This is a genomic window from Bradyrhizobium sp. AUGA SZCCT0222 (genome assembly GCF_018130205.1).
GTDB lineage: Bacteria > Pseudomonadota > Alphaproteobacteria > Rhizobiales > Xanthobacteraceae > Bradyrhizobium.
The window spans coordinates 1-114,164 of record NZ_JAFCLX010000003.1 but is presented as its reverse complement, the minus strand read 5'-3'; the positions used below and the strand labels follow the sequence as shown (position 1 = coordinate 114,164).

The following is a 114,164-nucleotide window of genomic DNA, read 5'->3' as shown; positions in this document are numbered from 1 at the left end:
GCCGCATCGCCTGATCCTGTGGCTCGAACGTTACCTCCCCAATCGTGCCGGCGTCGCCCTGACCGTGCTGATGCTGCTCGGCAGCGCCTCGCTTGGTGTCGTCAAGGGCGGCCATGTCGACGAGTTCGTCGGTGCGCTCAGCGATACCCGCAACGCGCTGGCGAATTCGGCCGGCTTCCGCATCACCGAGGTGGCCATCAACGGCCGCAAGCAGCTGAGCCAGGATGAAGTGCTCGCGATCGGCGGCGTCAACGGCCGCTCATCGCTGCTGTTCCTCGATGCCGCCACCGTGCGCGACAAGCTCAAGACCAATCCCTGGATATCGGACGCCGCGATCCTGAAGCTTTATCCCGGCCGGCTGCAGATCGACATCGTCGAGCGTACCGCGTTCGCGCTGTGGCAGCAGGACGGCCGGCTGTCCGTCATCGCCGAGGATGGCGCGGTGCTCGAACCCTATATGTCGCGGCGCTTCATCTCGCTGCCGCTGGTGGTGGGCAAGGGCGCCGCCGATAAGGCGCGGGACTTCCTGGCGCTGCTGGATCGCTATCCGCAGGTCCGCAGCGTGACCAAGGCGGCGATCTATGTCGGCGAACGGCGCTGGAACCTGCGCCTCAAGGACGGTCTCGATATCCGCCTGCCGGAACATGACGTCGGCAATGCGCTGGCGCTGCTGAGCAAGCTCGACAAGGAGGACAGGCTGTTCTCCCGCGACATCGTCGTGGTCGACATGCGCCTGCCGGACCGGCTGACGGTGCTGTTGTCCGAAGACGCGGCGAAGGCCCGCGAGGAACTGTTCAAGGACAAGAAGACCAAGAAAAAAGCCGGTGACGCAGCATGACCGGCCTCGATCGCAACCAGACCCCGAAGACGCGGCCGATGGCGCAGAAGCGCACCGCGCTGGTGGCCTCGCTCGACATCGGCACCAGCAAGATCGCCTGCATGATCGCACGGCTGAAGCCGTCGCCGCCGAACGAGGCACTGCGCGGCCGCAGCCACGCGGTCGAGCTGATCGGTTACAGCCAGATCCAGTCGCGCGGCGTCAAGGCCGGCGCCGTGGTCGATCTTGCCGAATGCGAACAGGCCGTGCGCCAGGCGGTGGCGCTGGCCGAACGCATGGCCAAGGTCCGCGTCGAATCCGTCTTGCTGTCGGTCTCCGGCGGCCGGCTGCAGGGCCAGCTGGTCGAAGCCGCCGCCGATATCAGAGGCGGCTCGGTCACCTCGGAAGATGTCACCCGCGTGACGTCCACCGGCATGCGCCACGCCACCGGCGAAGGCCGCACCGTGCTGCATGCGCTGCCGGTCGGCTACACGCTGGATGGCGTCAAGGGCATCCGCGATCCCCGCGGCATGGTGGCGCGGCAGTTCGGCGTCGACATGAACGTCGTGACGGCGGATGCGACGGTGGCCAAGAACCTGATGCTGGTGGTCGAGCGCTGCCACCTCAACGTCGAGGCCATGGCGGCAAGTCCTTATGTGGCCGGCCTTTCGGTCCTCACCGACGACGAAGCCGACATCGGCGCCGCCGTGGTCGAGATGGGCGCCGGATCGACCACGATCGCGACCTATTCGGCCGGACGCTTCGTGCACGCCTCGGGGTTTGCGGTCGGCGGGCAACACATGACGATGGATCTTGCGCGCGGCGTCGGTGCATGCATTGCGGATGCCGAGCGAATCAAGACCTTATACGGCACCGTGCTGACCGGCGGGTCAGACGCGCGCGAGCTGATGTCCGTACCCACCGCAGGCGATGACGCGCGCGATGCGCCGCAGATCGTCTCGCGCGCCACGATCGCGAACATCGTCCGGCATCGCGCCGAGGAGATCTTTGAAATGGTCCGGGACCGGCTCGCGGATTCCCCCTTTGCGGCAGAGCCGCGGGCGCGGGTTGTCCTGAGCGGCGGCGCGTCCCAGCTCACCGGCACCGTCGAGCTTGCCACCCGCATTCTCAACCGGCCGGTCCGGATCGGCCGCCCGCTCGGCTTCGGCCGGCTGCCCAATGAGGCCAAGAGCGCTTCGTTCGCGGTGCCCGCGGGCCTTCTGGTCTATCCGCAATACGCACACCTTGAACACGTCGAACCGCGGCATACGCGGCAGCTCAGGACAGGGACTGACGGCTATTTCGGAAGGGTCGGACGATGGCTGCGAGAGGGCTTCTGATGACCGGTTTTCATACCAAACGACATTCACAAACTCCTGCACCAACTCCTGCACCCACTCCCGCGGCCGTCGGCCGGGGCGAACCAACGCGCGCGTATTAATCGAGAGGCAACCATGGCACTCAATCTGACACCCCCTGACATCAGCGAGCTGAAACCGCGGATCACCGTCTTCGGCGTCGGTGGAGCAGGCGGCAATGCCGTCAACAACATGATCACTGCCGGGTTGCAGGGCGTCGATTTCGTCGTCGCCAATACCGACGCGCAGGCGCTGACCATGTCCAAGGCCCAGCGCATCGTGCAGATGGGCACGCAAGTGACCCAGGGCTTAGGCGCCGGATCGCAGCCCGATGTCGGTGCGGCCGCGGCCCAGGAGGTCATCGACGAGCTCCGCGATCATCTGACCGGCGCCAACATGGTGTTCGTCACCGCCGGCATGGGCGGCGGCACCGGCACCGGTGCAGCCCCCGTGATCGCCAAGACCGCGCGCGAGATGGGCATCCTCACCGTCGGCGTGGTGACAAAGCCGTTCCACTTCGAAGGCCAGCGCCGCATGCGCACCGCCGAGTCAGGCATTGCCGAACTGCACAAGGTGGTCGACACGCTCCTGATCATCCCGAACCAGAACCTGTTCCGGGTCGCCAACGAAAAGACCACCTTCGCCGACGCCTTTGCGATGGCCGACCAGGTGCTCTATTCGGGCGTCGCCTGCATCACCGACCTGATGGTCAAGGAAGGCCTGATCAACCTCGACTTCGCCGACGTCCGCGCCGTGATGCGTGAGATGGGCAAGGCGATGATGGGCACCGGCGAAGCCACCGGCGAGAAGCGCGCGCTGACCGCGGCGGAAGCCGCGATCGCCAACCCGCTGATCGACGATAGCTCGATGAAGGGTGCGCGCGGCCTGTTGATCTCGATCACCGGCGGCAAGGACCTGACCCTGTTCGAAGTCGACGAAGCCGCAACCCGCATCCGCGAGGAAGTCGACCAGGACGCCAACATCATCGTCGGCGCGACCTTCGACGAAAACCTCGACGGCGTGATCCGCGTCTCCGTCGTTGCCACCGGCATCGAACAGGCGCTGATCGCACGCAACGCGGCAGCGCCTGCCGCTGTCGTGACCAACGCGCCCGCCTCGACGCCGGACACCCGTCTGGCCGATCTGACCGCACGGCTGCGTGCTGACAACCAGCGCCTTGCCGACCGCGCCCAGAAGCTCGAGGCGCCCGTGCAGCAGGCCTCGCCACCCCCGGTTCCCGCCGCCGCCCCGCAGCAACGCGCGTCCAACAGCGTCGAGCGTGCCGCGCTCGCCGCCATTGCCGCGGCCGTCGCCCCGGAAGTGCCGCAGGCCCAGGCGCCGTTGCAGCCCGGCTCCTATGGCGACGTCACGGTTCGCCCGATTGCCCAGAAGCCGACGCTGTTCCCGGATCACAACGAGGCAGCCCGCGCCGAGCCGGAAGCGCAGGCAGCGTTGCCGGAGACCTTCATCCCGCAGGCGGCCGAACGTCCGCCCGCCCGCAGCCCGCGGATGCCGAAGTTCGAGGACCTTCCGATGACGGCCCAGGCCGAGATCCGGCAGGCCCGCGGCGAGCAGGAAGAAGAGCATCCGCAGAAGGCCCGGCTGTCGCTGCTGCAGCGCCTGGCCAATGTCGGCCTCGGCCGCCGCGACGAAGAGAGCGAGCCGCCGATCGCGGCCCGCGCTTCCGGTCCGGCGATGGCGCCGCTGCCGCCGCTCCCCGAGCGCAAACCGCAGCGTTCCGTCGCCCAGCAGATGGGCAACGAGCCGGTATCAGAGTATGCCCGCCGTCCGGCGCCGCAGGGTCTGGATGTCCATGGCCGCCCCGCACCTGTTGCCGCGCAGCCACAGGGCGACGACCATCTTGATATCCCGGCCTTCCTCCGGCGGCAGTCCAACTGAGGTTTTGTTACAATTCAGGCAACCCAAAAGGCCCCGGCGGTTTCAGCCGGGGCCTTTTTCTTGGGCACGACGAGGGTTCACAGCTTCGTAATCAAGTCACTGATATTAAATGATTAATTATGAATTCCGTGATCTGATGCGGCGGCCGGAACGAGGCCGGACCGCGCCGGAATTTGGTTAAGCCTTGGCGCGAATGCGGCAGAGATAGGGTAACAATCGGTAAAAAAGCGTGAGTTGTGCGCTTGAGGGCAGTGACTATGGTCTGCCGTGACTTGGGGATACCGGAAGCAGATTCGACGCGAAAGCGGACCTTTTCTGTCTGAAGGTATAAGTCGGGTAGTGGGCGATTATCGAATGAAGTTCAGCCGTCAGACAACGCTTCGGTCGCAAGCCACCGTGACGGGTGTCGGCGTTCATTCTGGTTTACCTGTTAATCTGACTATCGGACCTGCGCCTGTCGACGCAGGTTTTATTTTTGTCCGCACCGGTCTGGACGATGCCGACCGTGAAGTTCCCGCCATCGCTGATTCGGTGATTGCGACCGACTTTGCGACCGTACTCGGCGACCGCCAGGGCCCGCTCGTTTCCACCGCCGAGCACGTGCTTGCTGCGCTGCGGGGCATGGGTGTCGATAACGCCACCATCGAAGTCGACGGCCCGGAAGTTCCGATCATGGACGGCAGCGCGGCTGCCTTCGTCGCCGCCATCGATCAGGCAGGCATCGTGACCCAGTCCGCCGCGCGCCGTTTCATCCAGGTGCTGAAGCCGGTGCAGGTCGCAATCGGTGATTCCTTCGGCGAACTGCGCCCTTATGCCAACGGTTTCCGTGCCGAGGTCGAGATCGACTTCGCCAATCCGGTGATCGGCCGCCAGAGCTATTCGCTCGATCTGAGCCCCGAAAGCTTCCGCCGCGAGATTTCCCGCGCCCGGACCTTCGGCTGCATGAATGACGTGGCGCGGCTCTGGAGCGCCGGTTTCGCGCTCGGCGCGTCCTTTGAGAATTCGGTGGTGTTCGACGAGACCCGTCTGCTCAACACCGAAGGCCTGCGCTACAGCGACGAATGCGCCCGCCACAAGGTGCTGGACGTGATCGGCGATCTCGCGCTGGCCGGCCTGCCGCTGCTCGGCGCCTACCGGTCGTCGCGTGGCGGCCACAAGCTCAACCACGCGGTGCTGACGGCCCTGATGGCCGATCGCAGCGCTTGGCGGGTGGTCGAGGCCGAACCGGCACGCCGCCCCCGCGTCGAAGCCGGCGCCGGAATGGTCGGCGGTATGGTCGCCCCGGCCTATGGCCCGGACGTGTCCTGACTTTCGTTTTCGAAATGTCCTGACTTTCGATTTCGAAATGTCCTGACTTTCGTTTTCGAAATGTCCTGAAGCTCGCCTTTCCGGCCGCCCATTCCAATTTCCGTAGTAACCACAATTAGTAACGATGGTGTCTTGCCGCCTTAATCCGGGCGAAATGCCTGCGTATTCGGTTGGTTAAGGACCATTTTTCGGCTAGATAGGCCCGCGGTTGTAAGCTAGGGCGCCACAAATACTGAGCGCTTGGGAATATGGGGCCGAGGAATATTGGGCTTGGGAATATTGCGTTCATGACCGCGGTTCATGGATGGACGGGCTCAACCACCAACCGCACCGCTACCAACTGCGTAGCTACAACTGCGTAAAAGGCGTCAGGTCTCACATTTCATGTCGGCACAGCGTATGACGCTCGAACCATGCAAATCAGCGGGTATTTCTCGCCTTCATCGGGCAGCCCGGTCGCTCCGGCTGGCGGCGGGCCTGATCGCGCTGGCTGTCCCCTTGAGCGGATGCGGCACCGGTTCGCTGTGGGACAAGTTCACCGCCAAGGACGACACCTTCATCGAGGAGCCCGCGGACAAGCTCTACAATGAGGGCTTGTACCTGATGAACCAGCGCAAGGATGCGAAGGCGGCGACGAAGAAATTCGAAGAGGTCGACCGCCAGCATCCCTATTCCGACTATGCGCGCAAATCGCTGCTGATGTCGGCGTACTCGTTCTACTCAGCCGGCGACTATGACGGCTGCATTGGCGCGGCGACCCGTTACGTCACGCTGCATCCGGGCAGCCCCGACGCCGCCTACGCGCAATATCTGATCGCGGCTTCCCATTATGACCAGATCCCGGATATTTCGCGCGATCAGGGGCGCACCGAAAAGGCGATCGCCGCGCTCGAAGAGGTGATTCGCAAATATCCGACCTCGGAATACGCCACCAGCGCCAAGGCCAAGCTCGAAGGCGGGCGTGACCAGCTTGCCGGCAAGGAAATGGATGTCGGCCGCTATTACATGAAAAAGCGCGACTACACCGCGGCGATCAATCGCTTCAAGACCGTGGTCACCCGCTACCAGACCACGCGCCATGTCGAGGAGGCGCTGTTCCGCCTCACCGAGGGCTATATTGCGATCGGCATCGTCGGCGAAGCGCAAACCGCCGCCGCCGTCCTTGGGCACAATTTTCCTGACAGTCGCTGGTACAAGGACGCCTATAATCTAGTAAAGTCCGGCGGTCTCGAGCCGAGCGAGAATCAGGGTTCCTATATTTCCAGGGCCTTCAAGAAGATGGGTCTCGGCTAGGAATTTAGTTCGCATGCTGGCCCGTCTGTCGATCCGTGACATCGTCCTGATCGAACGGCTCGATATCGAGTTTTCCCGTGGCCTCGCGGTGCTGACCGGGGAGACCGGCGCGGGCAAATCCATCCTGCTCGATGCCTTCGCGCTGGCGCTCGGCGGCCGCGGCGACGCCGGGCTGGTCCGCCATGGCGTGGAGCAGGGACAGGTCACCGCAACCTTCGACGTGCCCAAGGGCCATCCGGCCGCAAAAATCCTTTCCGAAAACGGCCTCGACGATACCGGTGAAATGATCCTGCGCCGCGTGCAGCTTGCCGACGGCCGCACCCGCGCCTTCATCAACGATCAGTCGATCAGCGTGCAGACGCTCAAGGCCGTCGGTGCCGCGCTGGTCGAGATCCACGGCCAGCACGACGAGCGTGCGCTGGTCGATGCCTCGACCCACCGGCAACTGCTCGACGCCTTCGCCGGGCTGGAAAAGGACGTGGCCGCGCTGGAAACGCTGTGGGATGCCAGGCGCACCGCCAACGCCGCGCTCGACGCCCACCGCGCCGGCATGGAGCGCGCCGCCCGTGAAGCCGACTACCTCCGCCACGCCTCCGACGAATTGAAAGCGCTGCGGCCCAGGGAAGGCGAGGAGACCCTGCTCGCCGAACGCCGCACCACGATGATGCAGGGCGAAAAGATCGCCAGCGACCTGCGCGAGGCGCAGGAGGCCGTCGGCGGCAACCATTCGCCGGTGCCGGCGCTGGCGGCCGCGGTGCGGCGGCTGGAACGCCGCGCCGCCAATTCGCCCGCGCTGGTCGAGCCCGCGGTCAAAGCGATCGATATCGCGATCAACGCGCTGGAGGAGGCCGATCAGCATCTGAGCGCTGCGCTGATTGCCGCCGATTTCGATCCGGCCGAGCTGGAGCGGATCGAGGAGCGGCTGTTCGCGCTGCGCGCCGCCTCGCGCAAATATTCGACGCCGGTCGAGGGGCTGGCGGCGCTGGCCGCGAAATATGCCTCCGACGTCGCGCTGATCGATGCCGGCGCGGACCAATTGAAGAAGCTGGAAGCCGCCGCTGATGAAGCCGACAGGCGCTATGCTGCCGCAGCAACCAAACTCTCCGCCGCCCGCGCCAAAGCTTCGGAAAAGCTCAACAAGGCCGTCAACGCCGAACTGGCGCCGCTGAAGCTCGAGCGCGCAAAATTCATGGCGCAGGTCGAGACCGACGCCGCATCGCCGGGCCCGCAGGGCATCGATCGCATCGAGTTCTGGGTCCAGACCAATCCCGGCACCAAGCCGGGGCCGATGATGAAGGTCGCCTCCGGCGGCGAGCTGTCGCGCTTTTTGCTGGCGCTCAAGGTGGTGCTGTCCGACCGCGGCTCGGCGCCCACGCTGGTGTTCGACGAAATCGATACCGGCGTCGGCGGTGCGGTGGCGGACGCCATCGGCGCCCGGTTGGCGCGGCTTGCCGGCAAGGTGCAGGTGATGGCGGTGACGCACGCGCCGCAGGTCGCCGCGAGAGCCAACCATCATCTGTTGATTTCCAAGGACGCGATGGACAAGGGCAAGCGCGTCGCCACCCGCGTCAACGCGCTCGCCGCCGACCACCGCCGCGAGGAAATCGCGCGGATGCTGGCAGGCGCGGAGATCACCGCGGAAGCGAGAGCCGCCGCCGACCGGCTGCTGCGCGCGGCGACGGCGTGATTTCACTCCGTCATTCCGGGGCGCGAAGCGAACCCGGAATCTCGAGATTCCAGGTTCGATGCTTCGCATCGCCCCGGAATGACGAAGTTAGGTACAGATCGACTCGTACAAATCTTTCCAAAGCGGATTTTGTGCTTCGATCAGCGCGACCTTCCATTCTCGTTTCCATTTCTTTATCTCTTTTTCGCGCGTAATCGCGGAAACAGGATCGTCGTAGATTTCGAACCAAACGAGTCGTGTGATATTGTATCGTGAAGCAAAACCAGCGACGGCCTTTATGCGATGCTCGTATATCCGGCGTACGATGTCGTTGGTCACACCAATATAGATCGCTCCATCCTTTCTGCTCGCGATGAGATAGACGTAGTAGCTCATGATTGTCGCTCACAACCTCAGGAAACCGTCATTCCGGGGCGTGCGTAGCACGAACCCGGAATCTCGAGATTCCGGGTCTGGTCCTTCGGACCATCCCGGAATGACGGGCTAAATCTTTATCATGGTAGCAAAATCAAAACCCAAAACCCTCGTTGACGTCGCCAAGCTGACCAAGGCCCAGGCCAAGATCGAGTTGATGCGACTGGCGCTGGAGATCGAGGCGCATAACGAGCGCTACTACCAGAAAGACGCGCCGACCGTCTCGGATGCCGCTTATGACGCATTGCGTCAGCGGCTGGAGGCGATCGAGGCAAAGTTTCCCGATCTGGTCACCACAGATTCGCCGACGCAAAAAGTCGGCGCGGCGCCGGCGCGCGGGTTCGCAAAAGTGCAGCACGCCGTTGCCATGCTGTCGCTCGGCAACGCCTTCAGCGATGAGGACGTCACCGAATTCGTCGATCGCGTCAGGCGCTTCCTCAAGCTCGATGCCGATCATATTCCGGCGCTGGTCGCGGAACCGAAGATCGACGGCCTGTCGCTGTCGCTGCGCTACGAGAACGGCGAACTGGTCCGCGCAGCTACCCGCGGCGACGGCTTTACCGGCGAGGACGTCACCGCCAATGTCCGCACCATCAAGGATATTCCGCACACGTTGAAGGGCCGCAGCATTCCGGCGGCCTGCGAAATGCGCGGCGAAGTTTACATGCTCAAGAAGGATTTTCTCGAGCTGAACAAGAAGCAGGCGGAAGCTGACGATACGGTGTTTGCCAATCCGCGCAATTCGGCGGCGGGCTCGCTGCGCCAGAAGGATGTTTCGATCACCGCGTCGCGGCCGCTGAAATTCTTTGCCTATACCTGGGGTGAGATGAGCGAGCGGCCGGCCGATACGCAGCACGGCATGCTGGAGTGGATGGACAAAGCCGGCTTTGTCGTCAATCCGCGGACCGAGCTTTGCAAGAACGTCGACGACGTTCTCAAATTTTACAGCAAGATCGGCGAGGAGCGCGCCACGCTCGGATATGACATCGACGGCGTGGTCTACAAGGTCGACCGGCTCGACTGGCAGGATCGCCTCGGTTTCGTGTCGCGCAGCCCACGCTGGGCGATCGCGCACAAATTCGCGGCCGAGCAAGCGACCACGATCCTCAACGGCATCGACATCCAGGTCGGCCGCACCGGCGCGCTGACGCCGGTGGCGCGGCTCGAGCCGGTCACCGTCGGCGGCGTCGTCGTCTCCAACGCGACGCTGCACAATGAGGATTACATCAAGGGCATCGGCAACGACGGCAATCCGATCCGCGACGGCGTCGACCTGCGCATTGGCGACACTGTCGTCGTTCAGCGCGCCGGCGACGTGATCCCGCAGGTCGTCGGCGTCGTCATGGACAAGCGGCCGAAGAACGCAAAGCCGTACAAATTTCCGGAGGTTTGTCCGGTGTGCGGCAGCCATGCGGTGCGCGAGGAAGACGAGGCGGTGCGGCGCTGCACCGGCGCCCTGATCTGCCCGGCGCAGGCGACAGAGCGGCTGAAGCATTTCGTCTCGCGGCTGGCGTTCGATATCGACGGCCTCGGCGACAAGCAGATCCAGGAGTTCTACGAGGAAGGCCTCGTGATGTCGCCGGTCGATATCTTCACGCTGCAGAAGCGTGACGCCCGCTCCACCAGCAAGCTGATGCAACGCGAGGGCTATGGCGAGACCTCGGTGCGCAACCTGTTCAACGCGATCGACGCCCGCCGCAGCATCGAGCTGCACCGTTTGATCTACGGGCTCGGTATCCGTCACGTCGGTGAGGGCAATGCCAAGTTGTTGGCGCGGCATTACCACACGATCGATAATTTTCGCGAGGCGATGCTGGCGGCCGCCAAGGGCACGAAGGATGACGAGAACACCACCGAGGCCTATCAGGACCTCAACAATATCGGCGGTATCGGCGAGATCGTGGCTGAAGCCGTTGTCGAGTTCTTTGCCGAACCGCGCAATGTGAAGGCGCTCGGCGAACTCCTGCGCGAGATCGAGGTGAAGGCGGCCGAACGGCCGCGCAAGAGTTCGCCGGTCTCGGATAAGACCGTGGTGTTCACGGGTTCATTGACCAAATTCACCCGCGACGAAGCCAAGGCGGTGGCGGAACGTCTCGGCGCCAAGGTCGCGGGCTCGGTGTCGAAGAAGACGGACTATGTCGTTGCCGGCGAGGATGCCGGCTCCAAGCTGACCAAGGCGCGTGAGCTGGGCGTGGCCGTGCTGACCGAAGATGAGTGGCTGACGCTGATCGGGGAGTGATGGCTCTCTCTCGTCATTCGGGGGCGTGCGAAGCACGAGCCCGGAATCCATCGGACCGCACGCGCTGTCGCTCAATGGATTCCGGGCTCTCGCTTCGCGAGCCCCGGAATGACGGCTTAATTTGATGTCGTCCTCTCCGCGTCATTGCGAGCGGAGCGAAGCAATCCATATTGCTCCAAGCCGAGCCATGGATTGCTTCGCTGCGCTCGCAATGACGGAGAGATGCGACAAAACGACCCGACGGGCAAATCAGTTCCGATTTACGGAAATCGTGTCAAGCCCTGAAATAAAAAATATTTCTGTTTACCAGAAGGAAAATCAGGTGCATATGTTTGGCCATCCCGTCCTACTCAGAAGGGCGTCGGCCGTCGTCACGGACGTTGGGCGGGTTGCGGTGGACGCTGGTTTGCGCTGAGACGACGGCGTGGACGGGCGTACGGCAAAACCGTGTGGTCCTGGCGCCCGTTGCAGGCGTCAAGCTGTCGGAGAAGCGCAAGCGGGAACGGTAGCGACGGAGTCAACCAAGAACTCGTCTCCGGGGAGATCACGGCATAAGCCGTAAAGCCATTGCGCAGGGAAGGCCGGGTGTTCACCGCTGCCCTGTATGCTCGTGTGCACCTTGTTTTGTGCAAACCGCACACGAGACCGCGGGTGCAGCGCGCACCCGGTCTTCCCTGCGCCCTCTGTTACTGAGGGCGGGAAGTTTCTGGAAAAGCTCGGGCGCAACGCGTCGCGAGATCGCGAAACTGTGTTCCCGTCATCCTGAGGTGCGAGCGAAGCGAGCCTCGAAGGATGAATCGGCCACAGCTGGGCCGTCGTCCTTCGAGGCGCGCAAGAGCGCGCACCTCAGGATGACGGATTGAGATTAAGCGCTCCCAGAGACGCCAATGATTGAACCGAGAAGCCGCGGCGTACTGGGTCCCCCGCTTTCGCGGAGGACGACAGGATCGAGTGGAGTCGCACTATCCCTCGTCATTGCGAGCGCAGCGAAGCAATCCATGCATCCGTTATGCCGAGACGTGGATTGCTTCGCTTCGCTCGCAATGACGCGGAGGCGCTCACGGCCCCTTCCTTCGCGGCACGATGAAGATCATGGTCGAGGCGCAGGCGATCGAGATCGCGAAGATCGCGGCGGTGAGCGGCAGCGTCGTGGCGGAATGGCCGCCGAGATAGGCGCCGAACTGCGACACCAGCGAGCCGATCCCCATCTGCAAAAATCCCATCGCGCCGGATGCGGTGCCGGCGGCTTCGGGGCGGACGCTGAGCGCGCCGGCGGCCGAGTTCGACATCACGAAGGCATTGGCGAACATCACGATCATCTGGGTGCCGAACAGGAAGGACGGCGCCTGGTTGGTCCCCGCAACACTCCATGCCAGATTGAGCAGGCTGCCGCCGAGCTGCAGCGCCAGCCCGAACCAGATCAGCTTCTCCAGCTGATAGCGCGGCGAAAAGCGCACGCAGAAGAGATTGCCGACCAGATAGGCGAAGCCGGTGGTCGCAAACCATGCGCCATATTCGGCGCTGCTGCGGCCCATTTGGGTGACCACGACATAGGGTCCGCCACCGGCGAAGGCAAAAATGATCTGCGAGGCCAGCACCTGGCACAGCGCGTAGCCGATGAACGCCCGCGACGTGATCAGGCCGCCGACATCGCGGCGAAAGCTGCTGCCGGCGGCGCGCTCGCGGCGGGTTTCCGGCAGCATGATCGCGATGCCCACCGTGATCGTCAGCGATGCTGCCGTGATCAGATAGAAGATCGCGCGCCAGCCGAACGCGGTTTCCAGGAGGCCGCCGGTCAGCGGGCTCAGCATCTGCGCGATCATCATGACCGCGATGACGAGACTGATCATGGAGCTGATGCGGTCGCGGCTGTAGAGATCGCGGATGATGGCGCGGCTGACCACCATGCCGGTGGCGCCGCCAAGCGCCTGCAAAAAGCGCGCGGCGATCAGTTGCGGCAGGGTCTCGGCGAAGATGCAGCCAACGCTTGCCGCGACCATCAGGGCGAGCCCGCACAGCAGCACCGGGCGGCGTCCGAAGCGGTCCGACAGCGGCCCCATGATGATCTGCGAGCAGGCGATGCCGACCATGAACAGCGACACCGTCATCTGCGCGATCGAAATATCGCGCCCGAACGTCGTCGCCAGCACGGGCAGCGCCGGCACCAGCAGGTACAGCGAGATCGGGGCGACGCCCGTCATCGCGACGAGCATCAGCAGCATCATCTTCGACGTCGCGACGCCGCCGGTGTCGCCAGTAGCACCGGGCGGCTTGCCCATCACGCCATGCATTCAGGTCCGATCCGTTTGTGTGAATGGGACTGTAGCGGGATGGCTCACGGCGAATACGGCCGTTTCGGCATGCGGCTATGCCGGGATCGCTTGCTCCGTCATTCCCCGATGCGCTATTGCGCATCTGAGGGCGCGAAGCGAACCCGGAATCTCGAGATTCCCCGATGTGCAATTGCACATCTGAGGTTCGATGCTTCGCATCGCCCCGGAATGACAGCCGCCTACAGCGGCAGCAGCGCTGCCGTCGCGTCGTCCAGCCACAGCTTGGTCGCGTTGTCATCGAGGTGCGGTCGTACCTCGCGGTTGACGCGCTCGTGGTAGTCGTTCAGCCATTTCAGTTCGGTCGGGCTCAGCATGTGCACGTCGATCAGGCGGCGGTCGATCGGGGCCAGCGTCAGCGTCTCGAACGCGTTGATCGGCTTTTCGGCGCCGGCAACGTCGGTGCCGACGACCAGTTCGAGATTTTCGATCCGGATGCCGTAAGCGTCCGTCTTGTAGTAGCCGGGTTCGTTGGACAGGATCATGCCGCGCTTCAGCGGCGTGGTGCCGAGCTTGGAAATCCGCGCCGGGCCCTCGTGCACCGACAGATAGCTGCCGACGCCGTGGCCGGTGCCGTGCTCGAAATCGAGGCCGGCGGCCCAAAGATATTGCCGCGCGAAGCTGTCGAGCTGGGCGCCGGTGGTGCCGTCGGGGAAGACCGCGCGCGCGATCGCGATGTGGCCGCGCAGCACCCGGGTGAAGCGGTCGCGCATTTCGTCCGTCGGCTCGCCGATCGCGATGGTGCGGGTGACGTCGGTGGTGCCGTCTTCATATTGCGCGCCGGAATCGATCAGCAGCAGGTCGCCGGACGAAATCCGCCGGTTGCTCTTGCGGGTGACGCGGTAATGCACGATGGCGCCGTTCGGCCCGGTGCCGGCAATCGTGGGAAACGAAACGTCCTTCAGGGCGCAGGTCTGGCGGCGGAAGGTCTCCAGCGCCTCGACGGTGTCGATCTCGGTCAGCGCGCCCGACGGCGCCTCGCGGTCGATCCAGGCCAGAAACCGCGTCAGCGCCACCGCGTCGCGCTGATGCGCGGTGCGGGTGCCTTCGATCTCGGTGATGTTCTTCACCGCCTTCAACAGACTGACGGGATCGCTGCCGCGCACCGGCTTGCCGCCGGCGGCCGCGATCATGCGGCTCAACGCGTCGGCCGCGGTGGCGCTGTCGAGGGCGACTGCGGCGCCCTTTTGCGAAAGTTCGGTCAGCATCGGCGTCAGCGCGCCGGGCTCGCGGACGTCGGCGGAGTGTTCGAGATGGTCGCGCGTGAGGTTCGAGAGCTTGCGGTGGTCGATGAAGATGGTGGGACGGCCGTCCTTCGGCACCAGCGCGTAGGACAACGGCAGCGGCGTGTGCGAGACATCGGCGCCGCGGATGTTGAAAGTCCAGGCCACCGCGTGCGAATCCGACAGCACCAGCGCCTCGACGCCGAGTTTTGCGATCTCCAGCCGGATGCGCTTGAGCTTCTCGGCTTCGATCTCGCCGGAATACTGCGCGCCGTGAATGGCGACCGGGCCGAGCGGCGGCGCGGGGCGTTCGGTCCACACCGCGTGGAGCGGGTTGTTGTCCACCGCGACCAGCTCCGCGCCGGCCTTGGCGCAGGCCGCCGCCAGCCGCTCGGCTGCCGCCGACGTGTGCAGCCATGGGTCAAAACCGAGGCGATCGCCGGCGGCAAGATGCTTGGCCAGCCAGTGCTCCGGCGGCGGATCGGCCAGCGGCTCGATATGCCAGGCCTTGCGGTCGACCTGCTTGGTGGCCTGCAGCGTGTAGCGGCCATCGACGAAAACAGCGGCTTCCTTGGTCAGGACGGCGGCCATGCCGGCCGAGCCGGTGAAGCCGGTGAGCCAGGCCAGCCGCTCTTCCGACGGCGGCACATATTCATTTTGCTGCTGATCGGCGCGGGGAATCACGAACCCCGTCAGCTTGCGCCGCGCCAGTTCCTCGCGGAAGGCGGCCAGCCGTGCGGCCAGCGCCACGCCGCTTTCGAGGTCTTCGAATGTCTGGAAATGGGCTTCGAACATGGCCGGGTCACTCAGGGGTTGGGTGCAGGTCCGCACAACATAGCCATAATTTGGCATAATCTGTGCTTCAATATCCATGTCCGCGTTAGATCGGACGGAACGGTTTGCCGGGCAAGCCGTTCACGTGATGCTACCAGGGGAAATTCCAGGAGTGTTTCATCTCAACGAAGAGGGGATACACGATGCCTGCCTTTATGTTTGAGAAGATCTCGCCGCCCGTCCGCCGCAGCCCGGCCCCTCCGATCGCCAACAAGAAGCAGCGTGGCGTCATCGTCCAGATGCTGGATCGGTTCGCTCTGGCGCGCGTCAAACGTACCAAGCAGGCAGAAGAAAAGGGCGTCATCGCCCGCTACAAGCCCCCTGAATGAGTTTCTAGCCCGCGTTGCGCAGCAGCAGGCTGCTCCAGCCTTCGATGCGCAGATGCCGCACCGGGACCAGGCCCCGCGCACGATAAGCGGCGATCACCGAAGCCGCTTGCGGCGTCAGCAGTCCCGACAGGATAACCAGCGCCGATGGTGCCAGATGCCGCGCCATCGGCGCTGCCAATTGCCGCAACGGATTGGCGAGGATATTCGCCAGCACCAGATCGAACGGGCCGGCCTGCGCGAATTGCGGCGCCGAGAAGCCGGTGGCAGGGATCGCCTGCACCAGATGTCCGGTTTGGTTCAGCCGGGCGTTTTCCTGCGCAACCCGCACCGAGAGCGGATCGATGTCGCTGGCCAGCACGTTCTCCTGCAGCGCCTTGGCCGCCGCGATCGCCAGCACGCCGGTGCCGGTGCCGAGGTCGAGCACGCGCCGAGGGCGGTGCGCTTTGAGGACATGATCGAGCAGCAGCAGGCAGCCGCGCGTGGTGCCGTGGTGGCCGGTGCCGAACGCCAGCGCCGCCTCGATCTCGATGCCGATCTTGTTGGATGGCACCCGCGCGCGGTCGTGGTGGCCGTGCACGACGAAACGCCCGGCCGGGACCGGGACGAGGTCCTCGAGCGTGGCCTTGACCCAGTCCTTGGCCTCGACCGTGTCGAAGGCGATATTCTTGGCGATGTCTGCGCCGGCGGCATTGGTGACGAGTTCGCGCACCAGCGCCTGATCCGGCGCGACGGCAAAATGCACCGAGACATCCCAGCGGCCGCCCGGACCTTCAAACGCGGCGATGGCGGCCTGCCCCTCAAAAAAGACTTCGGTAAGTATATCGACAACCAGCTTGGCGGCGGTCTCGGTGCCGACCGCGAAGGCCGCACGGGAGGTAGCAGGAGTGGAGGTCATTGGGGAACCACGAGAAAACAGCGGGAAGGCTCAAACTTGAGCAAGTTTCAGTTCGTAAGGTCGGGAGAACCTGCCACTGGCAGCGGCCGGCGGAACAGGTTCCGTGGCCTCTCTGAAGTACCCCAATCATGGCTGATCTTGCCAGCCCCATTTCCAGCATAAGCAGCGCGCCAGGTTCGGGTTCGCCGAGGGCGTGGAAGAACTTGGCGAAGCGACAACTGGTGATGTCGCGCTTGCACAGTTTATCGACCCTTGACGCAACGCATATCCACAACGTCATCCACCGGAACATACAGGAGGCTTCCACAGGCGGGCCTGGTTGGTTTGCACCGTCGATGCACCGGTTTCTCCACCGGTGGTCCAACGGTTTTCCACACCTTGTCCACGGCGAAGCGATCGCAATTTTCAAGGCTTGTTAGCCAATTCACCGCCGATTCACAGCGTTTGCTGAGCGGCGCCGCGACCGGGGATGCGGGAACCCGGCGTTAAGCGCGCGCATGCCAGGATCGCTGCCATAAATAAATATTAACAAGGGAGGAATTGAAATGGCCAAGATTACGGCAGTTATTGCAGTCATGTGCGCTGTGTGCGCTTTCGTCAGCTATCCGTCGGCTGAGGAGCGCCGCCAGTCCGCGATGGAGACGATCTCGCCGCTGGCGATGATGCAGACCGCGCGGGTGCTTCCGACCGAAGCCTACGACGCCATCTAGCCACCGAGCAGGGCGCGACACCGGCAACGGTGTTGCGCCCCTCAACCAAACAGCGCGCGGTGATCGCCCAGGATCGCTTTGGCGGCGTTGTGGCCGGGGGCGCCGGTGACGCCGCCGCCGGGATGGGCGCCGGAGCCGCAGTGGTAGAGGCCCTTCAGCGGCCCGCGGTAATCGGCATGGCCCAGCATCGGCCGCGCCGAGAACAACTGGTTCAGCGTCAGCGCGCCGTGAAAGATGTCTCCACCGAGCAGACCGAACTGGCGCTCCAGATCGAGCGGCGACAGCACCTGTCGGCCGACGACGCTTCCCGCAAAGCCCGGCGCATATTTGTCCACCGTCGCGATCATCAGGTCGGCCACTTCCTCAGCGTAGTCGTCCCACGATTTTCCGTCCGGCAATTGCGGCGCGACGTGTTGGCAGAACAGGCTCGCGACATGCTGGCCGGGCGGGCAGAGCGAATCATCGAGCGTCGAGGGGATCAACAGCTCGACCACCGGCTCGCGGCTCCAGCCCCGCTCGCGGGCGTCCTGCCAGGCGCGGTCCATGTAATCGAGACTGGGGGCGAGGATGATCCCGGCCGTGAGATGGTCGCCTTCGCCCGGCAGCGCCGTGAACGAGGGCAGGGCGCTCAGCGCCACATTCATCCGGAAGGTGCCGGAGCCGTTGCGCCAGTGGGTGATGCGATCGAAAAATTCCGGCGCCAGCGCTTCTCGTGGCACCAGCCGCGTGTAGAGCAATTTCGGATTGACGCCGGAGACGACGTATTTCGCGCGCACGGTCTCGCCATTGTCGAGGATGACACCAACCGCGCGGCCGCCTTCGACAATCACCTCGCGCACGCCGGCATCGAGTTCGATGTCGGCGCCATGGCCGCGCGCCGCGCGCGCCATCGCCTGCGTGATCGCGCCCATGCCGCCGATGGCGTGGCCCCACACGCCCTTTTTGCCGTTCACCTCGCCGAACGCATGGTGCAGCATCACGTAAGCCGAGCCTGCCGCGTAGGGGCTGGCGTAATTGCCGACGATGGCGTCGAAGCCGAACAGCGCTTTCACGAGGTCGCTCTCGAAGCGTTCGTCCAGCATCTCGCCGGCCGAGCGCGTGAACAGGTCGAGCAGGCTGCGCTGCTGTTCCAGCGACAGCTTCTTCAGGATGCTGGCGGTGCCGAGCGCGTTGAAAGTCTCGCGGATCGCGCCGAGGCTGAAGCCTTCGACGATGTTCGGCGGGGCGCGCAGCACCAGTTGCCGCAATACATCCGCAATGCCCTCCAGTTCGTGGCCGAACGCATCGATGCGATCGGCGTCGCGCGGGCTCAATCTGGTGACTGAATCCCGGGTGCGGCCTTCGCCGGTGAGGAGATAGCTGCCATCGGGCGCGGGCAGGAAATTCTGCGCGCGGCGTTCGACGATGCGCAGGCCGTGCTCGGCCAGCTTCAAATCGGTGATGATCTGCGGGTTGAGCAGGCTGACGGTGTAGGCGGCCACCGAATTGCGGAATCCCGGGTGGAATTCCTCGGTCACGGCGGCGCCGCCGACCACCTTGCGGCGCTCGACCACTTTCACGCGCAGGCCGGCCATCGCGAGATAGGCCGCGCAGGTGAGGCCGTTATGCCCCGCACCGATGATGACGACGTCCGTTTCGTTCATGTGCGCTTCAAGAAGGTTTGATTAAGCCGTGCCGTTGCGCTGCCCCGGCGTCCCCTCAATCCACCATTTTGCGGTTCCTTGCTAGCCTTGTTGCCATATGCTCCATTAACCGTCTCTGGCGCTTCCATGCCGGAATTCCGCCCTCCGGCGCCCGCCGGGTCCATGCCGGAGCTCTCATGAGCCTTTCTGAACCGTCCGCCGCCACGGACCTGTCGTCCGATTCCCGGAACCGGATGGTTCTGGTGGTCTACACCGCAGCGATCTTCGTCAGCGCGCTGCTGCTGTTCTCGGTGCAGCCGCTGTTCACCAAGATGGTGCTGCCGCGGCTCGGCGGCTCGCCGGCGGTGTGGTCGGTGGCGATGGTGTTCTTTCAGTCGCTGCTGCTCGGCGGCTATGCCTATGCGCATTTCCTGATGCAGATCCGCAACCGCGCCGTCCCCGTGGTCGTGCATCTGGTGCTGCTCGTCGTTGCCATGCTGACGCTGCCGCTGTCGATCTCGAGCGGCTGGGGCGAGCCGCCGAATTCGGGCTATGCGGTCTGGCTGCTGGGTCTGTTCGCGGTATCGATCGGGCTGCCGTTCTTCGCGCTCGCCGCCAACAACCCGCTGCTGCAGGCCTGGTTCGTCCGCACCGGCCATCCCAGCGGGCCCGATCCTTACTTTCTCTATGCGTCCTCGAACATCGGCAGTTTCCTGGCGCTGTTGTCCTATCCGGTGCTGCTGGAGCCGATGTTTACGCTCCGTGCGCAAAACCTGATCTGGACCGGCGGCTATGGCCTGCTGATCGTGCTGATCGCAAGCTGCGCAATATTGCTGCTGCGTTCGCCGGCCAATGCGGCTGACCTGAACATGCCGGCCGACGATGCGGATGCGCCGGCGCCGTCATGGACGACGCGCGCGCGCTGGATTTTCCTGGCGGCGGTGCCGTCGGGTCTGCTGATCGCGGTGACCGCGCATATCTCCACCGACGTCGCCGCGGCACCCCTGTTATGGGTGCTGCCGCTGTCGCTGTATCTGTTGACCTGGGTGCTGGTGTTCCAGTCGCGGCCGCTGCTGCCGCACAAATGGATGTTGCTGGCGCAGCCGCTGGCGATCGCCGGCGTCGTCGTGCTGCTGGCCTTCGGTGGCGAGCAGAATTTGCTGCTGACGCTCGGCGGGCATCAATTGTGTTTCTTCGTCATCGCGATGGCCTGCCATGGCGAACTGGCGCGGACGCGGCCGGCCGCCAAATATCTCACCGGCTTCTATGTCGCGCTGTCGTTCGGCGGCATGGTCGGCGGCCTCTTCGCGGGCCTGATCGCCCCCTTCACCTTTTCCTGGATCGCCGAATATCCGATCCTGCTGGCGCTGGCGGCACTGTGCCGGCCGACGGGTAACGAACGGTTGCCGCGCTGGAGCGATTGGTACTGGCCGTTCCTCGCCGTGCTGGCGGTGGCGCTGATCGCACCGTCCTGGTCACCAGGCAAGGTCATGCACTGGCTCGACGATCACCGCGTCTGGATGATCGGCGCGGTCGGCGTGCTCTCGGCATTGCTGGCACTTGGGCTGAACGCCAGCCGCTGGAAGATCTTTGCAACCGTGGTGGTGGCGCTGGTGCTGCTGCGCGCCTACCCTTCCGACGACGGGCGGGTGGAGACCGTGCGCAGCTTCTTCGGCGTCCACAAGATCGTGGTGACGTCGAACGGCCAGTATCATGTGCTGATGCACGGCACCACGATCCACGGCGCCGAAAAATTCAAGAACGATGACGGCACGCCAGTGACCGGTCGGCCCGAGCCGATCACCTACTACCACAAGGATGGCGGCATCGGGCAGGCGATCACGGCGGTGCGGGAGCGGAAAGGGGCCGCGCTGCGGGTTGCGGTGATCGGGCTTGGCTCGGGCACGCTGACCTGCGCCTCGTTGCCGGGCGAGGACTGGAAGTTCTTCGAGATCGACCAGACGATGGTCGATACCGCGCGCGATCCGAAATATTTCACCTATATCAGCAAGTGCGAGCCGGACCTGAAGCCGGTGATCGGCGATGCGCGGCTGACCTTCGCGCGCGAACCGAATGGTGTCTACGACCTGATCATCGTCGACGCCTATTCGTCGGATGCGATTCCGATTCATCTGGCGACCGAAGAGGCGATGGAGATCTACAAGGAAAAGCTCGCGCCGCAGGGTGTGGTCGCGATGCACGTTTCCAACCGGCATCTGGAGCTGTCCAGCGTCGTGGTCGGCATTGCCGACGCCAACGACATGAAGAGTTGGGTCTACAGCGAGGATTCCGGCCGCGACAGTGAGTACATCTTCTCGACCTCGGTGGTGGTGTCGGCGCGGCACGAGGCGGATGTCGGCGCGCTCGCGTCTTCGGACAAATGGGCCGAGACCGAAGCCGAAGACCACCAGCGGGTCTGGACCGACGATTACTCCAACGTGCTGGGGGCCGTTTGGCGCCGGATGCGCGACGGCGACCAATAGGCCCATTGCGATAATTCGTTGCAGGTTTATGGTTCGGCGCGCTTTCCAAACGAACGGAATTTCGCCATGGCCAATTTCACCCCTGTGTCGGCCGCGATCGGCGGCGCGCTGATCGGCCTTTCCGCCGTGCTGCTGATGCTGCTGACCGGCCGGATCGCCGGCATCAGCGGCATCTTTGCGGGGCTCCTGAATATCAGGAGCGAAGACAAGGCCTGGCGCATCGCCTTCATCGCGGGGCTGATGCTGATTCCCGTTGTCGCCGGATGGATCGGCTACGGCATGGCGCCGCCCAAGCTGCCGGCCAGCTGGGCCGTCATCGTGGCGGCGGGGCTAATGGTTGGTTTCGGCACGCGGCTCGGCGGCGGCTGTACCTCCGGTCACGGCATTTGCGGGATTGGACGGCTGTCGGTGCGCTCGATCGCGGCGACCATCGTCTTTATGGTGACGGCGGTTATCACCGTGGCCGTCACCCGCCACGTGCTGGGAGGCTGAGCCATGGGCATCATATCGCGGATCATCGCGCCGTTGTTGTGTGGCCTGATCTTCGGAACCGGCCTGCTCGTCTCGGGAATGATGCAGCCGACCAAAGTGCTCGCATTCCTCGATATCTTTGGCGCGTGGGATCCAAGCCTCGCCGTGGTGATGGCGGCGGCATTGGCTGTCGCCACTCCGGGCTTCATGCTGGCAAGGCAGCGCGCGCGGCCGGTGCTGGCCGGGCAGTATTTCTGGCCGCGCAAATCCGACATCGATGCGCCGATGGTGCTGGGCGCAGGACTGTTCGGTGTAGGGTGGGGTCTCGTTGGATTGTGCCCGGGACCGGCGCTGGAGAGCCTGGCGACGCTGTCGCCGGGCGTGGTTGTCTTCGTCGTGGCGATGGCGAGCGGGATGATTCTGCACGACAAATGGCAGGCGTCGCGGCCGCCGTTGCAACGACAAGTCTCGATCAATCCTGGTAGGTGAACAGCCCGCGCCGCTGGTAATAGGGCTGCGGCTGCTGCTGGTAGTAATAGCCCTGCGGCGCCGGCGCATAGCCGCGGTTGTCATAATATTGCGGCTGCGGCTGCGGATAGGCCTGTGCGCCGTAGAGGCGGCGGTCGCGCGGCGCCGGATAACGCGCCTCGCTGGAACTGCCGTCGGCCGGATAGATGTAGCCGTCCTCGGCGCGACCCTGCGGCGCCATGCCGGCCTGCGGCGTGATCACGACGGGGTCGCCAGCCGCGTTGGATTGCTGTTCATATTGCTGCGCCGGAGCGCGGCGCGCGACGGCGTTGGTGCGCGTCCGCGGATTGCGCGCCATTGCGACCTGCGATGAGCCGGTCAGCGTCACCGTGGTGTTGAGCACGCCTTGCTCCTGCACCAGCGCGTAGAGCTTCGCGGCGTTGTCGCGCGACAGCCGCACGCAGCCATGCGACGCCGGGGAGCCGAGCCGGTTGACGGAATCGGTGCCGTGAATGGCGTGGCCGACCTTCGTGAAGAAGATCGAGTGCGGCATCGGCGCTTCGTCGAATTCCTTGGAATAGTGGTCGGCTTCCATGCGGAAGGCGCGGAAGCTGCCGTTCGGCGTCTCATACGAGGGAAGTCCGCTCGACACCGGCCAGCGATAGCGCTCGACGCCGTCGACGGCGACGGTCATCTGCTGGCTGTCCTTGTCGACGGTGATGGCGACTTTGGCCTGCGCGGCGCTGGCGGTGAACAGCATCAGGCCGGTGACGGCAATGAGGAACGAACGCATTTTACCTTTGGCCTCCAGGCCATTTTACCAAAGCGCCATGAATGCAGGCGCCGCAGCTCTCCGTCCCCCGGCATCCAATATGCCCGGAATCCGGTCGCTGTTCCAGCGGCCTGCGTGAGGCATCGTTAATGCGTCCCGCGGCGCAAACAAGGCGGTGAGGGGGCTGAATCAGGCTGATAGGGTTGACTTTTTCGCGAGCGGTGGCAATCGGCATGGGCATTTTAGGTGTTACCGGTGACTACCGTCATTGCGAGGAGCGTAGCGACGAAGCAATCCATCCATCCGTTATGCCGCGCTATGGATTGCTTCGCTGCGCTCGCAATGACGGGCGAAAAGCATTAATTCTTGAGCCGATACCCCGTCCTGAAGATCCACCACACCAGGCCCATGCACACCGCCAGGAAGCCGAGCGTCATGCCGAGGCTTAAGCCGACGCTGACGTCGGCGATTTCGTAAAAGCTCCAGCGGAAACCGGAGATCAGATAGACCACCGGATTGAGCAGCGTGATGGTGCGCCAGCCCGAGGGAAGCATGCTCACCGAATAGAAGCTGCCGCCGAGGAAGGTCAGCGGCGTCACCACCAGCATCGGGATCATCTGCAGTTTTTCGAAACCGTCGGCCCAGATGCCGATGATGAAGCCGAACAGGCTGAAGGTCACCGCCGTCAGCACCAGGAAGGTCAGCATCCACCAGGGATGCATGATGTGCAGCGGCACGAACAGCGCGGCGGTGGCGAGGATGATCAGGCCGAGGATGATCGATTTGGTGGCGGCGGCGCCGACATAGCCCAGCACGATCTCGAAATACGACACCGGCGCCGACAGCAGTTCATAGATCGTGCCGACGAATTTCGGGAAGTAGATGCCGAACGAGGCGTTGGCGATGCTCTGCGTCAGGACCGACAGCATCACCAGCCCCGGCACGATGAAGGTGCCGTAGCTGACGCCGTCGACCTCGGTGATGCGCGAGCCGATCGCGGCGCCGAACACCACGAAATACAGCGAGGTGGACACGACCGGCGAGACGATGCTCTGCAGCAGCGTACGCCAGGTGCGAGCCATTTCGAACAGGTAGATGGCCTGAACCGCGCGCCAGTTCATGGTGCCCTCACCAGGCTGACGAAGATGTCTTCGAGCGACGATTGCGTGGTGTCGAGGTCGGAGATGCGGATGCCGGCGTTGCGGAGTTCGCTCAAGAGACTGGTGATGCCGGTGCGATCGCCCTTGGTGTCGTAATTATAGGTTATCTCGCGGCCGTCCTCGGACAGTTCGAGATGGTAGGCGGCAAGCGCCTCGGGGATCGCCTCGACCTTGCTCTGCAGATACAGCTTGAGATGCTTCTTGCCGAGTTTTTGCATCAGACCGGCCTTGTCCTCGACCAGGATGATCTCGCCTTTGTTAATGACGCCGATGCGGTCGGCCATCTCTTCGGCCTCTTCGATGTAATGCGTGGTCAGGATGATGGTGACGCCGGCGACCTGGAGTGCGCGCACCACTTCCCACATGCCCTTGCGCAGTTCGACGTCGACACCCGCGGTCGGCTCGTCGAGGAACAGGATCTGCGGTTCATGCGACAGCGCCTTCGCAATCATGACGCGGCGCTTCATGCCGCCGGACAGCGTGATGATCTTTGAGTCCTTCTTGTCCCACAGCGACAGGTCCTTCAGCACCTTTTCGATATGGGCCGGATTCTTCGGTTTGCCGAACAGGCCTCGGCTGAAGCTGACGGTCGCCCACACGGTTTCAAAGGAGTCGGTGTGCAGTTCCTGCGGCACCAGCCCGATCAGCGAGCGCGCGGCGCGGTAATCCTTGTTGATGTCGTGGCCGTCGACGGTGACGCGGCCTTGGCTCAAGTTCGCGATGCCGCAGATGATTGATATCAGCGTGGTCTTGCCGGCGCCGTTCGGTCCCAGCAGCGCGAAAATCTCGCCGCGGCGGATATCCAGATTGATGCCGTTCAGCGCTTTGAAACCCGAACCATAGGTCTTGGACAGGTTGGCGACGGAAATGATTGGGGACATGGAGAGCATGGTCGCAGTCTGATCTGAAATTGTGGCAACTGAGATGGCGCAGCGCTGCGGCCGCGTTAGCGCGGGCGGGGGCAGCGGGAACTTTCAGATAGGAATGCGCGGGCCGCTTCGCAATCGGCGAATGGAATTATAATCTGTTGCTACTGCTTTTTCTTGGCCGGCTTTTTCGCAGTCGCGCCTTTTGCCGCCGCGGCCGGCTCGGTCTGCTCGGGCACCTTCGCCAGCGTCATGATCTGCGTCTGCGCATTGACGGGTCCATTGGGACGGGCGGGATCAAGCAGTTGCTCCTCGCCCAGTCCGACCGACTGCAGCCGCTTCGCCGATATCTTGAAGGTGTTGACCAGGATGTCGCGGATCGCGTCGGCGCGGCGCTGGCTGAGGAAGACGTTGTGGTCGCGCCTGCCGGTCGATTCGACATGGCCGACGATCAGGAACGTGTAGTTCAGCAGTGCGGAGTTGACCAGCGTATCGGCCAGCCGTCCGATGGTCTGATAGGATTCCGGCCGCACGATCGGGGTGTCGGTGTCGAACTGGATGTCGACATTGAAGCTCGGCAGCTTGTTCAGTTCGGGCGCGATCGGCGGCCTTTTGTTCGGCGGCGGCTCGTTCTTGCCCCGTTGTTTCGAGCGCTCGAGGACCTGCTGGCGCAGCGCGGGGATATCCAGCTCCAGCGGTGTTTCCAGCCCGCTGAGCTTGGTTGCGACGTCGTCCTGCGCCCGGTAGCCGACATCGGCGATGGACTTGGTGCATCTCGCGCTCACGGTCGGCAGCGCCAGCAGGCAAGCCAGGGATTTGAACACCTCACGTCCCTTGCCGCCGCACTTCTTGACCACTTCGAACTCGCATTCCCGCCCGACGGTGGCGCGCGCCGCGATGCGTTTCTGGATCGCATCGAACGCCTGGGGATAATCGGTCTTGCACGCCGCCGACATCACGTCCTGGTTGCGGTAGAGACACTCCTTCAGGCGGGTGGAGTCGATATTGACGCCGCGGCAATTGGCGGTGATGTCGGGGGCGCAGCTCTTGCCGAGAATGGCGGCCCCCTCGCCAAAGCTGATGGTCTGCGCCGACGCCAGTGACGGCGCCGTGAGCGCAAGGATCAGCAGGATGGATTTGCCCCGGAACATGGTTGCATCTCAACCGATGAATCCGCCGTTGGTCAAGGGCTTGGGCGAACAGAATGCCGTTCTGTCATATTGTCCGTTGTTCATGGTCCCTCCCTTCGCTCGGCAAGCCGGCTCGCCGTGGTCCCGGCTGGAATATCGGGGCCGGCAGGTCGAGCCCGACCGACCAGGCGTCTGTGTGATTCGGACTCGAATATCGAACGGCGAGGGGATGTGAATCCGCATTCTTGCGGCGCGCCCAGGTCCGGATTGGTCTTCGCAGGCAAGGGTAGGAGTGGTGCGTCTCCGTACGGTTCTGTCGTCCCCCGCGCATGCGGGGGATCCAGTACGCCGCGGCTTATCCGCGTCATTGCGAGCCACCGGGTCGCGCGAATGCGCGCCCGATGACAGGCTCCGCGAAGCAATCCACGTCTCGGCATAACAGATGCATGGATTGCTTCGCTGCGCTCGCAATGACGGAGGATACACGCTCGCCTTCTCGCGGCGCAATGCGCCCGAGGTTTGCAATTAACGTTCGCCCCCAAAATTCAGAGGGCGCAGGGAATGCCGGATGCGCGCTGCACCCGCGGTCTCGCGTGCGGTTAGCACAAAAATGCTGCACACGAGCATACAGGGCAGCGGAGGCAATCCGACATTCCCTGCGCAATGGCTTTACGGCTTATATCGCGCTCTCCCCGGAGACGAGTTCTTGGTTGACTCCGTCGCTGCCGTTCAGCTCTCGCCTACCGACTGCTTGACGCCTGCAACGGGCGCCAGGACCACACGGTTTTGCCGTACGCTTAATCCACGCCGTCGTCAGACGTGAACCATGCGTCCACCGCGACCCGCCCCTCGTTGTGACGATGGCCAACGCCCCTCTGAGTGGGACGGGATGGGCAGAATGTGCCGGTGATTTGGGTCGAAGGAAAGGGGAATATTTTTGATTTTCGGAAATTTAGGGCTTGACATGACTTCCGAAAACCAGAACTGATTTGCCCGTCGGGTTACTTTGTCGCAGCCGCCGTATGGAAATCGCTATTGCGTACGGGGCGACTCAGTTCGCGGAGCGTAGGTGAGTTAGGGCTTGAATCCAAAAATTCAGCGTGGTCCACGGATGGCCGCTTTGCTGCGCATTCCGGACTCAAGTCGGGCATCGCGTGAGAGTTGGCGCGCGATGCGCTCAGCCCGGCGCTCAAGCCGTATCTGCTGCAGATGGCGCGGACGTGTGCCGGTCAGGTTGATCGGCTCGAAACCAAGCATTGAACAAGGACGGGTCGGCGTCTTCGCTGCAGTCCTGTCAGCTCGGTCGCTCTTGATGCACGCTGCTCATTGACGTCGTCTGCCTGTATAAAATTGACCACCTCGTCGCCGAATAGCTTCCCTGGCCGTTGGAACCTACTTGCAGACAGGAACGTTCCTTGTTGGAGCGCCGCGCTTTCATGCTGAAATCGCGCGTGCTTCAATAGGAGTGCACCATGAACATTTTCTATATCATCGGCGTCATCGTCGTCATTCTCGTCGTCGCCAGCTTTCTCGGGCTGCGTTGAACGGGATAGTTGGTGGGCTGCGCGATCATGAGTTCAGGTCGCGAATTCTGAACCCAGGCACGGCGAGCGCATGCGTTGCCCCGGTCGAACTGGCGAGACCCAATCGTCTTTTCGCAACGCCGTAAGCCCAAAGGCATAGACCGGTCGAAAGTGCCGCCAGCATTTTCAATGCCTGATCAGACTTGGAGTGTCGTGCTGTCGTTTTCTGAAGCTGCGGCCGATGCGAAAGCGATGCCGCTGCCAACACTCAAAGAATGTGGACTCTGTATTGCACTGGACGGCGGGCCGCTAGCTCAAGCGACTTAGCGCTTCTTCGGTCACGATCCGCTCAAAATTCTCTTCCTTGCTCTTGACGCGATATCGAAGGCGCCCGTCGGCCTCCACGGGCAGCAGTGCGAGGACCGTATAGACGTTGCTCTGCTCGACGACATCGCGGCCCTGCGGTCCGTCAACCTGGCGGAAGACATCGTCGTCGATATGATAAGCGTGTTGCATCATGTGCCTCGATTGCGAGAGTAGGCCGCAGCTTCGGATTTTCCTGCTGCTCAACGGATTTTGAATCGGCTGGGGACGATGCTGCAGCATCTATTCAGCGTGCGGGTTACCAAGGTTGCCGGATTTCTCCGCCCGACCTCGCCATAACTCTATGGCCGTAGTCCACGCTGCCCAGCCGAAATGTCGAAGCATGAATCTGGTCTGATTGCTCGAAACCAACAGGCCGTAATGGGTAAGGTTCCCGGAACTTCCTCGCGCATGCGGTTGTTGAGCGGCGATTCCGTTGACAATGGTTGCGGTGCGGTTGGCACGGAATGGCGGATTATGTCTTCCGCCTTCGCTCTTTGAGCCATGGCGGACAGTTCGGCTCAATCCGTCCTGCGAGATTTGGCTCAACAGGCTTGATTCCGGTCCTCTCACACGATTAGCTCCCGCCAGACGTTCGGGAAAATCAGATGCCGCGCATTGTTGTCCTCGGTGCTGGCTTCGCGGGGCTCTGGGCCGCCCTGGGTGCGGCGCGCAAGCGTGACCAGATCGGCGCGCCGGCGGCGGATGTCGAGATACTGGTCGTCGACCGCAACCCCTACCACAACATCAGGGTTCGCAATTACGAGGTCGACATCGGCGAGGCGGCGATACCGCTCGCCGAACTGCTCGACCCGGTCGGCGTCGATCACAGGGTTGCCGAGGTGAGGGCGGTCGATCCCGTCAAGCAGCGCGTGAGCGTCACCACGAATGGCGGCAGCGAGGTCATCGCCTACGATCGGCTGGTGCTGACGCTCGGCAGTCAGCTCGCGCGCCCCGCGATACCGGGGCTGGCGGCCCACGGCTTCGACGTCGACAGTTATGCGGCGGCCGTCCGGCTCGAGGCGCACCTTGCCGCATTGGGCGGGCAGGCGGATGCGGGAGGCCGCGCCACGGTGGTCATCGTCGGCGCGGGTTTTACCGGCATCGAAGTCGCGACCGAGATGCCGGGCAAGCTTGAAAAGGCAGGCCTCACCGGCGAGCGACGCATTATTCTTGTTGATCCCAATGCCGTTATTGGCATGACACTCGGAGAACAAGCGCGCCCGATCGTCAGTGAAGCGCTGGCGGTGCTGGGTGTGGAAACGCGGCTCAACGTTAGAGTCACGGCGATCGATGCGAATACCGTCACGCTGAGCTCCGGCGAAGTCATCCCGACGCGGACGGTGGTGTGGTGCGGCGGGATGCGGGCAAGCCCGGTGGCGCAAACAATTGATGTCGAGCGGGATCGGCTCGGACGCCTCCACGTGGATCAGTTCATGCGCCTCACCGGTGCGACAAACATCTTTGCCGCCGGCGACGTGGCTTCCTGCGTCGTGGACGGCGAACATGCCACCGTGATGTCCTGCCAGTTCGCGAGGCCGATGGGCCGCTTTGCCGGAAACAACGTTGTCGCCGATTTGCTTGGGCAGCCGATGCTTCCGCTCGACATCGATTGGTATGTCACCGTGCTGGACCTCGGAGCCTGGGGCGCGCTGCACACCGTCGGATGGGATCGCCAGCTGCACGCCTCCGGCGCCGTCGCGAAGGCGACCAAGCAGATTATCAATCGGCAGCGAATCTATCCGCCGCGGACCGGTGTACGCGCGGATATTCTCGCTGCCGCCGCGCCGACGGTGCAGAAGCCGCCGCCAACGGCGCGCTAGAGCGGGATGAGTGTTGAAGCGGCTCACCCACACCCTATCGCGTCATCCTGAGGTGCGCGCTCTTGCGCGCCTCGAAGGATGAGAAGCGCCCGTGGCCCATCCTTCGAGGCTCGCTGCGCTCGCACCTCAGGATGACGTGTGCCGATTCGATTCAAGCAAAGCAGACAACCCTCCGCTCACCGCTTTCCTTCGATCGCGATCTCGACCAGATAAGGCCGATTTCCCGCAATGGCGCGTTCCATGACCGCGGCAATGTCGCCGGCCTTTTCGACCCTTGTGCCTTCGACGCCCATGCCGGCCGCCAGATGCACAAAATCGAGATCCGGTCCCGTCAGGTCCATCTGCTGATAGGGATGCTGCGTTCCCGCCTCGAAATTCTGACGCCAGACGTCGACGTTATGTTTGAGGATGCGATACTCCCGGTTTGAAAGAATGACGAACACGATCGCAAGCTTGTGGTGGGCCGCGGTCCACAGCGCCTGAATGCTGTACATCGCCGAGCCGTCGCCGGAGACGGCGACCACCGGGCGATCCGGCATCGCGACCTTCACCCCGATCGCGCCGGAAAATCCCTGACCGATGCCGCCGCCGCGCCCGCCGAAATAATCACCGAAGCCGCGATAATCGAACGACCGCGCCAGGTCGAGACTGGCGGTGATGCTTTCGTCCACGATGACGACATTGTCAGGCAGCCCCCGCCGAAGCTCGGCCGTCACCCGCGCCATCGAGCTCGGCTCGCGATTCCAGGCTTTCTCCAGCCGCGCCCGGTACGCCTCCCGGTCGCGGGCGCTCGACTCGGCCAACGCCTGGTTGCGGCGCTCTGCGGCGAGCCTGAATTCGGCGCTTTGCCGGCTGCTTATGATCTTTGCCAGTGAGGCGATGCTGGCCGCCATGGCGCCGACGATGCCGCCGTCGAGGCGGTGATTGAACGCCAGACGCTCGGGCGATTCCTCGATCTGGACAACAACGGCGCCGTCGGGGAAATGGCTGCCTTCCGCATACCAGATGTCCTCGAAGAACGGACCTCCCAGCAGCAAGACGAGATCGGCATCCGACAAGGCTTTGCGAACCTGCGCGGCGTCGGCCGGGAGCGATTGGCGATAGTTCGGATGCCTGGTCGGAAACGGCGCATGGGCGCGCAACCCTTCGAACCACACCGGCGCGCCGATCGCCTCCGCCAGCGCGACGAGCGCTTGAGAGGCCCCTGATCGGGCGACGTCATCGCCGGCGACGATCGCGGGGCGCTGCGATTTCAGAAGAAGCGAAGCGAGTTCTTCGAGGCCAGCGGGGTCCGGTTGTGGCGAACGCCACAATTTATCGGATGCGATCGCCTCGACATTGGTTTCCTGCTCCAGCACGTCGATCGGAAGCGAGACGAAGACGGGTCCCCTGGGCGCATCGGTCGCGACCTTGAAAGCGCGCCGCAGCACGGGCGCGAGCTCATCCGCACGCTCCACCTGCACGCTCCATTTGGTGACTGGCGCCGCCATGGCGACGAGGTCGTGGCCCAGCACCGGGTTGGCCAGCCGCATGCGCGTATCCTGCTGGCCGGCAGTCACGACGAGCGGCGAATTGGCCTTGAGCGCGCCGTAGATCGCGCCGATGGCATTGCCGAGCCCGGGAGCTACGTGGAGATTGGCAACAGCCGCGCGGCCGGTGGCCTGCGCATGGAAACTCGCCGCGCCGACCGCCACGCCCTCATGGAGGGTCATGACATACTCGATCTGCGGATAGCTCACCAGACTGTCCAGCAACGGCGTTTCTGTCGTCCCGGGATTGCCGAAGATGTGGCTCACGCCGTTCGACACCAGCGAATCCATCACTACACGCCGTCCGCGCATTACTTGCTCCCCTTCAGGCTCGTTTTTTTGGACGATAACACGCAGGCAGCGTCGTGAGAAAGCGGGTTCCTCCTGACGCCTTTCGGGCGTTGGAACAAACCTGGGGCAGGCTGGTTTCGTTTGCTCAATGGGAGAATGCACCGATGAAGCTTTTCTTGACGGCGTTCGCTGCTGCGCTTGCAAGCAGCACTTTCGCGCTTGCTGACACCCCCGTGACACCGGCCGAGGCCGAGAAGATCAAGGCTGTCCTGGAAGGCCTTGGCTGCACGGGCGGCAAGATGGAAAAGGAAACCGAGGCCAGCAGCTATTTTGAAGTCGATGACGCCAAATGCAGGGATGGGCAGTACGACATCAAGCTCGACAAGGACTTCAAGCTGATTGCAATGATCCGCGACTAAGCAGGGCGGGACAGAGCTTTGGTGATTTGCCCGTCGGGTTGAAGTGGCTACGAGGTGACGCCGCCTAAATAGCCATCAAAAAGCTGGCGCCTGTGTCGCAGCCCGCGCATTCGAACGTGCGCAGTTCGATGTGGGAGCTGCTTGGTTCGATGAGGGTCAGCTTCATCGGCTTGCCGCATGTGGCGCACGGCAGCTCCGTGGTTTGGAAATGGGTACAGCTCGGCGGTGGACGCGCGATTTTCATGGTTGCCTCGACCTCGCAAGCCTTGTTCAATCCTCCCGGTCGACGCCGCCAGCTCTGTTCAAGACGTCAAGGGCAGGGTTTGAATTGTCCAAACCGCGTCCTGGTCAGAGCTTACTCTGCTCGACGACATCGCAGCCCTGCGGTCCGTCAACCTGGCGGAAGAAACCGTCATCGATATGATAAACGTGTTCCATCATGTGCCTCGATTGCAAGAATAGGCGCAGCTTCGTATTTTCCTGCTTCTCAACGGATTTTGAATCGGCTGGGGACGATGCTGCAGCACCTATTCAGCGTACGGGTTACCAAGGTTGCCGGATTTCTCCGCCCGACCTCGCCATAACTCTATGGCCGTAGTCCACGCTGCCCAGCCGAAGGTCGAAGAGGGCGTCTGGTCGGATTGCTCGAAACCAACAGACCGTTATGGCTAAGGTTCCCGCAATCCCCTGACAAAGGCCGGATTGATTTTCCAGACAGAGCGACATTGATCAGGGAGGCCACCGACATATAGCCGTCCCAAAGCCGGGTCAGTTCGACGACTCAATCGTCGCGGGCGACCAGGCTGCCTTCGCTTACGATCTGAATGGTGCGGTGGCCGAACATTTCAACCGCATACCGGAGCCCACCGGCCCGATCCTTGAATATCGCAACGACCGTTCCCTCGGCGTGGTTGCTGAATGCTTGATGGACCTTGTCACCGATCACGAATCTGGAAGCCATGGCGAATCCTCCCCCCACAGGCTTTGCCTCCAGTCAGGCTTATGTGCGGCTTCTTTGCGATCCATAAGTTGTCCCCGGCGATGTGAAGTGCCCGGGTTCGGTCCCAGGCGCAGACTCGGACATGGGCGCCTAGAACTTCGCTCTTCAAATGGGGACTGACGGGTTCAATTTCTTCGGATTCAATTTTCTCCGACTGAGCCAAATTGACCATGCGGTGTTGCCGAAGCGGCCCATACCCAGACCATGACCTGGAGGCGACAATGCTGACCCATCAAGAATTCGCATCGCTGCTTGCGGTTGGCCATACCGCCGTAAATGACCGTCCGGCGGTCATCCCTGCCGAGCACAGCGCCCGACTGATCGCGTTAGGCTACATGGCCGATATCGATGGCAAGTTGCGCCTAACCACACCGGGCAGAAATCGGATTGCTGCCGGAATCGCAGCTTTGGCCTCGTAGCGGCGGTGCGTCCGGGCGCCGCTGTCACGTCGGGTATTCCGATCATTCGCTCAATATGGCGGTCAAGCAATGATAGCGCTGACGGGTTCGTCGTTAGTGCGAAAAGAGGATCGGTACGGGTGGCTTCGATAACAGGCTCTTGGTAGCGCCGCCGAGGATGAACTGGCGTAGCCGCGAGTGGCCATAAGCACCCATCACAAGCAAATCCACCCCGTGGGACAGCGAATACGATTCAAGGACGCTGCCAATCGGCTTGCCCTTGGCTTCGATCCTTTCCAGCACAACATCGATTTCGTGCCGAGCCAAGTTCTTTGCAAGTTGCTCAGCAGAATGCTTTGTGTCCATGTCCTTTTCACCGACAATTGTGACCACATGGACCTTTCTCGCTTTTTCAAGAAGCGGAAGAGCGTCCGATATCGCGCGGGCGGCAGCTCGGCTGAAATCCCAAGCCACAGCGATCGTGCCAAGCTCGAACGAACGTGACCGGGGAATTTTCGGCAAGACCAGGGTAGGCTTACCTGATCCAAAAATAACCGCCTCCGCGTACATTTGATCGTCCGAGTCCATAACTGGCATGATGGTCAGATCGTGGAGCCGGGCATAGTCGACAAGCAGGTTCGGGACCTCAGCCGGGGTACATTTCTGAAGGATTGCTTCGTGAGGAACGCCAGCCCTTTCCGCGGCTTTGTCGCATGCCGCGAGCAGGGTCTGAGCATTGTGCCGGCTCTTGGCGCCTTCACCCGCAATGATCTCGGGAAGATTGGCGAACGAGCCCGACAGGAAATGTCCGGGCACCTGAACGTGCGTTTCGCAGGACAGCGCTGCGAGATGCGCGCCGAGGACCGCAGCGATTGAAATCGCATCGTCGACTACCGATGAAGGAGACGGCTCGGGATAGCTGGTCAATGTCACGAGAATATCTTTGAAAGCCAAGACTTCCTCCTCATAGCAATGCAGCGATCGCCCAAATCCTGGGCGAGGTGCGCGATGATGATGGCGGGAGCGCCGTGGCTCTCAGTCACCGATAGCGGCGAACAACGACGCGATGCTAACTCCTATATGGGCACCAGACTCGGGAAAGCGAGCTGAAGAGTCCATGTCCGAGATGGGTCAAATCGCCACTGGTCGCACGTTCGAGTATTATGCGGCTCAGACAGCGAGTTCTCGCTAACGCCGATCGTTGTACTGGCTAAGGCTCAAGCGATTTAAGGAAGCTGATGAAATCGCCAACTTGCCCGGGATCCAACCTGAACTCGGGCATATTCGCATGACCGGTGGAAAGCCCTTCACCGAGCGCTTCTTCGAGCGACTCGACGGGATACCGCAGGTGGAGAGTTCGAAACGGCGGGGCAATGGCTAAGGAACTCAGGGTGAACTTATCGATGGAATGGCAATGCGAACAGTTGGCTTGTGCGAACGCCTTGCCCGCAGCGGCGTTGGGTTCGGCGCTGCATAAGGTTGCATTCACCAGCACGCTTAGTGCGATAGCAACAGAGGATACGATACTCACCTTGAGTTGGTGCAAGTAAATCAAATAAGACGCTCCCGGCCAACGTGCCTGTTATGTCAATCCAGAGGCCCGTGACACCCTCTTTATGCTAACTGCGTCGGCGTTGCGGGATGAGCCGTTTTCGGATGGTGGTCGTGCAGGTACGACGCCAGATGTTTTCCGACTATGATGTCCCCGGCCATGGCGGTTTCGAAAAGGTTCTCCTGCACGTCGCGAGGGAGGTCCGGCCACAATGCGAGCGCGGCCTTGCCCAGCAAGCGCTCGAACTCGAGAGTTGAGTTAGCTATCATCATTGGACCACTCTATTTAACGCGGGCAGGGGCAATCGGCCCTGCCGCCTTCATTCCGGTTCGCGGTGAACAAATTCGCGATAGATCTCTTTTCCGCTTTCGTTGACAACCAATATCTCAAGGTCCTGGTCGTCCCGCAGGCTGTTGTCGCGGAAGTCCTGCGCGATCTCCTTGCCGTGCCTGATCGCTTCGGCATTGGTGTTGAACTCGATGCCGATGCGGTCTCTCATCGGGACGCCGTCTTTCATGTCAAAGAAGAACTTTTGCATGGTCAACGCTCGATTGCAGGGATCGTGGCCAATCAAACGCGCTACTTCGGTATCACGCGCCCATCATGAACTTCGTGAGTGGCCACGTATTCGCGACGGGCGTCGATGGCGCGTTGATGCCATACGATTGCTTCGTCGATCCAGTAGTCATGACGTGTTGGATCCTCGTGCGCGTTCTCACGACAGGTTGACGCTTTGGCGATGCACTCGTGGCGCCGATACATCAGGCTATCAATCCGCCACGGTCCAACCATGCATCAGTCACCGCGCTTTCGATGATGTGCTGTTGAATCCTCCTGCAATGCGGGCAAGTAAACGTTCGCAGGTCCTGGCCCGCATCGCTCGGTTCGATAGCGGTCAACTTCATGGGAGAACCACAAGCCGTGCATTGTGGACCCTGGCTTTGTCTTTGGAGCATGGACGTTACCTCAGTTCGGTGTTCTGAGTTCTCCCCCGAGCCATCCGACCACCTTCGACTTCAAGGGATCCGACACAATGACGCTTGTCTGCACGCGATCGCATTTAGGGCATTCGAACAGCCGGTGCTCGAAGCCGATCGGCCCCGGCGAAACGCGCTCCAGCATCATCCGCGTTTGGCAGTGGAGACAGCGCGGGCGCTCGATCGCGATCAGAAATTGTTGGGATGAAGTCATGATGCTTCCCTGCATTGGGCGGGAGCGTTCCAGAACTCTCAGTCACCGGTAGATGCCGAAGCGGGCCGGTGATGGAACCAGCTTGGCACTCCCCCGGTCCCCCCGTCTGTTCCATTTTGCTCACATTCCGAAAGTTAATGAGTTGGAAGCCTTCCAAAATGGCGATGCACAAGCGTCGCGTCGGGGCCGTCCCAATCAGGACCCGGCATATTTCGCATAGTGGTCAAAATTGAACAGCGCCAAAGAACGGCATGTGCTGACGTTTGCAGAGGACGGGTGCGCCATTCGGCTGCGCCCGGCTCTCAAAGACCGGCCCCAGCAGGAAGCCAGCCCCTGGCTGGGGCCGCTCTCATCGCGGCGCGCCGGCCGATCACATCGCCATTGCGATCACCAGAAATCAACGAGGCCGCATCGCGGCGCGACGTCGTTTCACGTTCACGGTGGAACGTGGTGAATTTGGACAGAATGACCCCGGCGCTTGGGCTTGGGGGCTGGTCCGCGCCGGGGCCACGCTTGGAAACGTCGCCGTTGCGGACAGCGACGTTCGGCTTCAAGCCGATCACATTCGCTGCGGCGGCGCTGTTCTCTTTTGCTCACTTCCAACTATAGGGACCGGAAATCCGGCAACGTTGACCGTTCCGAATGGTCCTGGAACTTGTGCGAGGGGCGGCGGTTGGTCCGCTCACAGGAGAGTTCAATGCATAAGGATGGAAAGCAAATAGTCGAGACAGCGGTGGAGGCCAGAGGTGGTCTTTTGGGCAGACCCGTTCTCCTGGTGCTCATCGTGAGCTGCGTTCTGGCAGTTGCCGCACTTGTCGTGACGTACTCAGGGGCGTGAAGAGGTCCGTTGAAGCGACGCGCTCGATCGTTACGGTTCGCGCTTGATCTCGGGTTTGTCGTACAGGACCGCATTCAACAATGAACTATTGACCTCAATTTTTCCGTTGTAGCTGATGAAGCCGAGCTTGCGGAATTTGTTCATGAAGAAGCTCACCCGGGACCGGGTGGTGCCGATCATCTCGGCCAGGGTCTCCTGGCTGATATTTGGGATGATCGGCTGGGGACTGCCTTCCTTGCCGAAATTCGCCAGCAGAAGCAGCAGGCGCGCCAACCGCTTTTCGCTGGAGTTGAAGAGCTGATCGATCAGGTCTTCCTCAATGCGGCTGTTGCGGGTCAACAGATAGGCCATGAACATCTCGGAAAACTTCGGTTGATCGTGAAGGGCTGCGAGCATTGCGGCCTTCGTGATAGTGGTGACCAGACAGTCTTCCATCGCGGTCGTGGTCGCGATCCGCACCGAATGGCCGTTCATGCAGCCTTCGCCAAAGAACTGGCCGGCTCCAAAAATCCCGACCACCGCCTCTTTGCCTTGCTCAGATATGACAACAACCTTGACCCGTCCGCTTTGAATGTAAAAGACGGTGTCTGCCGCGTCGCCCTGGGCGAAGACGACCTGATCCTTATGAAATTCAAGGATCGTTTTGCCCTCGCCCACGACGGCGAGAAACGCCTTGGGATCAAAAGCAGTGTGATTGGTGTTGGTGGCCATGTCCGGTTTGATCCCGCGGCAGGACATCTACCTTAGCCGTTTTGGCCGTAGCGGTCCGGAATTTAACTACGTCCGAGGCGGCCCTACTTATGGCCATCCACGGCATGGGCGGCCAGCCACTTTTTGTCGCAGGCGAGCGAGCGCATCGAAGCCGCAATCTGCCGGTGCCATTGCGGGCTGGCCCGGGCGGCATGGAGCGCGAGTGCCTGATAAGTAGCCGGCGCAGTTCGTAAAGCTCCGCCATCGTGTAGCGCTTGGTTTCGACGGCGTTATTTTCCACAAGCTCGCGAGCCCGTGTCATCTGCCTGATCTTCCGATGTGGGGTGACGATAGCATCATGCCGCGTCGCAACACCGACTCGCTGGTCAAAATTGCTCACATTGCCAAATAACGGGAAGGGGAACCCCCTTCGGGGCATCCGCGGCGGCTCACTTCGGAGATTGCAGGTGAACGAGGCGTGAACCGACAAATTCAAAGTGGTCCACGGCGGTTCGCGTTGCTCCGAAAGTGCCCAAAACCGTCCGCTCAATCCACGATTTTCCAGTACGAGTCCTTGCGGATCACCTTGCCGTCGCGGAACGTATAGAAGTCACAACCCTGGACCTCCTTTCGCGCGCCCTCGCGGGTGGTGCCCGTGAGGGTCCATTTTGAGATGCCGGTGTCGGCAGCCGCGTCGACAAAATGCGCTTCGTTGCCGTAATGGACATCGGGCAAGCCTTCAAAGCGCGTTGCCAGCGCTTCCCGTACATTCCGTTTGCCCTCGAAACGGGAGCCCCACGGGCTGCTTCCCCTCGGCATCTCCAGCACACAATCCTCAGAAAAACACGCCATGATGCGATCGAGATCGTGCGCGTTGAAGGCTTCACACAGCTCCTTCAGTGCGGCGCGCATGTCCATTTGCCGTCTCCATCCCGTTTGGACAGCCTAGCCTGCACTCACATCAGAGGCCAAGCGTGACCTCGGCCCAGCGCATCACCCGATCGCCGTTGAGGAACTCGATCACGCTTCGCTCGGTCGCCGCCGGCTGGTCGTGGCCGAGCACAGCTGTTGCGGCGATCATGTCGCAGCGTTCGTTGAAGACGACCGATATCGCCGTTTTGCCGGGCGGATTGCGCGCGTTGAGCGCGTAGGCGCGGCTGCGGCCTTTCATCCACGCAATGTTGACCGGACGACCGGCGCCGAGCGGCGCAACGTCGCCGACGAGAACAAGATCTCCCATGCGATCCAGATCTTCATCATCGGCGACGCCGGTCGTGCAATTGCAGAACCCGATCTTGGCACGCAGATAGAGGCTCACCTCGGCGCCGCAGTCAGCCGCCTTGCAGCGGAACGCTTTGCCCTTTCCCCACTGATCGATGGGGAAGGGCCAGGCCACCTCGGTCCATACCGGCGCGGTCGCGGTTGCCGCCGCGTGCCGTGGCAGACCGAACCACGCCAACGCCGCCGCGAGTACGCACCCCAGCGAGGCCGCTGCGACGGCGATAGCTACCCTTCTCATTGCACCACCGTTCTGCTCGCTAGCCGGATCATGCTCTAGTTGCTGGCGAGATAGGTCTTTGCCGCCGCTACCTCGCGCCGCTCCGTGTCGGCGTTCGCCGCGAGCGCCATGAGTTGCTGATAGTTCTGTCGCGCCGCCGCCTTGTCACCGAGCGTATCGGCCGCCTTGGCAGCACCGGCGTAGCCCTGGAAGCGGTTCGGCTCCTTGGCCTTGGTGGCCTCGAATGCCACAAGCGCCTCCTTGGCCATGCCGCGATCGAGCAGCATGAAGCCGTAGAGCTCGCGCGCCGGCGCCAGCGGACCTGGCGTGACCACATGCTTCTCGGTCAGGTCCTCGGCGTCCGCTGCCGCGCTCATGGCCTTGAGAGCCTCGTCGTACTTGCCCTCCGCGTGAAGCACCCAGGCAACGGCGACCTGATGCTGGATGTCGACGATCTGCGACCAATAATTATCCTTGGCGTCGCGTAACTTGTCGCGCAATTCCGCGAGCTTCTGGACATCGGCCTTGGCGGCTTCCGGCTTGCCGGAGCGCGCCGCGCCGAGCGCGCGTGCGAAATGCGAGATCGCCATCGCGTAGTTCAGGCCGCTCGGCCTGACCGATAGTTGCGAGGCGGCGTCCCAGTCGCCGCGGTCGATCGCAAAGCGCGCCGGCGAGGCCGCCAGCGCGTAGTCGGCCGCCGCGACCGTCACCTTGAAGTCGGTCTCTTTGATCATGTCGTCTATGACGGCGCGCGCCTGCTGGTCCTGGGCGAGCTGAAGATGGGCATAAACCATGTAATCCTGCGCGTGCAGGTAATTGCCCACCGACTTCTCGGACTTCGCGGCTTTCACGGAGGCGGCGTTGGAGACGATCGATTCCTTCCAATAGCCGACGCGGGTGTAGATGTGCGACGGCATGTGCTGGGCGTGCGGCGCGGCCGGCGCGATCTTGGCGTAGCGGTTGGCGGCGTCGAGGCCTTTTTGCGCAGTCGCCGGATAGTCGTAGAGGTGGATCAGGTAGTGCGTCACGCCCGGATGCTGCGGCAGCCGTACCGACATCGGCTCCAGGATTGCGGCGCCCTTGGTCTGCTGCGCGTAGGTCTTGTCTTTCAAATCCGCCGACGTGTTGAGCGTGATGGCGTAGGCAATCTGGGCCTCGTCATCGTCTGGATATTTCGCCGCGATGTCGGCCTGTTTGTCGCGCAGCGCGCGCATGCGCTGGACATGGGGGATCGTTTCGTGGTCCGCATACATCACCATCATCGCATCGATATAGTCGCGTTCGCGCTCGGTCTTGGCTCCGATCTCCCTGGCCTTGGTGATCGCGGCGAGGCCGGGCGCAAGGTTCGGCCGCGGAATTGCCGCGTGCGGATTGTCCATCATCGTGAGCGCGATGCCCCAATATGCCATCGCGCATGTCGGATCAGACTTGATGGCCTCCTCGAAGATCTCCTTGGCGTTGGTGTACCAGAACGAGTGCTGATAGCGCATCGCGCGATCGAAGCGACGCTGTGCAACATCGTTGCAGGAGGTTTTGAAGTTCACGTTACCGAGCTGCTGATCGACGTCGTCCTGCGCGGCGACCAGCGGCTGAGATGTAGAAAGCATAAGAGCCGCGACGGCGACACCGAATGGAGACTTCCGCATGGATTTCCTCCCTGGCTCATCTATGGACGGGACTATACGACTTTCGTTCCTTTGTCGTAACCACTTTGCCGTAACCGCGGCATCATGGCAGTGCAATTGACCTTTCGGGCCCCTCCGGGCAATCAGCTTAGGTGCGTCTCGGGGGCCGCTTTGCAGCTTCACTCGATCAGCTGATCCGCGAGCACAAGGATTGTCGGCGGGAACGTGAGCCCGAGTGTCCGGGCAACCCTGACATTGGCGATCAGCTCGAACCTCGTCGGCAGCTGGATCGGCATCTCCGCCGGCTTCTGGCCCTTGAGAATGTTGTCGACATAGCCCGCAGCGCGACGGAACAGGTCGGCGAGATCGGCGCCATAGCTGAAAAGTGCGCCGGCCCGCGCGATCTCGGCATGTTCGCCGATCACGGCAATGCGCAGGTCTGCCGCGATCCGGCAGATGTCGTCCATCATGGCCACCGTCAGGAAATCGCGGATGACGATCATGGCCGTGCCGCCGTCGTCGGCGAGCTTCCTGATCTGCTCGGTGAGTTGCACGGCGGACGGCGCACTGAGTCCGAGGCGCACCGGCTCGATACCTGCGCTCCTCGCATCCGCCATGGTCTGCGAGCCCCAGGCGCTGAAGGTGGGATCGGTGGCGTTGTGCATCACGCCGATTTTCTTCAGGCCAGGTTCGATCTCCTTCAGCATTTCGATGCGCTTGGCCGAAATCTCCTCACCAAACGCCGAGAAGCCGGTCACGGTGCCGCCGGGCCGGGCCAGACTCTGGAACAGTTCGGGATCGCTCTGCACCGCCGGCAACGCCACCGCGACCACGGGAATATTCGTCTTGCGCACGATGGCCCGCGCCGCGGCCTGGCCTGGCGAAAGAAATACATTCACCGGCAACGCCACCAACTCGTCGATCATGGCGTGGCCTCGCGCGACGTCGCCGTTGGCGCTGCGCGCATTGACGATGATGGTGCGTCCTTCGACGTGGCCGAGCTCAACCAGCGCCTTGCGAAAAGCGCCGACCGTGACGGCGTCGACGTCCGCATTGGCAAATCCGACAAAGCCGACGATCGGAATGCGTTGCTGTGCCCGCGCTGCCATCGGCCATGAGGCCGCCACGCCGCCGACCAGCCGGATGAATTCGCGTCGCTTCATGGCCGGCCCCGCGTTCGACACTTTCACCCGATGGTAAGCACTTTTCGGCGAGGGTCCAAGAGCGGCCGGAGCTCCGCGCTGGCTCAAAGCCGACCCGGAGGGGACGTTCGCATCGCAAAGCGGTCATTCATAACGGCAAACTGTCAGAGGTCGGGAACAGGGCGATCTAGATGCCGCGCATCTTGTGATCGGCCCAGTTCTTGAGATCGCGTACCGTCAGTACCTCGAGGAACGGGTTTGCCCTGACAAGTTTCTGGCGGGTGGTTCGACCGGTCGAGTCAGCGGCGGCCATGACGGATGCGGCGTCGGCATGTTCGGCGCCGGACAGCAGAGCCACGGCGCCGGCCGGTCCGGCAAAATAGGCAAGATAAAGCGAACCGGATGTGAGGGGCAGCCCGCGTTTGTTCAGTGTCCTGGCATATTCCCCCAGCAGCCGCGCAATGATTTCCCGCGTAAGTTCGGCGTCCTGCCGCAGCTCCAGCAGTTCTTTATCGCTGCGGCCCTTGATCAGATCGCGGCGATGCTTTCGGATGGCTTCGAGCCATGTGTCATCGAGAAACTGACCAGCGCCTGTGGCGCTGGAAAGCTTGTTCTTCTTGTTCGTATTTCCCGCCGATTCGACTTTGATGATACGCTCCACCAGCGCCTTGACGTCGATTGAATCGATTGTCTGCCGGTTTGAAAGCGTGCCGCGAAAGATCCAGAGGCTTGCGATGACGGCGAGCGCGATCGCCGCCGCTAGAACAATCGCGGCGATTGATGCGTAGCGCGAATCTCGCGATGCATCGGGTGCGCACCGCTCGTCCGGGCGAGGCGGCCTGATTTCGTCCACGCGCTCTGCTCCCCTTGGGGGATGAGCGAGGCGCGCCGGTTCGGCGCCGGCCAACCCGAAATTGAACGAAAGCTGTTGTGCTAGGTCTGGCATCGGGCGGGCAGCTTCAATGCTTGGAGCAGACCATCGAAAGCGTTTGGTCGACACGGCCTGGCCTCGGCCGTCGGCTTCGACCGAACCGCAGCTTTGTCGGGATTTGCGGATTTAGGTCTGGATTTGTCGGGCTCTGTGTACTTGGGTTCAGGCTTTGAGTTCCTGACAACGGGCTTTTTCTCGCCTTTACCGATTCCAACAGTGCTCGGCTCCTTTTCTGGAGTTATGGCCGTCATATCCGGCGGCGGTGTTGGTTCGATGGATGAGATCGGCTGAACCGGTGCTTCATGCTGCAAACGGTGGACTTCGCGCCGGTCTGTCGTCTCCAGGGTGTCACCTGATACGCTGACGCCGATGGTCAGTTGCTCGAACCGATCTGGCGCAGTTGTCTTGGTGCGTCGCGGTGTCCCCAGCTCCATGATGGTCAGAGCGCTGAGGCCGACAACGAGGAGACCTGCCCTCATCATGATCTGCTCTTCCAGAACGAAGGTGCTTGCCCCGAATAGGGGGAAATAGTCTGCCCAACGTCGCAGAACGATTTCTAAGATCCAATGCGGCGGGTTAGCGGCAGAATTGACTTGCGCGCAGGAGCGACGAAGTAAGTCTGACAACAGGGTTAATGCACGGAGGCGCGAGTGTCTCTGCGCTGAGGCTCAATGAAGGTTGAACAGCTCTCTCACCAGCTGACCGGAAATGATGTTCGCGAACGACAACCTGGTGGGCGGTGCGACCGGTGCCGGGCCGCTACTCGCGACCACAGGCGTTTTGATTTGCGGATGGGGCGATGACGGGTGTTTGGCTGCAGCCTCCTTCACCAGTCTCTTCGTGGCTTTTGGCTTGCTTTTTTCCACGCCAGTAACCGACGCATGAGAAGTTATCGGCGCAAATGATTGTGGTTGCGGGGGCGGCTCGTCCGGGATGGCATCGGCGGCCGGCGCTGGCGGCGGAACGATCGTAGGAAGATTCGTGTCGATGACGATCCGTTCCGGCGGCTGCTCTAGAGAAGCGATCCGGATGACCGGCCTGTTAACCTCGTCACCGGCGGGCTCCGCCAAAGGTTGCGGAAAGAACCAGTTGGCCACGAACAGCAACACAAGCAATGATGCGCCGACCCAGGCTATGTATCGTCCGAGAGGCATAACCATCTCCGCCACAGAACCTGACGAGAGCAAACGCCGTAATTCCTGACAGTCCGTAACTGAACGTGGTTACTGCCGGAATTGCTGTTGCTGAGCTCGATCACGAACTTCTGTGATCTACTCGTTATAGATTTGATGGGAGTTCGGCAGGTCCGGGAATTGACTGCCTGCTACCGATGAACCGGCATACGCGCATACCGCGATGACGAGCGCCCTGATGATCGTGAACATTTGCTGCCTCTTGCTGTTGGAGGCAGCCTAGAGCGGATTCGTTTCAAGCCGCTTAGGGAAGGTGGTTTTCGCGTCCTTGACCGACTTGGTAAACAGTCTGCGTGTATCCATTTTCCGTAGCGACGCCGCCGGCGCAGCCCGTGCTGCACCGCATCAGGACCGCCAGCGCTTCTGCTGCCCGGTGGCTGCGCAGCGGACCTCGGCCCATCAGACGTGCCAAGTCTGTTTAATGCCAAGTCCTTTCAATGCCAGGTCGGCCGGAACGATTTAGCCACCGCCAGCGCAGCCCACTCGTCGGTCTCCAAAGCGATTTTCTGTGCCAACATGACGTCGCCGGGAACCAGTGGCTGGTTTGGCACAAAACACCAACCGGCTTTCGGGCGCCCATATTGGTCAAGTTCATGAATATTTGTCGCGGTGCCATAACAGATGCGGTAGCGCTTGCCGCTTTGGCAGCCCGTGACTTCGAAATACCCGTACTTGTTGAACTGAACCAGTTGTTCAGGCGATAGCCACGCTTGCAGCAACCTTATGCCGCGCACCTCCCTTTGAGGGCAGCCCAATTCCCGATATTGAGCCCGCAGCAATTGCCAGCGGTTCGCGCTATCCGCCAGCAATTGCCTGATGTTACGGACCACATTACGTAGCGTTGTCTGCAACATGAGACGCTAACCGCCGACCAGCCTTGGATAAAACAGGGTTTCTTCGGCTTTCGGATTGAATCTGCGGGTTATCGTCGGATCGCCAGAGGAAGTTCTAGTTGCCGCTGTGAAGCCGGCGCCTGTGAGCTGTTCGAAGCGTCTTTCCGCTTCAAGCAACGCCTTCGCGTCGTTCGCATCAAACTCATGGCGGGTATCGCCAGTGTGGTCCATCACGATGTGGGTTGCCATTGCAAACACTCCTTGGGGTTCGCACCATCAGCAAATCTGCAATGGCAGAAGTTCCGAAAAGTTCCAAAGGCTCGCCAAAATACAATTGTCGCCCGCCGGCGGCTCAAAAATGGGCAATTTCATTTTCGAGATGCGGCAGGGAGCCCGGCGCCGCTCGGAGGCTTCCTAAGAGTCTGACTCAAAAAGAGATCAACGAAATAGCGCCTCGTACCGAACGTTGTCATGCCCGGCCTTTCCGCCTTCGCTAAAGCTTCGGCGGGCCGACCACTCGTGGCCCCGTCGAAGCCCTGGCGGAGACGGGTGCCGGGCATCCGCGTCTTGGTTTCCATTAAGCAAGAAAGACGTGGATGGCCGGGCATAGGCGAGCGGAAGCGACGGCGTCCTACAGACGGCTATGCCCGGCCATGACGAAGAAATAGGCCAGAGGGTCGAAGAAACGAGCAGCGCAAGACCGGATATGCGCGCGTAGAACTTCGCTCTTCACGCGAGGGCTGAGGATGCAATATTCCGGCTCGCTGGTTGAAATTACTCACATTCCAATAACGGGGGAGGGGGCCGCCCGGGGGAATCCGCGTCGCTTTGGTACAAGTATGGGCTGGTGGGCGGCTGCCAAACTGTTAATAAGCGGACCCCGCCACCGTCATGGCCGTCACCGGCTGGCACACCCGATAGGGTGTCGCTTAACCTCACTACTCAGATTGGATTCGAACCTTGAGCCTGACGACCTACTTGCTGTACCTAGCCGCCGTGGCCGTGTTGGTGCTGTCGCCCGGCCCAACCATGCTCACCTGCATGACGACGGCGCTGAACGAAGGCAAGTCGGGCGCGCTGGCAGCCGCGGTTGGCAGCATCAGCGCGGTCCTCGGAGTCATGGCGCTTTCGGCGCTGGGCCTCGGTGCATTGCTCGCGGCATCGGAGCTTGCCTTCACCGTGGTCAAGGTGATCGGAGCGATCTATCTCATCTGGCTCGGCATCAAGACGTTCGGCAGCACCGCTGAAGCCGTCGATATCAAGAGCGCTCCAGCGGACAGCGGCCGGCGCTTGCGCACGCACTATGTCAGGGGCTTCCTGGTCGGGTCGAGCAATCCCAAGGCCATCCTGTTCTTCACCGCGTTCTTCCCGCAGTTCCTGAATCCGGTCGAACCGTTCGCTCCGCAATATGCCATCCTCGCCGTTACATTCATCGCATGCGAATTCAGCGTGCTGGCGATGTGCGCCTTCGGCGTCTCCGCGATCGCCCCCGTCCTGCGCTCCAGCTGGCACATGCGCTGGATCAACAGGGCAACAGGAGGGCTGTTCGCAATGATGGGTGGCCTATTGCTGTTCAGCCGGCGTCACGCCTGACACTGAATATTCCAGGAGGCCGGCTCGGTCCGCGTTGCACGCGCGACGACCGAGCCGGGCTGGCCACTGCTGCCCGGCGAATATCAGCCGCGCCGCGCGGCTTCGATCTTGGCGACGTCGATTTTCTGCATGGTCATCATGACATCGAATGCGCGCTTCGCTTCAGCGCCGCCGGCCGCCATCGCCTCCAGCAGCACGCGTGGCGTGATCTGCCAGGAGACGCCCCATTTGTCCTTGCACCAGCCGCACGCACTCTCCTGGCCGCCATTGCCGACGATGGCGTTCCAGTAGCGGTCGGTCTCTTCCTGGTTTTCGGTGGTGATCATAAACGAGAATGCTTCGGTCTGCTTGAACGCGGGGCCGCCGTTGAGGCCGATACAGGAGATGCCGGCAACCGTGAAATCGACCGTCAGCACGTCGCCCTTCTTGCCGGATGGGTAGTCACCGGGGGCATGGTGGACGGCGTGCACGGCGCTGTCGGGAAAGACTTCGGCGTAAAAGCGGGCAGCCGCCTCCGCGTCCTTGTCGTACCAGACGCAGATCGTGCTTTTCGCAATCTTCTTGGCCATTTATCATCCTTTCGTTTCGCTTGGCTGCCGCTTGCGGTATCCAGCCGGCCTGATCGGCCCGGCGAAACGACGAACGGGGTCGGCCCAATCCGACATGGTCCTGCGGTTTTTTTTGGTTATTTACAGGGCGCCTAGCTGTGTCTTCCGCGTCCGGCGACGCGGAACCTCGGCGCGTCCTGCGCAAGTGGCGGCATATCAGCCAAACACGCCCGACCATGCCAGTCCGAAGCACACCATCAGGGCGCCGCCGAGCGCCAGGCTCGGCCGATCGGTGACGGCAAACGCCACGGGATCGTCGTGCAGCTCGCTGCGTCCGCATTTCAGCCAGATCCGGCACACGAACAGGAACAGGATGGCGGGAAAAGCCCAGAGCCAGGCGGTGTTGCCATAAAAACTCTGCCGGAAGGCGTCGTTGATGATGTAGAGCACCATGATGAGCACGGCGGCCACCCCGGTCGCCATGCCGATGCCCATGATCAGCGGCAGGTCGATGGACTTGTAGCCGCGGCCACGGACTTCGGTTCCGCCGCGCTCGATGACGCGGGCGACCTCGGTGTGGCGCTTTGCGAAGCTGAGCGAGGCGAACAGGAACATCGCGAACACCAGCAGCCAGGGCGACGGCGGCGCGCCTGACGCTACGATGCCGGCGCCGAGCCGTAGCGTGAACAATCCGGCGAGAACAAAACCGTCGAGAATGGGGATGCGCTTGAGCGCGAACGAATAGGCCAGGGTTACGGCCAGATACAGTAGCACGACGGCAACGGTGGCCGGCCCGGCCAGCGCGGCCACGGCGATGCCCGCGAACAATCCAATTGGAACGGCGGCGATCGCCGTTGCGAGCGGCAGCCGTCCGCTCGCTAGCGGCCGGTTTCGCTTCGACCAGTGGCTGCGGTCGTCGGTCAGGTCCCAGATATCGTTGACGAGATAGGTGGATGAGGCAACCAGGCCGAGGGCGAGGAACGCGCAGGTCGTCGCGTAGACGGCGTCAACGTGGGAAACCAGTCCGGCGAGGATGAGCGGCACGAAAACCAGCGCGTTCTTCGCCCATTGGTGCGGGCGCATGCTGCGCACCAGCGCACGGATGCGGGACGTTCGCGGAAACACCTTGGCGACGGTCGCGACGCTTGCGGCGGCGTGCTCTACCGAACTTGCTGCCTCGACGACGATGGCATTCCTGGCGCGGCGCCAGATCGGGATATCGGCGCGCGCGTCGCCGGCATAGTCGAAGCCGTCGGGGAATCGTTCGGCGAGAACCTGCGCCTTCGCTTCGCCCTTCAGGTTGCGCAAGCCGTCGCTGCCGATGACGCCGCGAATGAACGCAATCCGTCGAACGACCTTTTCCGCGACCTTGGCGTCGGCGGCGGTGGCGACGTAGACCGGTCGTCCGCTCGCCGCGATATCGGCCGCGTAGGCCAGCAGTTCTTCATTGAACGGCAGGACGTCCGGCTCGATGTTGGTTTCCTCGGCAAGACGGCGCTTGAGATAGGCGCGGCCACGCAGCATCCACAGGCCGATCTCGAACAACCGCCACGGCGCCGCTCGCAGCAGCGCGAGCACGGTCTCAAGCAGCATGTCCGCGCGCACCAGCGTGCCATCGAGATCGAGGATCAGCGGCCGCGGTTGCGTCGCCTCGCGCCGATCGGAGAGTGGCGAAACGGAGAGTGCAAGCGGCAGGGGTGAGGTGGACATGCGGGCCCTTTCAGCGGGTACGGCTGTAGAAATCCCAGCAGGGATGCAGCTTGTGGCGCGTGAACTCCTGTTCCAGCACGGTACGGAAGGTCGCGGGATTGGTGTCGGTCGCGCCGGGGAGAACACAGGTGCGGAAGAACACACCGTCCGCGTCCGCCAGATAGGTCGACGCTTCGGTTACGGAAAACGCAGGGACAGTGCGGCGGAAATCCATCGCCAGGGTGGTGCCGCGCGCCGGCGTCAGGCCGAGCAGCCGCGGGAAGGATTCGGCGAAATCGATGGTCGTATAACGCTGCGCCTTGGTCGCGTAGCCAAGCCGCTGAAAGTTCGCGCCGGCCTCGGCAACGCTGACGGCCCACGCCGCGCGCGTCGCCGGGCTCGTGCTGCCGGGATCGCCGTCGAGGTCGAAGCCGTTGTTGGCTGTCTCGTCGAGGAAGGGCAGCCATTCGGATTGCAGGCGCGTCATCAGCCGGGAGCCGGCGAGGGTGGCTGTTGGTACGCGCATGCCCGGAAGGAATGTTGAAAAGCCGTGGTCGGTCGTGCCCTGCTTTTCCCTTACAAAGGTCGAGACGACGCGCTTTTCGACGACGTCGGCCATCGGCAGCACCAGCGTCGCGCCGAGTACCGCTGCGGCGATCAGGCGCCAGCCACGGGTCGTGCGCAGGCTCGGGTGGAAAAGTACGGCCGTGGCGGCAATCAATCCGACGCCGCCGGTGTTCTGACTCTCCGCGGCCAGCGCTACCGCGACCAGCAGCGCTGCGTCCGCGACGAAGGCTTCCCGGGCGATGGTCTCGTGCACGAAATTGAACGGGCGCCTGACCGCCGCGGTGAAATCGAGTTCGCGGGCCGCGAGCACGACGATCGTGATCGTGACCGCAAGCGGCAGCCAATTGCGCGCCGAGGAGGCGGCGAGCCGGAAAGCGGCGCCGCCCCGGTTCAAGGCGCTCATCGAGACGATGTCGTGCAGGTAGCCGGAGACGAGCCCTCCGGTCGCCAGTTCGACCAGTCCCGCCAACGCTGCGGTGACGAACAACATGACGAACAGCGCGGCGGGTCGCGCGCGTCCGAGCAGCACGGCTGCGGCGACGAGGCCGAGCATTGCGATCGCGGCGGTGATCTTGATGGAGACCAGGGCGGTGAGCAGGTAACCCAGCAACACGCCGTCGCCACGGGCCTTCGGCAGCACATACCACAATGCTGCCAGGAACAGGATCGCGGTCGCGAAGCGGTTATAGGTGGCAAAATAGCTGATTTCGGAGAGCATGGTGGAGTCGAGCGTGTAGGGCACCAGAACCACCACCGCGAGAACCGCGAAGCTGGCGGCAAATCCCCAGGACGATTGAATGCGCGACGCTATGACGGCGAACGGCGGCACCACCATGAGCCACGCCAGCGCGTGCAGGCCGATGAACGGCTGTCCGCCGGGAAAAAGCCGTTCGGCAAAATGCGTCAGATAGAGCGTCAGCGGACCGATCGGCGAAGCAAAGTCGACGTGCGGAACTTGCCCGACGCCGATGCGATAGGCGCCATCGAGGATGAAGACGAAATCCCACACCGCCCGTCCGTAGGGAACGACGTGGACCAAGGCCGCCACTGCCACGACCAAGATCGTGAAGGCAGCAATCGCGGCGATCCGCCAATTGAATGGTGCTGCCCGGGACCTGATGAGGTCGTAACTCGCTTCCGTCATATCGAACCCTCAGCTATCGCGCTTTGGTCGATATGGTCTTTTGGAGCGAGCGCAAACTCGTTTCAAAAGTTACGGTAACTATTTAAGATGAACGTTCATCGCACTGCTTTTCGGGCGTCTCAGAGTGACGCTGTTGGCACAACAGTGTCGATGATTGGCACACAATTTTCGGCGATCGGCCGCTTGCAATCAGCGGCCAGCGAACCGTCCCAGCGTGTTGAAGCGCGCCTTCTGCTCGCTGGCCAGCGTGGTATAGAACTCATCGAGCGCCGGCTGCACCAGTTTGGCCGACTGCATCATGGCCTCTAGCCGCTTCTCCATCGCCTCCAGCCGCCCAACCGGCGTGAGCGGTACGTCCACCGGACAGGCAGCTTGCAGCGTCTGAACGGCCTTCTCCGTGGCCTCGCGCAGGCGGTCGAGCGCTTCCTTCTGTTTGCCCGCCGGACGTATCACCGTTTCGATCCGCTCGATCGGCAGGTTGGTCAGGCTGGGCTTTGGCTCGCCGCAGCTATCCGGCTGCGCGTTCGCTTCCTGCTGCGGCTGCGGTTGCGAACGTTCGCTGATGTCGGGGCCGAGCGCGTTGAAGCGGGCCTGTTGCTCGTCGCTGAGCGAGCTGTAGAATTTCTCCAGGGCCGGCCGCACGATCCGCGCGGACTCGAGCGTGGCGCTGAGGCGGTTCATCATCGCCCGCAAGCGGCCGGGCGGTGTCATCGCAAACGAGTCGACGCAAGATTCCTTGAACGCATCGGCGGCCATTGCTGCCGCGTTCTTCAAATCGTCAAGCACTGCGCGCTGCTCGGGCGTCGGCCGCACCGCCTCCTCGATCGAAGCGATCGGCCAGGCGGTGATACCCTTTTCAGGCTCCTTGCACAGTTGCTTGAGAGCCTGTGGGCTCATGCCCGCGCTTTCGCGCGGTCGGGAGCCGCCGATTGCGCCGTCGCTCTCCCGGGAATCAGTCGAGCCGAGCCTGGCATAGGCGGAATACGGACTATCCGCGCCCCAGAACACGGTATCGACGAAGTCATCGTAGGCGTAAGCCCAATAACCGACGTCGTACCCGGAGGGCCAGAACGTGTACTCGAATATGTCGGAATAGGCATAGGGCCAGAACACGTGGCCGGCCCACGGCACAAACGCCGCGCGCAGGCCACGCTTCCAGGCGTGGCGGGGCGCCCAGCCGTGCCGCCCGCCCTCGAGCACCGCATGGACCTGCGGATCAGGATTGCTGCGGAAGCGCTCGGCAAACCGCCCGCGGGCGGCGGCCTGCACCGCGGCAGCGGCGGTCTCGGCCTGCCTGCCGGAAGGCGGCATTCCCAGTTCCTGCCGGCGCGCCACATCACCTTGCTGGAGGCGCTGCTCGCGCTGGAGCTGCCGCTGCTCGGTTTGCAGCAGTCGTTGCTGTGCGCGTTGCGCCCGCACGCCGTCCGGCTGTCGCGACTGCAGCTCCTGCACGCGCCGCTGCAGCCGATCGATGCGCTGCTCGCGTTGCGCGCTCTCGCGGTTGAGCGTGTCGCGCTGCCGTTCCTGCGTGGTGTGCTGGAGCCGCTGCAGGCGCTCCTCACGCTGCAGCTGCCGCTGTTCGGTTTGCAGCAACCGTTGCTGCGCGCGTTGTGCGCGCTGGCCTTCCGGCTGCTGCGACTTCAAATCCTGCACGCGCTGCTGCAACCGGTCGATGCGCTCCTGGCGCTGCGCGTTTTGCGGCGAAAGCCCGTCGCGCTGCCGCTCCTGCAACGCTTGCTGCGGCGGCTGAATGCGCTGCTCGCGCTGGCCGATCCGATCCTGCCGGGATGGGCTCGCGGCAGCTGGTGCGCTGGGGCGCGACGGTGCTGCTACTCTCGGAGCGACGGGGCGCGGTGGCGCGGCGATCTGTGGCGCCGGACGGGGCGCCATCGCCGGCCGCTGCTGCGGCGGAGCCGGACGGAACGCCGGCGCGGCGGGCCGCGCCATAGCGGGCGGCGGTGCAGGGCGGGCCATCGCGGGAGGTGGGGCAGGCCGCGCTATGGCAGGAGGTGGCGCAGGACGGGCCATGGCGGGAGGCGGTGCAGGGTGAGCCATGCCGGGCGGCGGTCCCGCAGGCCGGCCCGCGGCCGCAGGCGGTCCATGCCTTTTCTCCTGGGCGGCGGAAAAGCCCACGCTCGCCGCTACCATCGAAACGCCGAGAAGAATTGCTGAAAGGCGAAGGCTGGGTGCAAGCATGATCGTCGCTACCTGGCAGCTCGTTAGTCGCCCGTCACTCTCAACGCGCGAGCGCGGCAATCGATCTATGATCGTCATTGCGGCTTTGCGACGCAGGAGGGCCAGCAGTGCATCCCAGGTGAGGTGTACCGAGTATGCCGATCGAGGAACCGCGGACAGGGAGCAACGTTTTGTTCCCGTCAACACAGGGAGATCGTTATGCGATCAATCGTCCTGGTTCTGGTCATTTTGCTGACGGAGACTTCGCTGTCTTTTGCGCAGGGTCAGAAGGGTACGCCACAGGAACAGCAGGCCTGCACACGGGATGCGCAGCGCTTTTGCCGGCCGCAATTGGGCGATGATGGAGCGGTTCAACAATGCTTGCAGCAAAACAGGGCCAAGCTGAGCTCGAGCTGCCAAAAGGTCTTTGCCAGCCGCGGCATGTGAGGCGCTTTGTTCTTGACGCCGGCGCGTTGCTACACTTCGCCGTTTCGAACGCGATGGGAGCTTGTTGCCGTCGATCTTAGCGACGCTGCCGTAGCCAGAACTTCTGGTGAAACACGCGGTGGTCCAGCGAAAACTCCGAAGCCTACCGGTGGATTTGGCGGCCAGTTCGCCCTCGATCAGCATCGTTGCGCGAAAAGCGGACGTTTGAGCCCGATTATTTTGACGCGCAACGGAAGTCACAATCCGCTTATTCGATTACTTCGTCGGCGCGAGCGAGCAACGGCTCGGGAAGCAGTAACCCAATGTTGGTGGCAGCCTTGCGGTTAATGACGAGTTCGAATTTCGTAGGTTGTTGGAATGGAATACCACCGGGTTGCGCACCCTTGAGGATTTGATCAATCGTACGGGCGACTTGGCGAAAAATCTCCAGAAAGTCGATGCCATAGGCCATGAGCCGCCGGCCTCCACAAATGAACGAAATGGATAAATGGCCGGCAGCCGGTACTTCTCAGCCAGTTCGCCGATTAGTTGTCGCTTCGTAATGTGTTCCGGACTGCCATCGACAAAGAGCGCGTCGGCGCCTTCGTGTGACATGAGGGCGAAGACACGACGATATTCTGGCTCGCTCCCACTATCGAGAAAAGTGGAGCCTACAACACTGATGCCTGCTTTCTCTGCCGTCGCCTGCATTGCAGCTCCTTCGGGGTTTCGTCGCAAAGCCAGAATTCCCAGCTTCGATATTGCTGGGACGACCTCCCGGAAAAGCTGAAGCCGCTTGCCCCAAATCTCCAGACCAGCATCGACGCTGACACCTGTGATATTGCCACCCGGCCGTGCCATGCTTGACACAAGGCCCAGATCGACCGGATCGCTGGTCATCGCAACGATCGGGGTGGTGCGGGTCGAATCTTTGAGAGGAGCCACCATCCACACCGTGATCGCAAAAATCAAATCGAGACTGCGAGTTGAGACATCACGGGCGAGTTTAGGGTAGCTCTCGACACGCCCTTCGCCGGAATAGCGCTCGACTGTCAGATTCTGTCCCTCGACATAGCCGTGTCGGCGAAGCTCCTGGAAGAATTCGCGCCAGTACCGGAAACTGCTGACTTCGGTCAGCTCAGCTACTGGGTGCGATGGATGCAATATCGCGATCCGGTATAGCTTTTTCGATTGTTGCGCCCGTGCAATAAGCGGGAGCAAGGCGACCGCACCAATGGTTCCAATGAACTTTCGGCGTTTCATTCGAGCACCTCTCACTGGTTCTGAACCGGCCGCATATTGGGCTGCAGCGCTCGCAGCTCTGAGTCCGATGAGGGCGGGTTAGTGCAGTCAGGCCCTCCGCGTACTTAGTCGGGTCACCCAGCCGGTCCCGGAATGAAGCAGCGCAACATAGGGATCATACTTCCTCGGGTGTCGAAGCGCGCCCACCACCAAACCATCGCGATGCCGCTGAGGTTCGGCTGGTCGATCACGACGGAGTATGGCACCTCGAACCATTGCCCCGGTTCGGTTGGCCGATGCGGATGCTTCAGCAGGACCCGATAGCCACCTTTCGCCATATCCCACTCGGCCTCCACGTGCTGGCCATCTCCGGAGTCACAACACCCTACGCCCGCCTTGTTCTTGAGACTTTTGAACCACGTGTTGAGTTCTGGCCGCATCGCGTCATGCGGATAGGCTGTGCTGATCCCGAGAAAAGCAGCCGCACTCAATCCTGCCATGCGAGCTGCGAGCAACCGATAGAGACGCGTCGGTCGTCCATTCGAGTTGGTCATGGAAACCTCCGTTTCCCCCCCAAACCCGCTCTTGTAAGTCATCGAGTCTACGCGACCTTTCAACCGGGAGGCGCCGCCACCTGGGGGTACTCCGTATGGCTGACCTGAACGGGATAAGTGGCAGTTGGGCCGTGCGGGGCAACGCTACCGGGGATCTCAGCTTTCGGTCGAGGCGAGCGCCGTCTGACCGGCAATCTCGTCGGCTCGCCAGCAGCGGACCGCGTGTCCGTCGGGACGCGTTTCAAGCGATGGCCGGGGCTCGCGACGACACACGGCTTCGGCATAACGACAGCGCGGACTGAACGCACAGCCGTCCGGCGGATTGAGCGGATTGGGAAGCTCGCCCGGTGTCGTAGCGAGCGGCGCGCGGCGCAGCGGATCGGGAATGGCGGCAATGAGGGTCTGCGTATATGGGTGCGCCGGCCGTTCGAAGATCTCGCGCCAGTGGCCGCTCTCCACAATGCGTCCGAGATACATGACGGCGACCCGGTCGCTCATGTGCTCGACCACGCCGAGGTCGTGGCTGATCATGATGTAGGAGAGGCCGAGCGTTTCCTTCAATTCCAGCAGCAGATTGATGATCTGGGCGCGGATCGAGACATCCAGCGCCGATACGGGTTCGTCACAGATGACAATCCTGGGATTGAGTATCAGCGCGCGGGCGATGCCGATGCGCTGACGCTGGCCGCCCGAGAATTCATGCGGGTAGCGGCCGGCTTGCTCGGGCCGCAGGCCGACATGCCTGAGCATCGCCGCAACGCGTGCGTCGATTTCGCTTTTGGCGGTTACGCCGTGCAGGCGCAGCGGATCTTCCAGCGTGCGGCGAACGGTCTGGCGTGGATTGAGCGAGGCGTAGGGATCCTGAAACACGATTTGCACGATGCGGGCCAATGCCTTTCGATCGCCGGATTGCCGCCCCGTCACGACCTGGCCGTCCAGCACGATGCGGCCCCGCGTCGGCGCCTGCAGGCCCAGTATCGAAAGCGCCACCGTCGACTTGCCGCATCCGGATTCGCCGACCAGACCGAGGCATTCACCGCGCTTCAGTTGGAGATCGACGCCGTCGACCGCACGGAGCAGCCGCCGGCCGCCGCCCAGCAAGCCGCCGCCGACGGGAAAATGAACCGCGAGATCCTCCACGCTGAGGATGACATCGTCGCCGGGCCTCGCCGCAGGTTCATGCATGGTGATGGCACCTGACTAACCCGCCTGCACCGAGCCAGGTCGTCTCCGGCTCGGTGGTCCGGCAAATGTCGGTCGCCCGCGCGCAGCGCGGATTGAACCGGCAGCCGTCCGGGAAATCCGTGATCGCCGGCACGACGCCCGCGATCTCCGTCAGCCGCGTCCGGCCAAGCGCCGCGCGGCTCCCCAGCCGCGGCAGCGAGTCGACCAGGCCTTGCGTATAGGGATGCGCGCTGGCGCGGAAGATGTCGTCCGAGCCGCGCTCCTCGACGATGCGGCCGGCATACATGACGGCGACGCGGCGGCAGACATTGGCGACCAGGCCGAGATCGTGGCTGATCATCAAAATGGCGGTGCCTCTCTCGGCGCATAGATTGCGCATCAGCTCGATGATCTCGGCCTGCACGGTGACGTCGAGCGCGGTTGTCGGCTCGTCGGCGATCAGAAGATCCGGCCCGCATGCGAGGGCGATGGCGATCATCACGCGCTGGCGCATGCCGCCTGAAAGCTGGTGCGGGTAATCCTTCACCCGCTGTTCGGGTGCGGGGACGCGGACGCTGGCCAGCGCCTCGACCGCCAGCTGGTTGGCTTCCCGCCAGTCCTTGCCCTGGTGCAGCACGAACATCTCGGCGATCTGCCGGCCTACGGGCGAGACCGGATTGAGCGCCGTCATCGGCTCCTGGAAGATCATGGCGATACGATTGCCGCGCAGCGCGCGTTGCTCGGCCGCCGAAAGTCTCTGGATTTCCCGGCCGTCAAATCGTATGGCGCCGGCGCCGATCGAAAGCGGCTGGCGCAACAGGCCGATCAAAGCGAGCGCCGTAATGCTCTTGCCGCAGCCGGATTCGCCGACGAGTCCAAAGGTCTCGCCACGGTCGATGCGGAATGAAACGCCCTCGACCGCCGCGACATGGCTGGATCGATAGTTGAGATCGATGCGCAGATCCTCGACTTCGAGCAGCGGAGGCCCCGTCATGTGCGCCGGCTCCGCGACTGTGGATCGAGAATGTCACGCAGGCCATCGCCGAGCAGATTGAGCCCCAGTACCGTCAAGAAGATGGCGAGGCCGGGGAAGATCGAGAGCCACGGCGCCGTCGTGATCTGGTCGCGGGCCTCCGAGAGCATGCTGCCCCAGCTTGGATAGGGCGGGCGGACGCCGAGGCCAAGGAATGAAAGCGCGGCTTCGGCCAGTATCGCGCCGCCCATGCCCAGCGTGCCGATGACGATGATCGGGCCAACCATGTTAGGCAGCAGCTGCGTGATCATGATGCGCATATCGCCGTAGCCAAGCACCCGTGCAGCCTGCACATAACCCTGGCTCTTGAGCGACAGCGTCGACGCCCGTGCGATCCGGCAGGTGAAGGACCAGTTGGTCAACCCGAGCGCGATCAGCAGGCTGGTCAGGCCGGGTCCAAGGACCGCCATGATGGCAAGCGCGAAGATCAGCGACGGGATCGCGAGCATGAGATTGGTCAGCCCGTTGACGAAATCGTCCCACCAGCCGCCCCAATAGCCCGCGGTCAGGCCCAGTGTCACGCCGATGACGCTGTTGACGAGTTGCGAGACGATGCCGACCGTCAGCGAGATGCGCGCGCCATGCACGACGCGGGAATAGATGTCGCGGCCCTGCGCGTCGGTGCCGAACCACCATATCCAGCTCGGCGGCTCCTCGGCATTCAGCAGGTTGGCATCCATGACGGGATCGGTATGCGCCAGCCAGGGCGCGAGCAGGCCGACGAAGATCGCAAGCGCGAACAACGCCCCGCCGATGACGAGATTGGCGCCTAACCTCATGCGTATCGGATCCTCGGATCGATCACGCCATAGAGCAGGTCGATCAACACATTGATGGTCAGGAAGAACAACACCACCACGAGGATGGAGCCCTGGACGGCAGGAAGGTCGCGCTGCAGGACACTGTCGACCAGCAGCGAGCCGATGCCAGGCCAGGAGAACAGCTTCTCGACGACGACCGCCTGTCCCATCAACGCGCCGAATTGCAGGCCGATCGTGGTGAGGATGAGGACGAGCGCATTGCGCATCACATGCCACTTCACGACCCGGGTTTCGCTCATGCCTTTCGAGCGCGCGGTGCGGACAAAATCCGCGGTCATGATCTCGAGAACCGCGGCGCGCGTCGTCCGCGCCAGCAGCGCCATGGGCGAGACACCGAGGGTCACGGCCGGCAGGATCAGATATTTGAGCCCGCCATCGCCATAGCCGAAACTCGGCAGCCAGCCGAGTTTCAACGCAAACAGGTACATCAGCAGCAGCCCGAGCCAGAATTTGGCCATTGAAAGCCCCGACACCGCCAGGACCATCGAGAGCGTATCGACGAAGCTGCCCGGCCGCAGCGCTGCGATGAAACCCAGCGGTACGCCGATCACAATCGCAAACGTCATGGACGCGAATATCAATTGCAGCGTCGGCCACATCCGTTTGGCGAGCATGGTCGTGACCGGCTCGCGGGTCCGGAACGACGTCCCGAAATCGCCGGTCGCGAGCTTGGCAATGTAGGAGCCGAAGCGGATGTAGACGGGATCGTCGAGGCCGAGCTGCTTTTTCATACGCTCCACGACCTGCGGGTCCGTCGGGCCGCGGCCGTCATCGTTCATGCTCGATATGATGCTGCCCGGTACGACGCTGAACAGCACAAAGATCACCAGCACGACAGCCAGTACGGTCGGAACGGTTTGCAGAATTCGACGGATCGCGAACGAAAGCATTAGACCTGTTCCTCCCTCCCTCTATCGTTTTTTGCGCTTTTTGCGTTTTTGCGATGGAGGGAGGGCGAGAGCGCGTGTCACTTGTAGGTCACTTGGCGGGCGAGGTCTCGTCGACCCAGAGGTCTTCGACGTTTTGATGCGTCAGTTCGGTCGCGTTCAACTGAATCCCCTTGAGCCACGGCTGCACCGCCATGACCGCCTTGTTGTAGTTGAAAAACCACACCGGCGCTTCGTCATAGAGCAGGGCATTGGCCTTTTGCAGCAGCTGGACGCGCTTTGCGGCGTCGTCGGTCTGCCCGGCCTCATCGATCAGCTTGTCGAATTCCGCGTTCTTGAAGCTCGTGTAGTTGCAGGCCGATTGCGGCGTCGACGAGTGGAAGCATTTGAGGGCGGCCTGGGGATCCGGGCCGGTCGCCTGGGAATAGATGAAGGCCTGGAATTCGCCCTTGCGGGCGACCTCCGCCAGCACCGCGGTCTCGACCTGCTTGACCTTCACCTTGATGCCCACTCTGTCCAGCATCGGGATAATCGCCTCGACGATCGGCATGCCCCAGCTTTCATTCTGACTTGCCGTCCATTCGAATTCAAAGCCGGTGGGATAGCCCGCGTCCGCGAGCAACTGCTTCGCCTTTGCGGGATCGAAGGCGTAGGGCTTGATGGTCTTGTCGTAAGCGGGTGAGGTCAGAGGCAGCCAACTGGTGGCGCGATAGGCCTTGTTCTTGACCAGCTTGCTGATGATCAGATCGGCATCGATCGCATGGTTGATAGCCTGCCGAACCCGCTTGTCGGAGAACGGTTTGAATGCGGGATTCATCCCCATGTAGCGCGTGAAGACCTCCGCGACTTCGACGATGGTGCCCTTGAGGGCGGGGTCGGCCTGATAGGCGACATACTGCGCGGGTCCGAGCACCGAGGTGTCGATTTCCTTGTTGCGGAAGGCGACGTCGCGTGCCGCGGCTTCGCTCATGAGCGACACGATCATTTTGTCCGCGTAGGGCTTGCCGGGCTTGTAAAACCTGTCCCACCGTTCCAGAACGGCGCGCGATCCCGGCACGTGCTCGACGAATTTGAATGGCCCAAGGCCGATCGGCTTCTGGATGAAGCTGTCCTTCGCGCCCTCGTCGGCGGGATAGATCGACGTTATCGCGTTGAAGAAGTAGAAGCCTGGATCGACTTTCTCGGTCAGCTTCATTTCGAGCGTGAAGTCGTCGATTTTCTTCAGGCCGGAGATTTCCTTGGCTTTGCCCTTCTCGACCTCGGATGCGCCCTCGATCACGCGGACAAAACGCGCGCCGGGAAACGCCTTGGTGCCGTCCATGATGCGATTGTAGGACCAGATGATGTCGTCGGCCGTCATCTTGCGACCATGGTGGAAATAGGCGTCGTCGCGCAGCTTGAAGGTATGAACAAGTCCACCGCCCGACACGGTGACCTCCCTGGCAAGCTCCAGAACCGGCTTGCCGTCAGCGGAGTTCCAGATGTAGAGCGACCGGTGCAGGCCCTTGGCGACGATCTCGTCCTGGGCGCGCTGGGTCGTATGAATGTCCATGCTGGTGAAACTTGAGCCATAGGGCGCCGTCATCCGAATGACGCCTCCCTTGCGCGGTGTCTGGGCCTCCGCCGTGACGGAGAGCGCCAGTCCGAAACCAGCCACGATCGCAATCTTCTTGAACATCATGTTTTTCTCCAACCGTGCAGGAGCATTCCGGTCCGAGAGTTGATCACTCGCGGCATATCGAGCGCAAGGTCCTCGTTTCGTGTTGCTGACGATCTTGCAGCCTCAAGGCGAGAAGGGGCGACCGCAGGAAGACAGCACGCGGTGCGCCATCTGGTCCGGGATGTCTTCGCGTTCGCCGGAATCGATTTGACCGCTCCCGCTCCCTTGGCGCGCAACTTGTGCGGGCGTGTAAGCGATTGCGATTGAATGGATTTTCGGTTCCGTGCTGGGCCCGTAAAGCCGGGGTTCCGAAAGACGAAATAACCGTCCTAAGCCTTGATGCCGATTCCTGATGGCGGTCCACCCGGGCCGGCGCCATCACCAAGCCAGAAATCTCAAGACTAACCGCCGCTCATCGCGAACTCCCAATACTTGTCCCAGCCGAGCTGCCGGTAGATCGCGCGGACTGTGCCAACCGGCACATCTCGCTTCGGATGAGTGACGATGGTGATCTTGTTCGATACCGGATGACGAAACCTGTGATGCGGAATTTATGCACTCCGGCCCGGTGGGAGGACGACGACGATCGCGCCTGGCTTCACCCGATTCACGAGATCAATGACGTCCTCATTGGTCATGCGGATGCAGCCGGACGAGATGGCATGGCCGATATATTCCGGCTGGTTGGTGCCGTGGATGCGGTACAGCGTGTCCTTGTTGCCTTCGTAAAGGTAGATGGCCCGCGCGCCCAGCGGATTGGCCGGGCCTCCGGCAACGCGCTTGGGATAAGGGCCGAGCCTGGCTTGGATCTCCGCCGTCGGAATCCAGTCCGGCCATTCAGCCATACGGCCAACCGTAGCGACGCCGGACCAGGCCAGCGCTTCCTCTCCCACCGTCACGCCGTAGCGGATAGCCTTGCCTCCCGGCAAAACGTAATACAGAAAGCGTGCGTTGGTATCGACCAGGATCGTACCCGGCTGCTCTTTTCGGATGTAGTCGACAATATGCCGGCGATAAGTCTCCGGAATACTCGCCTGCGCATAAGGCGCGTCGGCCAGCAACTGCCGGTCCCTCGGGGTCAAGCTGGCATTCGACGACGGAGCGAGCGTCGCTTGCATGCAGCTGCCGAGTAAAAACCCAAGCAACCCCACTAGGATCAACGCCAGTCCGGATCTCGGCACCGCGACCCCCAAAGCGCTAGACCGATCTATTTGCAGCTCAAATAGTGCTAAAATAATGGCGTCGTTGGAAAGCAACCCCCGCATAAAGGGGGGCAACCATCGAGTTCCGCGCTCGAATCGTCGACCTGCGTGCAGTCGCGGATCGTGAAGCCGAGCCTCAGACTCTCGTCGAACTTTCGAATGCTCCGCTCGAAGATCGGCAATGTCCGATGAGATGGTCAAGGCCTGGACGAACAGAAAGCCCGTGGTTCACACCCGCTCGACAAAACTATCGACCACCTTCTTCTCGCCGGCCTTCTCGAAGGCGATGGTGAGCTTGTTGCCGTCGATCTTCACGACGTTGCCGTACCCGAATTTCTGGTGAAACACGCGGTCGTCCAGCGAGAATTCCGAGACGGTGCCGGTGGATTTGGCGACCAGTTCGCCCTCGATCACCATCGGTCCGCGCTTGGTGCGGGAGAAGCCGCCGCCGAAGGAGGTATCGCTGCGCGAACCAGAGGTATCGCTGCGCGAACCAGAGGTTTCGCCGCGCGAACCTGAAAATGGCGACTGGCTTTCCTCAAAACCGTCCCGGGTCTGGCCGTGACGGCCGCCCTGATTGTTGCGCGCCCGATTGGCCTGCGCGCGTTGCCAGCCCGGCGTGGTGTAGCTGGAGCCGAAGGATTCCACATTGTCGAAGCGCGAGGCGCCGTAGCCGCCGCTGCCGCCCCAGCCCGAGCCGCCCTTGGATTCCGTGATCTCGACATTGTCAGCCGGCAATTCGTCGAGGAAGCGCGACGGGATCGTGGTCGTCCAGGTGCCGTGAATGCGGCGGTTGGTGGCGAAGTACAATTTGGCGCGGCGGCGGGCGCGGGTCAGCCCGACATGGGCGAGACGACGTTCTTCTTCGAGGCCGGCGCGGCCCTGTTCGTCGAGCGTGCGCTGGCTCGGAAACAGGCCTTCCTCCCAGCCGGGCAGGAACACGTTGTCGAACTCCAGACCCTTGGCCGAGTGCAGCGTCATCAGCGACACGGCTTCTTCCTCGGCGCCGCCGTCGCGGTCCATCACCAGCGAGATGTGTTCGAGAAAACCCTGCAGGTTCTCGAACTCCTCCATCGAGCGCACCAGCTCTTTGAGGTTATCGAGCCGTCCGGCGGCATCCGCGGAGCGGTCCTTCTGCCACATCTCCGTATAGCCGCTCTCGTCGAGCACGATTTCGGCGAGCTCCGTATGCGCGGTCACCTCGCGCTGGGCGCGCCAGCGGTCGAAATGCAGGATGAGGTCGCGCAAGGACCCGCGCGCCTTCGGCTTCAGCTCGTCGGTCTCGACCACGGCGCGGGCGGCCTCGAACAAGGGGATGCGGCGCTTGCGGGCGTGGTCGTGCAGCATCTGCACGGTCGCATCGCCGAGCCCGCGCTTGGGTACGTTGACGATGCGCTCGAAGGCAAGATCGTCGGCCGGCGAATTGATCACGCGCAAATACGCCAGCGCGTCGCGGATTTCGGCGCGCTCATAAAACCTTGGACCGCCGATCACGCGATAGGGCAGGCCGAGCGTGACGAAACGATCTTCGAATTCGCGCATCTGGAACGAGGCCCGCACCAGGATCGCGACCTCGTTGAGATTGTCGCCGGCGCGCTGCAGTTCCTCGATCTCCTCGCCGATGGCGCGGGCTTCCTCTTCGGAATCCCAGGAGCCGGTCACGGTGACCTTCTCGCCGTCGACATCCTCGGTGCGCAGTGTTTTGCCGAGCCGGCCTTCATTATGCGCGATCAGATGCGAGGCGGCGGCGAGGATATGACCGGTGGAGCGGTAATTGCGTTCGAGACGAATGACTTTCGCGCCGGGAAAATCGTGATCGAAGCGCAGGATGTTGTCGACCTCCGCGCCGCGCCAGCCATAGATCGACTGGTCGTCGTCGCCGACGCAGCAGATGTTTTTCGGCGGCGCATTCGATTGCGCTTCTGTCATTCCGGGATGCGCTGAAAGCGCAGACCCGGAATCTCGAGGTGAGTCCTCTTCATCTCTGGATTCCGGGTTCAGGCCTTCGGCCTGCCCCGGAATGACGGGCGAGGGGATGACGGCTGGATCAAGCGGCCCCGGAATGACGGCCGAGAGCGACTGCGCCTTCGAAGGCGACGGCGCCTGCGACAGCAGCCGCAGCCACAGGTACTGCGCGACGTTGGTGTCCTGATATTCGTCGACCAGGATGAACTTGAACCGGCCCTGGTATTGCCGGAGCACGTCAGGGTGCTCGCGGAACAGGCGGATGTTCTCCAGCAGCAGATCGCCGAAATCGGCGGCGTTGAGGATCTTCAGCCGCTCCTGATAGCTGGCGTAGAGCTTGCCGCCCTTGCCGTTGCCGAATACAGCCGCTTCGCCCGCCGGCACCTGCGACGGCGTCAGGCCACGGTTCTTCCAGCCGTCGATCAGCCCGGCCAGCATCCGCGCCGGCCATCGCTTGTCGTCGATGTTCTCGGCCTGCAGCAATTGCTTGAGCAGGCGGACCTGGTCGTCGACGTCGAGCACGGTGAAGTTGGATTTCAGCTGCACCAGCTCGGCGTGGTAGCGCAGGATGCGCCCGCCGATGGAGTGGAAGGTGCCGAGCCATGGCATGCCCTCGACGGCCTGGCCGAGCATCTGGCCGAGCCGCAGCTTCATCTCGCGCGCGGCCTTGTTGGTGAAGGTCACGGAGAGGATTTCGTGCGGCCGCGCCCGGCCCTGGCTCAATATATGGGCGATGCGGGTGGTCAGCACGCGCGTCTTGCCGGTGCCGGCCCCGGCCAATACCAGCACCGGGCCGTCCAGCGTCACGACCGCGTCGCGCTGCTCCGGATTGAGCCCGCTGAGATATTGCGGGGCCGCCGTGGCGCGCGCACGCGCGGCGATGCCGCCAGCTGCGGGCTGGTGCTCGGGAACGCCGTGATGGGGCAGCTTGCTCGGCTCTGTCATGCGAATCGTCTTGTCCCCACGATGGCACCGTGAGGCGGTGAAGGGGAGCCTTCTTAGCAGGGATTAAGCGCCATATAGGGCCTGTCCGGCCATTTTGACAGGTTTAATCCGGCGTTATCCCGGGACCGTTTTTCGCAGGCGCCCGCGATTTTGTTCCGCCATTTCGGCAAATATTCACGGTTTCGCACCCAGGAACCATCGCTGCCGGGATGGATTATTTTGGCATGAGCTGGCGCGATCCTCTTAACCGCGCCGATCGCAACCAAACAGAGGTCGTGTCATGCTGAGCTGGGTCGTTACGTTTCTGGTCGTCGCATTGATCGCAGGTATTTTGGGCTTCGGCGGCATTGCCGGCGCCTCCATCGAAATCGCCAAGGCGATCTTCTTCATCGCCATCATCCTGTTCCTGGTCTCGGCGGTGGTCGGTCTGGTGCGCGGACGGACGCGGGTCTAGCCGCAACCGTTAGTTTCGAGCGCTATTTCGAGGGCATCGCCACCTTTCGGCCGGTGCCCTCGGGACGTGGGACGGCCGCGTGGCTACCCACCACTGCCTGGATGCGGGCGCGGATATCAGGTGGAAACGGCGCGGCCTTGCGCGCGTTCATGTCGATATGAATGGTCATGTTCTCCGAAGTCGCGGAGATCCAGCCCTCGGTGGCGTGGCGCAGCTCTTCAAACGTATGAATGCGCTTTTCGTCTGCGGCGAGCAGATAGACCGTGACCTGCACGGGATCGCCGAGGTGAATCTCGCGCAGATAGCGCACATGGCATTCGGCGGTGAAGGTCGAGCCGTGGCGCTCCTTCATGTACGCAGGGCCGATCCCGAGATGCAGCCACATTTCGTCGATCGCGCGGTCCATCATCACGTTGTAGTAGGCCATGTTGAGATGGCCGTTGTAATCGATCCATTGCGGCTCGATCTGCATCACCGAGGACAGAAACGGTGCTGAAGGCAGGGGCATATCGGATAGGTTATTCTTGGCGGCTGAAGCTGAAGTCATCATCCATCCCTGTTTGGCCGATCTCTCTTGACCCCTCATATATCCTTTGCCACGGTCCGCTCAAAGCCGGGAGGAATTTTGCGTGGCGATGACGATATCGGGCAATGAGAAGCGGCCGGAGCCGCAGGCGCTGGCAAGCGCGCTTGAGGCGCTGGCGGCGCGGTTCGGCAACCGGCTGATCACCTCGCAGGCGGTGCGCGAGCAGCATGCCCATACCACCACCTGGCTGCCGACCCAGCCGCCCGACGCGGTGGTGATGGCGCAGGAAACCGCCGATATCCAGGACGTGGTGCGGATCTGCGCCAAGCACACCGTTCCCGTGATCGCGTTCGGCACCGGCACCTCGCTGGAGGGGCAGGTCAACGCGCCGGCCGGCGGCATCTGCATCGATCTGCACGACATGAACAAGGTGCTGGCAGTCCATGCCGACGACCTCGATTGCGTGATCCAGCCCGGCGTGACCCGCAAGGCGCTGAACGAGCATCTGCGCGACCAGGGCGTGTTCTTCCCGATCGATCCGGGCGCCGACGCCTCGCTCGGCGGCATGGCCTCGACCCGCGCCTCCGGCACCAACGCGGTGCGCTACGGCACCATGCGCGACAACGTGCTGGCGCTGAAAGTCGTGCGCGGCGACGGCGAAATCATTACCACGGGCACGCGGGCCAAGAAATCCTCCGCCGGTTACGATCTGACGCATCTGTTCGTCGGCGCCGAGGGCACGCTCGGCATCATCTCCGAACTCACGATAAAACTGCGCGGCATTCCGGAGACGATCGCGGCCGCGGCCTGTTCGTTCGAGACCGTGCGTGGCGCCTGCCAGGCGACGATCCTTGCCATTCAAACCGGCATTCCCGTTGCGCGCATCGAGCTGCTCAACGCCGAGCAGGTGCGCGCCTGCAATTCCTATTCGAAACTGACGCTGCCGGAGACGCCGTTGCTGCTGCTGGAATTCCACGGCAGCGCCAATGAGGTCGCGGAGCAGTCGAAGAACTTCAAGGAAATCGCCGGCGAATGCGGCGGCGGTGATTTCACCTGGACCACCAAACCGGAGGACCGCACCAAACTCTGGCAGGCGCGGCACGACGCCTACTGGTCGGTGAAGGCGCTGCGTCCCGGCGCCGGCGTGGTGGCTACCGACGTCTGCGTGCCGATCTCGCGGCTGGCCGATTGCGTCACCGAGACCGAGGAGGATCTGAAGCGGCTCAATCTGCTGTCGCCGATCGTCGGTCACGTAGGCGACGGCAATTTCCACTGCTCGCTGGTCTGCGACGTCGACAACGCCGACGAGATGGCCCGCGGCGAGGATTTCATGCACCGCCTGGTCGAACGCGCGCAGGCGATGGGCGGCACCTGCACCGGCGAGCACGGCATCGGCCAGGGCAAGCAGAAATACCTGAAAGCCGAACTCGGTGATGAGGCGATCGACGCCATGCGCGCGCTGAAGAAGGCGCTCGATCCGCAGAACATCTTCAATCCCGGGAAGATCGTGCCGGCGGTTTAGGGCCGGGCGCAAACTCTCCCGCGAATTCCCCGAAGGCTCCCCCACTTGCCGCTTCGCAAGTGGAACTTTTGCTCACTGCCGGCGTCTGTCTGTTGCCGCAAAACGTCAGCGATTGTCGCAAGGGAGCGTGCCATGTCCAAACCGGCAATCGGAATGGTGGTCTTTGTTGTGGCGACCCTGCTTTCGGGCATGGCGATCGGCAAAGGTGGAGGTCACGGTGGGGGCCACGGCGGTGGTCATGGCCACGGGCATGGCGGGGGTCACCATGGCCGAGCCCACGGTGGCGGGCACGGGCATTTCGGCGGGCATCACCGTCATTTTCGCGGTCACCACGGCGGCGGCAAGTTCGCGATATCCCGTTCGCATTCGCGCGGCGGTTTTCGCGGCCATCGCGACTTCGCCCGGCGCGGAGGCCCAAATCTCAGCCAGATCCGCAACGCCTCGGTACGATCCGGAAACTTCCGCCATGCGATGAATTCGCTGTCGCGCGCTAGCGGGTTGCGTGGCGGGCGTCTGCTCAGCAATCCCATGGCGCGGGCACAGATCGCCGCCGGTCTCGCCGTTGCGGGCTGGCATCAGGGCCGCGGCGGAGGCGGGTGGTGGCAACACGGCAATGGCGGCTATGGGTGGGTTGGTCCGCTGTTCTGGCCGTTCGCCTATCACGACATCTACGATTACACGATCTGGGGAGACCGCATCGGCTTCTGGGACTACGGCTACACCGATATTTACGCCGGAATATTCGCGCCCTACGGCTACGATGCCTTGACCGGCTATCTGGCACAGCGGCCGTCCGGCCGCAGACATCGCGGGCCCGCCCCGCTGGCGCAAATGTGCGGTGATGACAGGCGCGCCGTCGCCGGCCTGCCCATCGATCAAATCCAGCTCACCGTTCTGCCGACCGAAACGCAATTTGTCGCGCTCGACGAACTCGGCAATGCATCGATCGCGGCTGCGCAGAACATTCGTGCGGCATGCCCGTCGCAAATCGTATTGACGGCGCCGGGCCGGCTCAGCGCCATGCAGCAGCGGATCGAGGCAATGATTTCGGCGGTCGCCACGGTGCGGCCACCGCTGGAGAAGTTCTATGGAATGCTGGACGACGAGCAGAAGGCCCGCTTCAACGCGCTCGCGCAGGACCAGCGCAGGATATCCGTGGCCAACAATGCGAGGAGCCAATCTGTCCAGGTGCCTGCGCAAGGGACCGAACAGGGCTGTGGCGTGGCGCGGTCTGCCGCCATGGCATGGCCAGCCAGCGAGATCGAAACCAGGTTGCGTCCGAACGAGACCCAGCGCTCCACCCTGCAAGTGCTTCAGGATACCAGCGCCGAGGCCGCCGAGATATTGAAGGCGGCCTGTCAGCCGGGCGATGTGATGACGCCGCCAGCGCGCTTCGCCGCCATCGCCAAGCGGCTCGATACCATGCTGCAAGCCGTCAAGCAGGTGCGCGCTGCTTTGGAGGATTTTTACGCCACGCTGGACGATGAACAGAAGGCGCAGTTCGAGGCGATCGGACCAAGGCGACCATCGTAGATGGTCGCCCGAGATCATGGAGGCCGGCTGCACGCCACGAGCAACGAACCGGATTTGCAAACCTCTGTTGCCGGAATGTCACCACCGATTGATTTTCCCGGATGAGAATGCGGCCGCTGATCGTACGATCGCATTGTTTGTCTCGCAAACACGCTGGCTGCTGATTCCATGCAATGGTTCAAAAAGGACGCACCCGCACCCAAGGAGATCTGGGACGAGCCCATCGAGGGGCCGATCGGCGATATCCAGGCTGCGCACAAGATACGGGAAATCTGCCGTTCTGCGGCCAGTAGTGCGGAAAAGATCAGCGGTGCTGCCGACCGTTCGCACGCGAAAATCAAGTTCGAAGTCGAACGTTATGAGCGCGCTGCGAAAGTCGCTATGCAAATTGCCATAAAGATTTCCGATGGTCTGTTGCGTGACACCGCAGTGCGCCATATCCTCGAACTCTGCCTCCAGGCCAATCACACCACGACCGCGCGAACGCTGTTTCGCGCCATCCAGTCCAAATCGATCAGCGACGACGTGCTGAAGCAGCATCCTTCGCTGGGCACGGCGTAGGCCAGCCGCGGGGGCGTCACGCAGACCTCGCTTTATCCAGTGCTATATTGATGCTCATCGTTTCTTTGTATTGAAAAAGGCATTGCCTCTAAAGCCTTGCATTCGGAAGTCACACATGCTCGACGGCATTATGAAGTATCTTCTCCTGGCATTTCTCGCCGTTTCAGCGACCTCCGCCTTCGCTCAGACTAGAAACCCTGCGGACAGCCTAGCATACACCGAATGGCAGCTGACGGAGTATACAGCCTACACCAAAAAGTGCTTCCTCAAGCAGCCGGGTAAAGTCCGAAATAAGCTCGCATTGCACGTTACGATTGGTTCTGACGGCATGATCGTCGGGGAGCCGGAAGTATTGTCTCCAATCGACACTGATGATTTCCGAGCTGACGTCCAAATTGCGCTTAAGAAGCTGCGAGGATGCCAGCCGTACATCGTTGACCCTTTCAGACGCGTGCGAGAAGGCTTTACTCAAGTCTTCAAATTCGAACACGAGGAAATGCATCTGAGCATGACCGACGCCATTAGAGCGACTTTCGAGAAGTGCTGGAAGCGGCCGCGGACGGGGCCGACAATTTGGGTGAAGCTCAGCTACAAACCCGACGGCACGATGGCGAGCCGACCAGGTTTAGTGAACCCTGATAAATCTGACGCATATTCGCAGGCCGCATCTGAGTTGTTACGACAGCTCGAAAAATGTCCCCCAGTACGGTTTCCAAAGGACGTTCACGTAAATCCAAATCGTTTTATTGATTGGTCTTTTCCGAGTTATCAAAACGCAGGTGTCTCTAGGTCAAAGAAGTGACGAAATCTGACAGGACCAAAGCGGCCTTGTGCGCTTATGCATGCCATCGTTTGGACTGCCCCGTTTTTGATAGCGCACGCTTCTGGCCCTTGGCAGCATGCTGGAGGTTAACCCCGAGGTCCGCTCCCGGGTGTAGCGCTGTCATCTCGAATTCCGGAGCTTCCGGGTATTTATGAGCGCACGCCCTATTTCGCCGGCACTGCCGTAATCGCTTTGCGGATCGCCGCCAGCGGCGCGGCGTCGTCAAATTCGAGGCTTTCGCCCTGCGGCTTCAGGCCGAGGTCGCGCCACAGGCCCGCGAGATCGGGCGTCACGGGCTTTGAACCCATCTCGCCATGAAGCGTAGCCAGAACGTCGACGCCGACGGCCTTGTCGGCGGTGGAGAGAATGCGATCGAGCGGCCAATCCTTTTCATGATTGCCGCCCGAGGCGAGGACGCCGCGCATGGCGTCCTGCAGGCCGAGGCGATTATTCGTTCGCTTGCGGATTTCGATGTCCGCGAGCAGGCAGAACAGCGCGCCGCCCCAATATCTCCGGCCCCAGGTGTCGGTGTTGTCGAGGCCCTGATCGCCGGCCTGCGGCAAGCCCTTCGGCATGTCGCGCATCATCGCCTGCCAGACCTCCACTGCCGTGAGGTCACCGGCCTGCACCCGCGCCACCGGCTCGATATAGACGGCAAGACCTTCCGACAGCCACGTGTGGCGATGGTTCAGATCGGGCAGGGCGGTGTGCACCATCTCGTGCACCATCACCCAGTCGCGCCGCAAAACCTCCTCGGTGGAATCGCGGCCGAGCGGAATGCGGATCGCGGCGCCGCGATAGCCCCAGGTCGTGCCGCCGCGAATGCGGGCGCCGTCGACCGGCACCAGCAGCAGCCGCAGCTGTTCGACGGGAAACCGGCCATAATAGATGGCGACGGCCTTTGCCGACATCCGGACCCAGTCGAGGACCTTTTCTCTCGGCAGCGCCAACTCGCCGGGCGCAAATCCGACATGGATGGTGCTGCCTTCGATTTCGATATCGGTCTTGGGCATCCGGTCGAACGCGTCATACGGCATCCTGTCGCCGCGCATATATTCCGATTGCGCATCGGCGCGGGACGAAATCAGGCATGCCGGCATGGCTGTGAGGACGGCGGTCAACACGATCCAGCTGATGCCGCCGAGGGTTTTCATCGCGACACTGAGGTGGAAACAGCCGTCAGGGTGCCCGATGTAATCCAGCCGTGCAGATAGCCCGCGCCGCGCGCTGCCGCGCCATCGGGATCGTCATAGGTAGCTAACATCTCGCAGAGCACGCCGAACGGAATGCCGTTCGCGGCCTCGTCCCACATCATCGCCTCTTCAGCGGGGAGTTCGCGGAACATCGGCGTGGTGTCCTGGCGCCAGATCAGGATGCGCGCCGGTTCTTCCAGCGTGGCCGCGTCCGGTGGCGTCTCGTTGTTCTTGAGCGCCATCCAGACCGCGGACGCGTTGGTCGACAAATCGAGCCTGGCCGCGCTCGGATGCGGCCGGAATGTGAGGTCGTTCCATTGCTCCGGCGCAAACGCGGCCATGGCGGTGAGGTCAAGCAGCTCACCTTCCGCGGCGTCGAAGGCGTCGTTGAGCGCTTTCTCCAGCGCTGCGAGATCAGCGAGAACAGGATGGTTGCAATAGGGTTCTACCGATCTCAAAAACTCCGGCAGGCCTTGCGAGAACCAGCGCAGGTTCGGATGTTCTGAGGGGCGCGCCTTGACATAGGCATGACCCATCTCGTCGAACGTCTCATCGCCGAGATACGAATGCAGCAGCTCATGGTCGTTACCAAGCGCCTCCACCAGCCGCGAGCCATAGGCATAGCGATAGACGCCGTACAGCGTCTCGCGTTTCTCGCGGGGGCTGTCGAGGATTTCGGCGAGCACCGTGTCGTCGCCGGTCAGGATGCCGCGCTGGAAATCAGCCTGCTGCCGCGCGAAGTCGCTCATCCCGCCTGCTTGCCCAAGGGCGGCAAGACCTTCTTCGCGATCTCGCGAGTGCGGTTTATTTCCAGAACAAGCTCGTCGAGCGGCGGGATGTTGTCGTCGCGCTCGATCATGGTCGAGACCCGGCCGAAGCGCTTGATGGCCGCGACATAGAGATCCCAGACGTCTTCGCAGACGGGATGATCGTGGGTGTCGATGATGTGGGTGCCCATGTGGCTGTGGCCGGCCATGTGGAATTGCACGACGCGGTCCGCAGGAATCCCGTTAAGGAAGGTCATGGGGTCATAGCCGTGGTTGAAGGCGCTGACATAGACGTTGTTGATGTCGAACAGCAGCCAGCACCCGGAGCGGCGCGACAATTCCGCAAGGAATTCCCATTCCGTCATTTCGGAATTGTTGAACTGGACATAGGTCGAGACGTTTTCGAGCACGATGGCGCGGCCGAGGAAATCCTGCACCAGCTGCACGCGGCTGACCACGTGGTCGAGCGCCTCGTTGGTATAGGGGATCGGCAAGAGATCGTGCAGGTTCTTGCCGTGGACGCCGGTCCAGCACAAATGGTCGGAAATCCATTTTGGTTCGACACGCCTGGCGAGATCTTTCAGGCCCTGCAGATATTCGAAATTCGGCGGCGCGGTCGATGCGATCGAGAGCGACACGCCATGCATCACGACGGGATAGCGTTCGCAAATCCGGTCAAGTACGCGCAGCGGCTGGCCGCCGGGCAGCATGTAGTTTTCGCTGATGACTTCAAACCAGTCGATCGGCGGGTTTCCGCCGAGGATCTCGTCGTAGTGTTGCGCGCGCAGGCCGAGCCCGAAGCCAAGGAAAGGTGGCTTATCCGACTGCAACGGACGCTCAAGCGCCGCCGGGGAGTTGGGCAATCTGCTTGCGACGTTCATGTCGTCTCCGCTTCGCGCATCGCGATCAGGCGATGGCTATTGCCTCAAATTACCATGGAAAGGGGACCCGGCATACACCGGGCCCCGTTCCGGATTACCTCGATCAGGCGGGCGAATACTTGCCCTTGGCGGCGTCGCACTTCTCCTTGGTCATGGCGGAGAAGCCCTGACCCTTGCAGGCGTTCTGGCCTTTGCAGGCGCTCGCGCCGCCCTTGCAGGCGCTCTGGCCCTTGCAGGCGTTGGCGCCGACGCATTTGCCTTCGCCGGCGGCGTAGGTGACGGTCGACATCGTCGCGCCAGCCAGGAACAGAGTGGCTGCAGCGGCGGCAATCGTGGCGCCGGATTTGGAAGTCATCTTCATGGACGTCTCCTCGAGAAAGAAGTGTGAAGGTGCACCACCCGCAAGCCACTGACATCAGGACCGACAGATGGTACCCGGGGATAAATACGCGGCGGGTTTGGCTAGGTTACACGGCGAGCGAAATTTATTTCAATGATCGGCGGGCTTAAGTGAAACATTCCCGGGCTGGAATTGGACCGTGAAGGCCCGGCACGATGCCGGGCCCTTTTTGCGTCAATTCGGGACGATCAGGCCTTGACGAACTTGCCGCCCATGGCGGTGCACGCCTTCTCGGTGGTCATCGAGAAGCCCTGACCCTTGCAGGCATTCTGGCCCTTGCAGGCGCTCGAGCCGCCCTTGCAGGCGCTCTGGCCTTTGCAGGCGTTACCGACCATGCACTTGCCGGCCGCGGCGTTTGCAGAGGTCGACCCGGTCGACACAACCGCGCCGGCGAGGAACAAAGTGGCAGCGGCGGCTGCGAGCGTCGCACCGGATTTTGTATTCAACTTCATGACGTTCTCCTCGATGATTGTTTTGACGACAATAGGACGCCGTGAGCGTTCGATGACCTTGATATCATCGACCCGCACAACGCTAAGGAAGCAACGGATGCCAATCAGATCGCGGTGGCTCGCGAAGGCCGTTAGCCTCCGTGATTTGAGTGCTCATCCGGACACAGCTACGGGGCATCGGGCGATTTGGTTACAGAGTTTCGAAAGAAATTTTTCTTTTCTTGGATTTGGATGACCCGTCCATGTCCAACCCCCGATGCATTGGGAGTATTTCGTTGCGCGGCAGAATGGCAACAGAAGCCGTTCGCGCGGGAAAATCGGTAAGCTTCAATGACCGGTGGCGGCAAATCTCGTTGCGTTGCACAACGGGAGTGTTGGCTGCTGCGCGAGCGTGTGCTCCGTAAGACGCCGGCGTGCGGCCGCGACCTCAGACGGCGGCGCCGAGCTGAGCGAGCAACTCTCCGATCAGCTTGCGCCCGTCGGCGTCCTGCGTCATCGCCAACGCATTGCGATAGTCCGCGATCGCAAGGTCGAACCGCCGCATCATCCGGTAGGTCAGCGCGCGGTTGCGCAGAAAGGCGGGATTTGCGGGATTGATCTCGATCGCCTGCGTGAAGTCGGCGATGGCAAGGTCGTATTTGCGCAAGGTATGATGGAGCTGGCCGCGGTTGCTGAGGGCGCCGGCGTGTCGCGGCGCGATCTGCAGCACCTTGCCGTATTCCGCGATGGCCAGCTCTTCGAAACGGCCCTCGTTGACGAAGGCGTCGAAATCGGAGCCGGCCTTCTGCTGCAACGCCGCTGCCCGGCCGAAGTAGGCATTGCCCCACTTTGGATTGATCACGATCGCGGCGTCGTAATCCTGCATCGCGCGGTCGACGCGGCCCTTGTCCCGGTAGGCGTCGCCGCGGTTGGTGAAGGCAAGGGGATCGTTGGGATTGAGCCGGATCGCCTGGTCGAACTCCGCGATCGCGCGGTCGAGCTGCTTCTGGCGCAGGAACGCGACACCGCGGCTGTTGAACGGGCCATGGGCGGTCGGATGGGCTCTTGTAGCCGCATCGAAATCCGCCACCGCCCGGTCGTAGACGCCGAGGGCCAGATTGGCGTTGCCGCGGATGAGGTAGACACGGGCGAGTTCCCTGGCCTCGGCGGGCGGCGCGTTCGTGATGACGAATGAGCAGGCCGCAGCCCTCGGGGCGGGCGGGGTGGCATTGTCCAGGCAGATGCGCTGCTGCGCTTCGGCCTGCGCGCCTGCCGGTGCCAGGATGATTGTGACGGCGGTGAGAAGCACACGGGCAAGCACCCGCATCGCGCGCTCCATGTTTCCTGACTGTCCCGTTGCTGATCCAGGCTGCTGCGTCGCTTTCATGTCATGAGCGTCCTGGCTGGCGCGCGATCGTTTCGGAAGCCGTCTGGGGCGTGGACTTGGCGCGCGCTTCGTCCTGCAGACGCCGGTTGGTCTCGGCGTTGCGGCGAACGAGCGTTCCGATCGCCCGCGCGATTTCGTCGTCGTGCCGGCCGAGCACGCAGCCGCCCATCGCGATCGCGCCATAGTCGAGCACCGCGTGGCGCTTCGGGTCGGTGGCTTCGACGAGCAGGTGGGGGACCACGTGGCCGGCCTGTCGCAGGGTCTGCACCATGAGGGTCTGCTGAACGGCGGTCGGCACTTGCTGGTCGTTCGGGTCGCTGATGACCATCATGCGCAAGGCGCGGTTCTGCGCGAGCCATTGCACCTTTCCCGTGATGTCGAAATAAGTCCTTGCGGGATCGCCCGGCTTTGCGGGACCCCGGGTCACGATCTGTCCCGAGCCGGAAATCAGGCAGGCGACGTCGCGCCGCATCTCGGCCAGGCCGAACACAAGACGGCCTCCGCCGGACTCCCCGAACAGATGGAAGCCTTCGAACTGGTAGCGTTGCCGCAGCGCCTCAAGCGCCATGTCCATCAGGTGCAGCTCGACGAGGGTCTTGCGTGACAGATGGGTGCCGGAGGTGCCCTCGACGCCGATGCGTCCAAGATAGATCGCCGTGGTCTTCGCCATTTTCGAAAAATGGTCGGCGATAGCGACGAGTTTGTCGGTGTTGACGTCACTGGCCTTGGACGGATCTGCCCAGGCCCAACGGGTCGGATCAACCGGACCGTTGTGATCGCCGTTCAGAATGATGACCGGGCGCGAGCCCTGGCCTCCAGCGGTGGAAAGATAATAGCGGACGCAGAAATCCTGGCTGTAGACGTTGAGCCAGAAGGTCTGCGGTTTCGCGACGCACTCTTCGCGCGTCATCGTGATCCCGCGCAGCGAGTCTTCCTTCCTGATAATCTCCGCGCCGGCAGGGTTGGCCAAAAACACCGAAACGGCCAGCAGCATCGCTGCGAGCGAGCCGCGCGCCACATTCGACCAGCAAGCATATTTTGAGCGAGCCATGACGACCAACACCGGTTCATTCCAGTTGGCCGTTTGTCGCTGGATGGGGGTGGAGGCGCTGTGATGCTGGTCACATTGGGGGCGTTACGACTAGGCCCTCTAGTTCATCGCGGCGCGCGAAGGTTTCAGCCTTGCCATCTGCTTCACCGTGGCCTGCAGTTCCTCGGCATTGAACGAGGGGAACGAGCAGATGCGGTTGCTGCAGGCGAACGCCGCGGGCTCGCCGAGATCGGGATATTCGACGTCGGGATTGGGCAGCTTGCCCTCGCGCAGGTCCAGCCACTCCAGGCGCTTGTAGCGGGCCGGCAGGGCGCGCGCGAGCGTATGCAGGGCCTGCGCGCGGGGCGCATCCTTGTGGCCGACGATCGTCATATGGGTCGGCTCGATCGCGAGTTCTTCGTCGGCGAGCAGCACGCCGGGCAGCGGGCGCATCATCCCGGCAGAGGCGCTGCTCGCATAGCGCATCGCATGCGAGGCGTGCTCGCGATAGGTTTCGTCGCCATAATAGCGGTTGAGCAGGTTCATGAAGCGCGCGACCTGCACCTGGTCATCCAGCAGTTTTGCCGGCTTTGCCAGCACGCCGGTTTTACCTTCCGCCGTCCTCGACGTTACGAAGCCACCGGCCTCGTCGCGAAAAGCCGCGACGAAATCGCCGGCCTTGGCTGCGGAGGTGAGCCAGTCGCGGTTGCCGGTGGCGGCGTAGAGATCGAGGAAGGCCTGGCCCATCGCCAGCGTGTCGCCGAGGAAGGGGCCGCCGCGATCCTTCTCGCCATGGCGGAATCCACCGCCCGGCAGCGCGCGGTTGGCGTTGACCCATTTCGCCGCGCGTTCGGCAATCGCCAGCGCTTTTGCGTCGTTGGTGACGTTGTAATAGGCGGCGAGAGCCGAGATCGCCCAGCCGTTCTCGCGCGCATACAGATTCTTGTCGATGCGCGGCATGCCGAGCTTGCGGCGCCCGGCATCATCAAGCGCATAATATTTGTGCCCGTCGGTGTCGTGATCGAGATCGGCATCCTGGCTGACATAGAACGCGCCGCTGGGGCTTGAGAGGAAGCCAGCGAGATAGCGTTCGATATTGCGGGCGGCCTTGAGATATTTCGGGTCCTTCCACAGCGCGTAGGCCTGGCTGTACTGCCGCAGATATTGCGCCTGGAACGACATGATCTTTTCGAAATGCGGACGGGTCCAGGAGCCGGCTTCGGAATATTGATACACGCCGCCCCACACCGGATCGATCAGTGCGATTGCGGCGTCCAGCGTCTGCCGCGCGCGCTTGATCGCAATGGCATCGCCGGCCTCGGCACGGGTGATTGCAAGATCCATGCTGTCGGCGTCGATGAATTTCTGGTTCTCGCCCCAGCCGCCGAGCTTTTCGTCATAGGACTCGTCGACATTCCTGGTTAGGTCCGCACGCTGCTGCTTGCTGAGGAACGCCGAGGCCGAAGGTTTGACTTCAAAGGCCTCGCCGACCGAAGGCCCGGGTGAGGGATCGTCGATGATGGCCTTGAGCAGCGCCTGCATCCGCTCGGGCTCGATATAGCCCCGGAGCTTGGCGATCTCGGTTCCATCGGGTCCGAACACGATCGTCGCCGGCCAGCCCCAATCGCCATAGCGGCTCGACAGATCCGGATTGGCGTCCTGGTCGACACGCACCGGCAGATATTTCGACGCCAGCAGATCCTTGACCTGCGGATCGGCATAGGTGGTCTTTTCCATGACGTGGCACCAGTGGCACCACACCGCCTCGAGATCGAGGATCACGAAGCGCTGTTCGGCGGCGGCGCGGGTGAACAGATCGTCGTTCCATTCGCTCCATTTGACGCCATCGGATGTGTGGGCCGAACCTGCCGCGAGCGCGGCAAGGGCGAAGGCGGCGAGGCGGACGAGTTTCATGGCGGCTTTCCGGAAGCGCTGGTGTCTCGACAGCTACGCGCGCGCCAAAATCCGGGCTCAGACTTATCCGCGATGTCACGGCATTGTGAGACCGCGGGGGCTGCTGACCCTCAGGCTGGCACCTCGTTGTACCCGGCGAATTTCATCAGCAGCCGGTCGAGGGAGGCGGCACCAGGGCCTGCGATCGCGAGCCACGTGAAGGCGGCGAAGTAGGTCATTTCCTCGAAGCCGAGCAGCGTTTGCAGCGAATCGACGTCGCCCCATTTGGCCGACTTGATCGCGACGAGCATGGTCACCGCCAGCATCGCGGCCGGGATCCGGGTGAACAGGCCGAGGATCAGCATGGCGCCGCCAAAGCACTCGACGCCTGATACGAAAGGGGTGAGGATTTTCGGAAACGGGATGCCCCAGCCGATAAAATTCTCGGTGACCTGCGGCAAATGGGTGAGCTTGCCCCAGCCGGCCAGCATGAAGGTGTAACCGACGACCAGCCGCATGATCAGCGGGCCGGCCCAGGAGAAATATGAGGCGATCTGTGCCGGCAACAGGATCAGAAGATTGACGATGAAATTCATGCGGGCCCCCTCCAATTATTATCGTGACGCGAGGCCGCACCGGCGGCCCCTCAAATCAAGTGCGCGCGAAAAACGCTGCGGCCGCGCAAGGCGGCAATCTGGTCATGGCAGGAGTTTCGCAACGGATAGCCCGCTTGTTACGGGGCGTTAGCCGAAATTTTGCAGTGCGGGGAACGTTTCCAGCAGCCAGATGCTGATGCTGGTGACGGCGCCGGTCAAGAAACCGATGCCGGTAATGACCATCAATACACCCATGGCGCGCTCGACGCTGGTGAGATGCCGCTTCATCCGCGCGAACAGCTCAGAGAATTGTTCGATCATGAAGGCGGCCAGTAGGAACGGAATTCCGAGCCCGAGGGAATAGACCGCGAGCAGGCCCGCGCCCTTGGTCACCGTGGCTTCGGCGGCGGCGATCGACAGGATCGCTGCGAGTATCGGCCCGATGCAAGGGGTCCAGCCGAACGCAAACGCAAGTCCCATGACATAGGCGCCCCACAGCCCGACTGGCTTCGGCGCGGTCAGCCGTCCCTCGCGCATCAACAGCCCGATGCGGGTCAGCCCCAGGAAATGCAGGCCCATGATGATGATGACGATGCCGGCGAGAATCGAGAGTTCTGCCGACCAGGCGCGGATCAGGCCGCCGATGATGGAAGCGCTGGCACCGAGCGCCACGAACACGGTGCTAAAGCCGAGCACGAACATCAGCGCCGCGGCCATCACCGCGCGTTTCGAGGCCTTCGTCGCCCCGTCATTGTTGACCTGCTCGATGGTCGCGCCGGTCAGGTAGATCAGATACGGAGGCACCAGCGGCAGCACGCAGGGCGACAGGAAGCTGACAAGTCCGGCAATCAGGGCCGCCGGGATGGAAACATCGTGCATTGCATGACCTTCGAGAACCGCCGCAAGGCATAGCGCCGTCTTGGCTGGTACGGAACAGGCAATCGATAAGTTTCGTCGGCTTCCGGCTCAACTCTGGTCACAGAGCCGTGTCCAAGGATATGACAAGGCATATGAACACGCCGGGATAGCCTCGCCGGTGAAACAGACGCTAGTATCGTTCCGTATTGCGGTAACCGACCCCGCGAACCAGGACCCCGCAATGCGCATCGGCATTCGCAACGCCATCTCGGCCCTCGTGCTGACGTCGATCGTCGTCAGCGCCGTCGGCGTGCATTTGCTGTGGTGGCGGACCGCCCAGCAGGTCAGCCAGACCCTTGCCGACACCATCAACGACCAGATCGTGTCGGCAGTCGGCGACGAACTGCAATCGATCACCTCGGAAGCGCGATCGTCCATGTCGGCGGTGCGCACCCTGTTGCTCGGAAAAGTGTTCGAGGCGCGCGACGCCGAGATGCGCGAGGTGGTCATCCGATCGCAGTTGCGGTCGCAACCGACCATTTCCTGGGTGGCGTTCGGATGGCCGGACGGGACGTTCTTTGCCGGGCACAAGCTTGGCAATGGCGTCATCGAAATGATCGAGATCGCGGGTGACCGAAAGGCGAAGATCAACCGTTATGAGTTCGGAGGTGGCGACACGCTGCTCAAGTCCAGCCGCGTCCAGGACACCAATTATTCCGTCACCGATCAGGAATGGTTCCGCGAGGTGGCCGGCTCCAACGACGAAAACTGGTCGACGCTGACGAGGCATCCCAACGGCGAACGTCTGGCGGCCGCCTTCGCAGCGCCGATCCAGGTCGATCAAAAACCCGCCGGCGTCATCGCCATCATCATCGAACTGACGCGGGTCTCAAACTTCCTGTCGCAGCTGACGGTCGGCAAATCGGCCGGCGCATTCATCCTCGATCGCGAGGGCGGCCTGGTCGCGGCGCCCGATCCGGATGCCAGCGAAGTGACGCCGCTGAAGACCGATCATCCGCTGTTTGCGGTCGCGGTGGATGCGATGAAGAATGCCGGCACCGCCTACAATCCCGGCGAAGGCGAGCCGCTGAAGCGCCAGGTGACGCGGGACGGCAAGGTCTATCAGGCGGTGCTGACGCCGATCTCGTTTCCGGGCTGGTCGCTGGTCACAGTGGTGCCGGAGTCGGAATTTCTGGGTCCGGTACAGATGACGATCCGGAACCTGCTGATCGGGCTTGCGGTCCTGATCGTGATTGCCGGGCTGCTGTCGGCGTGGCTCGCCCAGCGCCTGATCGCCGCGCCGCTGATCAAGGTGGTGGGCGAGATCAGGCATGTCGAGCGCTTCGATCTGGACAAGGTCGAGCGCCATCCGTCGCGGCTGACCGAGATCGAGAACCTGTCAGGCGCCATCGGCGACATGGCGCAGGGGCTGGCCGCGTTCCGCAAATACATCCCCGCTGATCTGGTGAAGCGGTTGATCAGCGACGGCAACGGCGCGCGCCTCGGCGGCGCGGTGCGGCCGATGAGCGTGATGTTCATCGATCTCGCCGGCTTCACCGGCATCTCGGAGCGGCTCGGCGACCGCATCATCCCGCTGCTGTCGCGTTATTTCGATTCCGTCTCGGCGCAGATCCAGGCGCAGGGCGGCACCATCGACAAATTCATCGGCGATGCCGTGATGGCGTTCTGGGGGGCGCCAACGCCGAACCCCGAACACGCCGTCGATTGCTGCCGCGCCGCTCTGGCCTGCCAGCGTGCGATGGCAGAGGTCGGTCTGGTCGACGACCATGGCCAGCCGGTCAAGATCCGCATCGGCATCAATTCCGGCGACATGCTGGTCGGCAATATCGGGTCTGAGGTGCGGCTGAACTACACCGTGATCGGCGACGCCGTGAATATTGCGAGCCGGCTGGAAGGCACCAACAAGGTCTACGGCTCCACCATCATCATCGGCCCCGAAACGCGGCGTCTTGCCGGCGACCGCATCGTGGTGCGCGAACTCGATCGCCTGGCGGTCTACGGCCGCGCCGGGGGCCTGCAAATCTACGAATTGCTTGCTATGGCGGACGAGGGCGGCGGTGCGATCGACTGGGTGAAGGCCTATGAAGCCGGACTCGCATGCTGGCGGGCGCGCGAATTCACGGCCGCGATCAGGGCGTTCGAACAGGTGATGAAGTTCAAGGATGATGCGGCGGCATCGGTCATGATCGCGCGCTGCAGGGAGCAGCTCGAGAATCCGAGCGACCAGGAATGGGACGGCACGACCGTCGCCAAATCCAAGTAGGCGCCAAAGCCGCCAAACGGGTGCCGGCCGCGTTACGCGATACTGCCGGCATCCCGCACGATTCGCCGAGGTTTTTTCCAAATACCCTTGCGCGGGCTTTCCGTTTTGTTCATACATTTGGACAAACAGAGCGGCAGATACCTCAACTGCACAAAACAAAAAAACTGGGAGAAGTGCGCCATGAAGACTGGGTTCATCAGCCGGCGCGTGTTCTTGCAATCCTCCAGAGCAGCGGCCGCGGGCCTGGTGCTGTCGCCGGCCATTATCGGGCGGGCGCAGGCCGCCACGCTGAAACTGAAATGTTCGTCCTCGCTGCCGAACGATCCCAAATATGCCAACGGCCGGGTCTATTACGACAATTTGGTCAAGAGCCTGAAGGCGAATGGGCTCGGCGAGCAGATCGACGTCACGTTTTTCCCGGACAATCAGCTCGGTCAGGAAATCGACGTCATCAATTCCGTGAAACTCGGCGTGATCGACCTGATGCTGTCGGGTTCGTCGATCTCGGCCAATCTGGTGCCGCTGGTCGGCACCTTCGACCTCGGTTATCTCTTCTCCAGCTTTCCGCAGCAGACCAAGGCCTTCGAGGCCGGCGCGGCCAAGCCGATCGAGGACGCACTGCTCAAGGGCGGCAATATCCGGATCATCGCCTGGGCCTATAATTTCGGTTCGCGCAGCGTCCTGGCCAAGAAGGCCGTAAAGGGCCCCGAAGATCTGACCGGCCTCAAGATCAGAACCCTGCCGAACCCTGTTATCACCGAGTGTCTGCGCCTGATGGGTGCCGCCGCTACGCCGCTGGCGTTCGGCGAAATCTACACGGCGTTGCAGGCCGGCGTGCTCGACGGTCTCGAGCATGACCCGCCGACCATCCTCGCCAGCAAGTTCTACGAGACCTCCAAGCACTACGCGCTGACGCAGCATAATTTCTCGCCGCTCGCGATCTATTTCAGCGACGCGACGTTCAAGCGGATGGATCCGAAGCTGCGGGAAGGATTTCTCGACGCCGCCAATAAAGCGGCGGCCGATACCCGCGCCCACGGCCTTGAAATGGAAAAGGAAGCGCTCAGGAACCTCGTCGACAAGGGCGTCACGATCGTCGAATGCGACAAGGATGCCTTCCGCAAGCGCGTGCTTCCCCAGACCGACAATTTCATCAAGGCGCGCCCCGAGGCGAAGCCCGTGGTGGACATAATCCGCTCGACGCAGGCCTGAGGTAGCAGGGCATGTCAGTCGCGGTGCACGCGCCAAGCGGCGGCCTGCGGATATCAGCCGCACTTCTCGCGGTGAGCGACGTTACGGCGGCGGTGCTGCTGGTCGCTGACTTGCTGGTCGTCGTCGTATCCGTCCTGTTGCGCTTCCTGTTCAACGCGCCGGTCGAGTGGGCCGACGACGTCGCGCGCGGCCTCATGGTCGGGTCGAGCTTCTTCGGTGCGGCAAGTGCGCTGGCGCGGAGCGAAAATCTCGGCGTGGCGTTCTTCATCGACATGCTGCCTGCTGGCGCGAGGCGTGTGGTCGATTCCATGGGCGCGCTGCTAGTGACGATCATTTCCGCCTATGTCGCCTTCAACGCCATCAAGATGGGCTGGCTGACGACGGGACAGACCTCCGGCTCCGGACTGCCGCTGGAATGGACGTTCTATCCAATGGGCCTCGGCGCGCTGTTCATGACCGTGTTCGCGTTCGATCTGTTTTGCGGGCGTCCGGTGCGCGACATGGTCGCCGGTGTGGTAGCGACCGCCGCCATCGCCGGGCTCTATCTGGCGTGGGATTTCCTGGCGCCGGCATCCGTGCCGTCGTCGGGCACGTTGATGTTCGTCGGCTTCTTTATCACGCTGTTCGGCGGATTGCCGATCGGCTTTGCGCTGGCGCTGGCGGCGCTGATCTTCATCTGGGTGGAGGGCACGCTGCCCGGCGTGATCTTCGCCCAGCAGATGGCGCGCGGCATCGACAATTTCGTGCTGCTCGCGATCCCGTTCTTCATCCTCGTCGGCTACCTGATGGAAGCCAACGGCATGTCGGTGCGGTTGATCGAGTTGCTGCAGCGGGCGGTGGGGCGCATGCGCGGCGGGCTCAACGTCGTGATGGTGATGTCGATGGTGCTGTTCTCGGGGATATCCGGCTCCAAGATGGCCGATGTCGCAGCCGTCGGCTCGGTGCTGATTCCGGCCGCACGGCGCTCCCGGCAGAACCCGGGCAACGCGGTGGCGTTGCTGGCGGCCTCCGCCGTGATGGCGGAAACCATTCCTCCCTGTATCAATCTGATCATCCTCGGCTTCGTCGCCAATCTGTCGATCGGCGGCCTGTTCGTCGCGGGCCTGCTGCCGTCGGCCCTGATGGCATCGGCCCTGATCATCCTGTCGATCATCCTCGGCAAGCGACCGCCGCCGATTGAAGAGTCCGAGCCGCAGATCCCGGTTTCCGGCCTGTGGAGCGGTGCGATTGCCTCGTTCGGGCTGATCTTCATGATCTTCTTCGGCTTCAAGAGCGGCTTTGCGACCGCGACCGAGATTTCGGCCTTTGCCGTCGTGTACGCGATCGTGGTTGGAAGCGTCGTGTTTCGCGAGCTCAGCTTCAAGTCCGCCGCGCATAGTTTCGTGCAATCGGCGACGCGTTCGGGGCTGGTTCTGTTCATCGTCGCCGCCGCGCAATCGCTGGCGTTCGTTCTGACCCTGCAACAGGTGCCGCATATGGTCGGCGACATCATGCTGTCGCTGTCGGCGTCGCAGGGCGTCTGGCTGTTCATGCTGCTGTCGATCGTGGTGCTGATCGTGATGGGGTCGGTGCTGGAAGGCGCTGCCGCGCTGATCATCTTCGGGCCGCTGCTGCTGCCGGTGGCAGTCAAGCTCGGCATCGATCCCTTGCATTTCGGCGTGGTGCTCGTGATTTCCATGGGGGTGGGTCTGTTCGCGCCACCGCTTGGCCTTGGGCTCTATGGCGCCTGCCTGATCGGCAAGGTGCCGATCGAACAGACCATCAAGCCGATCATGGGTTATCTCGGCCTGCTGATGCTATGCCTGCTGGTAATCGCGTTCGTGCCCTCGATCAGCACGGCGCTGCCGCGCGCGTTCGGATACTGACGTGAAAGTCCTGCTTACCCATACATCGCAGGCGAGGGCGCAATATTACGGGGCGCGCAGCCTGAGCGGATTGCAGGCGATCGCGCAGGTGCAACTGCACGAGGGTGACAATGCGCTGGATGCGTTCGGCTTGATCAACGCCGCACGTGACGTCGAAATTATCGTCGCCGACCGGCTTACCGCCGGGCCCGGCGAGATATTTGCGCGGCTGCCAAAGCTGCGCGCCTTCGTTCGCTGCGCGGTCGACATTCGCAACATCGACGTCGAGCAGGCTTCGCGCGCGGGCGTGCTGGTCACCCAGGCCGGACCCGGCTTCGTCCAGTCGGTGGCCGAACTCGCTGTGGGATTGATGGTCGACCTGTCGCGCGGCGTCTCGCGTGCCAGCGCCGACTATCATGCCGGCCGGAAGCCGAAGGTTATCATGGGCCGGCAACTGGCCGGCAGCCGCATCGGAATCATCGGATATGGCAGCATCGGCCGCTACCTTGCCGGGATTGCCAAAGTGCTGGGCATGGAAGTTTTGGTCGCCGATCCCTTTGCGAGTGTGAGCGAGCCTGACATCCAGCATCTGCCGCTCGACGATCTGCTCGGCCGCTCCGACTTTGTCGTTTGTCTCGCGGTCGCCAATGACGCGACAGAAAATCTGATCGGGCAGGCGGCGCTGGCGCGGATGCAGCCGCATGCGTTCTTCATCAATCTGTCGCGCGGCAATCTCGTCGACGAGGCGGCGCTGACCGCGGCCCTGCGCGAGAAGCGGATTGCGGGCGCCGCAATGGATGTCGGCCGCGCGCTGGACCAGATGCCGACGCCGGAACTGGCACAACTGCCTGATGTGATCGCAACGCCGCATATCGGCGGGCTGACGCCGCCTGCGATCGAAAGCCAGTCGCTGGAAACGGTCCGGCAGGTCGAGAAGATCATCGCGGGCGAGATTCCGGTCGGCGCCGTCAATGCCATCAGCTGGATGCGACGTCCTTGATGCTCTGCAGCATTCATGGCTATCCAGACGCCTCGGCGCTTGAACAGTTGCGAAAGCTCTTGACCCCGTCATTCCGGGATGGTCCGAAGGACCAGACCTCAGATGTGCAATTGCACATCGGGGAATCTCGAGATTCTCCTCGCACTTCGTGCGCCCCGGAATGACATCACAATGCGTCTTCCCTTCTTTTACGGCTGGATGATCGTCGCGGTGACGTTCGTCACCATGGCGATCGGCGTCAATGCGCGGACCGCGTTCTCGCTGTTCTTTCCGCCGATCATCTCCGAATTCGGCTGGGAACGCGGCCTCACCGCAGGCGCCTTCTCGTTCGGTTTCGTGGTCTCCGGCGGCGTCAGCCCGTTGATCGGCCGCTTGATGGACCGTCACGGCCCGCGCGCGGTGATGGAACTCGGCGTCGCCCTGATGGGCGCGGGCCTGCTGCTGGCGCCGCTGACGACGCAGCCCTGGCATCTCTATCTCACCATCGGCGTGCTGGTCGGCGCGGGAAGTGTGTGTCTTGGCTATTCCGGCCAATCGCTGTTCGTGCCGAACTGGTTCATCCGCCGCCGCGGCCTTGCGATGGGGCTGGCGTTTGCCGGCGTCGGTATCGGTTCGGTGACCTTGCTGCCCTGGGTGCAGCATATGATCGAGCAGACCGGCTGGCGCACCGCCTGCACCGCGATGGGCATCGTGGTCCTGGTCGTGCTGGCGCCGATCAATCTGTTGCTGCGGATGCGCCCCGAAGATATCGGGCTGCTGCCGGATGGCGACGCCGCGCGACGGCGACTTCAGCAAAACCGGTCTCGAACATCGTCGATCCGGTCTGGGCCGCCACCGACTGGACCTTGCGGCGCGCGCTGCGCACCGCGCGATTCTGGTGGATCTGCCTCGGCTATTTCTGCGGCCTGTATGTCTGGTACGCGGTGCAGGTGCACCAGACCAAGTTCCTGCTCGATATCGGCTTCTCGGCCAATGTCGCGGTCTGGGCGCTCGGCGTGGTCAGCCTGCTCGGCATTCCCGGCCAGATCTGGCTCGGGCATCTCTCCGACCGGATCGGGCGTGAATGGATATGGGCGATCAGCTGCCTGGGCTTTGCGATTTGTTTTGCGGCGCTGATCGGACTGAAATTCGCGCCGGTATTGCCGCTGGTCTATCTGATGATCGTGACCCAGGGCGTGCTCGGCTACGGCCTGACCTCGGTGATGGGCGCGGTGGTGCTCGAAATCTTCCAGGGCAAGCAATATGGCAGCATTTTCGGCACCATGATGCTGGCGGCGCTGGCCGGCGGCGCGGCCGGCCCGTGGGCGACCGGGTTTCTGTTCGACCGCTACGGCAGCTACACGCTGGCCTTTGCGATCGGCATCGCCGTGAGCGCCTTGTCGGCGTTCGCGATCTGGCAGGCATCACCGCGCAAGATCCGCGCGGTCGCGGGGCAGCTGCACAAGATGCAAGGCGGCGGTTAGAATAGTTATGCCGACGCCGCGCCGATGGCGCGCTGCAGGTCGCCGATGGCGCGCAGAAAACTGTCTGATGGCGTGGTCTCGGGATCGATCAGGCGGTGCAGGCGGAAGCCGTCTTCCATCGCGAGAACGATAGCGCCCCACCAGACCGGATCGAGCATTGGATTCACGCCGCTGTTCTTCGCCGTGGTCTCGACAATGTCGGCGATCAATTTTCGGCGAGCGCGCAGCCGCTTGGCGAGTTCAGGCCGGCGCTTCTCGGCGCGCGCCACGAACAGGATCATCTCCATGTGCAGCAAGGGCGAGCGGCCGAGCGGATCCTGCTGGCTGCGGTCCATGGTCTTCAGCGCGTCGATGAAATCCGGCAGGCTTTTGTGCTTCGCGAGCAGATCGTGAAGGCGCAGAATCGATTGCTCGACGTGATTTTCGAGCATGGCGATGATCAACTCGTCCTTGCTCGTGAAATTCGAATAGAATGCGCCGCGCGAGAAGCCGGCCGCCGCGGCAATGGTTTCGATGCTGGCGCCGCCGATGCCCTGTTCCTCGAACACGCGCGCCGCCGCCTCGAACAGCTTCTCACGGGTATCGTCCCGGGTAGGTCTGGTTCGCAACCTTGACATCGGCCCATTTTAGGTCAGAATGCAACTCAATACAACAGTGTATCGAGTTGCGTTGGCCGGATCACGACATCCGGCAACTGAAAACGCGATACGCTGACAAAGCCAATAAAAACTGCGGTGTGGAAACCAATCGAGGTCATCATGAACGAGCACGTTCAGGCTGCGACGAGCGAACCGCTTTTCAATCCATTGTCGCCCGAGTTCATCCGCAATCCCTATCCGCATTACGAGCGGATGCGCAACACCGATCCCGTGCACCTGACGCCGCTCGGCCTCTATGTCGCCAGCCGGCACGCCGAGTGCAGTCTGGTGATCCGCGACAAGCGCTTTGGCAAGCAGCATGTCGAGCGCACGATCCGGCGCTATGGGCCCAACATCATGGAGGAACCGGCCTTTCGCAGCCTGGGCCTCATGATGCTGCAGCAGGATCCACCTGACCATACTCGTCTGCGCGGACTGGTGGTGAAGGCATTCACCGCGCGCCGGGTCGAGGACATGCGCCCGCGCATCCAGCAAATCGTCGACGAGACGCTCGACCGGATCATCCCGCAGGGGAAGATGGACCTGATCGAGGATTTCGCCTTCCGCCTGCCGGTGACCGTCATCTGCGACATGCTCGGCATCCCCGAAGAGCATCGCGAGGCATTCTACACCAGGGCGCGCGGGGGTGGCCGCATTCTCGATCCGGTGCCGTTGTCGCCGGAGGAGATCAAGCAGGCCAACGAAGGCACAATGATTTCCGAGATGTATTTCCAGCAACTGTTCGAGTTGCGGCGAAAAAGCCCCGGCGACGATCTCACCACGCAGCTGGTGCAGGCGGAGGAAGACGGTCACAAGCTCTCCAACGAGGAACTGACGGCCAACATCATCCTGCTGTTCGGCGCCGGCCACGAGACGACCGTCAACCTGATCGGCAATGGTCTGCTGGCGCTGCATCGCAATCCGGACCAATTGGCGCTGCTCAAGGCCAGGCCCGAGCTCATGACCAATGCGGTCGAAGAGTTCCTGCGCTACGATTCCTCCGTGCAGCTGACCGGCCGGGTGGCGCTGGAAGACATCGACGACCTCGGCGGCAAGCGGATTCCAAAAGGCGAGACCGTGCTGTGCCTGCTGGGTTCGGCCAACCGCGATCCGGCGGTCTACCCCGATCACCCCGAGCGTCTCGATATTGTCAGGCCCAATGTGAAACCGCTGTCCTTTGGCGGGGGCATCCACTTCTGTCTCGGCGCCCAACTGGCGCGCATCGAGGCGGAGATCGCGCTTTCCACCCTGCTACGCCGGATTCCCGACCTGCGGCTGGATGACGCGGTGAACCCGGAATGGCGGCCGACCTTCGTGCTCCGGGGCCTGAAGCATCTGCCGGCAAGCTGGTAACCATATCGCCTCGACATCGACGAGCCCTCAGGTTCTGAATAAATCGGAACCGGCGGGACTATGGCGCTGATGCCGCTGTGACTTCGCCATACTTCACTCTATATATTGGGCTGCTCCGGCCCTGAGTTCGCGTGGCGCGGTCTGTGCCGGAGCGGTTCATGGGGAGACACCGTGCAGACGACGCTGCTCGGCCTGGCAATCGCCTTTATCATTGCGCTGGTGGCCGCGCTTATCGGGCCGTATTTCATCGACTGGAATCAATTCCGGCCGCAGTTCGAGGCCGAAGCGAGCCGGATTATCGGCGCGCCGGTGCGCGTCGGCGGCAAGCTCGACGCGCGGCTGTTGCCGGCCCCGTCGTTGCAGCTGCGCGGGGTGACGGTCGGCGGCGCCAACGACCTTGGCAAGGTGCGCGCCGACAAACTCGACGTCGAATTCAGCCTGGGTTCGCTGATGCGCGGCGAAGTGCGTGCCACCGAGCTTTCCATCAACGGCATGTCGCTCGATCTCGGGCTCGATCCAAAGGGCCGGATCGACTGGCCGGCCTCGACCGGAACGCTCAATCCGGGTTCGCTGGCGATCGATCGGCTCAATCTCACCGGCCGGATCGCGCTGCACGACGCTGCCAGCCGCAGCACCCTCGAACTGAACGACATCGCCTTTTCCGGCGATGTGCGTTCGCTGGCGGGCTCGATCCGTGGCGACGGCAATTTCGTGCTGTCGGGCACGCGCTATCCGTTTCGGGTTTCTTCCGGCCAGACCGCCGACGGCAACGGCACCCGTGTCCATCTGAACATCGATCCCGGCCCGAACACGCTTTCGGCCGATCTCGACGGCATATTGTCTTTCGAGACGCGGGCGCCGCGTTTCGACGGCACGATGGTATTGGCGAGTCCGCCCCGCCCAAAGGCCGGCGACTTCGATACGTCGCCGCCATCCTGGCGTGTCAGCTCCCGCGTCAAGGCCGATTACTCAACCGCACGGCTCGATGCGCTCGAAGTGACGTATGGCGCGGACGAACGCGCGCTGAAACTGGCGGGCAACGGCGACGTGCGCTTCGGCACCTCGCCGCTGCTGCGGGCTTCGCTCGCTGCGCGCCAGCTTGATGCCGACCGATTCTTCGCCAAGGACAGCAAGGACGTTGTCGCCACCGAACCGGTCCGTGTGCTGCCGGCGGTGCGCGCGCTGATGTCGGGCCTTCCGCAAGTCCCGATCGCGGCGCAGATCGGATTAGCCTCCGAGCAGGTGATGCTGGGCGGCCGTCCGTTGCAGGACATCGCTGCCGAACTGCATGGCGATGCGAAATCCTGGAGCGTACGCAAGCTGGAGTTTCGCGCGCCGGGCACGACGCGGGTCTCGCTGAGCGAGGCAATCGCAAAAGGCGCGTCGCCGGATCAGTTCAAGGCCGCGCTCAACGTCGACTCGTCAGATCCCGACGCGTTGATGACCTGGCTGCAGGGCCGCGGCGACATCGGCTATCGCAGCCAGAAGCCGTTGCGGCTGCGCGGCGACGTCACCATCGCGCCTGATGGATTTGCCATCGATGCGATGAAGGCCGAGATCGATGGCGGCGCCGTTGAAGGCCGTATCGCGGTGTCACACCGGCAAGCGGGCAGCGGCTCGAAGATCACGGCGGAGTTGAAGGCCGAGCGCCTCGACCTCGATGCGGCCACGGCATTGGCGCGTTCGCTGGCCGGCCCGCAGGCCGAATGGCCGGACGAAGGGCGGCTGTCACTGGATATCGGCCGCGCCATTTCCGCCGGCCAGGAGTTGCGGCCGCTGGTGGCCAGGCTTGGTTACGGACCGAAAGCGTTTTCGCTCGACCAGTTGAATATCGGCCAGCCTGACAAGGTCGCGTTGGAAGGCATCGGCCGTTTCGATCGCTTCGCTTCGATAGGGAAGCTGGAGTTTCATTCGACGGCGTCGTCGTTTGGCCAGATCACCGCGCTGGTGGCGCCGTTTGCGCCGTCGCTGGCCGCGCGGCTTAATGCGATGGGGGCGAGCCCGGGGCCTGCGCGCGTCAAACTCGCGCTCGAACTCAACAAGAGCGCCGGGCAGGCCGATCTTGCCAACGCGCGCGCGGTGGTCGACATCGAGGCGCCGCAGCTCAAGGGTATCACCACGATCACCGCAAAGCCGGCACTGACGGCGATCCAGGGCATCGATCTGCAGGCGCTGGGGCGCAGCGAAATCGGGATTGATTCGAAGATGTCGTCGGGGCAGGGCCGTGCCTTGCTGGCGCTGCTGGGGCTGGATCGCGCGATGACCGCCGGCGACGGCCCGGCGCAATTCGAAGGCTCGGCGACGGGGGCATGGGGTGGATCGCTGCGGCTCAAGGCGAAGATCTCCGGAAAGGGCCTGGACGCCGATGCCGACGGTACGGCGGAGCCATGGGCGCAGGAGGCCAAGGGCAGTTTCTCCCTGAAAGTTCGCAGCGCCGATTTCGGGCCGTTGCTCGACCTCAAGCCGACGGACACGCTGGCACAGAATATCGGCCTGTCTTCGCGCGTGTCGCTCGCAGGCAACAAGCTCACGTTCGACGATCTCGACAGCAGCATTGCCGGTTCACGGCTGCGCGGACACGTCGCGGTTACCTTGGGCGATGAAAAAAATATCGAAGGTGAAATCGGCCTCGACCAAATCGCGCTGGCGCCGGCCTTTGCGTTGGCGATGGGGGCTGCCGGACACGATGCGGCGGAGCCGCTCACCGCGGGGCTGGTCAAGGGCTGGCGCGGAAAGGTCGCGTTCCAGGCATTGCGTGGCTTGCTGCCGGGCGGCACCGAATTGCAGCCGGTGAGCGGGATTGTGAAGAGCGACGGCCAGTCGCTGACCTTCGATTCCATCAAGGGCAAGATCGGCGGCGGCGAGGCCACGGCCACGATCGACGCCAGGCAGGCCCCAAATGGCATAGCGCTGAACGCGAGCGTGCAGCTCGTTAGCGTCGATGGCACGGCGCTGCGCTATCGCAATCTGGCGATGCCCGGCGGCCGCGCGTCGCTGCAGATGGCGTTGGCAAGCCAGGGCCGCAGCGCAGCGGCGCTCACGGGCGCACTCTCCGGCAGCGGAACCGTGACGCTGGAATCCGCGAGGATTGCCGGGCTCGATCCGCGCGCCTTTGAGGTGGCGGTTCGCGCCAGCGATGGCGGCCAGGCCAAGGACGATGCGAGGCTGAAGCAAATCGTCGAACCGGCGCTGCTGGCCGGCGCATTGTCGGTCGGCTCGGCGCAAATCCCGTTCAACATCCGGGATGGCCGGCTGCGCGTCGGCGCCACCACGCTCGACGCCAATGGTGTGCGCGCCACCGTCTCCGGCGGCTATGACATTCCGGCCGATCAGGCCGACATCCGCGCCGCGCTGGCGCTGACGATGGTGGGGCCCGCGACCGGCCGCCCCGAAATTCAATTGTTTGCCGTGGGCACGCCCGATGCGCTCAATCGCAGCGTCGATGTGACGGCGTTGTCTTCCTGGCTGGCGGTACGGACGATCGATCACGAAACACGAAGGCTGGATGCGATCGAGCGTGGCGAACCGCCGCCGCCGATGCCGGCGCCGATATCGTTGCCGCCGGATGCGGTGGTGCCATTAGCGCCGGAAGCGGCGTCGCCGAGCGAGGCGCTGTCGCCAGTGCCGGTGCCCGGCCGCGATCCGCGCCGGCCGCCGGCAGCGAAGCCAAAGGCCGCCACACCGCCGCGCCCGCCGGCGCCGGTTGCCACTGCGCCTGCGCCCGCGCCAAATCCGCCCGCGCCGCTGGCGAGCCAGCCGCAGGTTGCGCCGCTGCCGCCGCCGATCGAAGTCAGGCCGGCGCCCGGTGCTGCGCCGGTAGCCAAGCCGAGGCCGAAGCCGCCGCTGTCGCTGACGCCGCAGGTCGCCAATCCACCGCCGCGGCCGGCACTGCAGAATAATTAGAGCACGATCTCGCGCTGGATTCCGATCGCCTGCAGAAATGCCTGGTCGTGGCTGATCACGATCAGCGCGCCGTCGAATCCACGTAGCGCATGTTCCAGCTCCTCGATCGAGGCGAGATCGAGGTGGTTGGTCGGCTCATCCAGCAGCAGCATGAAGGGCGGTTGAGGTCTTGCGAACACGCAGGCTATTCCCGCGCGCAGCCGCTCGCCGCCGGACAGCGTGCCGGCGATTTGCAGCGCCGCACGGTTGCGGAAGGCAAAGCGGGCGAGGGCGGCGTGCGCCTCGTTGCCGATCAGCTCCGGATTGAGGCGGCGCAGATTGTCGAGGATCGATGAAGCCGGATCAAGCAGCCCGACATGCTGGTCGAGCACGGCGATGCGATCGGTCGGGCGGGTTATGTCGCCGCTCACCGCGCTCAGTTCGCCTGTGATCAGTCGGAACAGCGTGGTCTTGCCGGACCCGTTGGCACCGCGGATCGCGATCCGCTCGGGCCCGCGCGCCTCGAACGACAGCGGGCCGAACAAAGCGCGACTTTCAAAAGACATCATCACGTCCTTGAAGGCGATGAGTTCACGCCCACGGGGCAGGTTGGTCTCGGGTAAGTCGATCGCGAGCGGCGTCAGGACTTCCACTTTGGCGCGGGCCTCTTCGAGCGCGTCGGTTCGGTCGCCGAGCAGGCGATCGGCAAGACGACCCTCGCGGGCGCTGCTCGCTTCCGCGATCTGCTTTTGAGCACCCAACAATATCCTTGCCTGGCTGCCCGAGCGTGCGTAGGCGCGACCGACGCTGTCGCGGCGTGCCTTCTTCTCGCGTGCCTTCTGTATAGAGCGTTCGGTGTCGCGCAGCGCGTCCGACGCGCGCTCGAGCTCGGCTCCCGCGCGTGCCCGGGCGGCATCGCGCGCCTCGGCGAAGGTGGACCACGCGCCGCCAAACACGGTAATGCCGACCGGCGTCAGTTCGACGATGCGGTCGACGCGCTCCAGCAGCGCGCGGTCGTGGCTGGCGACGAGCGCGCCGCCCTGCCAGCGTTCGAGCAGTTGCGCCACCGCTTGCCGTCCATCGGCGTCGAGATTGTTGGTGGGCTCATCGAGCAACAGCAGGTCCGGCGCCTCGATCAAGAGGCGCGCCAGCGCGACGCGCGTTCGTTCGCCGCCGCTCAGCGAGGCGACCCCGCGATCGAGCGGCATCGCGGGCAGGCCGGTTTCGACCAGCGCGGTCTGCAATCTCGCTTCCAGCGCCCAGTCGGCATCCGCGGCATCGTCGAGCGAGCCCTCACCGCGTTCGAGACGGCGCAGGCGGGCGAGGTCGCCGGCAACACCGAGCGCTTGCGCGACCGTCTGCCGGTCATCCGCCAGCTGCGCGAGCATGCCGATCGAGCCGATGCGTTGCACGGATCCGCCGGCAGGTTCGCTCTCGCCCGCGATCAGGCGCAGCAGGGTGGATTTGCCGGAGCCGTTGCGGCCGACGAGCCCCGTCCGCTCGCGCCCAAGCGCAAGCGTCAGTCCGTCGAACAGTGGCCGGCCGTCAGGTGTATTGAGGGAAATCGAATCCAGAATGAGAAAGGCGGGCATGAAGAGCTTCCGAAATGGACAGGGATCGCGGCGCGGTGTGCATTGCGATGTCCATTGCTCTCTCCATGTGTCCGTGTGGCTGGATCGGCATTTCCTAGAAACTTGCCGGCCCCAAGGCAAGGGCGTCCTCGCCGGTCTCTCCGATTTGTGAGGACGCCCCGACCAAGTCGGGGAATGTACGGTGCGCAGCGGGGTTGATGGATACGGCTGGAGGAATTCCTACCCCTCGAGAGCAGGAGGCGCGCGTGGTCAAATCCGTGATCAGGTTAGTAACACTGGCAATGTCCTTGATGGCGCTGGCCGTTGCGTCACCACCGGTTCCAGCCTTTGCCGCCGGAGGTGGCGGCGCCGATTCACCGATGGCGACGACCCCACCGCCGGAAACCAGGTCGGCGCCGCGGCCCGCCAGAAGCAGCACCCAAAAGGCCAAGAAGAAAGCCAAGGAAACCAGCCTCGGCGACCCCGCCTTTATCCAGGGGTATCGTGCAGCCTATGCGACGATCTATGACCGCAACGAGTATGCCGGCGCCATCGAGCAGCTGAAGGCGCTCGGCCACGACGATCATCCCAACGTGGCCAATCTGATCGGCTACTCCTATCGCAAGCTCGGTGACTACAAACTGTCGCAAGCCTGGTACGAGCGCGCGCTCAAGGCGGATCCGAACCACGTGCTGACCTGGCAGTACTACGGCCTGTGGCAGATCGAACAGGGCAACCGAGATTCTGCGCAATATCATTTGAGCCGGATCGCTGCGATCTGCGGCACCGACTGCACGGAGTATCGTTCGCTCGCGGCCGCGCTTGAGAAGCCGCCCGGTTCGAGCCTCGTCTATTGAGGTGTGCGAGACAATCGCCGCGGGCATATTCCCTTGCGAGAAGCGCCTGCGGCTAGTTTGGGCTGGCGATCAGCTTACAGCCCAACGAAATGCGTTCTAGCTTTGCGGTCTGGCCTCGGGAGCAGCTGCGGCCGCCGGCATCGCGCGGGTGCGGAAATAGTCCAGCACGAACAGACGTATCGCCGAGGACAAATTGCCCTGCTGGCGGTTGCTGTCGATCTCGCCGACCAGTTCGGACAGCGTCATGTTCCGCAGGCCCGAGATTTCCTTCATGCCGTTCCAGAACGCCTCTTCGAGGCTGACGCTGGTCTTGTGGCCGGCGACCACGATCGAGCGCTTGACGACCGGCGACTTCATGATGCGTCTCCGCCGTCGATGCGATGTTGATCCAGCAAGTTCCCGGCGCGATCCTTGGCCTGCTCGTCGAGCGCGCGTTCGGATTTGGTACGGCCGAACCGCGCGCGGTTGGCGTCGGCCTGCTTGGCCGAGGCTTCGCGCTCGTTGCGCTTCTTGAAGCGCTTCAGGTTGACCACGTCCCCCATGCTCGCCTCCATCATCCGGCGACTTGAAGGTATGAAAATCCATTACGTATGCAAACGTGATCACGCCGCGCGCGTGCAAAATCGATAGTCATCAGAATCCCCGTGTAGCGCTCTCTGATAGCATCAAAAAATAAGTTTCGCTCTGCGAAAACCAAATAATTTGTGCTCGTACCTTGTGTCCGCGAGATGGCGATAGATGAGCAAACTCAATCTTTGGGAGTTATGATCAATAATCACGTCACGCACGTCCGTAGTTTACCGGGGTCGCGCGACCGTTAGCCCGGGTGTGTCATCTTGTCGGGCTGGACCAGGCGATCGAACTCGGCCGCAGTAACGAACCCAAGCCGCACAGCCTCTTCTTTCAACGTGGTTCCGCGCGCATGCGCCGATTTGGCGACCTTGGCGGCGTTGTCGTAACCGATCTTGGGCGCGAGCGCCGTCACCAGCATCAGTGAACGCTCCATCAAATCGCGGATGCGCTTTTCGTCGGCGCGTATTCCCACCACGCAATGCTCGGTGAAGGAGCGAACCACGTCCGACAACAATTGGATGGAATTCAACATACAATATGCCAGCACGGGCTTGTACACGTTCAGCTCGAAATGGCCCTGGCTGCCGGCAACCGTAATGGCTGTCTGGTTGCCGAACACCTGGCAGCAAACCATCGTCAGCGCTTCGCATTGGGTCGGATTGACCTTGCCCGGCATGATCGACGAACCCGGTTCGTTTTCGGGCAGGATCAATTCGCCGAGGCCGGAGCGCGGGCCCGATCCCAAGAGGCGAATATCGTTGGCGATCTTGAACAGGCCGGTTGCCACCGAGTTGATCGCGCCATGCACCAGCACATAGGCGTCGTTGGAAGCCAGCGCCTCGAACTTGTTGGCGGCACTCGTGAACGGCAGTTTTGTAATCTTGGCGACGTGCCTTGCGAATGTCCTCGCGAACTTCGGCTTCGAGTTGAGGCCGGTGCCCACAGCGGTGCCACCTTGCGCCAGCGGGAATAGATCCTTCACCGCCACGCGCAGCCGTGCGATGCCGCTTTCCACCTGTGCGGCGTAGCCGGAAAATTCCTGACCCAGCGTCAGCGGCGTCGCATCCTGGGTATGGGTGCGGCCGATCTTGACGATCCTGGCGAACGCCTTTTCCTTCTTGCGCAGTTCGCGATGCAATTCGCTCAGGGCCGGGATCAGATCGTCAATAATGCGTCCGGCGGCGGCGATATGCATCGCGGTCGGGAATGAATCATTCGACGACTGGCTCATATTAACGTGATCGTTGGGATGAACCGGCTTCTTGGCGCCGAGGTCGCCGCCGAGCATCTGGTTGGCGCGGTTGCCGATCACCTCGTTGAGATTCATGTTGGTCTGGGTGCCCGAACCGGTTTGCCAGACCACCAGCGGAAAATGATCGTCGAGCTTGCCCTCGATCACCTCGCGCGCGGCGCGGGTGATGGCAGTGGCGCGGCGCGCGTCGAGCAGGCCGAGATCGCGGTTGGTCAGCGCGGCGACGAGCTTGACGATGCCGAGCGCATGGACGAGCGCGGTCGGCATGCGGTCATGGCCGATGCGGAAATTCTGCCGCGAGCGCTCGGTCTGCGCGCCCCAATAGCGATCGGCGGGGACGTCAATGGGCCCGAAACTGTCGGTTTCGCTGCGGGTGGATTTGGATCGCTTGGGTGTCGCTCGTCGGGCCATCAATGAATTCCGTTACGCGTGGATGCGGAACGGTCATTGTAGCGCGCCGCGGATTTTCCCGCGCGTAGATTGTCTCCAGTTATTTCTTGCGGAAACGATCGAGCCGCACCACTTCCGCGCCCTCGCTCGGCTTGGCCGGCTCGTCCTTGCTCTCGTCCTTGCTTTCGGCGGCTGTAGCCGGTGCAGGAACGGGCAGGCTGGGGGCTGCGGGAACGGCGGTCAGGTTGGCGGTGGGCGTTTCGGCGGCCTCGTCGGATGGCTCGAATTGCAGCCCGAACTTCACCGAAGGATCGAGGAAGCTCTTGATCGCCGCGAACGGAACCACCAGCCGCTCGGGGATGCCGCCGAACGACAGGCCGACCTCGAAGCGATCCTCGCTCACCACCAGATCCCAGAACTGGTGCTGCAGGATGATGGTCATCTCTTCCGGATATTGCGCCAGCAGCCGCGGCGACAGTTTGACGCCGTCGGCGGTAGACAGGAAGGTGATGAAGAAATGATGCTCGCCGGGCAGCCCGTGTTCGGCGGCGTCGGTCAGCACGCGGCGCAGCACCCCGCGCAGCGCGTCGCGCGCCAGCACGTCATAACGGATGTGGTCGGTCGCCATGGTGGTCCTGTCACGTTGAGATGGGTGGCACTGCCGGTCGCCCGACTCGCCATTTTGACCCATGCTACCCCGGCGGGGGCCGCAGGTCAGCAGGCGTCATGAGTGGAATTTCCGGCAGAAGCGTTCCGCCGGGCGGCAAATCGCAAGAAAACTGGCAAGAAAACTCACAAGAAAATCTCGCAGGAAAAGCAGGCGCAAATAAAGTGGAGGCTTCTGTTGCCAGGTGCCTCCGAACCCCGCCTAGCGGAGCTTAACCCACCAGGACTTTAGACTTGGTTTTTCAAACTGCGTTACGCAGCCTGAGCAACCGGAGCATAGTTGTCGTTTGCAACTATTGCATAGCCCGATAACGGCGGAACCATACCGAGAAAAAACACGCCCTTTACGCCCTCGTCGATCCTGTTTCGCCCCCGCCGAAACCCGCCTTCAAAGGGGTGGGCTTGGGTGGAGGCGCCGGGTACTGCCCCCGGGTCCGAATGGTTTATTGCGACGGCAATTTATTTCCATAGCCGGCGAACCGGCACCCCTAATATAGGGGGCAAAGGCTGAGAAAAATAGTGCCGGGATGGGCGTGGAAAGCGCGGGAACCGGCCGAATTGGGATTGGCCCTGGCGGTACCGCCGTTCTAGATTTTGGGCCATGCCTTTGAAATCCATGCCTTCGAAATCCCCGGCTTCGGAATCCCCGCCGGCCGCCGTCCCGGCGCCGGATCTTCCTGCATCGCACCCGCCAAACCAGCCTGGCCTGCTTGAGCTGTTCGTGGCGTTCGCGAAAATGTCGCTGGCTGGCTTCGGCGGGGTGCTGGTCTGGGCCCGGCGCGGCATCGTCGACCAGCACCGCTGGATGACGGCGGAAGAATTCAACGAAACCTTCGCGCTGTGCCATTTTCTGCCAGGGCCCAATATCGTCAACCTGTCGGTCGTGTTCGGCTCGCGCTTTCGTGGCATTGCCGGCGGCATCGCGGCCTTTGCCGGGCTGGTCGGCCCGCCCATGGTGATCGCCACGATCCTCGCGGCGCTGTACGCGCGCTACGGCGAGATCGACGCGCTGCGGCGGATCCTGGCCGGCGTCTCCTGCGCGGCAGTCGGGCTTCTGATGGCGGTCGTCTTCAAGATGACGATGCCGCTGATCAAAAAGCGCGACCTGGTCGGGCTCGTGATCCTGCTCGCGGTGTTCATTGCGATCGGCCTGCTGCGGCTGCCGCTGCAGACGGTGCTGCTGGTGGCGGTCCCGCTCAGCCTCGGCATTACCTATTTTCTGCGCCAGCGGGTGGCCGCATGAATTCGGACGACAATCCGATTTCGACGCTCGTTTGGACTTTCGGTTTGATGTCGCTGTTTGCGGTTGGCGGCGCGAATTCGGCCATACCCGAGATGCACCGGATCGCGGTCGACGTTCACCACTGGATGAATGACAAGCAATTCGCCGACATCTTCGCCATCTCCCAGCTCTCGCCGGGGCCGAACGTGCTGATCGTGACCCTGATCGGCTATTCCGTCGCTGGGGTGGCCGGCGCGCTGGCGGCGACCCTGGCGATGTGCGGCCCGACCGCCGTCCTTGCCTATTATGTGAGCCGCCTTTTGCAGCGGTCGAGCCAATCCCGCTGGCCCGCCATTATCCAGGCGGCCCTTGTTCCGCTTTCGATCGGCCTGATGGGCGCCAGTGGCCTGATTTTGGCGCTGACTTCGGACCTTAGCTGGGTGGCCGGCCTGATTACGGCGGCCGCCGCGGTTCTGGCCTTTGCGACGCGGCTCAATCCGGTCTGGATATTGCTGGCCGGAGGTGCTTTGGGTTTTGCTGGCGTTGTCTGAGGAAAATCGCTAGGCAAGACCTTGGGACTGTGCACAAACGCCATCCAATCAGAAACGCCATCCAATCAGAACGGGCGGGAAGCCCTGTCGGGGGGGAGATATCGATGAGTGATACGCCGAGCCACGCGCCGGTCAAATCTATCATGCCGAAATGGGTTCGCGGTCCGCAGGACTTCGTCGGCGGGGTCGCGCTGATAGCGATCGCGCTGTTCGCCCTGTGGGCGTCGAGCGATTTGCAGGGCATGCGGGGATTCTCGTTCGGAGCCGGAACCGCACCGCGCATGTTCGCCTTTCTGTTGCTCGGATTGGGTGTTGCGGTGATGGTCGTCGGCCTCCTCACCGAGGGCGCGCACCTGGCGAAATACCATTGGCGCGGTCCGCTGTTCGTATCGCTGGCGATCCTGTCCTTTGCGCTCATGATCCGCCCGATGGGCCTGATCGTCACGGCGTTCTCGAGCTTCCTGATTGCGGCATTGGGCACGCCGGAAACGAAATGGACGGAAACCGTCATCGTCGCCGTGTGCCTGACGGTGTTCTGCAGCCTGTTGTTTCCTTACGCGCTGGGTCTGCCCTTGCAGATGCTGCCCAAATTTATGATCCGGTGAGGGTGTGATGGGTGACGTTTTTTCAAACCTTAGCCTCGGCTTCGGCGTCGTATTCCAGCTGGTGCAGTGGACCCCCGCTTTTCTTGGCGGCGTGTCCATTCCTATTCCCGTCAACATTCTGCTCTGCCTGATTGGTGCGCTGGTCGGAACGCTGGTCGGTGTGCTGCCGGGCATCGGCACCATCGCCACGGTCGCCATGCTGCTGCCGATCACCTTCGGCCTGCCGCCGGTCGGCGCACTGATCATGCTCGCCGGCATCTACTACGGTGCGCAATATGGCGGTTCGACCACCTCGATCCTGGTCAACATTCCGGGCGAGGCGGGCTCCGTGGTGACCGCGCTCGACGGTTTTCAGATGGCCAAGAAGGGACGCGCAGGTCCGGCCCTGGCGATCGCGGCGATCGGCTCGTTCTTTGCGGGCTGCGTCGCGACCGTCCTGATCGCCGTGCTGGGTGCGCCACTCACAAAACTCGCGCTGGCGTTCGGGCCCGCCGAATATTTCTCGCTGATGGTGCTCGGCCTGATCTTCGCGGTGGTGCTTGCCAAGGGCTCGGTGCTGAAGGCGATCGCGATGATCGTGTTCGGCCTGCTGTTGTCGATGGTCGGGTCCGACATCGAGACCGGCGCATCGCGGATGGCTTTCAACATCCCCGAACTCGCGGACGGCCTCGGCTTTGCCACCGTCGCGATGGGCCTGTTCGGCTTCGCCGAGATCATCCGCAATCTCGATGCGGGCGGCGAACAAGATCGCCAGCTGGTGCAGCAGAAGGTCACCGGCCTGATGCCGACCAAAAAAGACCTGCTGGATTCCACCCCGGCGATCCTGCGTGGCACGGTGCTGGGATCGATCCTCGGCATTCTGCCGGGCGGCGGCGCGGTCATCGCATCCTTCGCCGCCTATACGCTGGAAAAGAAGGTATCGAAGCATCCGGAGAAATTCGGTCACGGCGTGATCGAGGGTGTCGCGGCGCCTGAAAGCGCCAACAACGCGGCGGCCCAGACCTCGTTCATTCCGCTATTGACGCTCGGCATCCCGCCGAACGCTGTGATGGCGCTGATGGTCGGCGCGATGACCATTCACGGCATCGTGCCGGGACCGCAGGTGATGCAGAAGCAGCCCGAACTCGTCTGGGGCATGATCGCTTCGATGTGGGTCGGCAATTTGATGCTGCTGATCATCAACCTGCCGCTGGTCGGGATCTGGGTGCGGCTGTTGCGCGTGCCCTATCGGCTGATGTTCCCCTCGATCGTGGTGTTCTGCGCGATCGGCATCTATTCGGTGAACAATGCGCCGACGGACGTGGTGCTCGCCGGCGTGTTCGGGCTGGTCGGATACTGGCTGATCAAGCATGATTTCGAGCCGGCGCCGCTGCTGCTCGGAATGGTGCTCGGACCGCTGATGGAAGAGAACCTGCGCCGGGCGCTGCTGATCTCGCGCGGTGACTGGTCAGTGTTCCTGACGCGTCCGCTATCGGCGGTGTTGATGGCCATCGCTGCAGGCCTGCTGGTGCTGGCGGTACTGCCATCGCTCCGCAAGAAGCGCGATCAGGTGTTCGTGGAGTCCGAGAACTGACCTGCGTCGGCTCGCCACAGCCCGAAGTCGAATCGACTTCGTTCGTTGTTTCGTGAAATGGAAATGCCGGCCGGTCGGGCCGGCATTTGCTTCAATGGCTTTAGCTGGGAGAATTAGATGAAACTGTATGGTCGTCGCTCTGTGGCGGGTGGTTGCCTGGCCATCCTTGCGGGGCTGGTCGCGGTTGCCGCGCCGGCCCAGGCGCAAAACTACCCGACGCGCAGCATCACCATGATCGTGCCGTTTGCGGCGGGCGGTCCGACCGACGTGATCGCCCGCATCGTCACCGGTCATATGGCGCAGACGCTCGGCCAGGCCATCATCATCGAAAACGTGGTCGGCGCCGGCGGCACCACCGCCACGACCCGCGCGTCGAAGGCCGCCAATGACGGCTATACGCTGATCACCGGGCACATGGGCACGCATGCGGCTTCGGTGCCGCTCTATCCCAAGCTCGCCTATCATCCCGAGAAGGATTTCGAGCCGGTCGGGCTGCTCGCCGGCACGCCGATCCTGATCCTGGCGCGCAAGGATCTCGCGCCCAAGGACCTCAAGGAATTCATCACCTACGTCAAGGCGAACGAAACCAAGGTCAACGCGGCGCATGCCGGCGTCGGGTCGGTCTCGAACGTGTCGTGCGAACTGCTGAACTCGGTGCTGGGGGTCAAGCCGGTCGGCGTGCCCTTCAACGGCACCGGACCTGCGATGAACGCGCTGGTGGCCGGACAAGTCGATTACATGTGCGACCAGATCGTCAACGCCGTGCCGCAGATCAATGGCGGCACCATCAAGGCCTATGCGATTGCGACCGCCGAGCGCAATCCGTCGCTGCCCGATGTTCCGACCACCACGGAAGCCGGCCTGCCGGCCTTCCAGGCCCAGGCGTGGAATGCGATTTTCGCGCCCAAGGGAACGCCGGCGCCGATCATCGCCAAGCTGAACGAGGCGATCGTCAAGGCACTCGACGACGAGAACGTCAAAAAGCGCCTGCTCGAACTCGGCAGCGTGATCCCGGGCCCCAAGGATCGCACGCCGGAAGCGCTGGCCGCACTGGTGAAGAGCGAAATCGCGAAGTGGACGCCGGTCCTCAAGCCGGCAGGTTGATCAATCCGATCAAGTAGATAGGTGAGGGGCGGAACGCAGGTTCCGCCCCTTGTTGTTTCACGGAAGGCGCATCACTTTTCCGGGTATAATCGGGGCGTAGCCGAATCGGTGCTGTCGATTGCCGCGTCCGGCCGCTAAATTCGCCGTCCCGAAAGGCTTGCGAAACCGACGCCAAGAAGGCTCCTTGATCAAGAATGAATCAGTACCACGACCTGCTCGAACGGATCCTCGCTGACGGCGCGGAGAAGCACGACCGCACCGGCACCGGCACGCTGTCGATCTTCGGTCACCAGATGCGCTTCAACTTGAGCGCCGGGTTTCCGATGCTGACCACCAAGCGGCTGCCGCTGAAGGCGATCGTGCACGAATTGCTGTGGTTTCTGGCCGGCGACACCAACATCAAATATCTCAAGGACAACGGCGTTTCGATCTGGGACGAATGGGCCGACGCCAATGGCGATCTCGGCCCGGTCTATGGCTCGCAATGGCGATCCTGGCCGGCGCCCGACGGCCGCCGCATCGACCAGATTTCCAATCTCATCGACATGATCAAGCGCAACCCGGATTCGCGGCGCCTGATCGTGAGCGCGTGGAATCCGGCCGACGTCGACAAGATGGCGCTGCCGCCCTGTCACTGCCTGTTCCAGTTCTATGTCGCCAATGGCAAGCTGTCGTGCCAGCTCTATCAGCGCTCCGCCGACGTATTCCTCGGCGTGCCCTTCAACATCGCGTCCTACGCGCTGCTGACGATGATGGTGGCGCAGGTGACGGGATTGAAGGCGGGCGATTTCGTGCACTCGCTCGGCGACGCGCATCTCTATTCCAACCATCTCGAACAGGCGCGGCTGCAACTGACGCGGCCGACGCGGCCGCTGCCGGTCATGAAGATCAATCCTGACGTCAAGGACATCTTCGCGTTCCGTTACGAGGACTTCGTGCTCGAAGGCTACGATCCGCACCCGCATATCAAGGCTGCGGTGGCTGTATGAGATGCAGTGTGAGCGATTGAATGGCTCTTGCGATCCGCCGCGCGCGTCCCGATGAAGCCGGGCTTGTCTTGTCCCTGGTTCGCGAACTCGCCGAGTACGAAAAGCTGCTTCACGAGGTCGAGGCCACCGAAGCTGACATCGACGCCGCGCTGTTCGGCAGCCATCCGCGGCTGTTTTGCGAGATTGCGGAGTGGGAGGGCGAGCCGGCCGGCTTCGCGGTCTGGTTCGTCAATTTCTCAACGTTCAGCGGCCGGTCCGGTATCTATCTTGAGGATCTGTTCGTCCGGCCGGCGCAGCGCGGCAAAGGCATCGGCAAGGCGCTGCTGGCGCAGCTTGCGAAGCAATGTGTGGCCAACGGCTGGTCGCGCTTGCAATGGTCGGTGCTGGACTGGAATACGCCGTCGATCGACTTTTACAAATCGCTGGGCGCGGTCCTGATGGACGAGTGGACGGTGTGCCGGGTAAGCGGTCCGGCGTTGACGGCGTTGGCGCAAGGGACGCGTTGATGGAAATTGTTCTCATTGTCGCGGTCGCCGAAAACGGCGTGATCGGCGCTGGCGGCGCCATCCCGTGGCGGCTGAAATCCGACATGCAGCGGTTGAAGGCGATGACGATGGGAAAGCCGATCGTGATGGGCCGCAAGACCTTCGAGTCGATTCCGCGCCGGCCGCTGCCCGGGCGGACCAATATCGTGGTGACGCGCGATGCCACCTATCGTGCCGCCGGCGCCGTGGTCACGACTTCCTTCGCGGACGCCAGGGCAATCGCCACCGGCGACGCGCTGCGACGTTTCGCCACTGAGATCGCGATCATCGGCGGCGCGGAAATCTATGCGCAATGGATCGATCGTGCCGATCGGCTGGAAATCACCGAGGTGCATGCCCGGCCCGACGGCGATACGCGTTTCGCCGCAATTGCGGCTTCGGACTGGGAAGAGGTCGCGCGCGTGCGGAATCCGGCCGGACCCGACGACAGCGCCGACTTCTCCTATGTGACATTTCGTCGGCGCAGCACGCGTCAATTGTCGCATTAACCTCGCTAGCCAATGTTTGCATTGACAATTTTGGCCCCAATCATAGCTGCTTGAGACCATAAGCTTGCGTTGTAAGGGCCCGGGCGGTCCCCTATAAAGCCGGTCGGACATGCGAGGCCGGGCATTTTGCCCAATCAGGCGGACCCGGGCCCGCGGAGGAGACTTTTATATGCCGTGGAAGAATCAAGGCGGGGGCCCGTGGGGCTCGGGTCCGAAGGGACCGTGGGGCAACGGACCTCAATCGGTTGGGCCGCGCCCGCCCGATCTTGAGGACCTTCTGCGTCGCGGCCAGGACAAGCTGCAGAATCTTCTGCCCGGCGGCCATTTCAGCGGCATGGGCATCGCGCTGGTTCTGATCGGCGCGCTGGCGATCTGGTTCCTGTCGGGCTTCTTCCGCGTTCAGTCGGAAGAGCTCGGCGTGATCCTGCGCTTCGGCAAGCACATCAAGACCGTGCAGCCCGGCCTGAACTACCATCTGCCGTATCCGATCGAGACCGTGCTGCTGCCGAAGGCGCTGCGCGTTTCCACCATCTCGATCGGCATGACGCTTATCAGCGATCCGAGCGGGCGCGGCCGCACCATGCGCGACGTGCCGGAAGAAAGCCTGATGCTGACCGGCGACGAGAACATCGTCGACGTCGATTTCACGGTGCTGTGGCGGATCAAGCCCGACGGCGTCGGCAATTTCCTCTTCAACATCCAGAACCCTGAAGGCACCGTGAAGGCGGTCGCCGAAAGCGCGATGCGCGAAGTGATCGGCCGTTCCAACATCCAGCCGATCCTGACCGGCGCCCGCACCACCACGGAAGCCGGCGTGCAGGAGCTGATGCAGAAGACGCTCGACAATTATGGTTCGGGCGTCCAGATCACGCAGGTGCAGATGCAGAAGGTCGATCCGCCCGCGCAGGTGATCGACGCGTTCCGTGACGTTCAGGCCGCACGCGCCGACCTCGAGCGTCTGCAGAACGAAGCGCAGACCTACGCCAACCGCGTCGTTCCCGACGCACGCGGCCGCGCCGCGCAGATCCTGCAGGTCGCCGAAGGTTACAAGGAACAGGCGGTCGCCGAGGCCAAGGGCCAGAGCGCGCGCTTCCTGAAGGTCTATGACGAATACAACAAGGCGAAAGACGTGACGCGGCAGCGGATTTATCTGGAGACAATGGAACGTATCCTCGCCAACGCCGAGAAGCTCGTCTATGACGGCGGTTCGAATGCACAGAACATGGTGCCGTATCTGCCGCTCAACGAGTTGTCGCCGCGGCGTGCACCGGCGCCGCCCGCCACCGGTCAGCAGCAGCAGCAGCAGGGAGGCAACCGATGAGGTCTCCCGTCACAGGCATTGTCCTCCTGATCACGCTGTTCGTCGTCGTCATCTTCGGCTACAGCTCCGTCTTCACCGTGGACCAGACCCAGCAAGTGCTGGTGGTGCGGCTCGGTGAGCCCATCCGCGTCGTCACCGAACCGGGCCTGAACTTCAAGGCGCCGTTCATCGACACCGTCATCACGATCGACAAGCGCATTCTCGATCTGGAAAATCCGTCGCAGGAAGTAATCGCCTCGGATCAGAAGCGGCTGGTGGTTGACGCCTTCGCCCGCTACCGCATCAAGAACGCGCTGCGCTTCTATCAGAGCATCGGTTCGATCCAGGCGGCCAACATCCAGCTCACGACGCTGTTGAACGCGTCGCTGCGCCGCGTGCTGGGCGAGGTCTCCTTCATCACGGTGGTGCGCGACGAGCGCGAAGCCCTGATGCTGCGTATTCGCGAACAACTCGACAAGGAGGCCGACGGTTACGGCATCCAGGTCGTCGACGTGCGAATCCGCCGCGCCGATCTGCCGGAGCAGAACAGCCAGGCGGTCTATCAGCGCATGCAGACCGAGCGGGCGCGTGAAGCCGCCGAGTTCCGCGCCCAGGGCGGACAGAAGGCGCAGGAGATCAGGTCGAAGGCCGATCGTGAGGCGACCGTCATCATCGCGGAAGCCAATTCGACGTCCGAACAGACGCGCGGTGCCGGCGATGCCGAGCGCAACCGGCTGTTCGCCGAGGCCTATGGCAAGGATCCCGACTTCTTTGCGTTCTATCGCTCGATGTCGGCCTATGAAACCGGGCTTCGCAGCAACGACACCCGCTTCCTGCTGCGGCCGGATTCGGAGTTCTTCCGCTTCTTCGCCAATTCGGCCGGTCACCCGCCGGCCGCCGCCGCGCCAGCCGCGCCGAAGCAATAGCTCTCGGCCGGCCACACCATATCAGGCGAAGCGGACCCCGCTTCGCCTGCGATAAAAGCAAGAACTGCGTTCAGCGGGAGGTTGCCATCCGATGAGGTCCATAGCGTTTGCCGACTTCCTCATCGGCCTGGGAATCCTGTTTGTGCTGGAAGGCCTGATGTTCGCGGCGAGCCCGGCCTGGATGCGCCGGGCGATGAAGAGCGCGATGACGACGCCGGACAACATTCTGCGCGCGGTGGGCATCGGGTCGGCGGTCGTGGGCCTGCTCCTGATCTGGCTGGTTCGCCGCTAGCGCGCCAGCCGAGCCGACCTTGGCAAATCGCCTGCGGAATGAACGAAATCGTGAGCCGCCGATGGCCGGTTTTTCGCCGAAATGCCCGGTTCAAATGCTTGCGCCTCAGACCCGTTCGGGCGCACTGTGGACCCCAAATCGACCCGTTGGAGAGAAGCTGACATGACCGGAGCCAGACCCGCTTTGAGCCGTCGCCTGCGCATGATGGGGGCTGCGATTTCACTCGGCGCTGTCGGCGCTCTGGCTTCAGCGCCGGCTTTCGCGCGGGGCCCGGACGGCATCGCCGACATCGCCGAAAAGGTGATCGACGCCGTCGTCAATATCTCGACCTCGCAGAACGTCGAGGCCAAGGGTGGTGGTGGCGGGGACCGGCAGGCCACGCCGCAATTGCCGCCGGGTTCCCCGTTCGAGGAATTCTTCGACGACTTCTTCAAGAACCGGCGCGGCGGCGCTCCCAAGGGGGGCGAGCGAAGCGAGATGCAGCCGCGCAAGACCAATTCGCTCGGCTCCGGTTTCATCATCGATACCGCTGGCGTCGTCGTCACCAATAATCACGTCATCGCCGATGCCGACGAGATCAACATCATCATGAACGACGGCACCAAGATCAGGGCCGAACTGGTCGGTGTCGACAAGAAGACCGATATCGCGGTGTTGAAATTCAAGCCGGTGAAGCCGCTGGTAGCGGTCAAGTTCGGCGAGTCCGACAAGCTGCGTCTCGGCGAATGGGTGATCGCGATCGGCAATCCCTTCAGCCTCGGCGGCTCGGTGACGGCCGGCATCGTCTCGGCGCGCAACCGCGATATCAGCCAGGGGCCCTACGACAGCTACATCCAGACCGACGCCTCCATCAACCGCGGCAATTCCGGCGGTCCGCTGTTCAACCTCGAGGGTGAAGTGGTCGGCGTCAACACGCTGATCATCTCGCCGACCGGCGGCTCGATCGGCCTCGGCTTTGCGGTGCCTTCGAAGACCGTGATCGGCGTAGTCAATCAGCTCCGGGAGTTCGGCGAGCTGCGCCGCGGCTGGCTCGGCGTCCGCATCCAGCAGGTCACCGACGAGATCGCCGAAAGCCTCAACATCAAGCCGGCGCGCGGCGCGCTGGTCGCCGGCATCGACGACAAGGGCCCGGCCAAGCCCGCCGGGATCGAGCCCGGCGACGTCGTGGTCAAGTTCGACGGCAAGGACGTCAAGGATCCGAAGGACCTGTCGCGCGTGGTCGCCGACACCGCGGTCGGCAAGGAAGTCGAAGTCGTCGTCATCCGCAAGGGCGCGGAGGAAACCAAGAAGGTGACGCTCGGCCGGCTCGAGGATAACGAGAAGGTGCAGCAGGCCGCCGCCAAGTCGAAGGACGAGCCCGCCGCCGAGAAGCCGGTGACGCAAAAGGTGCTCGGTCTCGATCTGGCCGCCCTGAGCAAGGATCTGCGCGGAAAATACAAGATCAAGGACAGCGTCAAGGGCGTGGTCATCACCGGCGTCGACAATGCCTCCGATGCCGCCGAGAAGCGGCTGTCCGCCGGCGACGTCATCGTCGAGGTGGCGCAGGAGGCGGTGACGAACACCGCCGACGTCAAGAAGCGGGTCGATCAGATCAAGAAGGACGGGCGCAAGTCGGTCCTGCTGATGGTTGCCAACGGCGAAGGCGAGTTGCGCTTCGTGCCGCTGCTCGTGCAGTGATATGTCGTCCCGGCCTAGTGCGCAATTGCGCACGGGGGCCGGGGCCCATACACTGCGGCCGTGCTGATTGAGGCAGTGGCTGATACCTTCCACGCAATCGCCACCGGTGTCCCGGCCTTCGCCGGGACGATGCCGAAATCCCACCTCCACAAATTCATCTCGACGATACCGCCGCGCATGCGCGCCTGATCGTAACCCAATCCAGCACGACCTGACCTCGTGACCGGGGTGCGCAAGCACCCCTGCGTCACGTCGTGCTTGCCCGCGTCCAATGTCGATTAATTGCTTCCTTGGACGGGGGCCATAACCGACGATCGGCATCTCGGAAAACAGCGGGATCACCTCAACGGTCCCAACAGGCTGGCCGGGAGGTCCAAAGGGAGGACGCGGGGCTTGCGGGTGGGACCGGTCAGGGGCCGGCGCCATCATTGTCACCAAGCATGCCGTCAGAGCCCCTGGCGGCCCATGGAGATCACTCATGCCGCGCGCCAGATCCATCCCCGCCGCCGCGTTTGCGGCATGTGCCGTGCTCTGCTGGTCGATCGTCGCGCCCACGATGGCGGCGGCGCAGGATCTTGTGAAAGCGCGGCTGGCGCAGAATCTCGGTCCGATATCGGGCCTCGTCATCGTCGCCAAGGCGAAGGGAATGTTCGAAAAGCAGGGGCTCGACATTACCGTCGCCAACTTCACCTCGGGCAAGCAATGCCTGGATACCGTGCTGGGCGGCGGCGCCGATTTTGCGACCACGGCCGAAGCGCCCGTGACCGCGGCGGCGATGGCAAACCAGCCGATCGCGTTCGTCGCCGGCATGGAATACTCCGATCTCAAGACCATGACGGCGGCAAAGGCCGGGATCAGGACCAAGGCCGATCTGCGCGGCAAGAAGATCGGTTTCACAGCGGGCACCGGCAGCGAGGTCTACACCGCGACGCTGCTCAAGGCCGCGGGCCTGACGCCGGGCGACGTGACGCTGGTCAACCTGCGGCCGCAGGAAATGCTGCCGGCGATGGCGGCCGGTAGCATCGACGCGTTCGATACCTGGGAGCCGCATATCGCCAATGCCAGGAAAGCCCTCGGCGAGAACGCGGTGCTGCTCGACACCAAGGGTATTTACTCCGAGACCTTCAACATCGTGGTGACGCGGCCCTATCTCGACGCCAACGGCCCGCTGGTGCAGAAATTCTTACGGGCCTTGCTGGACGCCGAGGCCTGGCTGAAGGCGAACCCGGACGAGGCGATCACGACCATCGCCGATATCGTCGGCATGAAGCGCGACGAACTCGCTGCGATCTGGCAGGACTACATCTACCGCGTCCGTATCGACGATCAGCTGCTCGGCATTCTCAAGCTGCATGCGGCGTGGCGGCTGGAGAGCGGCAACCACCCGCCGGGCGCGACGATGCCTGACTTCGCCAAGGTGCTTGCGCTCGAGCCGCTGCGCGGCATCGATGCCGGTCGCGTGACCGTCTCGGCCAAATAGCAGATGAAGCGGATCAATATCCTGGTCGGCGCGCTCTCGATCCCGCTCTTTGTCGTGGCGTGGGAAGTGGTCGCGCGGTCGGGAATCGTCAACGCCGTGCTGTTTCCGCCGCCATCGGTCGTCGCGGTCGCCTTGGTCGAGTGGGTGCGAAGCGGGCAGTTCTTCCTCGATCTCGGGGCGAGCCTCTATCGCGTCGTGACCGGGTTCGTGGTGGGCGCGGCGCTGGGCATAGCGCTCGGCGTTCTCACCGGGCAGTTCGCGCTGCTATCAAGCCTGCTGTCGCCGCTGTTTCATATCCTGCGGCCGATACCGCCGATCGCCTTCGTTCCGATCGTGATCCTCTGGTTCGGCCTATCTGAAACCGGCAAGCTGTTCCTGGTGGTCTGGGGCGTCTTCTTCACGGTGTGGCTGTCGACGCATATCGGCGTGCAGAAGGTCGACCGCGGCCTGATCCGGGCGGCGCAGATGCTCGGAACGCCGCGGCGCCAGATGCTGCAGGAGATCGTGCTGCTCGGCGCCTTGCCCTACATCGTGGTCGGGCTTCGAACCGCGATCAGCATTTCGTTCTACACACTGGTGGCGGCCGAACTGGCGGGCGCCTTTGCCGGCATCGTCTACCGGATCGAGATCGCGCAGCAGAATCTGCAGACCGGCCAGGTGATGGGCGGATTGGCCGCGCTCGGGTTGATGTCCTTTGTCGCCGACCGCCTGTTCGCGGCGGTCGCGGAACGCACGGTGTGGTGGCGATGAAGCAGATGGTACATCGGTCCGAGCCGGCGTTGTCGCTTGCGCATCCGCAGCCGTCAGTTGCAGGAGATCGTGCGGCGGCCCGCACCATCATCAGCGTTGCCGACCTCAGCATCGTGTTCGACACGCCGCAGGGGCAGGTGATTGCCGTCGATCGGGTGACGTTCAGCGTGGCTCACGGCGAGTTCGTCTGCATCGTGGGTCCATCCGGATGCGGCAAGTCGACGGTGCTCAACACCATCGCAGGCCTGGAGACGCCGTACGGCGGCGCGGTGATTGTGGACGGCAAGCCGATGCAGCGCCCGCGGCCCGATGTCGGTATGGTGTTCCAGCAGCCGCATCTGTTTCCTTGGAAATCCGTCCGCAAGAACATCGCCCATGGTCCGCGCATGCTGGGGAAGTCGCGGAGCGAGGCCCGGGCGATTGCCGATGGCCTGATCGAGATGATCGGTCTCAATCGTTTCGCCGACGCCTATCCGCACACGCTGTCCGGCGGCATGCAGCAGCGCGTTGCGATTGCACGCGCGCTTGCCAACCAGCCGCGCGTGCTTTTGATGGACGAGCCGTTCGGCGCGCTCGACGCTCAGACCCGCAGCGTGATGCAGGACAGCCTGCTCGAATTGCGCGAGCGTATCGATGCAACGGTCGTGTTCGTCACCCACGACATCGACGAGGCCATTCTGCTGGCGGACCGGGTCCTGATCATGAGCGCGGGCCCCGGACGCATCCTGCGCGATCTTGGCGTCGATCTGCCGCGGCCGCGTTCCAACGCCATCATGCTCGATCCTGCCTACCTCGCGCTGAAGAAGGATTGTCTCGACCTGATCCGGTCCGAAGGCCGTCGCGCCTTCGATCAGTCGAGCGCCGGCTAGAGCGTTTTCAAAGCGAAGTGGATACCGGTTCGCGTTAAAGAAAACGCGTCAAATCAAAAATCTAGAGCCCTGTTCCGATTCCATCGGAACGGAAAAGGCTCTTACGGCGCCAAATTGCGCCTTCTTGGCACGAGTCTTGAATTGATCAGCTCAGTTCAAGGAGGCGACCATGACAGCAGCCCATGCGAGAGCCGCGGCCGGAATCATGCTGGCGGAATCGGACAGCCTCGTCCGCCCGCTGCCGGGTCTGCTGGATGAATTGTGCGAGGCAGATCGGCAGCGCCTGCGCGGTATCGGCCGCGACAAGCCTCTCGAAACCGGCCAGTTCGTCTGGCAGCAGGGCGATGGTCAGACCGGAATCTATTTGATCCGATCCGGCCGCATTCGGAGCTATTACGTCGCGCCGTCAGGGCGCGAGGTGACGCTGGCCTACTGGTTTCCGGGCAACTTCGTCGGCGGCCCGGATTTGTTCGGCACCGGACCGCATATGTGGACGTCGGTGGCGGTTGAGGCGAGCGAGCTGACGTTTCTGCCGGGACCGGCGCTGAAGAAAGTCGCGCTGGAGTCCGCTCCACTGGCGGTGGCGTTGCTGGACGCGCTCGCGTTCAAGGCGCGGTGCTATTCGGCGATGGCGCAAATGCTGGGGACGCGCTCGGTCACCGAGCGGCTGCATCGCCTGCTGATCTTCCTGTCGCGGATACACGGCATCCGCAACGGCCGCGAAACCACCATCGCGGTGCCGTTTACGCATGGCGACCTCGCCAATCTGATCGGCTCAACCCGGCAATGGGTCACCGTTCAACTCGCGCGCATGCAGCAGCGCGGCATCATCCGGTATCACCGCGGGCTGATCTCGATCCTGAACATGCCGGCGCTGGATCTTGAAGTGGTCTAGGTGGTGTGGACTCTAAGGATTCCCTTTTAGGCGCAAATCAGATTCAAGGCTTCTTTTTGGGAGGCAGTCTTGGGTGTGAAGGACCGTTTGGTTTTGAGCGACGCGGCGTGGGAGCGGCTGGCGCCGCTGATCATAGGTCGGCCCGACCAGAAGGGCTCGACGGGACGCGACAACCGGATGTTCGTGGAAGGGGTGCTGTGGATCGTGCGCACGGGGTCCCCCTGGCGCGATCTTCCGGAGGCGTTTGGGGATTGGAACAGCGTGTTCCGGCGCTTCAGTCGATGGAGCATCAAAGG

General features: G+C 63.0%; 105 protein-coding genes, 1 other RNA gene and 2 pseudogenes (1 of these 108 running past the window's edge). 48 read left to right on the top strand and 60 right to left on the bottom strand.

The genetic code is table 11. From position 1 onward, the window contains the following. The 6 genes from JQ629_RS03360 to recN all read left to right on the top strand — a co-directional run. Positions 1-838 carry the 3' portion of a cell division protein FtsQ/DivIB gene (locus JQ629_RS03360; protein WP_212411177.1) on the top strand. Its footprint begins 152 nt before the window's first position, so 838 of the gene's 990 nt are visible here — the last part of the coding sequence; its start codon lies beyond the left edge, outside the window; it ends in the stop codon at positions 836-838. Beyond that, complete coding sequence (gene ftsA, locus JQ629_RS03355; protein ID WP_212269894.1) at positions 835-2,157, top strand: cell division protein FtsA; 1,323 nt, start codon at positions 835-837, stop codon at positions 2,155-2,157. Before JQ629_RS03360 ends, ftsA begins: the two co-directional genes overlap by 4 nt. Before the next feature lie 114 nt (positions 2,158-2,271). Further along, positions 2,272-4,074, top strand: a complete 1,803-nt coding sequence (gene ftsZ, locus JQ629_RS03350; protein WP_212411176.1) for a cell division protein FtsZ — start codon at positions 2,272-2,274, stop codon at positions 4,072-4,074. A gap of 354 nt (positions 4,075-4,428) precedes the next feature. Further along, positions 4,429-5,382, top strand: coding sequence for a UDP-3-O-acyl-N-acetylglucosamine deacetylase (gene lpxC / locus JQ629_RS03345; RefSeq protein WP_212411175.1), 954 nt, complete (start codon positions 4,429-4,431; stop codon positions 5,380-5,382). 384 nt (positions 5,383-5,766) lie between these two features. Beyond that, positions 5,767-6,675: an outer membrane protein assembly factor BamD gene (locus JQ629_RS03340; protein WP_192738059.1), complete on the top strand. Its 909-nt coding sequence runs from the start codon at positions 5,767-5,769 to the stop codon at positions 6,673-6,675. 13 nt (positions 6,676-6,688) lie between these two features. Then, positions 6,689-8,362, top strand: coding sequence for a DNA repair protein RecN (gene recN, locus JQ629_RS03335; protein WP_212411173.1), 1,674 nt, complete (start codon positions 6,689-6,691; stop codon positions 8,360-8,362). An 87-nt stretch (positions 8,363-8,449) separates the two neighbouring features. On the opposite strand, the gene JQ629_RS03330 is transcribed toward recN, so the two are convergent. Further along, the gene (locus JQ629_RS03330; RefSeq protein ID WP_212411171.1) at positions 8,450-8,737 is read right to left on the bottom strand and encodes a GIY-YIG nuclease family protein; all 288 of its coding nucleotides are present in this window, start codon (positions 8,735-8,737) and stop codon (positions 8,450-8,452) included. Between the two features lie 121 nt (positions 8,738-8,858). On the opposite strand from JQ629_RS03330, the gene ligA reads away from it, so the two are divergent. Next, positions 8,859-11,015, top strand: a complete 2,157-nt coding sequence (gene ligA / locus JQ629_RS03325; protein ID WP_212411169.1) for an NAD-dependent DNA ligase LigA — start codon at positions 8,859-8,861, stop codon at positions 11,013-11,015. Positions 11,016-12,073: 1,058 nt separating this feature from the next. On the opposite strand, the gene JQ629_RS03320 is transcribed toward ligA, so the two are convergent. Then, positions 12,074-13,306 carry a multidrug effflux MFS transporter gene (locus JQ629_RS03320; protein WP_212411167.1) on the bottom strand — a complete coding sequence of 411 codons (1,233 nt, stop codon included), beginning with the start codon at positions 13,304-13,306 and terminating at the stop codon, positions 12,074-12,076. Between the two features lie 221 nt (positions 13,307-13,527). Next, complete coding sequence (locus JQ629_RS03315; RefSeq protein ID WP_212411165.1) at positions 13,528-15,363, bottom strand: aminopeptidase P family protein; 1,836 nt, start codon at positions 15,361-15,363, stop codon at positions 13,528-13,530. 182 nt (positions 15,364-15,545) lie between these two features. Between JQ629_RS03315 and JQ629_RS03310 the strand changes: the two genes are divergently transcribed. Then, positions 15,546-15,731, top strand: coding sequence for a hypothetical protein (locus JQ629_RS03310; RefSeq protein ID WP_212411163.1), 186 nt, complete (start codon positions 15,546-15,548; stop codon positions 15,729-15,731). 4 nt (positions 15,732-15,735) lie between these two features. Here the strand turns inward: JQ629_RS03310 and JQ629_RS03305 are convergent, their stop codons facing one another. After that, entirely contained in the window at positions 15,736-16,626 is an 891-nt protein-coding gene (locus JQ629_RS03305; RefSeq protein WP_212411161.1) for a 50S ribosomal protein L11 methyltransferase, read from the bottom strand. A gap of 545 nt (positions 16,627-17,171) precedes the next feature. On the opposite strand from JQ629_RS03305, the gene JQ629_RS03300 reads away from it, so the two are divergent. After that, positions 17,172-17,336 carry a hypothetical protein gene (locus JQ629_RS03300; RefSeq protein ID WP_212039014.1) on the top strand — a complete coding sequence of 55 codons (165 nt, stop codon included), beginning with the start codon at positions 17,172-17,174 and terminating at the stop codon, positions 17,334-17,336. 41 nt (positions 17,337-17,377) lie between these two features. On the opposite strand, the gene JQ629_RS03295 is transcribed toward JQ629_RS03300, so the two are convergent. After that, positions 17,378-18,979, bottom strand: coding sequence for a phytoene desaturase family protein (locus tag JQ629_RS03295; RefSeq protein ID WP_212411159.1), 1,602 nt, complete (start codon positions 18,977-18,979; stop codon positions 17,378-17,380). 176 nt (positions 18,980-19,155) lie between these two features. Between JQ629_RS03295 and JQ629_RS03290 the strand changes: the two genes are divergently transcribed. The 3 genes from JQ629_RS03290 to JQ629_RS03280 all read left to right on the top strand — a co-directional run bounded on the left by JQ629_RS03290 (position 19,156) and on the right by JQ629_RS03280 (position 22,401). Beyond that, positions 19,156-21,441 (top strand): spermidine synthase, encoded by a 2,286-nt coding sequence (locus JQ629_RS03290; protein ID WP_212411157.1) that lies wholly within the window; start codon positions 19,156-19,158, stop codon positions 21,439-21,441. A 66-nt stretch (positions 21,442-21,507) separates the two neighbouring features. Next, the gene (locus JQ629_RS03285) at positions 21,508-21,933 is read left to right on the top strand and encodes a YeeE/YedE family protein (protein WP_212411154.1); all 426 of its coding nucleotides are present in this window, start codon (positions 21,508-21,510) and stop codon (positions 21,931-21,933) included. Between the two features lie 3 nt (positions 21,934-21,936). Further along, a complete protein-coding gene (locus tag JQ629_RS03280) occupies positions 21,937-22,401 on the top strand; it encodes a DUF6691 family protein (protein WP_212411152.1) in 465 nt (154 codons plus the stop codon). Here JQ629_RS03280 and JQ629_RS03275 read toward each other — a convergent pair. From JQ629_RS03275 to JQ629_RS03255, 5 genes are all read right to left on the bottom strand, one after another. Then, the gene (locus JQ629_RS03275; RefSeq protein WP_212411150.1) at positions 22,385-23,173 is read right to left on the bottom strand and encodes a L,D-transpeptidase; all 789 of its coding nucleotides are present in this window, start codon (positions 23,171-23,173) and stop codon (positions 22,385-22,387) included. The two genes, JQ629_RS03280 and JQ629_RS03275, sit on opposite strands and share 17 nt — an antisense overlap. A 338-nt stretch (positions 23,174-23,511) precedes the next feature. Continuing rightward, the gene (locus JQ629_RS03270; RefSeq protein ID WP_212411148.1) at positions 23,512-24,273 is read right to left on the bottom strand and encodes an ABC transporter permease; all 762 of its coding nucleotides are present in this window, start codon (positions 24,271-24,273) and stop codon (positions 23,512-23,514) included. After that, positions 24,270-25,193 (bottom strand): ABC transporter ATP-binding protein, encoded by a 924-nt coding sequence (locus JQ629_RS03265; protein ID WP_212411146.1) that lies wholly within the window; start codon positions 25,191-25,193, stop codon positions 24,270-24,272. Before JQ629_RS03265 ends, JQ629_RS03270 begins: the two co-directional genes overlap by 4 nt. Before the next feature lie 149 nt (positions 25,194-25,342). Continuing rightward, complete coding sequence (locus JQ629_RS03260; protein WP_249134811.1) at positions 25,343-25,972, bottom strand: OmpA family protein; 630 nt, start codon at positions 25,970-25,972, stop codon at positions 25,343-25,345. A gap of 2,168 nt (positions 25,973-28,140) precedes the next feature. Then, positions 28,141-28,347, bottom strand: coding sequence for a hypothetical protein (locus tag JQ629_RS03255; protein ID WP_212411144.1), 207 nt, complete (start codon positions 28,345-28,347; stop codon positions 28,141-28,143). Between the two features lie 455 nt (positions 28,348-28,802). Between JQ629_RS03255 and JQ629_RS03250 the strand changes: the two genes are divergently transcribed. Further along, on the top strand, positions 28,803-30,017 hold the full coding sequence (locus tag JQ629_RS03250; RefSeq protein ID WP_212411142.1) for an NAD(P)/FAD-dependent oxidoreductase: 1,215 nt from the start codon (positions 28,803-28,805) through the stop codon (positions 30,015-30,017). 176 nt (positions 30,018-30,193) lie between these two features. On the opposite strand, the gene JQ629_RS03245 is transcribed toward JQ629_RS03250, so the two are convergent. After that, positions 30,194-31,858, bottom strand: coding sequence for a thiamine pyrophosphate-binding protein (locus JQ629_RS03245; RefSeq protein WP_212411140.1), 1,665 nt, complete (start codon positions 31,856-31,858; stop codon positions 30,194-30,196). 143 nt (positions 31,859-32,001) lie between these two features. Between JQ629_RS03245 and JQ629_RS03240 the strand changes: the two genes are divergently transcribed. Continuing rightward, positions 32,002-32,256 carry a hypothetical protein gene (locus JQ629_RS03240; protein ID WP_212411138.1) on the top strand — a complete coding sequence of 85 codons (255 nt, stop codon included), beginning with the start codon at positions 32,002-32,004 and terminating at the stop codon, positions 32,254-32,256. 64 nt (positions 32,257-32,320) lie between these two features. Here JQ629_RS03240 and JQ629_RS03235 read toward each other — a convergent pair whose 3' ends face one another. Both JQ629_RS03235 and JQ629_RS03230 read right to left on the bottom strand, forming a co-directional pair. Beyond that, the gene (locus JQ629_RS03235) at positions 32,321-32,500 is read right to left on the bottom strand and encodes a hypothetical protein (protein ID WP_212411136.1); all 180 of its coding nucleotides are present in this window, start codon (positions 32,498-32,500) and stop codon (positions 32,321-32,323) included. Between the two features lie 537 nt (positions 32,501-33,037). Continuing rightward, on the bottom strand, positions 33,038-33,217 hold the full coding sequence (locus tag JQ629_RS03230) for a hypothetical protein (RefSeq protein ID WP_212411134.1): 180 nt from the start codon (positions 33,215-33,217) through the stop codon (positions 33,038-33,040). 260 nt (positions 33,218-33,477) lie between these two features. Between JQ629_RS03230 and JQ629_RS03225 the strand changes: the two genes are divergently transcribed. Then, on the top strand, positions 33,478-33,675 hold the full coding sequence (locus JQ629_RS03225) for a hypothetical protein (protein WP_212266357.1): 198 nt from the start codon (positions 33,478-33,480) through the stop codon (positions 33,673-33,675). A 93-nt stretch (positions 33,676-33,768) separates the two neighbouring features. Here JQ629_RS03225 and JQ629_RS03220 read toward each other — a convergent pair whose 3' ends face one another. Beyond that, on the bottom strand, positions 33,769-34,608 hold the full coding sequence (locus tag JQ629_RS03220) for a universal stress protein (RefSeq protein WP_212411132.1): 840 nt from the start codon (positions 34,606-34,608) through the stop codon (positions 33,769-33,771). A 256-nt stretch (positions 34,609-34,864) separates the two neighbouring features. Then, the gene (locus JQ629_RS03215) at positions 34,865-35,161 is read right to left on the bottom strand and encodes a c-type cytochrome (protein WP_212266629.1); all 297 of its coding nucleotides are present in this window, start codon (positions 35,159-35,161) and stop codon (positions 34,865-34,867) included. Positions 35,162-35,295: 134 nt separating this feature from the next. Here JQ629_RS03215 and JQ629_RS37680 point away from each other — a divergent pair, with 134 nt between their 5' ends. Beyond that, positions 35,296-35,463: a hypothetical protein gene (locus JQ629_RS37680; protein ID WP_212411130.1), complete on the top strand. Its 168-nt coding sequence runs from the start codon at positions 35,296-35,298 to the stop codon at positions 35,461-35,463. Between the two features lie 62 nt (positions 35,464-35,525). Here JQ629_RS37680 and JQ629_RS03205 read toward each other — a convergent pair whose 3' ends face one another. From JQ629_RS03205 to JQ629_RS03150, 12 genes are all read right to left on the bottom strand, one after another. After that, positions 35,526-35,780 carry a DUF6894 family protein gene (locus JQ629_RS03205; protein WP_249134796.1) on the bottom strand — a complete coding sequence of 85 codons (255 nt, stop codon included), beginning with the start codon at positions 35,778-35,780 and terminating at the stop codon, positions 35,526-35,528. A gap of 392 nt (positions 35,781-36,172) precedes the next feature. Continuing rightward, complete coding sequence (locus JQ629_RS03200; protein WP_249134795.1) at positions 36,173-36,397, bottom strand: response regulator; 225 nt, start codon at positions 36,395-36,397, stop codon at positions 36,173-36,175. Positions 36,398-37,265: 868 nt separating this feature from the next. Then, positions 37,266-37,946 carry a Crp/Fnr family transcriptional regulator gene (locus JQ629_RS03195; protein ID WP_212411128.1) on the bottom strand — a complete coding sequence of 227 codons (681 nt, stop codon included), beginning with the start codon at positions 37,944-37,946 and terminating at the stop codon, positions 37,266-37,268. 525 nt (positions 37,947-38,471) lie between these two features. Next, entirely contained in the window at positions 38,472-38,843 is a 372-nt protein-coding gene (locus JQ629_RS03190; protein ID WP_212411126.1) for a nuclear transport factor 2 family protein, read from the bottom strand. Positions 38,844-38,886: 43 nt separating this feature from the next. Further along, positions 38,887-39,444 carry a hypothetical protein gene (locus JQ629_RS03185; RefSeq protein WP_212411124.1) on the bottom strand — a complete coding sequence of 186 codons (558 nt, stop codon included), beginning with the start codon at positions 39,442-39,444 and terminating at the stop codon, positions 38,887-38,889. 35 nt (positions 39,445-39,479) lie between these two features. Beyond that, complete coding sequence (locus tag JQ629_RS03180; RefSeq protein ID WP_212411121.1) at positions 39,480-41,069, bottom strand: tetratricopeptide repeat protein; 1,590 nt, start codon at positions 41,067-41,069, stop codon at positions 39,480-39,482. A gap of 158 nt (positions 41,070-41,227) precedes the next feature. Next, the gene (locus tag JQ629_RS03175; protein ID WP_212411119.1) at positions 41,228-42,211 is read right to left on the bottom strand and encodes an ABC transporter substrate-binding protein; all 984 of its coding nucleotides are present in this window, start codon (positions 42,209-42,211) and stop codon (positions 41,228-41,230) included. Positions 42,212-42,377: 166 nt separating this feature from the next. After that, positions 42,378-43,190 (bottom strand): lysozyme family protein, encoded by an 813-nt coding sequence (locus tag JQ629_RS03170; protein WP_349631206.1) that lies wholly within the window; start codon positions 43,188-43,190, stop codon positions 42,378-42,380. Next, positions 43,124-43,747, bottom strand: coding sequence for a hypothetical protein (locus JQ629_RS03165; protein WP_212411117.1), 624 nt, complete (start codon positions 43,745-43,747; stop codon positions 43,124-43,126). The genes JQ629_RS03170 and JQ629_RS03165 overlap by 67 nt, the downstream gene beginning before the upstream one ends. A gap of 42 nt (positions 43,748-43,789) precedes the next feature. Beyond that, positions 43,790-44,275, bottom strand: coding sequence for a hypothetical protein (locus JQ629_RS03160; protein ID WP_212411114.1), 486 nt, complete (start codon positions 44,273-44,275; stop codon positions 43,790-43,792). A 473-nt stretch (positions 44,276-44,748) separates the two neighbouring features. Beyond that, positions 44,749-45,168 (bottom strand): hypothetical protein, encoded by a 420-nt coding sequence (locus JQ629_RS03155; protein ID WP_249134794.1) that lies wholly within the window; start codon positions 45,166-45,168, stop codon positions 44,749-44,751. Between the two features lie 6 nt (positions 45,169-45,174). Further along, a complete protein-coding gene (locus JQ629_RS03150; protein WP_212411112.1) occupies positions 45,175-45,396 on the bottom strand; it encodes a hypothetical protein in 222 nt (73 codons plus the stop codon). 711 nt (positions 45,397-46,107) lie between these two features. Here JQ629_RS03150 and JQ629_RS03145 point away from each other — a divergent pair. Next, positions 46,108-46,740 carry a LysE family translocator gene (locus JQ629_RS03145; RefSeq protein WP_212411110.1) on the top strand — a complete coding sequence of 211 codons (633 nt, stop codon included), beginning with the start codon at positions 46,108-46,110 and terminating at the stop codon, positions 46,738-46,740. An 83-nt stretch (positions 46,741-46,823) separates the two neighbouring features. Here JQ629_RS03145 and JQ629_RS03140 read toward each other — a convergent pair whose 3' ends face one another. From JQ629_RS03140 to JQ629_RS03125, 4 genes are all read right to left on the bottom strand, one after another. Continuing rightward, a complete protein-coding gene (locus JQ629_RS03140; RefSeq protein WP_212411414.1) occupies positions 46,824-47,297 on the bottom strand; it encodes a VOC family protein in 474 nt (157 codons plus the stop codon). A gap of 207 nt (positions 47,298-47,504) precedes the next feature. Then, positions 47,505-48,998 carry a UbiA family prenyltransferase gene (locus tag JQ629_RS03135; protein ID WP_249134792.1) on the bottom strand — a complete coding sequence of 498 codons (1,494 nt, stop codon included), beginning with the start codon at positions 48,996-48,998 and terminating at the stop codon, positions 47,505-47,507. A gap of 10 nt (positions 48,999-49,008) precedes the next feature. Beyond that, positions 49,009-50,688 (bottom strand): hypothetical protein, encoded by a 1,680-nt coding sequence (locus JQ629_RS03130; protein WP_212411107.1) that lies wholly within the window; start codon positions 50,686-50,688, stop codon positions 49,009-49,011. A gap of 189 nt (positions 50,689-50,877) precedes the next feature. Further along, on the bottom strand, positions 50,878-52,419 hold the full coding sequence (locus JQ629_RS03125) for a Spy/CpxP family protein refolding chaperone (RefSeq protein WP_249134791.1): 1,542 nt from the start codon (positions 52,417-52,419) through the stop codon (positions 50,878-50,880). Positions 52,420-53,082: 663 nt separating this feature from the next. On the opposite strand from JQ629_RS03125, the gene JQ629_RS36955 reads away from it, so the two are divergent. After that, the gene (locus JQ629_RS36955; RefSeq protein WP_249134790.1) at positions 53,083-53,310 is read left to right on the top strand and encodes a cysteine rich repeat-containing protein; all 228 of its coding nucleotides are present in this window, start codon (positions 53,083-53,085) and stop codon (positions 53,308-53,310) included. A 247-nt stretch (positions 53,311-53,557) separates the two neighbouring features. Here the strand turns inward: JQ629_RS36955 and JQ629_RS37845 are convergent, their stop codons facing one another. The 11 genes and pseudogenes from JQ629_RS37845 to JQ629_RS03070 form a co-directional block, all read right to left on the bottom strand. Further along, positions 53,558-53,761, bottom strand: a complete 204-nt coding sequence (locus JQ629_RS37845) for an ABC transporter substrate binding protein (RefSeq protein WP_502752267.1) — start codon at positions 53,759-53,761, stop codon at positions 53,558-53,560. A gap of 191 nt (positions 53,762-53,952) precedes the next feature. Further along, a pseudogene (locus JQ629_RS37840) lies at positions 53,953-54,552 on the bottom strand (ABC transporter substrate binding protein); the annotation flags it as partial. Positions 54,553-54,665: 113 nt separating this feature from the next. Continuing rightward, entirely contained in the window at positions 54,666-55,085 is a 420-nt protein-coding gene (locus JQ629_RS03110) for a hypothetical protein (protein ID WP_212411101.1), read from the bottom strand. 156 nt (positions 55,086-55,241) lie between these two features. After that, positions 55,242-56,270: an ABC transporter ATP-binding protein gene (locus tag JQ629_RS03105; protein ID WP_212411099.1), complete on the bottom strand. Its 1,029-nt coding sequence runs from the start codon at positions 56,268-56,270 to the stop codon at positions 55,242-55,244. Continuing rightward, positions 56,263-57,243, bottom strand: coding sequence for an ABC transporter ATP-binding protein (locus JQ629_RS03100; protein ID WP_212411097.1), 981 nt, complete (start codon positions 57,241-57,243; stop codon positions 56,263-56,265). Before JQ629_RS03100 ends, JQ629_RS03105 begins: the two co-directional genes overlap by 8 nt. Continuing rightward, positions 57,240-58,061: an ABC transporter permease gene (locus JQ629_RS03095; protein WP_212411095.1), complete on the bottom strand. Its 822-nt coding sequence runs from the start codon at positions 58,059-58,061 to the stop codon at positions 57,240-57,242. Before JQ629_RS03095 ends, JQ629_RS03100 begins: the two co-directional genes overlap by 4 nt. Further along, a complete protein-coding gene (locus JQ629_RS03090) occupies positions 58,058-58,993 on the bottom strand; it encodes an ABC transporter permease (RefSeq protein WP_212411094.1) in 936 nt (311 codons plus the stop codon). The genes JQ629_RS03095 and JQ629_RS03090 overlap by 4 nt, the downstream gene beginning before the upstream one ends. A gap of 88 nt (positions 58,994-59,081) precedes the next feature. Continuing rightward, complete coding sequence (locus JQ629_RS03085; protein WP_212411092.1) at positions 59,082-60,671, bottom strand: ABC transporter substrate-binding protein; 1,590 nt, start codon at positions 60,669-60,671, stop codon at positions 59,082-59,084. A gap of 380 nt (positions 60,672-61,051) precedes the next feature. After that, on the bottom strand, positions 61,052-61,201 hold the full coding sequence (locus tag JQ629_RS36950) for a type II toxin-antitoxin system HicA family toxin (protein ID WP_212411411.1): 150 nt from the start codon (positions 61,199-61,201) through the stop codon (positions 61,052-61,054). Then, positions 61,202-61,831, bottom strand: coding sequence for a L,D-transpeptidase (locus JQ629_RS03075; RefSeq protein ID WP_212411409.1), 630 nt, complete (start codon positions 61,829-61,831; stop codon positions 61,202-61,204). It lies immediately after the preceding gene. Positions 61,832-62,080: 249 nt separating this feature from the next. Further along, on the bottom strand, positions 62,081-64,762 hold the full coding sequence (locus JQ629_RS03070) for an ATP-dependent helicase (RefSeq protein WP_212411090.1): 2,682 nt from the start codon (positions 64,760-64,762) through the stop codon (positions 62,081-62,083). A gap of 280 nt (positions 64,763-65,042) precedes the next feature. On the opposite strand from JQ629_RS03070, the gene JQ629_RS03065 reads away from it, so the two are divergent. Further along, positions 65,043-65,216: a DUF1328 domain-containing protein gene (locus JQ629_RS03065; RefSeq protein ID WP_212266403.1), complete on the top strand. Its 174-nt coding sequence runs from the start codon at positions 65,043-65,045 to the stop codon at positions 65,214-65,216. 22 nt (positions 65,217-65,238) lie between these two features. Here JQ629_RS03065 and JQ629_RS03060 read toward each other — a convergent pair whose 3' ends face one another. Further along, positions 65,239-65,763 carry a thioesterase family protein gene (locus JQ629_RS03060; protein ID WP_502752263.1) on the bottom strand — a complete coding sequence of 175 codons (525 nt, stop codon included), beginning with the start codon at positions 65,761-65,763 and terminating at the stop codon, positions 65,239-65,241. Between the two features lie 88 nt (positions 65,764-65,851). On the opposite strand from JQ629_RS03060, the gene JQ629_RS03055 reads away from it, so the two are divergent. From JQ629_RS03055 to JQ629_RS03040, 4 genes are all read left to right on the top strand, one after another. Continuing rightward, the gene (locus JQ629_RS03055) at positions 65,852-67,264 is read left to right on the top strand and encodes an FAD-binding oxidoreductase (protein WP_249134807.1); all 1,413 of its coding nucleotides are present in this window, start codon (positions 65,852-65,854) and stop codon (positions 67,262-67,264) included. 132 nt (positions 67,265-67,396) lie between these two features. After that, positions 67,397-68,797 (top strand): Spy/CpxP family protein refolding chaperone, encoded by a 1,401-nt coding sequence (locus JQ629_RS03050; RefSeq protein ID WP_212411088.1) that lies wholly within the window; start codon positions 67,397-67,399, stop codon positions 68,795-68,797. A gap of 168 nt (positions 68,798-68,965) precedes the next feature. Then, entirely contained in the window at positions 68,966-69,358 is a 393-nt protein-coding gene (locus JQ629_RS03045; protein WP_212411087.1) for a hypothetical protein, read from the top strand. Positions 69,359-69,473: 115 nt separating this feature from the next. Then, positions 69,474-70,160, top strand: coding sequence for a hypothetical protein (locus JQ629_RS03040; RefSeq protein WP_212411086.1), 687 nt, complete (start codon positions 69,474-69,476; stop codon positions 70,158-70,160). 185 nt (positions 70,161-70,345) lie between these two features. Here JQ629_RS03040 and JQ629_RS03035 read toward each other — a convergent pair whose 3' ends face one another. From JQ629_RS03035 to JQ629_RS02990, 10 genes are all read right to left on the bottom strand, one after another. Then, complete coding sequence (locus tag JQ629_RS03035; RefSeq protein WP_249134788.1) at positions 70,346-71,335, bottom strand: gluzincin family metallopeptidase; 990 nt, start codon at positions 71,333-71,335, stop codon at positions 70,346-70,348. Continuing rightward, entirely contained in the window at positions 71,332-72,123 is a 792-nt protein-coding gene (locus tag JQ629_RS03030) for an HvfC/BufC N-terminal domain-containing protein (protein ID WP_212411085.1), read from the bottom strand. The genes JQ629_RS03035 and JQ629_RS03030 overlap by 4 nt, the downstream gene beginning before the upstream one ends. Further along, the gene (gene bufB / locus JQ629_RS03025; protein ID WP_212411084.1) at positions 72,120-73,022 is read right to left on the bottom strand and encodes an MNIO family bufferin maturase; all 903 of its coding nucleotides are present in this window, start codon (positions 73,020-73,022) and stop codon (positions 72,120-72,122) included. The genes JQ629_RS03030 and bufB overlap by 4 nt, the downstream gene beginning before the upstream one ends. Before the next feature lie 103 nt (positions 73,023-73,125). Next, on the bottom strand, positions 73,126-73,383 hold the full coding sequence (gene bufA2 / locus JQ629_RS03020) for a BufA2 family periplasmic bufferin-type metallophore (protein ID WP_249133163.1): 258 nt from the start codon (positions 73,381-73,383) through the stop codon (positions 73,126-73,128). Positions 73,384-73,610: 227 nt separating this feature from the next. Further along, entirely contained in the window at positions 73,611-73,874 is a 264-nt protein-coding gene (gene bufA2, locus JQ629_RS03015) for a BufA2 family periplasmic bufferin-type metallophore (protein WP_212001595.1), read from the bottom strand. 427 nt (positions 73,875-74,301) lie between these two features. Then, the gene (locus JQ629_RS03010) at positions 74,302-75,180 is read right to left on the bottom strand and encodes a tetratricopeptide repeat protein (protein ID WP_212411082.1); all 879 of its coding nucleotides are present in this window, start codon (positions 75,178-75,180) and stop codon (positions 74,302-74,304) included. Between the two features lie 61 nt (positions 75,181-75,241). Continuing rightward, complete coding sequence (locus JQ629_RS03005) at positions 75,242-76,291, bottom strand: hypothetical protein (protein ID WP_212411080.1); 1,050 nt, start codon at positions 76,289-76,291, stop codon at positions 75,242-75,244. A 99-nt stretch (positions 76,292-76,390) separates the two neighbouring features. Beyond that, entirely contained in the window at positions 76,391-78,184 is a 1,794-nt protein-coding gene (locus JQ629_RS03000; protein WP_212411078.1) for a thioredoxin domain-containing protein, read from the bottom strand. A 110-nt stretch (positions 78,185-78,294) separates the two neighbouring features. Then, positions 78,295-78,759 (bottom strand): DoxX family protein, encoded by a 465-nt coding sequence (locus JQ629_RS02995; RefSeq protein WP_212411076.1) that lies wholly within the window; start codon positions 78,757-78,759, stop codon positions 78,295-78,297. 147 nt (positions 78,760-78,906) lie between these two features. Further along, on the bottom strand, positions 78,907-79,638 hold the full coding sequence (locus JQ629_RS02990; protein ID WP_212389945.1) for a cytochrome c biogenesis CcdA family protein: 732 nt from the start codon (positions 79,636-79,638) through the stop codon (positions 78,907-78,909). Positions 79,639-79,795: 157 nt separating this feature from the next. Here JQ629_RS02990 and JQ629_RS02985 point away from each other — a divergent pair, with 157 nt between their 5' ends. The 5 genes and pseudogenes from JQ629_RS02985 to JQ629_RS02965 all read left to right on the top strand — a co-directional run bounded on the left by JQ629_RS02985 (position 79,796) and on the right by JQ629_RS02965 (position 87,420). Next, positions 79,796-81,901, top strand: coding sequence for an adenylate/guanylate cyclase domain-containing protein (locus tag JQ629_RS02985; protein WP_349631205.1), 2,106 nt, complete (start codon positions 79,796-79,798; stop codon positions 81,899-81,901). A 180-nt stretch (positions 81,902-82,081) separates the two neighbouring features. Beyond that, complete coding sequence (locus JQ629_RS02980) at positions 82,082-83,113, top strand: TRAP transporter substrate-binding protein (RefSeq protein WP_212411074.1); 1,032 nt, start codon at positions 82,082-82,084, stop codon at positions 83,111-83,113. Between the two features lie 11 nt (positions 83,114-83,124). Continuing rightward, the gene (locus JQ629_RS02975) at positions 83,125-84,978 is read left to right on the top strand and encodes a TRAP transporter large permease (protein ID WP_212411072.1); all 1,854 of its coding nucleotides are present in this window, start codon (positions 83,125-83,127) and stop codon (positions 84,976-84,978) included. A gap of 1 nt (position 84,979) precedes the next feature. After that, positions 84,980-85,957: an NAD(P)-dependent oxidoreductase gene (locus JQ629_RS02970; protein WP_212411070.1), complete on the top strand. Its 978-nt coding sequence runs from the start codon at positions 84,980-84,982 to the stop codon at positions 85,955-85,957. A 171-nt stretch (positions 85,958-86,128) separates the two neighbouring features. Further along, positions 86,129-87,420: pseudogene (locus JQ629_RS02965) on the top strand (MFS transporter). A 5-nt stretch (positions 87,421-87,425) separates the two neighbouring features. On the opposite strand, the gene JQ629_RS02960 reads toward JQ629_RS02965, so the two are convergent. Next, the gene (locus tag JQ629_RS02960) at positions 87,426-88,037 is read right to left on the bottom strand and encodes a TetR/AcrR family transcriptional regulator (RefSeq protein WP_212411068.1); all 612 of its coding nucleotides are present in this window, start codon (positions 88,035-88,037) and stop codon (positions 87,426-87,428) included. Between the two features lie 141 nt (positions 88,038-88,178). Between JQ629_RS02960 and JQ629_RS02955 the strand changes: the two genes are divergently transcribed. Both JQ629_RS02955 and JQ629_RS02950 read left to right on the top strand, forming a co-directional pair. Beyond that, a complete protein-coding gene (locus JQ629_RS02955; protein WP_212411066.1) occupies positions 88,179-89,411 on the top strand; it encodes a cytochrome P450 in 1,233 nt (410 codons plus the stop codon). A 171-nt stretch (positions 89,412-89,582) separates the two neighbouring features. Continuing rightward, complete coding sequence (locus tag JQ629_RS02950) at positions 89,583-93,314, top strand: AsmA family protein (protein ID WP_212411064.1); 3,732 nt, start codon at positions 89,583-89,585, stop codon at positions 93,312-93,314. Here JQ629_RS02950 and JQ629_RS02945 read toward each other — a convergent pair. Continuing rightward, positions 93,311-94,885: an ABC-F family ATP-binding cassette domain-containing protein gene (locus JQ629_RS02945; protein ID WP_212411062.1), complete on the bottom strand. Its 1,575-nt coding sequence runs from the start codon at positions 94,883-94,885 to the stop codon at positions 93,311-93,313. The genes JQ629_RS02950 and JQ629_RS02945 overlap by 4 nt on opposite strands. Positions 94,886-95,130: 245 nt before the next feature. Between JQ629_RS02945 and JQ629_RS02940 the strand changes: the two genes are divergently transcribed. Continuing rightward, positions 95,131-95,721, top strand: a complete 591-nt coding sequence (locus JQ629_RS02940) for a tetratricopeptide repeat protein (protein WP_349631204.1) — start codon at positions 95,131-95,133, stop codon at positions 95,719-95,721. A 96-nt stretch (positions 95,722-95,817) separates the two neighbouring features. Here JQ629_RS02940 and JQ629_RS02935 read toward each other — a convergent pair whose 3' ends face one another. The 5 genes from JQ629_RS02935 to ssrA form a co-directional block, all read right to left on the bottom strand. Continuing rightward, entirely contained in the window at positions 95,818-96,078 is a 261-nt protein-coding gene (locus tag JQ629_RS02935) for a ribbon-helix-helix domain-containing protein (RefSeq protein ID WP_212206970.1), read from the bottom strand. Continuing rightward, entirely contained in the window at positions 96,075-96,263 is a 189-nt protein-coding gene (locus tag JQ629_RS02930; RefSeq protein WP_192738001.1) for a DUF4169 family protein, read from the bottom strand. Before JQ629_RS02930 ends, JQ629_RS02935 begins: the two co-directional genes overlap by 4 nt. A 275-nt stretch (positions 96,264-96,538) precedes the next feature. Continuing rightward, positions 96,539-97,957 carry a class II fumarate hydratase gene (fumC, locus tag JQ629_RS02925; RefSeq protein WP_212411059.1) on the bottom strand — a complete coding sequence of 473 codons (1,419 nt, stop codon included), beginning with the start codon at positions 97,955-97,957 and terminating at the stop codon, positions 96,539-96,541. A gap of 79 nt (positions 97,958-98,036) precedes the next feature. Then, positions 98,037-98,564 (bottom strand): SspB family protein, encoded by a 528-nt coding sequence (locus tag JQ629_RS02920; RefSeq protein ID WP_212266443.1) that lies wholly within the window; start codon positions 98,562-98,564, stop codon positions 98,037-98,039. Between the two features lie 202 nt (positions 98,565-98,766). Beyond that, positions 98,767-99,125: a transfer-messenger RNA gene (gene ssrA / locus JQ629_RS02915) on the bottom strand. Between the two features lie 93 nt (positions 99,126-99,218). On the opposite strand from ssrA, the gene JQ629_RS02910 reads away from it, so the two are divergent. From JQ629_RS02910 to JQ629_RS02830, 17 genes are all read left to right on the top strand, one after another. Beyond that, positions 99,219-99,845: a chromate transporter gene (locus tag JQ629_RS02910; protein WP_212411057.1), complete on the top strand. Its 627-nt coding sequence runs from the start codon at positions 99,219-99,221 to the stop codon at positions 99,843-99,845. Then, a complete protein-coding gene (locus tag JQ629_RS02905; protein WP_212411055.1) occupies positions 99,842-100,375 on the top strand; it encodes a chromate transporter in 534 nt (177 codons plus the stop codon). Before JQ629_RS02910 ends, JQ629_RS02905 begins: the two co-directional genes overlap by 4 nt. A 104-nt stretch (positions 100,376-100,479) precedes the next feature. Further along, positions 100,480-100,980, top strand: coding sequence for a tripartite tricarboxylate transporter TctB family protein (locus JQ629_RS02900; protein ID WP_212411054.1), 501 nt, complete (start codon positions 100,480-100,482; stop codon positions 100,978-100,980). A 7-nt stretch (positions 100,981-100,987) separates the two neighbouring features. After that, positions 100,988-102,553 carry a tripartite tricarboxylate transporter permease gene (locus JQ629_RS02895; protein WP_212411052.1) on the top strand — a complete coding sequence of 522 codons (1,566 nt, stop codon included), beginning with the start codon at positions 100,988-100,990 and terminating at the stop codon, positions 102,551-102,553. 117 nt (positions 102,554-102,670) lie between these two features. Next, positions 102,671-103,657, top strand: coding sequence for a tripartite tricarboxylate transporter substrate binding protein BugD (locus JQ629_RS02890; protein WP_502752253.1), 987 nt, complete (start codon positions 102,671-102,673; stop codon positions 103,655-103,657). Between the two features lie 194 nt (positions 103,658-103,851). Further along, a complete protein-coding gene (locus JQ629_RS02885) occupies positions 103,852-104,646 on the top strand; it encodes a thymidylate synthase (RefSeq protein ID WP_212411050.1) in 795 nt (264 codons plus the stop codon). 20 nt (positions 104,647-104,666) lie between these two features. Then, positions 104,667-105,152 carry a GNAT family N-acetyltransferase gene (locus JQ629_RS02880; RefSeq protein WP_212411048.1) on the top strand — a complete coding sequence of 162 codons (486 nt, stop codon included), beginning with the start codon at positions 104,667-104,669 and terminating at the stop codon, positions 105,150-105,152. Beyond that, complete coding sequence (locus JQ629_RS02875; RefSeq protein ID WP_212411046.1) at positions 105,152-105,679, top strand: dihydrofolate reductase; 528 nt, start codon at positions 105,152-105,154, stop codon at positions 105,677-105,679. Before JQ629_RS02880 ends, JQ629_RS02875 begins: the two co-directional genes overlap by 1 nt. A 169-nt stretch (positions 105,680-105,848) precedes the next feature. After that, positions 105,849-107,000 carry an FtsH protease activity modulator HflK gene (gene hflK, locus JQ629_RS02870; RefSeq protein WP_212411044.1) on the top strand — a complete coding sequence of 384 codons (1,152 nt, stop codon included), beginning with the start codon at positions 105,849-105,851 and terminating at the stop codon, positions 106,998-107,000. Next, positions 106,997-107,905 carry a protease modulator HflC gene (gene hflC / locus JQ629_RS02865; protein ID WP_212389929.1) on the top strand — a complete coding sequence of 303 codons (909 nt, stop codon included), beginning with the start codon at positions 106,997-106,999 and terminating at the stop codon, positions 107,903-107,905. The genes hflK and hflC overlap by 4 nt, the downstream gene beginning before the upstream one ends. Positions 107,906-107,996: 91 nt before the next feature. After that, a complete protein-coding gene (locus JQ629_RS02860) occupies positions 107,997-108,197 on the top strand; it encodes a DUF2065 domain-containing protein (protein WP_192737988.1) in 201 nt (66 codons plus the stop codon). A 162-nt stretch (positions 108,198-108,359) separates the two neighbouring features. Next, on the top strand, positions 108,360-109,874 hold the full coding sequence (locus JQ629_RS02855) for a Do family serine endopeptidase (RefSeq protein WP_212411042.1): 1,515 nt from the start codon (positions 108,360-108,362) through the stop codon (positions 109,872-109,874). Positions 109,875-110,352: 478 nt separating this feature from the next. Continuing rightward, on the top strand, positions 110,353-111,354 hold the full coding sequence (locus JQ629_RS02850; protein ID WP_212411040.1) for an NrtA/SsuA/CpmA family ABC transporter substrate-binding protein: 1,002 nt from the start codon (positions 110,353-110,355) through the stop codon (positions 111,352-111,354). Between the two features lie 3 nt (positions 111,355-111,357). Beyond that, on the top strand, positions 111,358-112,104 hold the full coding sequence (locus JQ629_RS02845) for an ABC transporter permease (protein ID WP_212411038.1): 747 nt from the start codon (positions 111,358-111,360) through the stop codon (positions 112,102-112,104). Further along, positions 112,101-112,973: an ABC transporter ATP-binding protein gene (locus tag JQ629_RS02840; RefSeq protein WP_249134787.1), complete on the top strand. Its 873-nt coding sequence runs from the start codon at positions 112,101-112,103 to the stop codon at positions 112,971-112,973. The genes JQ629_RS02845 and JQ629_RS02840 overlap by 4 nt, the downstream gene beginning before the upstream one ends. Before the next feature lie 169 nt (positions 112,974-113,142). Continuing rightward, positions 113,143-113,868, top strand: a complete 726-nt coding sequence (locus JQ629_RS02835) for a Crp/Fnr family transcriptional regulator (RefSeq protein ID WP_212389926.1) — start codon at positions 113,143-113,145, stop codon at positions 113,866-113,868. A 69-nt stretch (positions 113,869-113,937) separates the two neighbouring features. Further along, positions 113,938-114,164 (top strand): transposase (locus JQ629_RS02830; RefSeq protein ID WP_212411036.1); only part of this gene is annotated, 227 nt, incomplete at its 3' end.

Excerpts from the sequence above, each read along its gene's own strand:
- ftsA (WP_212269894.1), top strand. The coding sequence starts at position 835 with ATGACCGGCCTCGATCGCAACCAGACCCCGAAGACGCGGCCGATGGCG.
- ftsZ (WP_212411176.1), top strand. The coding sequence starts at position 2,272 with ATGGCACTCAATCTGACACCCCCTGACATCAGCGAGCTGAAACCGCGG.
- lpxC (WP_212411175.1), top strand. The coding sequence starts at position 4,429 with ATGAAGTTCAGCCGTCAGACAACGCTTCGGTCGCAAGCCACCGTGACG.
- JQ629_RS03340 (WP_192738059.1), top strand. The coding sequence starts at position 5,767 with ATGTCGGCACAGCGTATGACGCTCGAACCATGCAAATCAGCGGGTATT.
- recN (WP_212411173.1), top strand. The coding sequence starts at position 6,689 with ATGCTGGCCCGTCTGTCGATCCGTGACATCGTCCTGATCGAACGGCTC.
- JQ629_RS03330 (WP_212411171.1), bottom strand. The coding sequence starts at position 8,737 with ATGAGCTACTACGTCTATCTCATCGCGAGCAGAAAGGATGGAGCGATC.
- ligA (WP_212411169.1), top strand. The coding sequence starts at position 8,859 with ATGGTAGCAAAATCAAAACCCAAAACCCTCGTTGACGTCGCCAAGCTG.
- JQ629_RS03320 (WP_212411167.1), bottom strand. The coding sequence starts at position 13,306 with ATGCATGGCGTGATGGGCAAGCCGCCCGGTGCTACTGGCGACACCGGC.
- JQ629_RS03315 (WP_212411165.1), bottom strand. The coding sequence starts at position 15,363 with ATGTTCGAAGCCCATTTCCAGACATTCGAAGACCTCGAAAGCGGCGTG.
- JQ629_RS03310 (WP_212411163.1), top strand. The coding sequence starts at position 15,546 with ATGCCTGCCTTTATGTTTGAGAAGATCTCGCCGCCCGTCCGCCGCAGC.
- JQ629_RS03305 (WP_212411161.1), bottom strand. The coding sequence starts at position 16,626 with ATGACCTCCACTCCTGCTACCTCCCGTGCGGCCTTCGCGGTCGGCACC.
- JQ629_RS03300 (WP_212039014.1), top strand. The coding sequence starts at position 17,172 with ATGGCCAAGATTACGGCAGTTATTGCAGTCATGTGCGCTGTGTGCGCT.
- JQ629_RS03295 (WP_212411159.1), bottom strand. The coding sequence starts at position 18,979 with ATGAACGAAACGGACGTCGTCATCATCGGTGCGGGGCATAACGGCCTC.
- JQ629_RS03290 (WP_212411157.1), top strand. The coding sequence starts at position 19,156 with ATGAGCCTTTCTGAACCGTCCGCCGCCACGGACCTGTCGTCCGATTCC.
- JQ629_RS03285 (WP_212411154.1), top strand. The coding sequence starts at position 21,508 with ATGGCCAATTTCACCCCTGTGTCGGCCGCGATCGGCGGCGCGCTGATC.
- JQ629_RS03280 (WP_212411152.1), top strand. The coding sequence starts at position 21,937 with ATGGGCATCATATCGCGGATCATCGCGCCGTTGTTGTGTGGCCTGATC.
- JQ629_RS03275 (WP_212411150.1), bottom strand. The coding sequence starts at position 23,173 with ATGCGTTCGTTCCTCATTGCCGTCACCGGCCTGATGCTGTTCACCGCC.
- JQ629_RS03270 (WP_212411148.1), bottom strand. The coding sequence starts at position 24,273 with ATGAACTGGCGCGCGGTTCAGGCCATCTACCTGTTCGAAATGGCTCGC.
- JQ629_RS03265 (WP_212411146.1), bottom strand. The coding sequence starts at position 25,193 with ATGTCCCCAATCATTTCCGTCGCCAACCTGTCCAAGACCTATGGTTCG.
- JQ629_RS03255 (WP_212411144.1), bottom strand. The coding sequence starts at position 28,347 with ATGCAACACGCTTATCATATCGACGACGATGTCTTCCGCCAGGTTGAC.
- JQ629_RS03250 (WP_212411142.1), top strand. The coding sequence starts at position 28,803 with ATGCCGCGCATTGTTGTCCTCGGTGCTGGCTTCGCGGGGCTCTGGGCC.
- JQ629_RS03245 (WP_212411140.1), bottom strand. The coding sequence starts at position 31,858 with ATGCGCGGACGGCGTGTAGTGATGGATTCGCTGGTGTCGAACGGCGTG.
- JQ629_RS03240 (WP_212411138.1), top strand. The coding sequence starts at position 32,002 with ATGAAGCTTTTCTTGACGGCGTTCGCTGCTGCGCTTGCAAGCAGCACT.
- JQ629_RS03235 (WP_212411136.1), bottom strand. The coding sequence starts at position 32,500 with ATGAAAATCGCGCGTCCACCGCCGAGCTGTACCCATTTCCAAACCACG.
- JQ629_RS03230 (WP_212411134.1), bottom strand. The coding sequence starts at position 33,217 with ATGGCTTCCAGATTCGTGATCGGTGACAAGGTCCATCAAGCATTCAGC.
- JQ629_RS03225 (WP_212266357.1), top strand. The coding sequence starts at position 33,478 with ATGCTGACCCATCAAGAATTCGCATCGCTGCTTGCGGTTGGCCATACC.
- JQ629_RS37680 (WP_212411130.1), top strand. The coding sequence starts at position 35,296 with ATGAGCCGTTTTCGGATGGTGGTCGTGCAGGTACGACGCCAGATGTTT.
- JQ629_RS03200 (WP_249134795.1), bottom strand. The coding sequence starts at position 36,397 with ATGACTTCATCCCAACAATTTCTGATCGCGATCGAGCGCCCGCGCTGT.
- JQ629_RS03195 (WP_212411128.1), bottom strand. The coding sequence starts at position 37,946 with ATGGCCACCAACACCAATCACACTGCTTTTGATCCCAAGGCGTTTCTC.
- JQ629_RS03190 (WP_212411126.1), bottom strand. The coding sequence starts at position 38,843 with ATGGACATGCGCGCCGCACTGAAGGAGCTGTGTGAAGCCTTCAACGCG.
- JQ629_RS03185 (WP_212411124.1), bottom strand. The coding sequence starts at position 39,444 with ATGAGAAGGGTAGCTATCGCCGTCGCAGCGGCCTCGCTGGGGTGCGTA.
- JQ629_RS03180 (WP_212411121.1), bottom strand. The coding sequence starts at position 41,069 with ATGCGGAAGTCTCCATTCGGTGTCGCCGTCGCGGCTCTTATGCTTTCT.
- JQ629_RS03175 (WP_212411119.1), bottom strand. The coding sequence starts at position 42,211 with ATGAAGCGACGCGAATTCATCCGGCTGGTCGGCGGCGTGGCGGCCTCA.
- JQ629_RS03160 (WP_212411114.1), bottom strand. The coding sequence starts at position 44,275 with ATGCCTCTCGGACGATACATAGCCTGGGTCGGCGCATCATTGCTTGTG.
- JQ629_RS03155 (WP_249134794.1), bottom strand. The coding sequence starts at position 45,168 with ATGTTGCAGACAACGCTACGTAATGTGGTCCGTAACATCAGGCAATTG.
- JQ629_RS03150 (WP_212411112.1), bottom strand. The coding sequence starts at position 45,396 with ATGGCAACCCACATCGTGATGGACCACACTGGCGATACCCGCCATGAG.
- JQ629_RS03135 (WP_249134792.1), bottom strand. The coding sequence starts at position 48,998 with ATGTCCACCTCACCCCTGCCGCTTGCACTCTCCGTTTCGCCACTCTCC.
- JQ629_RS03130 (WP_212411107.1), bottom strand. The coding sequence starts at position 50,688 with ATGACGGAAGCGAGTTACGACCTCATCAGGTCCCGGGCAGCACCATTC.
- JQ629_RS36955 (WP_249134790.1), top strand. The coding sequence starts at position 53,083 with ATGCGATCAATCGTCCTGGTTCTGGTCATTTTGCTGACGGAGACTTCG.
- JQ629_RS37845 (WP_502752267.1), bottom strand. The coding sequence starts at position 53,761 with ATGGCCTATGGCATCGACTTTCTGGAGATTTTTCGCCAAGTCGCCCGT.
- JQ629_RS03110 (WP_212411101.1), bottom strand. The coding sequence starts at position 55,085 with ATGACCAACTCGAATGGACGACCGACGCGTCTCTATCGGTTGCTCGCA.
- JQ629_RS03105 (WP_212411099.1), bottom strand. The coding sequence starts at position 56,270 with ATGCATGAACCTGCGGCGAGGCCCGGCGACGATGTCATCCTCAGCGTG.
- JQ629_RS03100 (WP_212411097.1), bottom strand. The coding sequence starts at position 57,243 with ATGACGGGGCCTCCGCTGCTCGAAGTCGAGGATCTGCGCATCGATCTC.
- JQ629_RS03095 (WP_212411095.1), bottom strand. The coding sequence starts at position 58,061 with ATGAGGTTAGGCGCCAATCTCGTCATCGGCGGGGCGTTGTTCGCGCTT.
- JQ629_RS03090 (WP_212411094.1), bottom strand. The coding sequence starts at position 58,993 with ATGCTTTCGTTCGCGATCCGTCGAATTCTGCAAACCGTTCCGACCGTA.
- JQ629_RS03085 (WP_212411092.1), bottom strand. The coding sequence starts at position 60,671 with ATGATGTTCAAGAAGATTGCGATCGTGGCTGGTTTCGGACTGGCGCTC.
- JQ629_RS03070 (WP_212411090.1), bottom strand. The coding sequence starts at position 64,762 with ATGACAGAGCCGAGCAAGCTGCCCCATCACGGCGTTCCCGAGCACCAG.
- JQ629_RS03065 (WP_212266403.1), top strand. The coding sequence starts at position 65,043 with ATGCTGAGCTGGGTCGTTACGTTTCTGGTCGTCGCATTGATCGCAGGT.
- JQ629_RS03060 (WP_502752263.1), bottom strand. The coding sequence starts at position 65,763 with ATGACTTCAGCTTCAGCCGCCAAGAATAACCTATCCGATATGCCCCTG.
- JQ629_RS03055 (WP_249134807.1), top strand. The coding sequence starts at position 65,852 with ATGACGATATCGGGCAATGAGAAGCGGCCGGAGCCGCAGGCGCTGGCA.
- JQ629_RS03050 (WP_212411088.1), top strand. The coding sequence starts at position 67,397 with ATGTCCAAACCGGCAATCGGAATGGTGGTCTTTGTTGTGGCGACCCTG.
- JQ629_RS03045 (WP_212411087.1), top strand. The coding sequence starts at position 68,966 with ATGCAATGGTTCAAAAAGGACGCACCCGCACCCAAGGAGATCTGGGAC.
- JQ629_RS03040 (WP_212411086.1), top strand. The coding sequence starts at position 69,474 with ATGCTCGACGGCATTATGAAGTATCTTCTCCTGGCATTTCTCGCCGTT.
- JQ629_RS03035 (WP_249134788.1), bottom strand. The coding sequence starts at position 71,335 with ATGAAAACCCTCGGCGGCATCAGCTGGATCGTGTTGACCGCCGTCCTC.
- JQ629_RS03030 (WP_212411085.1), bottom strand. The coding sequence starts at position 72,123 with ATGAGCGACTTCGCGCGGCAGCAGGCTGATTTCCAGCGCGGCATCCTG.
- bufB (WP_212411084.1), bottom strand. The coding sequence starts at position 73,022 with ATGAACGTCGCAAGCAGATTGCCCAACTCCCCGGCGGCGCTTGAGCGT.
- bufA2 (WP_249133163.1), bottom strand. The coding sequence starts at position 73,383 with ATGAAGATGACTTCCAAATCCGGCGCCACGATTGCCGCCGCTGCAGCC.
- bufA2 (WP_212001595.1), bottom strand. The coding sequence starts at position 73,874 with ATGAAGTTGAATACAAAATCCGGTGCGACGCTCGCAGCCGCCGCTGCC.
- JQ629_RS03010 (WP_212411082.1), bottom strand. The coding sequence starts at position 75,180 with ATGCGGGTGCTTGCCCGTGTGCTTCTCACCGCCGTCACAATCATCCTG.
- JQ629_RS03005 (WP_212411080.1), bottom strand. The coding sequence starts at position 76,291 with ATGGCTCGCTCAAAATATGCTTGCTGGTCGAATGTGGCGCGCGGCTCG.
- JQ629_RS03000 (WP_212411078.1), bottom strand. The coding sequence starts at position 78,184 with ATGAAACTCGTCCGCCTCGCCGCCTTCGCCCTTGCCGCGCTCGCGGCA.
- JQ629_RS02995 (WP_212411076.1), bottom strand. The coding sequence starts at position 78,759 with ATGAATTTCATCGTCAATCTTCTGATCCTGTTGCCGGCACAGATCGCC.
- JQ629_RS02990 (WP_212389945.1), bottom strand. The coding sequence starts at position 79,638 with ATGCACGATGTTTCCATCCCGGCGGCCCTGATTGCCGGACTTGTCAGC.
- JQ629_RS02980 (WP_212411074.1), top strand. The coding sequence starts at position 82,082 with ATGAAGACTGGGTTCATCAGCCGGCGCGTGTTCTTGCAATCCTCCAGA.
- JQ629_RS02975 (WP_212411072.1), top strand. The coding sequence starts at position 83,125 with ATGTCAGTCGCGGTGCACGCGCCAAGCGGCGGCCTGCGGATATCAGCC.
- JQ629_RS02960 (WP_212411068.1), bottom strand. The coding sequence starts at position 88,037 with ATGTCAAGGTTGCGAACCAGACCTACCCGGGACGATACCCGTGAGAAG.
- JQ629_RS02955 (WP_212411066.1), top strand. The coding sequence starts at position 88,179 with ATGAACGAGCACGTTCAGGCTGCGACGAGCGAACCGCTTTTCAATCCA.
- JQ629_RS02945 (WP_212411062.1), bottom strand. The coding sequence starts at position 94,885 with ATGCCCGCCTTTCTCATTCTGGATTCGATTTCCCTCAATACACCTGAC.
- JQ629_RS02935 (WP_212206970.1), bottom strand. The coding sequence starts at position 96,078 with ATGAAGTCGCCGGTCGTCAAGCGCTCGATCGTGGTCGCCGGCCACAAG.
- JQ629_RS02930 (WP_192738001.1), bottom strand. The coding sequence starts at position 96,263 with ATGGGGGACGTGGTCAACCTGAAGCGCTTCAAGAAGCGCAACGAGCGC.
- fumC (WP_212411059.1), bottom strand. The coding sequence starts at position 97,957 with ATGGCCCGACGAGCGACACCCAAGCGATCCAAATCCACCCGCAGCGAA.
- JQ629_RS02920 (WP_212266443.1), bottom strand. The coding sequence starts at position 98,564 with ATGGCGACCGACCACATCCGTTATGACGTGCTGGCGCGCGACGCGCTG.
- JQ629_RS02910 (WP_212411057.1), top strand. The coding sequence starts at position 99,219 with ATGCCTTCGAAATCCCCGGCTTCGGAATCCCCGCCGGCCGCCGTCCCG.
- JQ629_RS02905 (WP_212411055.1), top strand. The coding sequence starts at position 99,842 with ATGAATTCGGACGACAATCCGATTTCGACGCTCGTTTGGACTTTCGGT.
- JQ629_RS02900 (WP_212411054.1), top strand. The coding sequence starts at position 100,480 with ATGAGTGATACGCCGAGCCACGCGCCGGTCAAATCTATCATGCCGAAA.
- JQ629_RS02895 (WP_212411052.1), top strand. The coding sequence starts at position 100,988 with ATGGGTGACGTTTTTTCAAACCTTAGCCTCGGCTTCGGCGTCGTATTC.
- JQ629_RS02890 (WP_502752253.1), top strand. The coding sequence starts at position 102,671 with ATGAAACTGTATGGTCGTCGCTCTGTGGCGGGTGGTTGCCTGGCCATC.
- JQ629_RS02885 (WP_212411050.1), top strand. The coding sequence starts at position 103,852 with ATGAATCAGTACCACGACCTGCTCGAACGGATCCTCGCTGACGGCGCG.
- JQ629_RS02880 (WP_212411048.1), top strand. The coding sequence starts at position 104,667 with ATGGCTCTTGCGATCCGCCGCGCGCGTCCCGATGAAGCCGGGCTTGTC.
- JQ629_RS02875 (WP_212411046.1), top strand. The coding sequence starts at position 105,152 with ATGGAAATTGTTCTCATTGTCGCGGTCGCCGAAAACGGCGTGATCGGC.
- hflK (WP_212411044.1), top strand. The coding sequence starts at position 105,849 with ATGCCGTGGAAGAATCAAGGCGGGGGCCCGTGGGGCTCGGGTCCGAAG.
- hflC (WP_212389929.1), top strand. The coding sequence starts at position 106,997 with ATGAGGTCTCCCGTCACAGGCATTGTCCTCCTGATCACGCTGTTCGTC.
- JQ629_RS02860 (WP_192737988.1), top strand. The coding sequence starts at position 107,997 with ATGAGGTCCATAGCGTTTGCCGACTTCCTCATCGGCCTGGGAATCCTG.
- JQ629_RS02855 (WP_212411042.1), top strand. The coding sequence starts at position 108,360 with ATGACCGGAGCCAGACCCGCTTTGAGCCGTCGCCTGCGCATGATGGGG.
- JQ629_RS02850 (WP_212411040.1), top strand. The coding sequence starts at position 110,353 with ATGCCGCGCGCCAGATCCATCCCCGCCGCCGCGTTTGCGGCATGTGCC.
- JQ629_RS02845 (WP_212411038.1), top strand. The coding sequence starts at position 111,358 with ATGAAGCGGATCAATATCCTGGTCGGCGCGCTCTCGATCCCGCTCTTT.
- JQ629_RS02840 (WP_249134787.1), top strand. The coding sequence starts at position 112,101 with ATGAAGCAGATGGTACATCGGTCCGAGCCGGCGTTGTCGCTTGCGCAT.
- JQ629_RS02835 (WP_212389926.1), top strand. The coding sequence starts at position 113,143 with ATGACAGCAGCCCATGCGAGAGCCGCGGCCGGAATCATGCTGGCGGAA.